At 62.2% G+C, this 115,343-nt stretch carries 91 protein-coding genes, 1 tRNA gene and 5 pseudogenes (1 of these 97 running past the window's edge); 38 read left to right on the forward strand and 59 right to left on the reverse strand.

Annotated features, from left to right (window positions below):
- Positions 1-754: 754 nt before the first annotated feature.
- From ACYCCG_RS11510 to ACYCCG_RS11525, 4 genes are read right to left on the reverse strand one after another with little or no spacing between them, the layout of a single operon-like run.
- On the reverse strand, positions 755-2,707 hold the full coding sequence (locus tag ACYCCG_RS11510; RefSeq protein ID WP_459670463.1) for an acetyl/propionyl/methylcrotonyl-CoA carboxylase subunit alpha: 1,953 nt from the start codon (positions 2,705-2,707) through the stop codon (positions 755-757).
- A complete protein-coding gene (locus ACYCCG_RS11515) occupies positions 2,704-3,519 on the reverse strand; it encodes a gamma-carboxygeranoyl-CoA hydratase (protein WP_459670465.1) in 816 nt (271 codons plus the stop codon). Before ACYCCG_RS11515 ends, ACYCCG_RS11510 begins: the two co-directional genes overlap by 4 nt.
- Before the next feature lie 3 nt (positions 3,520-3,522).
- A complete protein-coding gene (locus ACYCCG_RS11520) occupies positions 3,523-5,130 on the reverse strand; it encodes a carboxyl transferase domain-containing protein (RefSeq protein ID WP_459670467.1) in 1,608 nt (535 codons plus the stop codon).
- A 19-nt stretch (positions 5,131-5,149) separates the two neighbouring features.
- Positions 5,150-6,313 (reverse strand): isovaleryl-CoA dehydrogenase, encoded by a 1,164-nt coding sequence (locus ACYCCG_RS11525; RefSeq protein WP_003251317.1) that lies wholly within the window; start codon positions 6,311-6,313, stop codon positions 5,150-5,152.
- Between the two features lie 320 nt (positions 6,314-6,633).
- Here ACYCCG_RS11525 and ACYCCG_RS11530 point away from each other — a divergent pair, with 320 nt between their 5' ends.
- Positions 6,634-8,316 carry an AMP-binding protein gene (locus ACYCCG_RS11530; RefSeq protein ID WP_176682238.1) on the forward strand — a complete coding sequence of 561 codons (1,683 nt, stop codon included), beginning with the start codon at positions 6,634-6,636 and terminating at the stop codon, positions 8,314-8,316.
- A 217-nt stretch (positions 8,317-8,533) separates the two neighbouring features.
- Here ACYCCG_RS11530 and ACYCCG_RS11535 read toward each other — a convergent pair whose 3' ends face one another.
- Positions 8,534-8,695, reverse strand: coding sequence for a hypothetical protein (locus ACYCCG_RS11535; RefSeq protein WP_015271006.1), 162 nt, complete (start codon positions 8,693-8,695; stop codon positions 8,534-8,536).
- 139 nt (positions 8,696-8,834) lie between these two features.
- Between ACYCCG_RS11535 and ACYCCG_RS11540 the strand changes: the two genes are divergently transcribed.
- The 3 genes from ACYCCG_RS11540 (at position 8,835) to glgB (ending at position 16,535) form a co-directional block, all read left to right on the forward strand.
- Positions 8,835-10,853 (forward strand): alpha-1,4-glucan--maltose-1-phosphate maltosyltransferase, encoded by a 2,019-nt coding sequence (locus ACYCCG_RS11540; RefSeq protein WP_459670470.1) that lies wholly within the window; start codon positions 8,835-8,837, stop codon positions 10,851-10,853.
- 154 nt (positions 10,854-11,007) lie between these two features.
- Positions 11,008-14,328 carry a maltose alpha-D-glucosyltransferase gene (gene treS, locus ACYCCG_RS11545; RefSeq protein ID WP_459670472.1) on the forward strand — a complete coding sequence of 1,107 codons (3,321 nt, stop codon included), beginning with the start codon at positions 11,008-11,010 and terminating at the stop codon, positions 14,326-14,328.
- Positions 14,325-16,535, forward strand: a complete 2,211-nt coding sequence (glgB, locus tag ACYCCG_RS11550) for a 1,4-alpha-glucan branching protein GlgB (RefSeq protein WP_459670474.1) — start codon at positions 14,325-14,327, stop codon at positions 16,533-16,535. The genes treS and glgB overlap by 4 nt, the downstream gene beginning before the upstream one ends.
- Before the next feature lie 211 nt (positions 16,536-16,746).
- On the opposite strand, the gene ACYCCG_RS11555 is transcribed toward glgB, so the two are convergent.
- The 9 genes from ACYCCG_RS11555 to ACYCCG_RS11595 all read right to left on the reverse strand — a co-directional run bounded on the left by ACYCCG_RS11555 (position 16,747) and on the right by ACYCCG_RS11595 (position 30,599).
- The gene (locus tag ACYCCG_RS11555) at positions 16,747-17,823 is read right to left on the reverse strand and encodes an autotransporter domain-containing protein (RefSeq protein WP_459670476.1); all 1,077 of its coding nucleotides are present in this window, start codon (positions 17,821-17,823) and stop codon (positions 16,747-16,749) included.
- 316 nt (positions 17,824-18,139) lie between these two features.
- Positions 18,140-18,934, reverse strand: a complete 795-nt coding sequence (locus ACYCCG_RS11560; protein ID WP_176682243.1) for an endonuclease/exonuclease/phosphatase family protein — start codon at positions 18,932-18,934, stop codon at positions 18,140-18,142.
- A 121-nt stretch (positions 18,935-19,055) separates the two neighbouring features.
- Positions 19,056-21,209, reverse strand: a complete 2,154-nt coding sequence (gene glgX / locus ACYCCG_RS11565; protein ID WP_459670479.1) for a glycogen debranching protein GlgX — start codon at positions 21,207-21,209, stop codon at positions 19,056-19,058.
- A 136-nt stretch (positions 21,210-21,345) separates the two neighbouring features.
- Positions 21,346-21,612, reverse strand: coding sequence for a DUF2934 domain-containing protein (locus tag ACYCCG_RS11570; RefSeq protein ID WP_103462310.1), 267 nt, complete (start codon positions 21,610-21,612; stop codon positions 21,346-21,348).
- 14 nt (positions 21,613-21,626) lie between these two features.
- Positions 21,627-24,401, reverse strand: coding sequence for a malto-oligosyltrehalose synthase (locus ACYCCG_RS11575; protein WP_339535143.1), 2,775 nt, complete (start codon positions 24,399-24,401; stop codon positions 21,627-21,629).
- A complete protein-coding gene (gene malQ, locus ACYCCG_RS11580; RefSeq protein ID WP_339535141.1) occupies positions 24,398-26,467 on the reverse strand; it encodes a 4-alpha-glucanotransferase in 2,070 nt (689 codons plus the stop codon). The genes ACYCCG_RS11575 and malQ overlap by 4 nt, the downstream gene beginning before the upstream one ends.
- A complete protein-coding gene (gene treZ / locus ACYCCG_RS11585) occupies positions 26,464-28,206 on the reverse strand; it encodes a malto-oligosyltrehalose trehalohydrolase (RefSeq protein ID WP_459670482.1) in 1,743 nt (580 codons plus the stop codon). The genes malQ and treZ overlap by 4 nt, the downstream gene beginning before the upstream one ends.
- Positions 28,207-28,220: 14 nt before the next feature.
- The gene (gene glgA, locus ACYCCG_RS11590) at positions 28,221-29,780 is read right to left on the reverse strand and encodes a glycogen synthase GlgA (protein WP_176682249.1); all 1,560 of its coding nucleotides are present in this window, start codon (positions 29,778-29,780) and stop codon (positions 28,221-28,223) included.
- Between the two features lie 651 nt (positions 29,781-30,431).
- Complete coding sequence (locus ACYCCG_RS11595) at positions 30,432-30,599, reverse strand: DUF6026 family protein (protein WP_176682250.1); 168 nt, start codon at positions 30,597-30,599, stop codon at positions 30,432-30,434.
- 203 nt (positions 30,600-30,802) lie between these two features.
- On the opposite strand from ACYCCG_RS11595, the gene gnd reads away from it, so the two are divergent.
- The 5 genes from gnd to ACYCCG_RS11620 all read left to right on the forward strand — a co-directional run bounded on the left by gnd (position 30,803) and on the right by ACYCCG_RS11620 (position 36,245).
- Positions 30,803-31,786 (forward strand): phosphogluconate dehydrogenase (NAD(+)-dependent, decarboxylating), encoded by a 984-nt coding sequence (gene gnd / locus ACYCCG_RS11600; RefSeq protein WP_176682251.1) that lies wholly within the window; start codon positions 30,803-30,805, stop codon positions 31,784-31,786.
- Complete coding sequence (gene zwf, locus ACYCCG_RS11605) at positions 31,783-33,288, forward strand: glucose-6-phosphate dehydrogenase (RefSeq protein WP_176682252.1); 1,506 nt, start codon at positions 31,783-31,785, stop codon at positions 33,286-33,288. Before gnd ends, zwf begins: the two co-directional genes overlap by 4 nt.
- 116 nt (positions 33,289-33,404) lie before the next feature.
- Positions 33,405-35,201 carry a glycoside hydrolase family 15 protein gene (locus tag ACYCCG_RS11610; RefSeq protein WP_459670486.1) on the forward strand — a complete coding sequence of 599 codons (1,797 nt, stop codon included), beginning with the start codon at positions 33,405-33,407 and terminating at the stop codon, positions 35,199-35,201.
- Between the two features lie 67 nt (positions 35,202-35,268).
- On the forward strand, positions 35,269-35,625 hold the full coding sequence (locus ACYCCG_RS11615; protein ID WP_003251273.1) for a VOC family protein: 357 nt from the start codon (positions 35,269-35,271) through the stop codon (positions 35,623-35,625).
- Positions 35,625-36,245, forward strand: coding sequence for a TetR/AcrR family transcriptional regulator (locus ACYCCG_RS11620; protein WP_176682254.1), 621 nt, complete (start codon positions 35,625-35,627; stop codon positions 36,243-36,245). Before ACYCCG_RS11615 ends, ACYCCG_RS11620 begins: the two co-directional genes overlap by 1 nt.
- A 133-nt stretch (positions 36,246-36,378) precedes the next feature.
- Here ACYCCG_RS11620 and preA read toward each other — a convergent pair whose 3' ends face one another.
- The 3 genes from preA to hydA all read right to left on the reverse strand — a co-directional run bounded on the left by preA (position 36,379) and on the right by hydA (position 40,623).
- On the reverse strand, positions 36,379-37,653 hold the full coding sequence (gene preA, locus ACYCCG_RS11625; protein ID WP_176682255.1) for an NAD-dependent dihydropyrimidine dehydrogenase subunit PreA: 1,275 nt from the start codon (positions 37,651-37,653) through the stop codon (positions 36,379-36,381).
- Entirely contained in the window at positions 37,654-39,021 is a 1,368-nt protein-coding gene (locus ACYCCG_RS11630; RefSeq protein WP_459670489.1) for an NAD(P)-dependent oxidoreductase, read from the reverse strand.
- Positions 39,022-39,183: 162 nt separating this feature from the next.
- A complete protein-coding gene (gene hydA / locus ACYCCG_RS11635; protein WP_176682257.1) occupies positions 39,184-40,623 on the reverse strand; it encodes a dihydropyrimidinase in 1,440 nt (479 codons plus the stop codon).
- 341 nt (positions 40,624-40,964) lie between these two features.
- Between hydA and ACYCCG_RS11640 the strand changes: the two genes are divergently transcribed.
- Both ACYCCG_RS11640 and ACYCCG_RS11645 read left to right on the forward strand, forming a co-directional pair.
- Positions 40,965-42,482 (forward strand): NCS1 family nucleobase:cation symporter-1, encoded by a 1,518-nt coding sequence (locus ACYCCG_RS11640; protein WP_209967060.1) that lies wholly within the window; start codon positions 40,965-40,967, stop codon positions 42,480-42,482.
- Between the two features lie 11 nt (positions 42,483-42,493).
- Positions 42,494-43,777 carry a Zn-dependent hydrolase gene (locus ACYCCG_RS11645; protein WP_209967059.1) on the forward strand — a complete coding sequence of 428 codons (1,284 nt, stop codon included), beginning with the start codon at positions 42,494-42,496 and terminating at the stop codon, positions 43,775-43,777.
- Here ACYCCG_RS11645 and ACYCCG_RS11650 read toward each other — a convergent pair.
- From ACYCCG_RS11650 to nhaB, 3 genes are all read right to left on the reverse strand, one after another.
- Positions 43,774-44,733: a ribonuclease Z gene (locus tag ACYCCG_RS11650; RefSeq protein ID WP_176682260.1), complete on the reverse strand. Its 960-nt coding sequence runs from the start codon at positions 44,731-44,733 to the stop codon at positions 43,774-43,776. The two genes, ACYCCG_RS11645 and ACYCCG_RS11650, sit on opposite strands and share 4 nt — an antisense overlap.
- Positions 44,734-44,820: 87 nt before the next feature.
- Positions 44,821-45,366, reverse strand: a complete 546-nt coding sequence (locus tag ACYCCG_RS11655) for a lipocalin family protein (RefSeq protein ID WP_459670493.1) — start codon at positions 45,364-45,366, stop codon at positions 44,821-44,823.
- Between the two features lie 146 nt (positions 45,367-45,512).
- Positions 45,513-47,015: a sodium/proton antiporter NhaB gene (nhaB, locus tag ACYCCG_RS11660; RefSeq protein ID WP_176682262.1), complete on the reverse strand. Its 1,503-nt coding sequence runs from the start codon at positions 47,013-47,015 to the stop codon at positions 45,513-45,515.
- 150 nt (positions 47,016-47,165) lie between these two features.
- On the opposite strand from nhaB, the gene ACYCCG_RS11665 reads away from it, so the two are divergent.
- Complete coding sequence (locus ACYCCG_RS11665; protein WP_339535134.1) at positions 47,166-47,978, forward strand: crotonase/enoyl-CoA hydratase family protein; 813 nt, start codon at positions 47,166-47,168, stop codon at positions 47,976-47,978.
- Between the two features lie 36 nt (positions 47,979-48,014).
- Positions 48,015-48,845: an NAD(+) diphosphatase gene (gene nudC / locus ACYCCG_RS11670; RefSeq protein ID WP_176682264.1), complete on the forward strand. Its 831-nt coding sequence runs from the start codon at positions 48,015-48,017 to the stop codon at positions 48,843-48,845.
- Here nudC and ACYCCG_RS11675 read toward each other — a convergent pair.
- From ACYCCG_RS11675 to ACYCCG_RS11730, 12 genes are all read right to left on the reverse strand, one after another.
- A complete protein-coding gene (locus ACYCCG_RS11675) occupies positions 48,813-49,592 on the reverse strand; it encodes a TSUP family transporter (RefSeq protein ID WP_176682265.1) in 780 nt (259 codons plus the stop codon). The two genes, nudC and ACYCCG_RS11675, sit on opposite strands and share 33 nt — an antisense overlap.
- Positions 49,593-49,726: 134 nt before the next feature.
- The gene (locus ACYCCG_RS11680) at positions 49,727-50,590 is read right to left on the reverse strand and encodes an RHS repeat-associated core domain-containing protein (RefSeq protein WP_459670498.1); all 864 of its coding nucleotides are present in this window, start codon (positions 50,588-50,590) and stop codon (positions 49,727-49,729) included.
- A gap of 205 nt (positions 50,591-50,795) precedes the next feature.
- Positions 50,796-51,626 carry an alpha/beta fold hydrolase gene (locus ACYCCG_RS11685; protein ID WP_459670500.1) on the reverse strand — a complete coding sequence of 277 codons (831 nt, stop codon included), beginning with the start codon at positions 51,624-51,626 and terminating at the stop codon, positions 50,796-50,798.
- Positions 51,627-51,811: 185 nt separating this feature from the next.
- Positions 51,812-53,101 carry an NAD(P)/FAD-dependent oxidoreductase gene (locus ACYCCG_RS11690; RefSeq protein WP_459670501.1) on the reverse strand — a complete coding sequence of 430 codons (1,290 nt, stop codon included), beginning with the start codon at positions 53,099-53,101 and terminating at the stop codon, positions 51,812-51,814.
- Between the two features lie 192 nt (positions 53,102-53,293).
- Positions 53,294-55,255: a DNA topoisomerase III gene (locus tag ACYCCG_RS11695; RefSeq protein WP_209967045.1), complete on the reverse strand. Its 1,962-nt coding sequence runs from the start codon at positions 55,253-55,255 to the stop codon at positions 53,294-53,296.
- 207 nt (positions 55,256-55,462) lie between these two features.
- Positions 55,463-55,891 (reverse strand): GNAT family N-acetyltransferase, encoded by a 429-nt coding sequence (locus ACYCCG_RS11700; RefSeq protein WP_003251237.1) that lies wholly within the window; start codon positions 55,889-55,891, stop codon positions 55,463-55,465.
- Positions 55,884-57,050 carry a ribosomal protein uL16 3-hydroxylase gene (locus tag ACYCCG_RS11705; RefSeq protein WP_176682271.1) on the reverse strand — a complete coding sequence of 389 codons (1,167 nt, stop codon included), beginning with the start codon at positions 57,048-57,050 and terminating at the stop codon, positions 55,884-55,886. Before ACYCCG_RS11705 ends, ACYCCG_RS11700 begins: the two co-directional genes overlap by 8 nt.
- Positions 57,051-57,131: 81 nt before the next feature.
- On the reverse strand, positions 57,132-58,502 hold the full coding sequence (gene purB, locus ACYCCG_RS11710; protein ID WP_003251234.1) for an adenylosuccinate lyase: 1,371 nt from the start codon (positions 58,500-58,502) through the stop codon (positions 57,132-57,134).
- A gap of 215 nt (positions 58,503-58,717) precedes the next feature.
- The gene (hflD, locus tag ACYCCG_RS11715) at positions 58,718-59,344 is read right to left on the reverse strand and encodes a high frequency lysogenization protein HflD (RefSeq protein ID WP_010954818.1); all 627 of its coding nucleotides are present in this window, start codon (positions 59,342-59,344) and stop codon (positions 58,718-58,720) included.
- Complete coding sequence (mnmA, locus tag ACYCCG_RS11720) at positions 59,341-60,465, reverse strand: tRNA 2-thiouridine(34) synthase MnmA (RefSeq protein ID WP_021782148.1); 1,125 nt, start codon at positions 60,463-60,465, stop codon at positions 59,341-59,343. The genes hflD and mnmA overlap by 4 nt, the downstream gene beginning before the upstream one ends.
- A gap of 59 nt (positions 60,466-60,524) precedes the next feature.
- A complete protein-coding gene (locus ACYCCG_RS11725) occupies positions 60,525-60,965 on the reverse strand; it encodes an NUDIX hydrolase (protein ID WP_176682273.1) in 441 nt (146 codons plus the stop codon).
- A 202-nt stretch (positions 60,966-61,167) separates the two neighbouring features.
- The gene (locus tag ACYCCG_RS11730) at positions 61,168-63,393 is read right to left on the reverse strand and encodes an NADP-dependent isocitrate dehydrogenase (RefSeq protein ID WP_209967043.1); all 2,226 of its coding nucleotides are present in this window, start codon (positions 63,391-63,393) and stop codon (positions 61,168-61,170) included.
- A 413-nt stretch (positions 63,394-63,806) separates the two neighbouring features.
- Between ACYCCG_RS11730 and icd the strand changes: the two genes are divergently transcribed.
- The gene (icd, locus tag ACYCCG_RS11735; RefSeq protein WP_176682275.1) at positions 63,807-65,063 is read left to right on the forward strand and encodes an NADP-dependent isocitrate dehydrogenase; all 1,257 of its coding nucleotides are present in this window, start codon (positions 63,807-63,809) and stop codon (positions 65,061-65,063) included.
- Between the two features lie 71 nt (positions 65,064-65,134).
- Here icd and cspD read toward each other — a convergent pair whose 3' ends face one another.
- The gene (gene cspD / locus ACYCCG_RS11740; protein ID WP_176682276.1) at positions 65,135-65,401 is read right to left on the reverse strand and encodes a cold shock domain-containing protein CspD; all 267 of its coding nucleotides are present in this window, start codon (positions 65,399-65,401) and stop codon (positions 65,135-65,137) included.
- A gap of 230 nt (positions 65,402-65,631) precedes the next feature.
- On the opposite strand from cspD, the gene clpS reads away from it, so the two are divergent.
- Both clpS and clpA read left to right on the forward strand, forming a co-directional pair.
- Positions 65,632-65,994, forward strand: coding sequence for an ATP-dependent Clp protease adapter ClpS (gene clpS, locus ACYCCG_RS11745; protein ID WP_003251220.1), 363 nt, complete (start codon positions 65,632-65,634; stop codon positions 65,992-65,994).
- Positions 65,995-66,024: 30 nt separating this feature from the next.
- Positions 66,025-68,295 carry an ATP-dependent Clp protease ATP-binding subunit ClpA gene (gene clpA / locus ACYCCG_RS11750; RefSeq protein ID WP_012051826.1) on the forward strand — a complete coding sequence of 757 codons (2,271 nt, stop codon included), beginning with the start codon at positions 66,025-66,027 and terminating at the stop codon, positions 68,293-68,295.
- Positions 68,296-68,380: 85 nt separating this feature from the next.
- Here clpA and infA read toward each other — a convergent pair whose 3' ends face one another.
- The 3 genes from infA to aat all read right to left on the reverse strand — a co-directional run bounded on the left by infA (position 68,381) and on the right by aat (position 70,145).
- Entirely contained in the window at positions 68,381-68,599 is a 219-nt protein-coding gene (gene infA, locus ACYCCG_RS11755) for a translation initiation factor IF-1 (protein ID WP_002553999.1), read from the reverse strand.
- Between the two features lie 101 nt (positions 68,600-68,700).
- Positions 68,701-69,408: an arginyltransferase gene (locus ACYCCG_RS11760; protein WP_176682277.1), complete on the reverse strand. Its 708-nt coding sequence runs from the start codon at positions 69,406-69,408 to the stop codon at positions 68,701-68,703.
- 56 nt (positions 69,409-69,464) lie between these two features.
- Complete coding sequence (gene aat / locus ACYCCG_RS11765) at positions 69,465-70,145, reverse strand: leucyl/phenylalanyl-tRNA--protein transferase (RefSeq protein WP_339443065.1); 681 nt, start codon at positions 70,143-70,145, stop codon at positions 69,465-69,467.
- Positions 70,146-70,540: 395 nt separating this feature from the next.
- Between aat and ACYCCG_RS11770 the strand changes: the two genes are divergently transcribed.
- From ACYCCG_RS11770 to cysG, 6 genes are all read left to right on the forward strand, one after another.
- Positions 70,541-73,033 carry a DNA translocase FtsK gene (locus tag ACYCCG_RS11770; protein ID WP_176682279.1) on the forward strand — a complete coding sequence of 831 codons (2,493 nt, stop codon included), beginning with the start codon at positions 70,541-70,543 and terminating at the stop codon, positions 73,031-73,033.
- Positions 73,034-73,095: 62 nt separating this feature from the next.
- Entirely contained in the window at positions 73,096-73,719 is a 624-nt protein-coding gene (gene lolA, locus ACYCCG_RS11775) for an outer membrane lipoprotein chaperone LolA (protein WP_021782156.1), read from the forward strand.
- Between the two features lie 12 nt (positions 73,720-73,731).
- A complete protein-coding gene (locus tag ACYCCG_RS11780) occupies positions 73,732-75,057 on the forward strand; it encodes a replication-associated recombination protein A (RefSeq protein WP_339443064.1) in 1,326 nt (441 codons plus the stop codon).
- Positions 75,054-75,428 (forward strand): fluoride efflux transporter CrcB, encoded by a 375-nt coding sequence (crcB, locus tag ACYCCG_RS11785; protein WP_176682282.1) that lies wholly within the window; start codon positions 75,054-75,056, stop codon positions 75,426-75,428. The genes ACYCCG_RS11780 and crcB overlap by 4 nt, the downstream gene beginning before the upstream one ends.
- A gap of 30 nt (positions 75,429-75,458) precedes the next feature.
- A complete protein-coding gene (gene serS, locus ACYCCG_RS11790; protein WP_101196159.1) occupies positions 75,459-76,739 on the forward strand; it encodes a serine--tRNA ligase in 1,281 nt (426 codons plus the stop codon).
- Positions 76,740-78,131 (forward strand): siroheme synthase CysG, encoded by a 1,392-nt coding sequence (gene cysG, locus ACYCCG_RS11795; protein ID WP_459670508.1) that lies wholly within the window; start codon positions 76,740-76,742, stop codon positions 78,129-78,131.
- A gap of 119 nt (positions 78,132-78,250) precedes the next feature.
- On the opposite strand, the gene ACYCCG_RS11800 is transcribed toward cysG, so the two are convergent.
- From ACYCCG_RS11800 to ACYCCG_RS11830, 7 genes are all read right to left on the reverse strand, one after another.
- A complete protein-coding gene (locus ACYCCG_RS11800; protein WP_339535121.1) occupies positions 78,251-79,210 on the reverse strand; it encodes a glutathione S-transferase family protein in 960 nt (319 codons plus the stop codon).
- Between the two features lie 94 nt (positions 79,211-79,304).
- Positions 79,305-80,306 carry a glycosyl transferase family protein gene (locus tag ACYCCG_RS11805; RefSeq protein ID WP_209967031.1) on the reverse strand — a complete coding sequence of 334 codons (1,002 nt, stop codon included), beginning with the start codon at positions 80,304-80,306 and terminating at the stop codon, positions 79,305-79,307.
- Complete coding sequence (locus tag ACYCCG_RS11810; protein WP_010954804.1) at positions 80,303-80,638, reverse strand: TusE/DsrC/DsvC family sulfur relay protein; 336 nt, start codon at positions 80,636-80,638, stop codon at positions 80,303-80,305. Before ACYCCG_RS11810 ends, ACYCCG_RS11805 begins: the two co-directional genes overlap by 4 nt.
- On the reverse strand, positions 80,635-80,931 hold the full coding sequence (gene tusB / locus ACYCCG_RS11815; protein ID WP_339535119.1) for a sulfurtransferase complex subunit TusB: 297 nt from the start codon (positions 80,929-80,931) through the stop codon (positions 80,635-80,637). Before tusB ends, ACYCCG_RS11810 begins: the two co-directional genes overlap by 4 nt.
- Complete coding sequence (tusC, locus tag ACYCCG_RS11820) at positions 80,931-81,290, reverse strand: sulfurtransferase complex subunit TusC (RefSeq protein WP_021782164.1); 360 nt, start codon at positions 81,288-81,290, stop codon at positions 80,931-80,933. The genes tusB and tusC overlap by 1 nt, the downstream gene beginning before the upstream one ends.
- Before the next feature lies 1 nt (position 81,291).
- Entirely contained in the window at positions 81,292-81,684 is a 393-nt protein-coding gene (gene tusD / locus ACYCCG_RS11825; RefSeq protein WP_209967026.1) for a sulfurtransferase complex subunit TusD, read from the reverse strand.
- 95 nt (positions 81,685-81,779) lie between these two features.
- Positions 81,780-83,159 (reverse strand): nucleobase:cation symporter-2 family protein, encoded by a 1,380-nt coding sequence (locus ACYCCG_RS11830; RefSeq protein ID WP_459670511.1) that lies wholly within the window; start codon positions 83,157-83,159, stop codon positions 81,780-81,782.
- Between ACYCCG_RS11830 and ACYCCG_RS11835 the strand changes: the two genes are divergently transcribed.
- A complete protein-coding gene (locus tag ACYCCG_RS11835) occupies positions 83,150-83,302 on the forward strand; it encodes a hypothetical protein (RefSeq protein WP_176682289.1) in 153 nt (50 codons plus the stop codon). The genes ACYCCG_RS11830 and ACYCCG_RS11835 overlap by 10 nt on opposite strands.
- 193 nt (positions 83,303-83,495) lie before the next feature.
- On the opposite strand, the gene ACYCCG_RS11840 is transcribed toward ACYCCG_RS11835, so the two are convergent.
- The gene (locus ACYCCG_RS11840; protein WP_176682290.1) at positions 83,496-84,167 is read right to left on the reverse strand and encodes a Bax inhibitor-1/YccA family protein; all 672 of its coding nucleotides are present in this window, start codon (positions 84,165-84,167) and stop codon (positions 83,496-83,498) included.
- A 133-nt stretch (positions 84,168-84,300) separates the two neighbouring features.
- On the opposite strand from ACYCCG_RS11840, the gene ACYCCG_RS11845 reads away from it, so the two are divergent.
- Positions 84,301-84,388 (forward strand) — tRNA-Ser (locus tag ACYCCG_RS11845).
- A gap of 110 nt (positions 84,389-84,498) precedes the next feature.
- On the opposite strand, the gene ACYCCG_RS11850 is transcribed toward ACYCCG_RS11845, so the two are convergent.
- The gene (locus tag ACYCCG_RS11850; protein ID WP_459670513.1) at positions 84,499-84,897 is read right to left on the reverse strand and encodes a site-specific integrase; all 399 of its coding nucleotides are present in this window, start codon (positions 84,895-84,897) and stop codon (positions 84,499-84,501) included.
- A 12-nt stretch (positions 84,898-84,909) separates the two neighbouring features.
- Here ACYCCG_RS11850 and ACYCCG_RS11855 point away from each other — a divergent pair.
- From ACYCCG_RS11855 to ACYCCG_RS11870, 4 genes and pseudogenes are all read left to right on the forward strand, one after another.
- Positions 84,910-85,760, forward strand: a pseudogene (locus ACYCCG_RS11855) (DinB/UmuC family translesion DNA polymerase); the annotation flags it as partial.
- 173 nt (positions 85,761-85,933) lie between these two features.
- On the forward strand, positions 85,934-86,770 hold the full coding sequence (locus tag ACYCCG_RS11860; protein ID WP_209967022.1) for a PhzF family phenazine biosynthesis protein: 837 nt from the start codon (positions 85,934-85,936) through the stop codon (positions 86,768-86,770).
- Positions 86,771-86,845: 75 nt separating this feature from the next.
- Positions 86,846-87,682: pseudogene (locus ACYCCG_RS11865) on the forward strand (transposase); the annotation flags it as partial.
- Between the two features lie 185 nt (positions 87,683-87,867).
- Entirely contained in the window at positions 87,868-88,449 is a 582-nt protein-coding gene (locus ACYCCG_RS11870; protein ID WP_209967020.1) for an MliC family protein, read from the forward strand.
- A gap of 203 nt (positions 88,450-88,652) precedes the next feature.
- Here ACYCCG_RS11870 and ACYCCG_RS11875 read toward each other — a convergent pair.
- A pseudogene (locus ACYCCG_RS11875) lies at positions 88,653-88,937 on the reverse strand (transposase); the annotation flags it as partial.
- A 14-nt stretch (positions 88,938-88,951) separates the two neighbouring features.
- Here ACYCCG_RS11875 and ACYCCG_RS11880 point away from each other — a divergent pair.
- The 3 genes from ACYCCG_RS11880 (at position 88,952) to ACYCCG_RS11890 (ending at position 91,651) form a co-directional block, all read left to right on the forward strand.
- Positions 88,952-90,142 (forward strand): FAD/NAD(P)-dependent oxidoreductase, encoded by a 1,191-nt coding sequence (locus ACYCCG_RS11880; RefSeq protein WP_209967018.1) that lies wholly within the window; start codon positions 88,952-88,954, stop codon positions 90,140-90,142.
- A 37-nt stretch (positions 90,143-90,179) separates the two neighbouring features.
- A complete protein-coding gene (locus tag ACYCCG_RS11885) occupies positions 90,180-90,533 on the forward strand; it encodes a RidA family protein (protein WP_176682303.1) in 354 nt (117 codons plus the stop codon).
- A gap of 665 nt (positions 90,534-91,198) precedes the next feature.
- Entirely contained in the window at positions 91,199-91,651 is a 453-nt protein-coding gene (locus tag ACYCCG_RS11890; protein WP_209967016.1) for a PACE efflux transporter, read from the forward strand.
- A 437-nt stretch (positions 91,652-92,088) separates the two neighbouring features.
- Here ACYCCG_RS11890 and ACYCCG_RS11895 read toward each other — a convergent pair.
- Positions 92,089-92,204: pseudogene (locus ACYCCG_RS11895) on the reverse strand (single-stranded DNA-binding protein); the annotation flags it as partial.
- 206 nt (positions 92,205-92,410) lie between these two features.
- Here ACYCCG_RS11895 and ACYCCG_RS11900 point away from each other — a divergent pair.
- The 3 genes from ACYCCG_RS11900 (at position 92,411) to ACYCCG_RS11910 (ending at position 97,030) form a co-directional block, all read left to right on the forward strand.
- Positions 92,411-94,627, forward strand: coding sequence for a TonB-dependent siderophore receptor (locus ACYCCG_RS11900; protein WP_209967013.1), 2,217 nt, complete (start codon positions 92,411-92,413; stop codon positions 94,625-94,627).
- Between the two features lie 435 nt (positions 94,628-95,062).
- Complete coding sequence (locus ACYCCG_RS11905; RefSeq protein WP_209967012.1) at positions 95,063-96,271, forward strand: MFS transporter; 1,209 nt, start codon at positions 95,063-95,065, stop codon at positions 96,269-96,271.
- A gap of 153 nt (positions 96,272-96,424) precedes the next feature.
- The gene (locus tag ACYCCG_RS11910; protein ID WP_176682307.1) at positions 96,425-97,030 is read left to right on the forward strand and encodes a TetR/AcrR family transcriptional regulator; all 606 of its coding nucleotides are present in this window, start codon (positions 96,425-96,427) and stop codon (positions 97,028-97,030) included.
- Positions 97,031-97,092: 62 nt separating this feature from the next.
- Here ACYCCG_RS11910 and ACYCCG_RS11915 read toward each other — a convergent pair whose 3' ends face one another.
- A complete protein-coding gene (locus ACYCCG_RS11915; RefSeq protein ID WP_245355038.1) occupies positions 97,093-98,454 on the reverse strand; it encodes a chloride channel protein in 1,362 nt (453 codons plus the stop codon).
- Positions 98,455-98,592: 138 nt separating this feature from the next.
- On the reverse strand, positions 98,593-99,954 hold the full coding sequence (gene nhaA / locus ACYCCG_RS11920) for a Na+/H+ antiporter NhaA (RefSeq protein ID WP_209967009.1): 1,362 nt from the start codon (positions 99,952-99,954) through the stop codon (positions 98,593-98,595).
- A 303-nt stretch (positions 99,955-100,257) separates the two neighbouring features.
- Here nhaA and ACYCCG_RS11925 point away from each other — a divergent pair, with 303 nt between their 5' ends.
- On the forward strand, positions 100,258-102,231 hold the full coding sequence (locus ACYCCG_RS11925) for a BCCT family transporter (protein ID WP_176682493.1): 1,974 nt from the start codon (positions 100,258-100,260) through the stop codon (positions 102,229-102,231).
- Between the two features lie 27 nt (positions 102,232-102,258).
- Here ACYCCG_RS11925 and ACYCCG_RS11930 read toward each other — a convergent pair whose 3' ends face one another.
- The 6 genes from ACYCCG_RS11930 to ACYCCG_RS11955 form a co-directional block, all read right to left on the reverse strand.
- On the reverse strand, positions 102,259-102,675 hold the full coding sequence (locus ACYCCG_RS11930) for a DUF1850 domain-containing protein (protein WP_252458724.1): 417 nt from the start codon (positions 102,673-102,675) through the stop codon (positions 102,259-102,261).
- Positions 102,672-104,699 (reverse strand): TRAP transporter permease, encoded by a 2,028-nt coding sequence (locus ACYCCG_RS11935; RefSeq protein ID WP_209967005.1) that lies wholly within the window; start codon positions 104,697-104,699, stop codon positions 102,672-102,674. The genes ACYCCG_RS11930 and ACYCCG_RS11935 overlap by 4 nt, the downstream gene beginning before the upstream one ends.
- Positions 104,700-104,726: 27 nt before the next feature.
- Positions 104,727-105,677 (reverse strand): TAXI family TRAP transporter solute-binding subunit, encoded by a 951-nt coding sequence (locus tag ACYCCG_RS11940; RefSeq protein ID WP_176682311.1) that lies wholly within the window; start codon positions 105,675-105,677, stop codon positions 104,727-104,729.
- Positions 105,678-105,781: 104 nt separating this feature from the next.
- Complete coding sequence (locus ACYCCG_RS11945; protein ID WP_176682312.1) at positions 105,782-107,236, reverse strand: TrkH family potassium uptake protein; 1,455 nt, start codon at positions 107,234-107,236, stop codon at positions 105,782-105,784.
- Between the two features lie 429 nt (positions 107,237-107,665).
- Positions 107,666-108,307 carry a 3-oxoacid CoA-transferase subunit B gene (locus tag ACYCCG_RS11950; RefSeq protein WP_176682313.1) on the reverse strand — a complete coding sequence of 214 codons (642 nt, stop codon included), beginning with the start codon at positions 108,305-108,307 and terminating at the stop codon, positions 107,666-107,668.
- 8 nt (positions 108,308-108,315) lie between these two features.
- Entirely contained in the window at positions 108,316-109,011 is a 696-nt protein-coding gene (locus tag ACYCCG_RS11955; protein WP_010954768.1) for a 3-oxoacid CoA-transferase subunit A, read from the reverse strand.
- Between the two features lie 385 nt (positions 109,012-109,396).
- Here ACYCCG_RS11955 and ACYCCG_RS11960 point away from each other — a divergent pair.
- Positions 109,397-109,537 (forward strand): annotated as a pseudogene (locus ACYCCG_RS11960) (OprD family outer membrane porin); the annotation flags it as partial.
- Between the two features lie 16 nt (positions 109,538-109,553).
- Here the strand turns inward: ACYCCG_RS11960 and ACYCCG_RS11965 are convergent.
- Entirely contained in the window at positions 109,554-109,739 is a 186-nt protein-coding gene (locus tag ACYCCG_RS11965; RefSeq protein WP_176682314.1) for a hypothetical protein, read from the reverse strand.
- A gap of 729 nt (positions 109,740-110,468) precedes the next feature.
- On the opposite strand from ACYCCG_RS11965, the gene ACYCCG_RS11970 reads away from it, so the two are divergent.
- Complete coding sequence (locus ACYCCG_RS11970) at positions 110,469-110,663, forward strand: hypothetical protein (protein WP_339443018.1); 195 nt, start codon at positions 110,469-110,471, stop codon at positions 110,661-110,663.
- A gap of 130 nt (positions 110,664-110,793) precedes the next feature.
- Here ACYCCG_RS11970 and ACYCCG_RS11975 read toward each other — a convergent pair whose 3' ends face one another.
- The gene (locus tag ACYCCG_RS11975) at positions 110,794-111,699 is read right to left on the reverse strand and encodes a LysR family transcriptional regulator (protein ID WP_459670519.1); all 906 of its coding nucleotides are present in this window, start codon (positions 111,697-111,699) and stop codon (positions 110,794-110,796) included.
- Between the two features lie 98 nt (positions 111,700-111,797).
- On the opposite strand from ACYCCG_RS11975, the gene ACYCCG_RS11980 reads away from it, so the two are divergent.
- A complete protein-coding gene (locus ACYCCG_RS11980; RefSeq protein ID WP_176682317.1) occupies positions 111,798-112,559 on the forward strand; it encodes a sulfite exporter TauE/SafE family protein in 762 nt (253 codons plus the stop codon).
- A 1-nt stretch (position 112,560) separates the two neighbouring features.
- Here ACYCCG_RS11980 and ACYCCG_RS11985 read toward each other — a convergent pair whose 3' ends face one another.
- Positions 112,561-113,985, reverse strand: a complete 1,425-nt coding sequence (locus ACYCCG_RS11985) for a GGDEF domain-containing protein (protein ID WP_339443017.1) — start codon at positions 113,983-113,985, stop codon at positions 112,561-112,563.
- Positions 113,986-114,122: 137 nt separating this feature from the next.
- Positions 114,123-115,343 carry the 3' portion of an SLC13 family permease gene (locus ACYCCG_RS11990; protein ID WP_339443016.1) on the reverse strand. Its footprint extends 609 nt past the window's final position, so the window shows 1,221 of its 1,830 coding nt (coding positions 610-1,830); its start codon lies off the right edge, out of view; the stop codon is at positions 114,123-114,125.

Below are 115,343 nucleotides of genomic sequence, written 5' to 3' on the forward strand. Positions count from 1 at the left end.
AGCGGGTTTACCCGCGAATACGGTAGCGGCGGCAACGGTGAACGGTTGGTGGAAATTGGCCAGCAGGGCCGGCCCCTTCGCGGGTAAACCCGCTCCTACACGCGGCCTGTGCCCAATCGCCGATGTGTGTCCACCCCCGATAGGTGTAGGAGCGGGTTTACCCGCGAATACGTTAGCGGCGGTAACGGTGAACGGCGGGTGGAAATTGGCCAGCAGGGCCGGCCCTTTCGCGGGTGAACCCGCTCCTACACGCGGCCTGTGCCCAATCACCGATGTGTGTCCACCCCCGATAGGAGCGGGTTTACCCGCGAATACGGTGGCAGCGGCAACGGTGAACGGCGGGTGGAGATTGGCCAGCAGGGCCGGCCCTTTCGCGGGTGAACCCGCTCCTACAGGCGGCCTGTGCCCAATCGCCGATGTGTGTCCACCCCCGATAGGTGTAGGAGCGGGTTTACCCGCGAATACGGTAGCGGCGGCAACGGTGAACGATTGGTGGAAATTGGCCAGCAGGGCCGGCCCCTTCGCGGGTAAACCCGCTCCTACACGCGGCCTGCGCCCAATCACCGATGTGTGTCCACCCCCGATCGGGTGTAGGAGCGGGTTTACCCGCGAATACGGTAGCGGCGGCAACCGTGAACGGCTGGTGGAAATTGGCCAGCAGGGCCGGCCCTTTCGCGGGTAAACCCGCTCCTACGGGCTTTTGCAGGGGTGGCCTTGTGTTGCGTTAGGGCCGCAAAGCGGCCCTCGGGCACCGTTATTCCACCAGTTCGACCAGCACAGTCCCTTCGCTGACCATATCCCCCTCCAGGCAGAACAGCGCCTTCACCGTGCCGGCATGCGGCGCACGAATGCTGTGCTCCATCTTCATGGCCTCCAGTACCACCAGCGCAGTACCGGCTTCCACCACCTGGCCAGGTTCGACCAGCACCCGTACGATACTGCCGTTCATCGGCGCACCCAGCCCACCCTGGTGGCTGTGGCTGGCTTCAGCCTCGGCAATCGGATCGAAGGCTTCGATGGCATGCATTTCGCCATCCCAGTGCAGGTACAGCGTGCCACCCCGACGGATTGCCAGATGCTGGCGACGCACGCCGTTCTGGTCATGCACCAACTGCTCACCTTGTAGCTGCCAGGTGGAAGCAGCGCTGCGTTCCAGGGCCACTGCCTGGTCTTGGCCAGCGCTCACCAGATGCAAGCTGCTGCGTGCCGGCAAGCCCAAGCGCAGGCCGTTACGCCCGCCCCAAGGCGAATGACGGTCGTCATCGCGCTGATGTGCCCCCTGGCCCTGAAGCCACGCCTCTGCCGCCGCTTCCCAGAAGGCCTCCGGCAATGCTTGCGGCGCAGGCAGCAGAACCGCCTGATGACGCGGAATGAATCCGGTATCCAGCTCCGCCGCAGCAAATGCCGGGTGGGCGAGAATGCGCCGCAGGAAGGCAATGTTGGTCTTCAGCCCGCCAATGGCGAACTCATCGAGCATGGCCAGCAAGCGCAAGCGCGCCTGCTCTCGGTCTTCGCCCCAGGCGATCAGCTTGCCCAGCATCGGGTCGTAGAACGGCGACACCACATCGCCTTCGCTAACCCCGCTGTCCACCCGGCGGCCTTCGCCGGGCGCCGATTCACGGTACAGCGCCAATTTGCCGGTCGCGGGTAAGAAATCGTTGGCCGGGTCTTCGGCATACAGGCGTACCTCGATGGCATGGCCGATCAGCGGAACCTGTTCCTGTGTGATCGGCAAGGCTTCGCCGCAGGCCACGCGAATTTGCCAGGCAACGAGGTCCAGGCCGGTAATGGCCTCGGTGACCGGGTGTTCCACCTGTAGACGAGTGTTCATCTCCATGAAGAAGAACTCGCCGCGGGCATCGAGCAGAAACTCTACTGTGCCGGCACCCACATAGCCGATGGCTTTCGCCGCGCGCACAGCGGCCTCGCCCATGGCCTGGCGCAGTGCTGACGAGAGGCCGGGGGCCGGGGCTTCTTCGACCACCTTCTGGTGGCGGCGCTGGATCGAGCAGTCGCGCTCGTTGAGGTACAGGCAGTTGCCGTGCTGGTCGGCGAACACCTGAATCTCCACGTGGCGTGGTTTGAGCACGTACTTTTCCACCAGCATGCGCGCATCGCCGAACGACGACTGTGCCTCACGCTGGGCCGAGGCCAGGGCGTCGGCCAGTTGGCTTTCTTCCTCGACCACTTTCATGCCCTTGCCACCACCGCCCGCGCTGGCCTTGAGCAGCACCGGGTAGCCGATGCGTTCGGCCGCGGCGCGGAAGGTGTCCAGGTCCTGGGCCTCGCCGTGGTAGCCCGGCACCAACGGCACGCCGGCCGCTTCCATCAGCGCCTTGGCTGCCGACTTGCTGCCCATGGCGTCGATGGCGCTGGCCGGTGGGCCGAGGAATATCAGCCCGGCCTGCTCGATGGCGCGGGCGAAACCTGCGTTCTCGGACAGAAAGCCATAACCTGGATGGATGGCCTGGGCGCCGCTGGCCTTGGCTGCGGCCAGCAGCTTGTCGACCAGCAGGTAGCTTTCGGCAGCCTTGCTGCCGCCCAGGTCGACGCGGATGTCGGCTTCGCGGCTATGACGGGCGTCACGGTCGGTGGCGCTGTGCACGGCAACGGTGGTCAGGCCCATGGCCTTGGCGGTGCGCATCACCCGGCAGGCGATTTCGCCGCGGTTGGCGACCAGCAGGGTGGTCAAAGCGGGGCGGCTCATGGGCGCGGCTCCTTCTTGTCAACGGTTTGCCAGGCAGGGCGGCGTTTTTCCAGGAAGGCGCGCAGGCCCTCCTGGCCTTCGGCGCTGACGCGGATGCGGGCGATGGCGTTTTCGCAGTAACGGCGCAGGGCCGGGCTGAGTTCGCCGTCATCCACTTCGCGCAGCAGGTCCTTGCTGGCGCGCAACGCTTGCGGGCTGTTCTGCAGCAGGTTGCTTACCCAGGCTTCGACCTGGTCGTCCAGTTCGCTGGCTGGGTACACCTCCGCCAACAGGCCCAGTTCGCGGGCGCGCACGCCAGTGAAGCGTTCGGCGGTGAGGGCGTAGCGGCGCGCGGCTCGCTCGCCAATGGCCTTGACCACGAACGGGCTGATCACCGCCGGGGCCAGGCCGATGCGCACTTCCGACAGACACAGCTGCGCGTCTTCGGCGCCAATGGCCATGTCGCAGCAGCTGATCAGGCCCAGCGCGCCGCCGAAGGCTGCGCCTTGCACCACGGCCAGGGTCGGGGCCTTGAGGCGGTGCAGGGCGTACATCAGCTCACCCAGTTCGTGGGCGTCATCCAGGTTGGTGTTGAAGTCCATTTGCGCCGACTGCTGCATCCAAGCCAGGTCGGCACCGGCGCTGAAGTGCCGGCCACGGCCGCGCAGCAGCACAAAACGCAGGCTGATGTCTTCGGCCAACTGGTCGATGGCCACGATCAGCTCGCGGATCATCTGCGCGTTGAAGGCGTTGTTCTTGTCCTCGCGGCTTAGCCACAGGGTGGCGAAGCCGCGTGGGTCGCGGATCACTTCGAGGGTGCTGAAATCGCTCATGGGTCACATCCGGAAAATGCCGAAGCGGCTCTGTTCGATCGGCGCGTTCAGCGCGGCAGACAACGCCAGGCCGAGGACGTCGCGGGTCTGTGCCGGGTCGATGACACCGTCGTCCCACAGGCGGGCGCTGGAATAATAGGGGTGGCCCTGATGCTCGTACTGGTCGAGGATCGGTTGCTTGAGCCTGGCCTCATCCTCGGCACTGAAGGGCTGGCCGCTGCGTTCGCTTTGCTCACGCTTGACCTGGGCCAGCACGCCGGCGGCCTGTTCGGCGCCCATTACGCCAATCCGCGCGTTGGGCCACATCCACAGGAAGCGCGGGTCGTAGGCGCGGCCGCACATGCCGTAGTTGCCGGCACCAAAGCTGCCGCCGATGATCACCGTGAACTTCGGAACCTGGGCGCAGGCCACAGCGGTGACCAGTTTGGCGCCGTGCTTGGCGATGCCGCCTTCTTCGTACTTCTTGCCCACCATGAAGCCGGTGATGTTCTGCAGGAACAGCAGCGGGATGCCGCGCTGGCAGGCCAGTTCGATGAAATGCGCACCTTTTTGCGCGGCCTCGGCGAACAGGATGCCGTTGTTGGCCAAGATCGCCACCGGGTAGCCGTGCAGATGGGCGAAGCCGCACACCAGGGTGGTACCGAACAGCGCCTTGAATTCATCGAACACCGAGCCATCGACCAGGCGGGCGATCACTTCGCGCACGTCGAATGGTTGCTTGGCATCGGCCGGCACCACGCCGTACAGCTCGTCGGCGGCATACAGCGGCGCCACTGGGACCAGCCGCTGCAGCTTGCCGAGCTTGTGCCAATTGAGGTTGGCCACACTGCGTCGCGCGATGGCCAGGGCGTGTTCGTCGTTGTCGGCATAATGGTCGGCGACGCCACTGGTGCGGCAGTGCACATCGGCGCCGCCGAGGTCTTCGGCGCTGACCACTTCACCGGTGGCGGCTTTTACCAGCGGCGGCCCGGCGAGGAAGATGGTCGCCTGCTGGCGGACCATGATCGCTTCGTCGGCCATGGCCGGCACGTACGCGCCGCCAGCGGTGCACGAGCCCATCACCACGGCGATCTGCGGGATGCCTTGCGCACTCATGTTGGCCTGGTTGAAGAAGATGCGCCCGAAGTGCTCACGGTCGGGGAACACTTCGTCCTGGCGTGGCAAGTTGGCACCGCCGGAGTCCACCAGATAGATGCACGGCAGGCGGTTCTGCTGGGCGATGGTTTGTGCACGCAGGTGCTTCTTCACCGTCAGCGGGTAGTACGAACCGCCTTTTACCGTGGCGTCGTTGGCCACGATCATGCATTCGACGCCCTCGACTCGGCCGATGCCGGCAATCACGCCCGCAGCCGGCACGTCCTCGCCATACACCTCATGGGCGGCCAACTGGCCGATCTCGAGGAACGGCGAGCCTGGGTCCAGCAGGCGGTCGATACGCTCGCGTGGCAGCAGTTTGCCACGTGAGGTATGCCGTTCCTGTGCCTTGGGCCCGCCGCCCTGGGCAACCTGGGCGAGCAGGCCGCGCAGGGCCTGGACCTGTTCGAGCATGGCCGCGCTGTTGATGGCAAATTCTGCCGAACGCGGGTTGATCTGGGTGTGCAAGGTAGCCATGTGCGCCCGTCCCTTATGTTCAGCGGGTTTCGTTGAACAGTTCGCGGCCGATCAGCATCCGGCGGATTTCGCTGGTGCCGGCACCGATTTCGTACAGCTTGGCGTCGCGCAACAGGCGGCCAGCCGGGAATTCGTTGATATAGCCGTTGCCGCCAAGAATCTGGATCGCCTCCAGGGCCATTTGCGTGGCACGCTCGGCGGTGTACAGGATCACGCCGGCAGCGTCCTTGCGGGTGGTCTCGCCGCGGTCGCACGCCTGGGCCACGGCATACAGGTAGGCGCGGCTGGCATTGAGCTGGGTGTACATGTCGGCAATCTTGCCCTGGATCAGCTGGAACTCGCCGATGCTCTGGCCGAATTGCTTGCGGTCATGGATATACGGCACCACCAGGTCCATGCAGCTTTGCATGATGCCGGTCGGGCCGCCGGACAGCACCACACGTTCGTAGTCCAGGCCGCTCATAAGGACGCGCACGCCGCCGTTGAGCTGGCCCAGAATGTTCTCTGCCGGCACTTCCACGCCATCGAAGAACAGCTCGCAGGTGTTGGACCCGCGCATGCCCAGCTTGTCGAACTTGTTGCTGCGGCTGAAGCCTTTCCAGTCTCGCTCGACGATGAACGCGGTGATGCCGTGCGCACCCTTGTCCAGGTCGGTCTTGGCGTAAATCACATAGGTGTTGGCGTCGGGACCGTTGGTGATCCAGGTCTTGCTGCCGTTGAGCACGTAGTGATCGCCGCGTTTTTCTGCGCGCAGCTTCATCGACACCACGTCGGAGCCGGCATTGGGCTCGCTCATGGCCAAGGCTCCGATGTGTTCGCCGCTGATCAGTTTGGGCAGGTACTTGAGCTTCTGCTCGTGGGTGCCGTTGCGGTTGATCTGGTTGACGCACAGGTTGGAGTGGGCGCCGTAGGACAGCGCCACCGACGCTGAGCCACGGCTGATTTCTTCCATCGACACCACGTGGGCCAGGTAGCCCAGGCCAGCGCCGCCGTACTCTTCTGGTACGGTGATGCCCAGCAGGCCCATGTCACCGAACTTGCGCCACATGTCGGCGGGGAACAGGTTGTCGTGATCGATCTGTGCGGCGCGCGGGGCCAGTTCGGCGGCGACGAAAGTGCGGACCTGGTCACGGAGCATGTCGATGGTTTCGCCCAGGGCGAAGTTCAGGGAGGGGTAATGCATGCTGGGGCACCTTCTTGTTCTTGAAATTGGGTTACACCATAGCTTGGGATCCAGCCCCGCCCCCTGTGGGAGCGGGCATGCCCGCGAATACGTCAGCAGGGTCACCGTCATTACCTGATCGGTCGCATTCGCGGGCAAGCCCGCTCCCACAGGGGGCGGCGTGGCGCCTCAAGTGGGTGTCGTTCATCACCTTTACGTTAACGTAAACCTGCAAGTAGGCACTGTCAATCCACTCGTCACCTTTACGTAAACGTAAATCTGCGCCAGAGTATTCCCGCTTGCTTCAGCCGTGCCCAAAACAACCACAAGAAGGGACACCCATGAGTCAACCAAGTTATACCCGCGGTCGCCAGGACCGACCCTTGCTGACCCAGACCATCGGCCAGGCCTTCGATGCCACCGTAGCCCGCTGTTCCGACAGCGAGGCCTTGGTGTCCCGCCACCAGGGCCTGCGTTACAGCTGGCGGCAGTTGGCCGAACAGGTCGAAATACACGCCCGCGCCCTGATTGCTCTGGGCGTGAACACCGGTGATCGTGTTGGCATCTGGTCGCCCAACTGCGCCCAGTGGTGCATCTTGCAGCTGGCCAGTGCCAAGGTCGGCGCTATCCTGGTCAACATCAACCCGGCCTACCGTGTGGGTGAGCTGGAATACGTGTTGCGCCAGTCCGGCTGCCGCTGGCTGGTCTGCGCTGAAGCCTTCAAGACGTCTGATTACCACGCCATGCTGCAGGAGCTGGTGCCTGAACTGGCCAGCACCCGGCCTGGTGAGCTGGCCAGTGAATGCCTGCCCGAGTTGCGTGGCGTCATCAGCCTGGCCGCCAACCCGCCTGCCGGCTTCCTGCCCTGGCACGCATTGGCCGAGCGGGCAGGGCAGACGTCTGTCGAGGCTTGCACAGCCCGTCAGCAAAGCCTGCAATTCGACCAGCCGGTAAACATCCAGTACACCTCCGGCACCACCGGTGCGCCCAAAGGTGCCACGCTCAGTCACTACAACATCCTCAACAACGGTTTCATGGTGGGTGAAAGCCTTGGCCTGACGGCCCGCGACCGTATGGTGATCCCGGTGCCGCTATACCATTGCTTCGGCATGGTCATGGCCAACCTCGGCTGCATCACCCACGGCAGCACCATGATCTACCCCAGCGACGCTTTTGACGCCGAACTGACCTTGCGCGCCGTGGCCGAAGAGCGCGCCACCATCCTCTATGGTGTGCCGACCATGTTCATCGCCATGCTCGACCACCCGTCGCGTGCTCACATGGACCTGTCGACCCTGCGCAGCGGCATCATGGCCGGCGCCACCTGCCCGATCGAGGTGATGCGCCGGGTGATCGACCAGATGCACATGGCAGAAGTGCAGATCGCCTACGGCATGACCGAAACCAGCCCGGTGTCGCTGCAGACCGGCCCGGACGACGATCTGGAACTGCGCGTGACCACCGTCGGCCGCACCCAGCCGCAGCTGGAGAACAAACTGCTGGACGCCGATGGCTGCATCGTCCCGCGCGGAGAGATTGGCGAACTGTGCACTCGCGGTTACAGCGTGATGCTTGGCTACTGGGACAACCCCCAGGCCACGGCGGATGCCATCGACCCGGCCGGCTGGATGCATTCGGGTGACCTGGCGGTGATGGACGAGCAGGGCTATGTGCGCATCGTCGGGCGCAACAAGGACATGATCATTCGCGGCGGCGAGAACATTTACCCGCGTGAGCTGGAAGAGTTTTTCTACACCCACCCGGCGGTGGCCGATGCGCAGGTGATTGGCATTCCGTGCAGCCGCTATGGCGAAGAGATCGTCGCCTGGATCAAGCTGCACCCTGGGCATAGCGCCACGGCCGAGGAGCTGCAGGGCTGGTGCAAGGCACGCATCGCACACTTCAAAGTGCCGCGGTATATCCGTTTTGTCGACGAGTACCCGATGACGGTGACAGGGAAGGTGCAAAAGTTCCGCATGCGTGAGATCAGTGTGGCGGAGATTGCGGCTGCATCTGCGGGTTGATGTGCGGGCGCGGCCGGCCTCTTCGCGGGTAAACCCGCTCCTACACAGGGACAGCGCCGCATTCAAGGCCGGCACGGTCCCTGGTAGGAGCGGGTTTACCCGCGAAGAGGCCGGCCCGATCAATGCAAGATCTTCACCTTGCCAAGCACCCGGTCATCCTCAACCTTTCAATGGAGCAGCGGAGATCAGCTGTTCATGCCGGCGCCGTGGTCTACCCTTAAGCCTTCACCGGTGGCTCCTGGCTCGGCGGGTCGCCCACTGTCGGCGGCACGGTCGGCTTGATCGGCAGCTCGTCCGGCTCTTCTTCCGGTACGGGTGGCGGCAAGCTCGGGTCGTCGATATTGGGATCGGGTGTCTCCGGTGGAATGGGAATGTTCATGGCCTGACCTCGCGTGGGTGGGTGAAGAGGTGCTGTAGGCTCTGACCGCTGGCAGCTGCCGTTCGCTCAATTATTTTGAACCCCCCGCCTGTGCCCGGCTCTGAACCCTTACCGCCACCAGCCTGAGGGAGCAAGGTCGATGTCACGAAACGAGCCCTTTGAAAGCGTGCCCATGGCGAACGATCACCCGGACCAGCCCATCAGCCTGTCCCAGGCGCTGCTGGCGCCGCGTATCGTGATCGAAGACACCCAACCCGTGCTCGACGCCGGCAGCTTCGCCGCCAAGGCCGTCAGCGGCCAGCCAGTGGCTGTCAGCACCAAGGCCTACAGCGACGGCCACGACCGCCTGGCGGTGATGCTCAACTGGCGCCAGGCGCACAGCAGGCGCTGGCATTGCGTGCCGATGCAGTCGGCGGGCAACGACCTGTGGCAGGCCGAATTCACCCCCACCGAGCTGGGCCCGCACCGGTTCAGTATCGAGGCCTGGATCGACCCGTTTGCCACCTATTGCCACGACCTGGAGAAGAAGTACCACGCCGGCGTCGAGGTAAAACTGGAATTGGAAGAAGGCCGTTTGATGCTCGGCACAGGCATCGAGCTGTGCAGCGGTGCCCTGCGCGAGGCGCTAGAGGCCTTGCAGCAGCGCCTGCCCACGCTCAGCACCGATGACCAGGTGGCCTTGTTTCTCGACCCGACCACCGCCCGCCTGATGGGCGAGGCCGAACACCGCAGCTACCTGACCCGCAGCCCTGATTTCCCCCTTGATGTCGACCGCCCGGCCGCATTGTTCGCCAGCTGGTACGAGCTGTTCCCGCGCTCGGTTACCGACGACCCGCAGCGTCACGGCACCTTCAACGACGTGCACGAACGGCTGCCGATGATCCGCGACATGGGCTTCGACGTACTGTACTTCCCGCCCATCCACCCCATCGGCATGCAACATCGCAAGGGCCGCAACAACGCCCTCAAGGCCGAGCCGGGCGACCCGGGTAGCCCGTATGCCATCGGCAGCCCGGAGGGCGGCCATGAGGCCATCCACCCGCAACTGGGCAGCCGCGATGACTTCCGCCGTCTGGTGGTTGCGGCTGCGGAACACGGCCTGGAAATCGCCCTCGATTTCGCCATCCAGTGCTCCCAGGACCACCCTTGGCTCAAGGAGCACCCGGGCTGGTTCAGTTGGCGCCCGGACGGCACCATCCGCTACGCCGAAAACCCGCCGAAAAAGTACCAGGACATCGTCAACGTCGATTTCTATGCGCCAGAGGCCGTGCCCTCGCTGTGGCTGGCTCTGCGCGACGTGGTGGTCGGCTGGGTCGAGGAGGGCGTGAAGACCTTCCGCGTCGACAACCCGCACACCAAGCCGCTGCCGTTCTGGCAATGGCTGATCGGCAATGTGCGCAGCCAGCACCCCGACGTCATCTTCCTCGCCGAAGCCTTTACCAAGCCGGCGATGATGGCGCGCCTGGGCAAGGTCGGTTACGCACAGAGCTATACCTATTTCACCTGGCGCAACCACAAGCAGGAGCTGCGCGAATATTTCGAGCAGCTCAACCAGCCGCCGTGGAGCCAGTGCTACCGGCCCAACTTCTTCGTCAATACACCGGATATCAACCCGTTTTTCCTGCACACCTCAGGCCGCGCAGGTTTCCTTATCCGTGCCGCGCTGGCGACCATGGGCTCAGGCTTGTGGGGCATGTATTCGGGCTTCGAGCTGTGCGAGGGCACGCCGTTGCCGGGCAAGGAGGAGTACCTGGATTCGGAGAAATACGAAATCCGCCCACGCGATTTTACCCAGCCCGGCAACATCATCGCCGAGATCGCCCAGCTCAACCGCATCCGCCGGCAGAACCGCGCCTTGCAAACCCACCTGGGCGTGGCCTTCTTCAATTGCTGGAACGACAACATTCTGTATTTCGCCAAGCGTACGCCTGAGCGTGACAACTACATCCTGGTGGCCATCAGCCTCGACCCGCACAACGCCCAGGAGGCGCATTTCGAGTTGCCACTGTGGGAGCTGGGGCTGGACGACAACGCCGAAACCCAGGGTGAAGACCTGATGAACGGCCACCGCTGGTCGTGGTACGGCAAGACCCAATGGATGCGCATAGAGCCCTGGCACCTGCCGTTCGGCATCTGGCGCATCGAAAAAGCCGGGTAAAACCGGTCTGTAGCCTTTTCCCCTGTGGGAGCGGGCATGCCCGCGATCACCGGCAGAGCCGGTGCCAAGCACCGCGGTGGCTGATTCGCGGGCACGCCCGCTCCCACAGCGATGGTGCAAGAAGGGGCAAACATGCAATTGAAAGGAGTCGCACATGGCCAAGCGTTCCCGCCCGGCAGCCTTCATCGACGACCCGCTGTGGTACAAGGACGCCGTCATCTACCAGCTGCACATCAAGTCGTTCTTCGACTCGAACAACGACGGCATCGGCGACTTCGCCGGCCTGATCAGCAAGCTCGACTACATCGCCGAGCTGGGCGTCAACACCCTGTGGCTGCTGCCGTTCTACCCATCACCACGCCGTGACGACGGCTACGACATCGCCGAATACAAGGCCGTGCACCCGGACTACGGCAGCATGGCCGACGCCCGCCGTTTCATCGCCGAGGCCCACAAGCGCGGCCTGCGGGTGATCACCGAGCTGGTCATCAACCACACCAGCGACCAGCACCCGTGGTTCCAGCGTGCCCGCCACGCCAAGCGCGGCAGCAAGGCGCGCGAGTTCTACGTGTGGTCGGACGACGACCAGAAGTACGACGGCACGCGCATCATCTTCCTCGACACCGAGAAGTCCAACTGGACCTGGGACCCGGTCGCCGGCCAGTACTTCTGGCACCGGTTCTACTCCCACCAGCCGGACCTCAACTTCGATAACCCGCAGGTACTCAAGGCGGTGATCGGCGTCATGCGCTTCTGGCTCGACCTGGGTGTAGATGGCCTGCGCCTGGACGCGATCCCTTACCTGATCGAGCGCGACGGCACCAACAACGAGAACCTCGCCGAAACCCACGAGGTGCTCAAGGCGATCCGCGCCGAGATCGACGCCAACTACCCCGATCGCATGCTGCTGGCCGAAGCCAACCAGTGGCCTGAAGACACGCGTCCGTACTTCGGCGAAGGCGACGGCGACGAATGCCATATGGCCTTCCACTTTCCGTTGATGCCGCGCATGTACATGGCCCTGGCCATGGAAGACCGCTTTCCGATCACCGACATCCTGCGCCAGACCCCGGAAATTCCGGCCAACTGCCAGTGGGCAATCTTTTTGCGCAACCATGATGAACTGACCCTGGAAATGGTCACAGACCGCGAGCGCGACTACCTGTGGAACTACTATGCCGAAGACCGCCGCGCGCGCATCAACCTGGGCATTCGCCGGCGCCTGGCGCCCCTGCTGCAGCGTGACCGGCGGCGCATAGAGCTGCTGACCAGCCTGCTATTGTCGATGCCCGGCACGCCAACCCTGTATTACGGCGACGAACTGGGTATGGGCGACAATATCTATCTGGGTGACCGCGATGGCGTTCGCACACCCATGCAGTGGTCGCCAGACCGCAACGGCGGTTTTTCCCGCGCTGACCCGCAGCGCCTGGTGCTGCCGCCGATCATGGACCCGCTCTACGGTTACCAGACCGTCAACGTCGAGGCACAAAGCCACGATCCGCATTCGCTGCTGAACTGGACCCGGCGCATGCTGGCGGTGCGCAAGCAGCAGAAGGCCTTTGGCCGCGGCAGCCTGCGCACCCTCACGCCCAGCAACCGGCGCATCCTTGCCTATATCCGCGAGTACACCGATGCCGACGGCAATACCGAGGTCATCCTCTGCGTGGCCAACGTGTCCCGCGCCGCCCAGGCTGCCGAACTCGAATTGTCACAATACGCCGACAAAGTACCGGTGGAGATGCTTGGCGGCAGCGCGTTCCCGCCAATCGGCCAACTGCCGTTTCTGCTGACATTGCCACCTTATGCCTTCTACTGGTTCCTGCTGGCCAGCCGCGATCGCATGCCCAGCTGGCACATCCAGCCCACCGAGGGGTTACCCGAATTGACCACATTGGTACTGCGCAAGCGCATGGAAGAGCTGCTGCAAGCCCCGGCAAGCGATACGCTGCAAAGCACCATCCTGCCGCAGTACCTGCCCAAACGCCGCTGGTTCGCTGGCAAGGAAGGGCCGATCGACGCCGTGCGCCTGTGTTACGGCGTGCGTTTCGGCACCGCCACCACGCCGGTGCTGCTCAGCGAAATCGAAGTACTCAGCGACGGCACGGCCACCCGCTACCAGCTACCGTTCGGCCTGCTGCGTGAGGAACAGATCCATACCGCGCTGCCGCAGCAGCTGGCGTTGTCGCGGGTGCGCCGTACCCACCAGGTTGGCTTGATCACCGACGCCTTCGTCCTGGAGCCGTTCATTCACGCCGTGATGCAAGCCTGCCAGGATGGGCTGCGCGTGCCGTGTGGCGACGGTGAGGGTGAATTGCGCTTCGAATGCACAGAGCCGCTGGCCGGCCTGGCGCTCGACGAGGAGAGCGAAGTGCGCTACCTCAGCGCCGAGCAGTCCAACAGTTCGGTGGTCATCGGCGATCGCGTGGTGCTCAAACTGATCCGCCGGGTCAACCCGGGTATCCATCCAGAGCTGGAAATGAGCGCCTACCTGACCGCCGCCGGCTTTGCCAATATCTCGCCGCTGCTGGCCTGGGTCAGCCGGGTGGACGAGCAACACGCGCCGCACCTGCTGATGATTGCCCAGGGTTACCTGAGTAACCAGGGCGATGCCTGGGGCTGGACCCAGAACACCCTTGAACGGGCCATCCGCGACCAGATGGAGCCTACCCGCAACGACGGCGAAGCGCACACTGATGCATTGGCCGAGCTCAGCGGCTTTGCGGCCTTGCTTGGCCAGCGCCTGGGCGAGATGCACCTGCTGCTGGCTGCACCCACCGAAGACCCGGCCTTCCAGCCGCGCCCCAGCGATGCCCGGGACAGCGAGCGCTGGCGTGCACAGATCAGTACCGAACTGATCCACGCCCTCGACCTGCTGGCCCAGCACCGTGACACGCTGGACAGCGACAGCCAGGCCTTGGTCGACGACCTGCAGCAACAGCGCGAGGGCCTGGCCCAGCATATCGACAAGCTGACCGCGCAGGCCCAGGGTGGCCTGCTGATGCGTGTGCACGGCGACCTGCACCTGGGCCAGGTGCTGGTGGTGCAGGGTGATGCCTACCTCATCGATTTTGAAGGCGAGCCTGCCCGGCCACTTGAAGAGCGCCGGGCAAAACACAGCCCCTACAAGGATGTCAGCGGCGTGCTGCGATCCTTCGACTATGCTGCTGCGATGATCTTGCGCAGCGCGTCTGCGGTGGACCTTTCCGAGCCGGCGCGGCAAGCCCGGCAGCGGGTTGCCCGGCAGTACCTGCACCAGTCCCGGCATGCCTTTGTCGAAGCCTATGGCCTGGCCACCGCCGCCATGCCTCACGCCTGGCAGCACGCCGAGGGCGAGCGCGCGGCACTGGAGCTGTTCTGCCTGGAAAAAGCCGCCTACGAGATCACATACGAAGCCGAAAACCGTCCGAGCTGGCTGGCCGTGCCTTTGCATGGTCTGCATGGACTGATCAGTACCTGGGGAGAGTCAGAATGAACGTTACAACGCGTGAAAACGGTGGCCTTCGGCAACGGGACCTCGACGCCCTGGCCCGCGCCGAGCACGCCGATCCCTTTGCGGTACTCGGCCCCCACGACGATGGCGCAGGTGGGCAGGTGGTCCGCGCCTTTTTGCCCAATGCCCTGAAAGTGCGCGTCCAGGCCCGGGATGACGGGCGGGTCCTTGCCGAAATGGAGCAGGGCAGCCTGCCCGGGTTGTTCAGCGCGCACCTCGATGAGGCACAGCCCTATCAGCTTCATATCGTCTGGGCCGGTGGCGAGCAGGTTACCGAAGACCCCTACAGCTTCGGCCCGCAATTGGGTGACATGGACCTTCACTTGTTCGCGGAAGGCAATCATCGCGATTTGTCCGGGCGTTTCGGTGCCCAGCCGACTCAGGTCGATGGCATCGACGGCGTGTGTTTCTCGGTCTGGGCGCCGAATGCCCGGCGGGTGTCGGTGGTGGGTGATTTCAACAACTGGGACGGCCGCCGCCACCCCATGCGCCTGCGCCACGGCGCCGGGGTCTGGGAGCTGTTCATTCCGCGTCTGGGCGTGGGCGAAACCTACAAGTTCGAAGTGCTCGGCAAGGACGGCATACTGCCGTTGAAGGCCGACCCGCTGGCCCGTGCCACCGAGCTGCCACCGAGCACGGCGTCCAAGGTTGCCGGTGAACTCAGCCACGCCTGGCAGGACCATGACTGGATGGCGCAGCGCGCCCAGCGCCATGGCTACAACGCACCATTGTCGATCTACGAGCTGCACCCAGGGTCATGGCGCTGCGAGCTGGACGAAGCGGGGGAAATCGGCCGTTTCTACAATTGGCGCGAACTGGCCGAGCGGCTGGTGCCCTACGCGCAGGAACTGGGCTTTACCCACATCGAACTGCTGCCGATCATGGAACACCCGTTCGGCGGCTCCTGGGGCTATCAGCCACTGTCGATGTTCGCGCCCACCTCGCGCTACGGCAGTGCCGAAGATTTCGCCGCGTTCATCGACGCCTGCCACCAGGGAGGCATTGGTGTGCTGCTGGACTGGGTGCCAGCGCATTTTCCCACCGACGAACACGGCCTGGCTCGCTTTGACGGCACGGCCCTGTACGAATACGACAACCCACTGGAAGGCTACCACCAGGACTGGAACACGCTGATCTACAACCTCGGCCGCAACGAAGTACGCGGCTTCATGATGGCCTCGGCGCTGCACTGGCTCAAGCACTTCCATATCGACGGCCTGCGCGTCGATGCGGTGGCCTCGATGCTGTACCGCGACTACTCGCGCAAGGCGGGCGAATGGGTACCCAACCGCCACGGCGGGCGCGAGAACCTGGAAGCCATCGACTTCATCCGCCACCTCAACGGCGTGGCTGCCCACGAAGCCCCGGGCGCGCTGATCATCGCCGAAGAGTCCACCGCCTGGCCCGGGGTCAGCCAGCCTACCCAACAGGGCGGCCTGGGTTTTGCCTACAAGTGGAACATGGGCTGGATGCACGACACCCTGCACTATATCCAGAACGACCCGGTGCACCGCACCTACCACCACAACGAGATGAGCTTCGGGCTGATCTATGCCTATTCCGAGCACTTCATCCTGCCCATCTCCCATGATGAAGTGGTACACGGCAAGCACTCGCTGATCGACAAGATGCCCGGCGACCGCTGGCAGAAATTCGCCAACCTGCGTGCCTACCTCACCTTCATGTGGGCACACCCGGGCAAGAAGCTGCTGTTCATGGGCTGCGAGTTCGGCCAGTGGCGTGAGTGGAACCACGACAGCGAACTGGACTGGTACCTGCTGCAGTATCCCGAGCACCAGGGTGTGCAGCGCCTGGTGGGCGACCTCAACCGCCTGTACCGCGAAGAGCCGGCGCTGCACGAGCAGGATTGCCAGCCGCAGGGCTTCCAGTGGCTGATCGGTGACGACGCGCAGAACAGCGTGTACGCCTGGCTGCGCTGGAGCAGCAGCGGCGAGCCGGTGCTGGTGGTGGCCAACTTCACCCCGGTACCCCGTGAGGGTTACCGCATTGGCGTGCCGTTCGGCGAGCGTTGGCAAGAGCTGCTGAACAGCGATGCCGAGCTGTATGCCGGGTCGAACGTGGGTAATCTGGGGGCGGTGGCCAGTGAAGCAGTGGCCAGCCACGGGCAGCCATTGTCGTTGGCCTTGAACCTGCCGCCGCTGGGGGTGTTGATCATGAAGCCCGCCTGACCGGTTGACCGCACTGGCCCTTTCGCCTGGAGCGGGTTTGCCCGCGAATCCGGTAGCGGCGGCAACCGTGAATGGGCTTTGGAAATTGGCCGGCAGGCCCGGCCCTTTCGCGGGTGAACCCGCTCCTACAACGGCCTGTGCCGAGCCACCGATGCGTGTGCACCCCCGATCAGTGTGTAGGAGCGGGTTACCCGCGAAGGGGCCGGCCTGCCTACCACCGCATCCGCACCCCAAGGCTGCCGATCAGCCCGTTCAGGTCATTGTCGTCCACATCATTGCTGTAATCGGCGCTGACGAACAAAGCCACCGAAGGCGTCACCCGCGCCACCAGCCCCAAGCCCAACTCCACCGTGGTCGAATAGCGCGAGCTGGAAATCTTGTCGACCTGGTCCAGCTTCACCTCATCGGCATTGCTGAAGTCATACCACACGTTGGTCCGCACATAGGGCTCGATCGGCATACCGCGCACTTCGTAGCGTCCGGACAGCTTGGCGCCAACCCGGCCGCTCCAGCTCGGCTGGCTGTCGAAGGCTTGCAAGGTCTCCTCCTGCACCTGGCTGCCAGGGAAGAACTGCTGGTTGATCAACTGTGCCTGGGGCTCGATGACCCAGTTGCCCCCCAGGCGGATCGGGTAACCGCCCTCAACCGAGAAGGTCATTGCGTGGCCACTGTCGTCCAGGCGCTGGCCGTTTTCGCCACGGCCCATCACGTCGATCCGCGATCCCATCGCCACGGCATCGAGGTGCCAGCCCTGCTCATGGGTCATGCTCCAGTACACCCCCAGGCTTTCCCCGCTCAGGTTCACCGCTTTGCGCTGTTTGTCGCCCAGCAGAGGGCGCGTGCCCTTGAAGCTGCTTTGCAGGTTGTTGTGCCCCACGAATATCCCCGCCCGGTGCACATTGCCCGCGGCCGTTTCACGCACGAACAGGTCCGGGCCGATCATCAGTTGCTGGCTGGGCGCCTCCAACTGTGCCGGGGGCAGCGCGCGGCTGCGGGCGCTGGTGGGGAAGAATTGCGCCCACTGACTGGCGATCAGGTCGGGTGCCGCCTGCCGGTGTCGTTCGCTCATCTGCTGCGAAAATGTATTGAGGGTGCCGAGACTCAACCCACTGGCACTGACCGGGTCGAGCGACAGTTGCATCGCCACGGGTTGCTGCAGAAAGCCGGGGGAGGTGGGGTCACCCTGCAGTTCGTACGCGATCGTTTCCACCGGGGTTGCCAGAAGCAGCGACGTGGAAACCGCGTAGAAAATGCTGTCGAAGCGCAAGGGGTTCGAGGTGCTTTTCATGGCGGATCTCCTTTGTTTTTGTGGTGCAGCCCGAGAACCTGGCCTGTTGTCACGAGCTGTACGGCAAAAACAGTGGGCGACCCAAACCAGCACGCCGGTAATCGCAAGCGCGCACGAAGGCGCGAGCTAGAGGCCCGGCTCAAGATTTTTACAGCTTGGTATTGTTCAGCTAAGGAGAGGTCACCGCTTGCGTCAAGAAAGCGTGAATCATCTGTTCAGTTTGCGTTGTGACGCTTAACTCATTGTTTTTTTGAGTAAAGTTTCCGGGTATAGCGGGGTTCGCTATTTGCCGTGCCGTGGCTATGAAGAATGATTGCTAAAGCCGCACTTCTACCGCCAGTGGCAGGTGATCTGACAGGTGCGACCAAGGTTTGTGCCCCAGAATCCGTGGCCCATGGCTTTCGGCGTTACGCAGGTAAATGCGGTCCAGGCGCAGCAATGGCAGGCGGGCAGGGTAGGTGCGGGCGAGGTGGCCATGGTGGCGCTCGAAGGCTTCGTGCAAGTCACGTTGCAGGCCAAGGGTGCGGTTGCCGTGGCTTTTCCAGTCGTTGAAGTCGCCGGCGATGATCACCGGGGCGTTGCCGGGCAGGGAGTCCAGCAGTTTACGCAGCAACTGCAGTTGCTTCTGCCGGTGGCTTTCCAGCAACGACAGGTGCACGCAGACCGCATGCACCTGGCCTTGCCCCGGCACCTCCAGCACACAGTGCAGCAGGCCGCGGCGTTCGGGGCCGGTGATCGACACGTCAAGGTTGCGGTGCTCGATGATCGGGTATTTGGACAGCAACGCATTGCCGTGGTGGCCGTCAGGGTAGACCGCGTTGCGACCATAGGCGAAGTCGCTCCACATGCTGTCGGCGAGGAATTCGTACTGCGAGGTCTGCGGCCAGCCGGGGTAGCGCGCCGCGTGGCGATCGTGGCTGCCGAGCACTTCCTGAAGGAAGACAATGTCGGCCTGTGTGCTGCGCACGGCCTCGCGCAGCTCCGGCAAGATAAAGCGCCGGTTGAAGGCGGTGAAGCCCTTGTGGGTGTTCACCGTCAGTACCCGCAGGCGTTTCACGGCCGGGGCCTGGCTGACGCTGGCGAAACCATTACTGCCGGCTTCGAGGTTCACAATTCCTCCTGAAGTTAACCCTGCCTCACTGTCGCCGCCAGACCCTGTGGAGGCCAATACACCGTTCCCACCGGGTTTGGCGTGGCGATTACAACGTAGGACCTGCCAGGGCTATCACTGTTCACTCCTCGTCGTACTGCAACACCATCAGCAGCATCGACCGACCCTTCACCTCGAAGGTACTGTCGAACTGCAAATGCTGCCCCTTGCGCAACTCTGGCCGGTCGGTATCGACCAGGCAGCTCCAGTAATCGCCTTCAGGCACGGCCGGCAGCTTGAATGGCACGATGTCATGGTGGGCATTGACGATCAGCAGCACGGTGGCCTCGGCACCTGGCCGGGCGATACCGCTGACCTGCGCTCGGCCATCTATCAACATGCCCAGGCAGCGCCCGTGCGGGTCTTCCCATTGCTCAACGCTCATCTCGCTGCCATCGGGTGCCAGCCAAGTCACGTCCTTGACCCCAATTGCCTCATTGTAGTCACCCACCAGAAAGCGTGAGCGGCGCAGCACCGGGTAGGCCAGGCGCAGACGCGTCAGGCGCTTGACGAAGGCCAGCAGCTCTTCGCCTTCCTGGTCCAGGTCCCAGTTCACCCAGCCGATCTCGCTGTCCTGGCAGTAGGCGTTGTTGTTGCCGTGCTGGGTGCGGCTGAACTCGTCGCCGGCAACGATCATTGGCGTGCCCTGCGCCAACAGCAGGGTGGCAAAGTAGTTGCGCATCTGGCGCATGCGCAGGGCATTGATCCCCGGGTCGTCGGTCGGCCCTTCGACGCCGCAGTTCCAGGACAGGTTGTTGTCGGTGCCGTCCTGGTTGTTTTCGTCGTTGTCTTCATTGTGCTTGTGGTTGTAGGACACCAGATCGCGCAGGGTGAAACCATCGTGGGCGGTGATGAAGTTGACCGAGGAATAGGGCCGGCGCCCGCGGTTGTTGAACATGTCGCCCGAGGCGGTCAAGCGCGCGGCGAAATCGGCCAACTGGCCTTCGTCGCCTTTCCAGAAGGCGCGTGCGGTATCGCGAAAGCGGTCATTCCATTCCGCCCAGCCCGGGGCGAAGTTGCCCACCTGGTAGCCGCCGGGGCCGCAGTCCCACGGTTCGGCAATCAGCTTGACCTGGCTCAGCATCGGGTCCTGACGGCAGGCGACAAGGAAGCCATGACGCTCGCTGTAGCCATCGTGGTAACGGCCAAGGATGGTCGCCAGGTCGAAGCGAAAGCCGTCCACGTGCATTTCGCCGGCCCAGTAGCGAAGCGAATCGGTGACCAACTGCAGCACGCAGGGGTGGCTCAGGTCCAGGGTGTTGCCGGTGCCCGAGTCGTTGATGTAGTAGCGCTTGTCGTCCGGCATCAGGCGGTAGTACGAGGCGTTGTCGATACCGCGCATCGACAGGGTCGGGCCGCGCTCGTTGCCTTCGGCGGTGTGGTTGTAGACCACGTCCAGGATCACCTCCAGCCCGGCGTCGTGCAGGTGCGCAACCATCTCCTTGAACTCGGCGATCTTGCCGCTGGCCAGGTAGCGCGGGTGCGGGGCGAAAAAGGCGATGCTGTTGTAGCCCCAGTAGTTGTTCAGGCCCTTGTCCAGCAGGTGCTGGTCGTTGACAAAGGCGTGAATCGGCAGCAGCTCGATGCTCGACACGCCAAGGTCCTTGATGTGCTTGAGCAGCTCGTCGTTGGCCAGGCCGGCGAAGGTGCCACGCAGTTCTTCAGGCACAGCCGGGTGGCGCATGCTGATGCCGCGGGCATGCGCTTCATAGATGATCGTGCGCTCCCACGGGACCTGCACGCGCTGGTCGCGGCCCCAGGTGAACGCCGGGTCGATGACCTTGCATTTGGGCACGAAAGGCGCGCTGTCGCGCTCGTCGAACGACAGATCGTCGTCGGGGTGGCCGATGGTGTAGCCGAACAGGGCCTCGGACCATTTCAGGCTGCCGACCAGTTGCTTGGCATACGGGTCGATCAGCAGTTTGTTGGGGTTGAAGCGGTGGCCGTTTTCCGGCTCGTAGGGGCCGTACACCCGGTAGCCATAGACCAGGCCGGGGTGAGCGTCGGGGAGGTAGCCGTGGTAGATCTCATCAGTGTACTCGGGGAGTTCGATGCGCTCGATTTCCTGCTCGCCTGTGGAGTCGAACAGGCACAGCTCGACCTTGGTGGCGTTCGCCGAGAACAGGGCGAAGTTGACCCCTAGGCCATCCCAGGTGGCGCCGAGGGGGAAGGGCAGGCCTTCGCGGATGCGCGATGGTGCGACCGAGCGGGTTTTCTTCGGGGTGCGGGGGCTCATGACGATCCTCGAGTGGCCGTGATGGAAGGGGAATTGTGCTGTTCTGCATTGGCCTCTTCGCGGGTAAACCCGCTCCTACAGGTCCATCACAGGTGCATGTAGGAGCGGGTTTACCCGCGAAGAGGCCGGGACAGGCTCAACCGGCAGTAGGCTTTTTCGCCGCCCGGGGCTTTTTCGCCGCAGCAGGTTTGACCCCCGGCAGGGCCGCCGCCTTGGGTTCTGCAGGCGCCTTTGGCTTGGCTGCTGCTTTCTTGCGCGGGGCTGCCTTGGGCGCCAGCGCTTCGGCCTCGGCCAGCTTGCGGGCCATTTCCCAGTGGCGTTCTTCCTCCCCTACAGGCTTACCTTCGGATTCCCAGATCTGGTAGGCAAATTCGCGAATACGCTTTTCATCGACACTCATCATGACGCTCCTGATGCTCAAGATTGTTGTATCAACACGTTGACCGGAAACTCCGCCAGCACGGCGCTCAACAGCAACTCCTTTGAAGAGCTGACCGCCGCACTGGAGAAAAGTCCCGTCGAGTTGGCAGGTGACAAGGCAAACGGCAGTACCAGCCGGGTGTCGTCCCAGTTCTGCGCCGGAATCAACGGTGTAGTGGCCCCTCCGAGCAGGCTGCTGGCCAGGCGCGGGGCGACGACGATGGCGTGCTCGCCTTCCCCTTGGCGAGCAAAGGCAATGACCTTGTCAGCATGGCGGCCCTGTACGGTCAGTGGCAGGTAGGCACCGCGGCGGAACAGCTCGGCGTGGGCCTGGCGGCAGTCCAGCAGCCGCGCGATCAAGGCCTGTTTGACGCGGCCGTCGCGCCAGTGGGCCAACAGCTCGGCGGCCGGCGTGGCGTCGTCCAGCGTGCGACGCCTCAAAGCGTAGTCCACGGCGCGGCGGTTGTCCGGGTCGACCAGGCTGAAGTCCCAGTATTCGTTACCCTGGTACAGGTCGGGCACACCGGGTGTGGTCATGCGCAACAGGGCCTGGACCAAGCCATTGAGAGCGCCGGGGCAGGCCAGCAGCTGCGCCGCGTCGGCCAGCGACTTGCGCAGTTGCTGGTTCTCGCTGTCCAGCAGCAGGCCGTGGAGGTAATGAGCGCAGGCGCCTTCGTAGGCCTCGTTCGGCGCGCTCCAGCTACTGCGCAGCTTGGCCTCGCGCAGGGCCTTCTGCTGCCACTGGCGAACACGCTCGGCGTAGTGACACAGGGCATTGTCGTCGTGCAGGTCGAGGTCCAAGGGCCAACTGCCGAGCAGGGTTTGTAGCAGCATCAACTCGTCGCCGGGGCTGGGTGCCAGCCCGTCGTCCAACTGCGCGCGCAGGGGGGCGGCCAGCTCCCGCCAATGCTCCACCCGGCTGGCCAGCCACGTGCCGCGCTCGCTGAGTACGGCCAGGCGTGCACGCGTGTCCTCGCCACGCTTGTGGTCGTGGGTGGCGGTGGTCAGCAGGTTGTCGGGGAAATCGCGCAGGCGCCGCTGGGCCTCGTTGTGGAAATGCATGGGCGGGGCACTGAAGCGCTCTGCCTCGAAGCCCACGTCGTTACGCGACAGCAGCCTGGCGCTGCGGTAGAAGGCGGTGTCTTCCACGGCTTTGGCGGCGCTGGGCGCAGTCAACTGCTGGAAGCGCACGCAGGCGTGGCGCAGTTGCTTGCGGGCACGCCCCGGTGGCAGGTGCCGCCAGGCTTGCCCGCCCAGCCACCGCTCAAGTTGGTCCAGTAGCGGCCAGTCAGCTTCGGCAAGGTCTTGGCGAGCGTTGGTCAGCGCCTGCTGGAAGAACCCTTCGTCCTGCGCCGGGCGCCCGCAGGCATTGAAGTAGGTACGGTACACCGGGTAATGCGCCACCAACGCCTGCAAGGCCCGGCGAATTGCGCCGAGGGTCAGGTCACGGGTCATCAGGTCGTTGCGCGCGACCTGTAACAGTGCCTGGGCCACCGATTCGCAGTCACCGGCCAGGCTGGCGTTGAGCACCAGGTGACGGGCCTGGCGCACTTCTTCGGGGAAGTCCGGGCGCTCGCTGACGTTGCTCCACAGCTCGCTCAGCGGCGCCTGGCCGGCCGGGTCATGCTGCAGCAGCGACACCTGGTTCATGAACTCGTAGCCGGTGGTGCCGTCGGTAAGCCAGTCGCGGTGCAGGTGCTCGTCGGCACCCAGGATCTTTTCCACGTACAGGGGGAAGTGCTCCAGCCCTGCATTCAGCGGCCGCCGCGCCAGCAGGCTATCAACCCGCCGGCGCAGTTTGCGGCAGTAGCCACGCGGGTCGGCAAGGCCGTCGATATGGTCGATGCGCAGGCCGTCCACCAGGCCGCGTTCGATCAGTTCGAACAGCTTGGCATGGGTGGCTTCGAACACCACGGCGCGCTCCACCCGCAGGCCGCCCAGCTCGTTGATGTCGAAGAAGCGCCGCCAGTTGATGTCGTCGGCGGCGGTGCGCCAGCTGGCCAGGCGGTAGGTCTGGCGCTCCAGCAACAGGTGCAGGCGCTTGAAGCCGGCCTCGCTGCGGCTGTCGAAGGCCACAAGGGCCGATTCGAGGTCGGCGCCATCGCGCACCAGACGTGCCAGTTCGGCTTGTAGCGGCAGGCTATCGGCCAGCGGGGTGGCTGAGTCGCCCAATGCCGTGAAGCGTTCGGCCAGAACCTTTAGCGCAGGCTCCGGGCTGAGCGCGAGAATCCAGCCGTAATCGACCGGACAGATCGGGAAACGATGCGCGTAATGGGCCACTTGCAGCAGCCCCTGCTGTTTGTCGAACTGCAGCGGTATCTCGCCATTCCTGAGCGCCACGCCGTAGTCGCTGCCGAGGAACGGCAACAGCAGTTGCCCGGCCAGCAGTGGGTCGCTGGAGTGCCACTGGATGTCGAAGAACGCTGCATACGGGCTGCGCCGTCCCCACGCCAGCAGGCTTTGCCACCAGGGGTTGTCGGCACCGCCCACGGCCATGTGGTTGGACACCGTGTCGAGGATCAGCCCCATGCCATGCTGGCGCAGGGCGGCGACCAGGCGCTCCAGCGCGGCCTCGCCGCCCAGCTCCGGGTTGACGCAGGTAGGGTCGACCACGTCGTAGCCATGGCGCGAGCCAGCGCGGGCTTTGAGGATGGGCGAGGCATACAGGTGGCTGATGCCCAGCTGGGCGAAATACGGCACCAGCGGCACGGCGTGATCGAGGGTGAAATCGCTGTGAAATTGCAGGCGCAGGGTCGCGGTCAGTGGCTTCATCGGTCACGCTCCCACGCTTGTTCGCGGGCCTGGGCCAGCAGTTCCAGGCGCCGTGCGGCGTCCTCGTCGTCGAGCAGTTCGCGGACCGGGCGGGCAAAGCGCCGCCGCCAGTTGGGATGGCCGTTGGTGGTGCCCGGCAGGTTGGGTTGCTCGTCGCAGCCCAGCAGGTCTTCCAACGGCACCAGCACCAGCGGTGCACGGGTATGGCCAACGAAGCGGATGGCCGCATCGATCACCGCGTCGTTGTCCCTCAGTTCGCCGTAGTTGGCCTCCAGCATGCGGCGCAGGCCGTCGCGTTCTTTCTGACGCTCGTGTCGCCAGTGCAACTCGGTAGCGGCGTCGATCAGTTGCAAACGGTGTCTCCAGTCGATGTCGCGGTTTGCCAGCCAGCCGGCCAGTGGCGCCAGGTCGTGGGTGCCGGTCGTGGCCAGGGCATTGTCGGGCCAGTCGAGAAGCGGCTTGAACTGGCCCGGCTGGGTCTGCTCGAACGGCAGCACGCGCATGCCCAGCACTGCCTTCTCGGCCAGCTTTTCGCGCAGGCTGTCGGGCACGGTGCCCAGGTCTTCGCCGAGGATGATCGCCTGGTGACGCACCGACTCCAGCGCCAGCAGGCGCAGCAGGTCGTCTAGCGGGTAGTCGAGGTAGGCGCCTTCGCTGGGTTTGGCCCCCTGCGGGATCAGCCATAGCCGGCGCAGGCCCATCACATGGTCGATGCGCAGGCCGCCAGCGTGGGCGAGGTTGGCCCGCAGCATTTCGATGAAGGCGCGATAGCCATTGCGCTTGAGGCCCTCGGGCGAGAAGGCGCAAATACCCCAATCCTGGCCGATGTGGTTGAGGATGTCGGGCGGCGCACCCACGCTCAGGCCGGCCAGCAGTTCGTCCTGGCGGCTCCAGGCCTGGCTGCCGGCACCGTCGGCACCCACCGCCAGGTCGGCGATCAGGCCCACGGCCATCCCGTTGCTGCGGGCCGCTTCCTGGGCACGTTGCAGGCCACGTTCGGTCAGCCACTGGCAGAAGGCGTGGAACTCGACCTTGGCCGGGTAGGCGTTGGCTAAAGCCTCCACTTCCGGGTGGTAGGGGTCTCGCCAGGCTTTAGGCCAGTTGCGCCAGTCGGCACCGAGGCCGTGCTCCACCGCTTGGGCCTGCAGCACCTCGAAGCGGCAGTGGTGCTCCAGCGTCTGGCCGCCGGCTTCGCGGAAGCTGTCAAAATCCGTGCGTAGCGGGTGGTCGCCTTGGCTGAAACCCTGGTAAAGCGCTTCAAGCAAACGCAGCCGGGCGCTGGCGGCGCGTGGCCAGTCGACCAGAGGGCGTTGTTCCAGCTCTTCGAGTTGTTGCTCCAGCCCGCACGCTTCGATGGCCATACGCACCTCCCGTTCACCCAGTAGCGCCGCGGGGCTGGTGTACAGGGTGTTGAGCAGCAGGCGACTGGAAGGTGAGTAGGGGCTGTAGTGTTCCTGGTCCATGGCCGAGAGGGCGTGAATGGGGCTGATAGCCAAGGCATCGGCGCCGCGCTCGGCGGCCGAGCGGGCCAACTGCTCCAGCGCCAGGCAGTCGCCGAAGCCACCGTCGCCTGGGCGGCGCAGGCTGTACAGCTGCACTGCCAGGCCCCAGCAGCGTGGTGGCGGCTGTTGCACCGTGTCTTCCAGGCTGTGGCAACGTGTTGGCGCCACCGCTACGGTGAAGCGGCGGCTGTCGATTTCCACCTGGTGATAGCCGATAGGCAGCTCGCCGGGCAGGCGCGCCTGTTCATCGAGGCTGAGGGTGACCGAGGTGTGATCTTCCAGGGTGCAGTGGGCCACGCTGGCGGCACTGAAGTAGCGCGCCAGCGCTAGCGGCTGGCCTAGGTCGGCGGTCAGCAAGGGCGGCAGGTGTTCGCTGTCTTCGGCGGTTTCCACCGCACGCAGGCTGGCGGCAACGGCCGCGTCATCGCCGGCCGGATGGCCAAGGCCTTCGAGGATGTTGCGCAGCACTTCGTCGCTGACACGCTGGGGCCTGGCATTGGCGTCAATCCAGTCGCGGTTCAGCCCGACGCTGGTTGCCAGACGATGCAGGGCAGTTTCGCTCATGGGCGCTCCTGGGCAGGGGGAAGCAGGCTGACCACGCAGCTGTACGCAGCCAGGTGGGTATCCGGGTGGCGGGTGTCGCTGCTGTCGAACAGCCGTGTGGATGGCGCGGGCAGTTCGACCGCCTGCGGGGTGTCGGCCAGGTTCAGGTCGATGCGCAGCGTGTTGCCATTGCCCAGCCGCCAGCGCGCGGTCAGCGCTTTGTCAGCGTGCACCTCGGCGCCGAGGGCACGGCTGCCGGGCAAGTGCGGGATGACATGGCGGCGGCGCAGGTCGAGCAGTTGCTGGTAAAGGCCATGCCAGCCGGCGATCATCGCCTTGTTCTGCGGGCGTGAAGAGGCGAACGTCTGTTCGGCGTTGGGGTCGGGAATGTGCTCACGCTGCTTGGGGTCGGCGAACGCGCTGAAGTGGGCGAATTCGCCACGACGGCCTTCGCGTACCGCGTCGGCCAGCGCGTCATGGAAGTCGGTAAAAAACAGGAACGGCTGGCAACTGCCGGCTTCGTCGCCCATGAACAGCAGCGGGATCATCGGTGCCAGCAGCAACAGGCCGGTGGCTGCACGCAAGGCTGGCGCGGGGCACAGGCGGGTCAGGCGCTCACCCAGCGCACGGTTGCCGATCTGGTCGTGGTTCTGCAGGAACAACACGAAGGCGCTGGGCGGTAAATGCCCGCTGGGTTCACCGCGTGGTTTGCCATGCCGGTTGGCCTGGCCCTGGAACACGAAACCTTCGCCAAGGCACCGTGCCAGTTGGTCGATGGGGCGATGCTGGTAGTCGGCATAGTAGCCTTCGGTTTCACCGGTCAGCAGCACATGCAGGGCATTGTGGCCGTCATCGTTCCACTGGGCGTCGTAACCCTGTTCCAGCAGCTCCGCCTGGTTGTGCTCGTTCTCCAGCACCAACCACACGTGCCGGCCTGGTTCTATGGCGGCGCGCACCCGTTGGGCCAGCTCGATCAGAAAATCGGGCTGGTCGATGGCATGCACGGCATCCAGGCGCATGCCGTCGCAGCGGTAGTCGCACAGCCACATCAGGGCGTTCTGGATAAAGTACTCGCGCACCTGCGGGCGGCGAAAGTCGATGGCTGCGCCCCAGGGTGTCTGCCGGTCTTCACGGAAGAACGGGCTGGCGTACTGGTGCAGGTAATTGCCGTCGGGGCCGAAGTGGTTGTACACCACATCGACCAGCACCATCAGCCTGTGGCCGTGGGCCTGGTCGACCAGTGCGCACAGCTGCTCGGGGCTGCCGTAGGTATTCTGTGGGGCGTATGGCAGCACGCCGTCGTAGCCCCAGTTGCGTTCGCCAGGGAACTGCCCCAGCGGCATCAATTCGATCGCGCTGATGCCCAGTTCGGCCAAGCGCGGCAATTGCCTGGCAACCCCGGCGTAACCCTCGAGCAGGCCGACATGTACCTCCTGGATCACGGCCTCATGCCAAGGCCGGCCTTGCCACGGGTGCTGCCAGGCATAACCGGCCACATCCACGACCTGGCTCGGCCCGTGTACGCCGTCGGGTTGGTAGCGCGAGGCCGGGTCGGCCACCTGCAGCTCACCGTCGATACGGTAGTGGTAACGGTCACCGGCCTGGCATGGCGCCACGCCGCTGTACCAGCCCTCATCATCCGGCAGCAGTTCGATGGCCGGCTGCCGCTCCAGTTCCACGCTCACGCTGCGCGCATCCGGCGCCCAGAGGGCGAAGCGCGCCGACGTGGCGTCCAGCAAGTGTGCGCCATGTCTGTGCATCTTCTGACCCCCGCTCAGTAGTGGCTCAGCTGTGCCTGCTTGACCAGGTCCTCGTACAGGCGGGCGTAGGGTTCAACCGCCTGGCACCAGTTGAACGGCTGGGTCATCGACAGGCAGCGCATGGCGTTCAGCAGGTCCTTCTTGCCGTATACATAGAAGGCGCGGCTGAGTGCCTCGCGGTAGCTCTCGACGGTAGATTCGTTGAACAGGAAGCCTGTCACGCCGCACTCGATGGTGTCGGCCAGGCCACCGGTATTGCGTGCCACCGGCAGCGAGCCGAAGCGCTGCGCGTACATCTGGCTGAGGCCGCACGGCTCATAGCGCGATGGCATCAGCAGGAAATCGCTGCCGGCGAACATGCGCCGGGCATCGGTTTCATTGAAGCCGATACGCACACCGATGCGGCCCGGGTGACGCAGTGCCAGCTCGCGCATGGCCTGTTCCTCTTCCGGTTCGCCGCGGCCGATGATCGCGATCTGCCCGCCTTGCTCGACGATGTAGTCGGCCACGCCCAAGGTCAGGTCCAGGCCCTTTTGATAGACCAGCCGCGACACCACGGCGAATAGCGGGCCTTCGGAATCTTCCAGGCCGAACAGTTCGCGCACCTCCTGGGCGTTACGCGCTTTGCCCTCCCAGTCGTTGATGCTGAAGTTGTGCTGCAGGTGCTTGTCGGTGGCCGAGTCCCAGCTTTCGTCGATGCCGTTGGGGATGCCACCAAGCAGGCCTTGCTGGGCCTTGCTGGCGAGGAACCCGTCCAGGCCGCAGCCGAATTCCGGGGTGGTGATTTCCCGGGCATAGGTGGCGCTGACTGTGGTGATGTGGCTGGAGTAGGCCAGGCCGGCCTTGAGGAACGACAGCTTGCCGTAGAACTCCATGCCTTCCTGCTGCATGGCATGTTCGGGTATCGCCAGCTCCGGGCTGCAACCGCGGCTGTACACACCTTGGTAAGCCAGGTTGTGGATGGTGAACAGCGTGGGCGTATTCAGGCCGCGCCAGTGCATGTAGGCGGGGGCAAGGCCGGCGGGCCAGTCATGTGCGTGCACCACTTCCGGCGTCCAGTGGATCTTGCCTTCGCCGGCAGCGATTTCGGCGGCAGCCAGGCCCAGGCGGGCGAAGCGGATGTGGTTGTCGGGCCAGTCGCGGCCATTGTTGGCACCATAGGGTGTGCCGTCGCGCTGGTACAGTTCAGGGCAGATCAACACATAGATGACCAGGCCGTCGGCCATGTCCATGCGCCCGATCTTGCATGGCGGCAGGGCCGCATGGCCGCCCAGCTCACCCACGATATGTATCGGGTTGTCGCTTTCCATCACCTGGCGGTAGCCGGGGATGAGCACCCGCACATCGTGCAGGTGCGCCAAGGCACGGGGCAGGGCAGCGGACACGTCACCCAGGCCGCCGGTTTTCACCAGGTCGGCGATTTCCGAAGTCACGAACAGAATCTTGCGCATGTTCGGGTTGTGCTGGCGCTGGGCGCCGGGTGCCTTGCCTGTCGTGGCGAAATCCGGGGTGAGCGGCTCGCGGTTATCCGGTTTGAAAGCGTCTACGTGAGGCTCGACAGCGGCACTGATCATACTTCTCTCCGTCCCTATGCTTGGTCGGGTGCTGGCACCCGTGGCGATGTTTCGTGCTGGTTCTCTCTAGTTTGAATCTGCTTAGTGCGTTCCATGCCCCAGGGTCGTGCGCGCAGGCACTACGCGATCAGCATTCCGGCCGAAGGCGCTTGGACTGGTTGGGGGGTGTGGGCCGGGGATCGGGAATAGCCCAATGCGCCTGGCCTACTTATATTCATGACCTGCCGGGTTTCCTGAAAGTTCGACATTTTTGGGGTCACTCTTCCGTTGAGCAAATGGCGGGCCGAAAACCGAGTGTAGGAGAGAAAGTGATAAAAAGGTGACCCACTGGTCACTATTGTTATGTGCGTAATAGACGCAAACGTTGGCGTTTGTGACGGGGTGGGAAAAGGGGTGGGCGAGCGTGGGGCAAAGGGTTTTCGAGCTGCGCCAAATTGTGGCTCGCTACGTACAATGCACCTTTTTGGGGCGTAAGGGTGAGGGCAGCTTTATGCTGCGAAGCGGTTGGATGGGCGGAAAATGCTGCTTTCAATACAGGCGCTTTCGGGCACTAGCCTGCTCCGGTTGCCCGGCAGGGTTCCAAGAGGGCGACTGGATTGAGGAGCAGACGGGTGGGAGCCATGCAGCTCCCACAGGCGGCAAGGGGATCGATCAGAGGCTGACAGCTTTATCGCCAGCGCGCTGTTGCGCCAGCAGCAGGTTCAACTGGGCGACCTGCTCGCGGAGTTGGTCACGTTCGTCCTTCAGTTTACGCAACTCATCACGGCGCACGGAGACATAGAGGGTCTGGGGTGGAGTTGCTGGCATCAATGTACCCATGAGCACACCTCGCGGTTTTGGCTGGTGACAAGTCAAAGCGTAGACGCTTCACGCGGGGCGCATTTTGAATTCTTTCGCAGGCCTTGGGAACTTTTTTGTATATCGTGGTCTTGCCGTTCGTCGCTGAACCCTCGGGCGGCATGCTGGACTAATCTGAAAAGCTGGACTACGTCGTCATCCATTTCGAAAGGGAGTATTGGCTCATGCAACTGGGAATCGTCGGGCTGGGCCGTATGGGCGGCAATATCGCAAGGCGCCTGATGCGCGCCGGCCATCGCACCGTGGTGCACGACCGCAACCGCGAAGCCATCACCGGCCTGGAGGGCGAGGGCGCCCAGGGCGCGCACGACCTCGGTGCACTGGTGCAAAAGCTGAAAGCACCGCGCGCGGTATGGGTGATGCTGCCGGCTGGCGACCCCACCGAGCAGACCATCGCCCAACTGGCCGAATTGCTGGAGCCGGGCGATGCGATCATCGACGGCGGCAACACCTTCTACAAGGACGACATGCGCCGCGCTGCAGAGCTGGCCAAGCGCGGCCTGCATTATCTGGACGTCGGAACTTCCGGCGGTGTATGGGGCCTCGACCGCGGCTACTGCATGATGATCGGCGGCGAAAAGGACGTGTTCGAGCGCCTGGAACCGCTGTTCAAGGCGCTGGCGCCGGGCGTGGGCGATATCCCGCGTACCCATGGCCGCAGCGGCGAGCACCAGCGTGCCGAACACGGCTACATCCACGCCGGCCCACCCGGCGCCGGGCACTACGTTAAAATGGTGCATAACGGCATCGAGTACGGCCTGATGCAGGCCTATGCCGAAGGCTTCGACCTGCTGCGCAGCAAAGGCGGCAATGAGCTGCCGGAAGACCAGCGCTTCGACCTGAACGTGGCCGAAATTGCCGAAGTGTGGCGTCGCGGCAGCGTGGTGACCTCGTGGCTGCTCGACCTCACTGCCGATGCGCTGGTGGCCGACCCGCAGCTGTCGCAATTCAGTGGATCGGTGTCCGACAGTGGCGAAGGCCGCTGGACCATCGACGCCGCCGTCGAGCAGGCGGTGCCGGTGCCGGTGTTGTCCAGCGCACTGTTCGCGCGCTTCCGTTCGCGCCAGCAACAGGGCACCTACGGTGACAAGATCCTCTCGGCCATGCGCCTGGGCTTCGGTGGCCACATCGAGAAGAAAGGCGAATGACTACACAGACCACCGCGTCCGCCCCCCCTTGTACGCTGTTCCTGTTCGGCGCCAATGGCGACCTGGTCAAGCGCCTGCTGATGCCCGCGCTGTACAACCTCAGCCGTGACGGTTTGCTGGACCGTAACCTGCGCATCGTCGGCGTTGACCATAACCCGGCCAGCGCCGAAGAATTCGCCGCGCGCCTGCACGCGTTCATGGTCGAGCGCGACAAAGGAAGCGAGGGCAGCGCCAAGTGCCTGGACGAGAAGCTATGGGCCCGCCTGGCCAAGCGCCTGGATTATCAGACGGGCGACTTTCTCGATCCGGCCACCTACCAGGCCCTGGCCAGGCGCATCGACAAGACCAGCCACGGCAATGCCATTTTCTATCTGGCCACGTCGCCGCGCTTCTTCCCCGAGGTGGCGCAGCGCCTGGGGCAGGCCGGCCTGCTGGACGAGTCTGCCGGCGGTTTTCGCCGGGTGGTGGTTGAAAAACCGTTCGGCACTGACCTGGCCAGCGCCGAGGCGCTCAACGCCTGCCTGCTGAAGGTGATGGGCGAGCGGCAGATCTACCGCATCGACCATTACCTGGGCAAAGAGACGGTGCAGAATATTCTGGTCAGCCGCTTTTCCAACGGCCTGTTCGAATCGTTCTGGAACAATCACTACATCGATCACGTGCAGATCACCGCAGCGGAAACCGTCGGTGTCGAGACCCGTGGTGCCTTCTATGACAGCACCGGCGCCCTGCGCGACATGGTGCCCAACCACCTGTTCCAGCTGCTGGCGATGGTGGCCATGGAGCCGCCGGCCGCGTTCGGCGCCGATGCGGTGCGCGGTGAAAAGGCCAAGGTGGTCGGCGCTATCCGCCCATGGTCGGCAAAAATGGCCCTGAAAAACTCCGTGCGAGGCCAGTACAGTGCCGGCAAGCAGGGGCGCAAGCCGTTGCCAGGCTACCGCCAGGAGGCCAACGTCGCGCCGGATAGCCAGACCGAGACCTACGTGGCGCTGAAGGTGATGATCGACAACTGGCGCTGGGCCGGCGTGCCGTTCTACCTGCGCACCGGCAAGCGCATGAGTGTGCGTGACACCGAGATTGCCATCTGCTTCAAGCCCGCACCGTATGCGCAGTTTCGCGAGTCGGAGCTGGAGCGGCCCAAGCCCAACTACCTGAAAATCCAGATCCAGCCCAATGAAGGCATGTGGTTCGACCTGCAGGCCAAACGGCCCGGGCCGGAACTGGTGATGGAGAATGTCGAGTTGGGTTTTGCCTACAAGGACTTCTTCAAGATGACCCCGGCCACTGGCTACGAGACGCTGATCTATGACTGCCTGACCGGTGACCAGACCCTGTTCCAGCGGGCAGACAACATCGAGAACGGCTGGCGGGCGGTGCAGCCGTTTCTCGATGCCTGGGCCCAGGGCGGCGAAGTGCATGAGTACTCGGCTGGCGAGGACGGGCCGGAGGCCGGCAATGAATTGCTGGCCCGCGACAAGCGCGAGTGGCACCGGTTGGGGTGAGAGGTTTGCAAGCCTGTGCCGGCCGTTTCGCGGGCAAGCCCGCTCCTACAGGGAATTCCATTTCCCTCAGGCACCTGCGAAGAGGCCAGCACAGGCAACCACACAAAGGAGACCCAATGCCTGCCCATATCGAAGACTACGCCCTGCTGGGCAACTGCCGTAGTGCGGCGCTGGTCAGCCGCGATGGCTCGCTGGACTGGCTGTGCCTGCCACGTTTCGACGCCCCCGCCGTGTTCGCGGCCCTGTTGGGCAATGAAGAAAACGGCCGCTGGCGCCTGGCCCCTTGCGACCCGGTAGCGCACAGCAGCCGCCAGTACCTGGGCGACACCCTGGTGCTGGAAACCACCTGGGTGACCGCAAGCGGTCGTGCCCGGGTGCTCGACTTCATGCCTTTGGGCGAGGTCAATTCGGTGGTGCGCATCGTCGAAGGCTTGTCTGGCGAAACCAGTTTCGAAATGGACCTGGTCATGCGCTTCGACTACGGCCGCAGCGTGCCCTGGGTGGAACGGCTCGACCCACTGACCCTCAGCGCCGTCGCCGGCCCTGACCGGCTGATCCTGTGCAGCACCGTGCCCCCGCAAGCCCGCGACTACCATACCGGCTGCCGCTTTCGCGTCAGCACGGGCCAGCGCCAGGTCTTCAGCCTGCGCCACCAGCCCTCGCACTTGCCGGTGCAGCCCGACTGCGACATCGACCAAGCCTTGGCGAACACCTGCGAGCAATGGCAGGCCTTCGCCGACCGCTGCCCGCAGGTAGGGCCATATACCGCCCTGGTGCGCCGTTCGCTGCTCACCCTCAAGGCCATGACCTACGCCCCCACCGGCGGTATTGTCGCAGCCGTCACCACGTCGCTGCCCGAGCGTGTGGGTGGCGAGCGCAACTGGGACTACCGCTTCTGTTGGCTGCGCGACGCGACCATGACCCTGCTGGCCTTCATGAACCTTGGCTATTTCGACGAAGCCCAGGCTTGGCGCGAGTGGCTGCTGCGCTCGGTGGCCGGCAACCCCGAGCAGATGCAGATCATGTATGGCCTGGCTGGCGAGCGCGACCTGCAGGAGTACACCTTGCCGTGGCTGGTCGGTTATGAGCATTCACAGCCGGTGCGGGTGGGCAACGCCGCCTCGGCGCAGACGCAGCTGGACATCTATGGCGAACTGGCCGATGCGATGACCCAGGCGATCAAGGGCGGGTTGCCCCGCCACCCGCGCAGCGCCGCCATTTCGCGCTTGATACTGCCTTATGTCGAACGTATCTGGCGCGAGCCGGACGAAGGCATCTGGGAAATGCGCGGCGGCCGACAGCAGTTCGTGCACTCCAAAGTGATGGCCTGGGTCGCCTTCGACCGCGCCGCAGGGCTGGCCGATACCACAGAAGAAGGCCAAGAGCGCGGGCAGCATTATCGCCAGGTAGCTGACGAGATTCACCGCGAAGTGTGCGAGCGCGGCCTGGACGCCAGCGGCCGGTTCTTCGTCCAGGCCTATGGTTCGACCGAAATGGACGCCAGCCTGCTGCAGATCGCCCTGACCGGCTTCCTGCCGGCGGATGACCCACGCTTCATGCGCACCCTCGAACAGATCGAACAACGTCTGATGAAGAACGGCCTGCTGCTGCGCTATGACAGTGACAGCTGCAGCGACGGCCTGACGCCGGGAGAGGGCACCTTCCTGGTGTGTTCGTTCTGGCTGGCGGACGTTTATGTATTGCTGGGGCGCCAGGCCAAAGCCGAAGCGCTTTACCAACACCTGGCCGGCCTGTGCAACGACCTTGGCCTGCTGGCCGAACAATACGACCCGGCCGGCCAGCGCATGCTCGGCAACTTCCCCCAGGCCTTCAGCCAGATAGGCATCATCAACACCGCGCTGAATCTGCACCGCGCACAGTGCCCGGCGCGCGACCGGGCGCGTTGTGGGTAGCGAATGAGTGGGGCGACTGCCTTGACCGGAGTAGACTAGGCCAAACACCCTTCGGCACGGAGCACACATGGGCATTCGCGGTACTGACCGGCAAATCGACAACATCGAGTTCAATGTCAGCGACATTTCACGGAGCAAGGCCTTCTATGGCAGCGTGTTTGGTTGGGCATTCACCGACTACGGGCCGACCTACACCGAGTTCAGTGACGGCCGGTTGACGGGTGGCTTCACCACGGGTGAGCCGGTGCGTCCGGGTGGGCCGCTGGTCATCTTGTACGCCGACGACCTGGAGGCCACGCAGCAGCGGATCGAAGCCGCTGGGGCGAAAATCAGCCGGGCGACCTTTGCCTTTCCCGGCGGGCGGCGTTTTCATTTCATTGACCCGGACGGTTATGAACTGGCGGTGTGGACGGCCCAAGCCTGATGGCCAATCACAAGATCGAAATCCGCCGACGCAATATCGAAAAAATCCTGCAAGCGGCGGAAAAGGTGTTTGCCGAGAAGGGCTATGGCGCCACCTCGATGGGGGATATCGCAGAGCAGGCTGAGTTGCCACGCTCCAACCTGCATTATTACTTCAGCACCAAGGACGAGCTGTTCCGCGCGGTGCTGCAGGACCTGCTGGATGTGTGGAAGCAGGACGCCCTGTGCTTCGAGAACTTCGACGATCCGCGTGTGGTGCTGACCAGCTACATCCGGGCGAAGATGGGCCATTCGCGCTCGCGGCCGCTGGGCTCGAAAATCTGGGCCGAAGAGATGCTGCACGGCGCGCCGGTGCTGGGGGTTAACCTCGACGAAAGCCTGGTGCCTTGGGCGAAGATGAAAGAAGCCAAGATCCGCAGCTGGGTGGAAGAGGGGCGCATCCTGCCGGTGGAGCCGTCGGCGCTGCTGTACATGATCTGGGCCTCGACCCAGCATTACGCCGACTTCGGTTACCAGGTGCAGTTGCTGAACGGTGGCGAGATGCTGTCGGACATGGCGTTCGAGAGTGCCGTGCAGACGGTGACCAGCGTGATCTTGCGGGGGATAGGGCTGGCGCCGTGAACCGGCGATGGAGGCCGCTGCGCGGCATTCGCGGGCTTGCCCGCTCCCACAGGTTCTGCGCTGTCCTCAGAAATGGCGCAGTCCTTTGGGAGCGGGCAAGCCCGCGAAGGGCTGCATGGCAGCCCCCATTGCTTCAACTGGCCTCGCGGTACGGGTTACGCGGATCCTGCGTCCAGTTCAGGTACGGCTTGCCGGTATCCTGTGCCTCCATTTCGATGCAGTTTTCCACCGGGCAGGTGATCTGGCACAGGTTGCAGCCTACGCATTCCTCTTCGATCACACTGTAGGCATGCGTGCCGTCAGCTTTCAGCGTGCTGGCAATCGCCTGGTGCGAGGTGTCCTCACACGCAATGTGGCAACGCCCGCAGCCAATGCACGCCTCCTGGTCAATGTGCGCCACCGACTTGTAGTTGATGTCCAGGTATTTCCAGTCGGTGGTATGCCCCACCGCCTGCCCGCGGAACGCCTCGATATTGGGGTGCCCATGCTGGTCCATCCAGCGCGCCAGGCCGTCCTGCATGTCCTCGACGATACGGAAGCCATGTAGCATCGCTGCCGTGCACACCTGCACGGCGCCACTGCCCAAGGCCATGAACTCGGCTGCGTCACGCCAGTTGCCGATGCCGCCAATGCCACAAATCGGCAAGCCACGCGTTTCCGGGTCGCGGGCGATTTCCGCCACCATGTTCAAGGCAATCGGCTTCACTGCCGAACCGCAGTAACCACCATGGGTGCTCTGGTCTCCGACAATCGGGTGGGCCACCATGCGGTCCAGGTCGACGCTGGTGATGGAGTTGATGGTATTGATCAACGACACGGCATCGGCCCCGCCCCGGTGCGCGGCGCGGGCCGACTGGCGGATATCGGTGATGTTCGGCGTAAGCTTCACGATCACCGGCAGCGCGCAGTACGTCTTGCACCAGCGGGTGACCATTTCCACATATTCCGGTACCTGGCCAACGGCCGCCCCCATGCCCCGTTCCGGCATACCGTGCGGGCAACCGAAGTTCAACTCGATGCCATCGGCCCCGGTGGCTTCCACCAGCGGCAGGATGAACTTCCACGACTCCTCTATGCACGGCACCATCAGCGACACGATCAATGCGCGGTCGGGCCAGTCTTTCTTCACCTGGGTGATTTCGCGCAGGTTGATGTCCAGGGAGCGGTCGGTGATCAACTCGATATTGTTGATCCCCTGTACCTGACGGTTGGCACCATAGTGCGCCGAGTAGCGCGACGACACGTTGACCGCCGCAGGGTCTTCGCCCAGGGTCTTCCAGACCACGCCACCCCAGCCGGCCTCGAAGGCGCGGACCACGTTGTAGGCCTTGTCGGTTGGCGGTGCGGAGGCCAGCCAGAAGGGGTTGGGTGCCTTGATGCCGGCAAATACGATAGACAAGTCGGCCATTTACGCTGCCTCCACGTTGAGCATGAGTTGGGCATGGATGGCTTCGGCGGCCAGCTTGCCGTGTTGCACGGCCTGCACGGTAAGGTCCTGGCCCAGCGCGGTGCAGTCGCCGCCTGCGTATACGCCCGGTAGGCTGGTCTGCAGGTTTTCGTCAACGCGGATGCGCTCACCCTCGCGGGCCAGTTGCGCAGCCACCGGGTCGTGGAGGCTGGCGTCGTCGAAGCGCTGGCCAATGGCCTTGAAGATGGCGTCCGCAGCCAGCTCGAAGGTTTCGCCGGTATCGCGCAGGCGGCCTTCCGCCAGTTCGGTGCGGGCAAAACGCATGCCGCGGACCTTAGCGGCGTCATCCAGCAGCACGGCATCTGGGCGGGCCCAGGTGTACAGGCGTACCTGGTTGGCCTTGGCGATGTCCTGCTCGTGGCCGGTAGCGCCCATGTCTGCCTGACCACGGCGGTAAACCAGGTTGACGTCACGGGCACCCAGACGGCTCATCTGCACGGCCATGTCGATGGCCGTGTTGCCAGCACCGATCACCAGGCAGCGGTCGGCCAGCGGTAGCTGGCTCAGGTCATCGGCCTGGCGTAGCTCACGGATGTATTCGGTGGCGGCGAGCACGCCGGGGGCTTCCTCGTCGGGCAGGCCTAGCTGGCGCACGGCATTCAGGCCGAGGCCCAGGAACACCGCGTCGTACTGATCGCGCAGCTCGCCCAGGCTGAGGTTGTCACCCAAGCGCTGGCCATGGCGGACTTCTATACCGCCAATGCCCAACAAGAAATCCACCTCCCGCTGGGCATAGTCGTCTACCAGCTTGTAGCGGGCGATACCGTACTCGTTGAGGCCGCCGGCTTTGTCGCAGGCCTCGAACACCACCACGTCATGCCCGTGCATGGCCAGGCGGTGGGCGCAGGACAGCCCTGCCGGGCCGGCGCCGACCACGGCGATACGCTTGCCGGTGGCTGCCGAGCGCTTGAACGGGTGTGCGCTGAACTGGGCGTTGTCCAGGGCGTAACGCTGCAGCTGGCCGATCAGCACCGGCGCGCATTCCTGGGCGTTGTTGCGCACGCAGGCTTGCTGGCAGAGGATTTCGGTGGGGCACACGCGGGCGCAACTACCGCCAAGGATGTTGGCCGAAAGAATGCGTTCGGCGGCGCCTTGCAGGTTTTCGTCACTGATGCGGTGTATGAACGAGGGGATGTCAATCTCGCTAGGGCAAGCGTTGACGCAGGGGGCGTCGTAGCAGTACAGGCAGCGTGCACTTTCCAGGGCAGCCTGGCGCGCGGTGAGGGGTGGGGCCAGATCGCTGAAGCGCTCGGCCAACTGGTCGGCGCCGGCCCGGGGGCGCGGCAAATGGTTCAGGGCGTCGATCACGGTTGTAGCCTCTCTATTTTTATGGTGCAGGCGACAGGTATTGCGGTGGATTCTTGGGCCGCTGCGCGGCCCATCGCGACGCAAGGCCGCTCCCACAGGCGATGGCGGTCCTTGTGGGAGCGGCCTTGCGTCGCGATGGGCTGCACTGCAGCCCCAATGGCTTCAGCGCTGAACTGGCATCGGCCGCTGATGCTCGGCCCGGCGCCCCAGCACTTCATACACCGACGGGTACGCCGGCCGTTCCACATACCGCCCTGCGCCTGGTTCGGCGCGCAGGTCGCCATCGGCCCAGAGCACCTTGCCCTGGCTGATGGTGTGGCTTGGGATGCCGCGCACGGTGCGGCCTTCGAAAATGTTGAAGTCCACCTGCTGGTGGTGGGTTTGGGCAGAGATGGTGCGGGTGCCCTGCGGGTCCCACAGCACCAGGTCGGCATCGGCACCCACGCGTATAGCGCCCTTGCGCGGGAACAGGTTGAAGATTTTCGCCGTGTTGGTGGAGGTCAGCGCGACGAATTCGTGCATCGACAGTCGCCCGCTGTTGACCCCGGCATCCCACAGTACCGCCATGCGGTCTTCGATGCCGGCGGTGCCATTGGGGATGCGGCTGAAGTCGTCGCGGCCCATGGCTTTCTGCTCGGCGCAGAAGCAGCAGTGGTCGGTGGCGGTGGTGTGCAGGTTGCCCGACTGCAAGCCGCGCCACAGCGCCTCCTGGTGCTCGCGTGGGCGGAACGGCGGGCTCATCACATAACCGGCGGCGGTGGCCCAGTCCGGGTCACGGTAGACGCTGTCATCCAGCAGCAGGTGGCCGGGCAGCACCTCCCCATACACCGGCTGGCCCTTGCCTCGGGCATAGGCAATTTCATCCAGTGCCTCGCGGCTGGAAATGTGCACCAGGTACAACGGCGTGCCGAGGGTTTCGGCAATGCGGATGGCGCGGCTGGCCGCTTCGCCTTCAACCTGCGAGGGGCGCGACAGCGGGTGGGCTTCCGGCCCGGTCATGCCCTGGGCGAGCAGTTTTTTCTGCAGGTGGTACACCAGCTCGCCGTTCTCGGCATGCACGGTGGGCACCGCGCCCAGTTGCAGGCAACGCTCGAAGCTGGCCACCAGGGTATCGTCGGCGGCCATGATCGCATTCTTGTAGGCCATGAAATGCTTGAAGCTGTTCACCCCGTGCTTGGCCACCAGCTCTCCCATCTCTTCGGCCACCTGCTCGCTCCACCAGGTGATGGCGACGTGGAAGCCATAGTCGCTGGCGCTTTTCTGCGCCCAGCCACGCCAGGTGTGGAAGGCCTCCAGCAACGATTGCTGCGGGTTGGGTATGACGAAGTCGATGATAGAGGTGGTGCCGCCTGCCAGGCCCGCAGCGGTGCCACTGAAGAAGTCCTCGCTGGCCACGGTGCCCATGAACGGCAACTGCATGTGGGTGTGTGGGTCGATGCCGCCGGGCATCAGGTACTGGCCGCTGCCGTCGAGGATCTTGCAGTCGGTGGGTGGTTCGAGGTTTTGCCCGATGGCTCGGATCAGGCCATCGGCACACAGGACATCGGCGGGGTAACTCTCTTCGTGGGTAACCACGGTGGCGCCACGGATCAACAGGGACATGCCGTTTTCCTCGCAGGCTGACCGGTCTTGGCCGGTTCTTTGCATTGTCATGGATGCAGGGCGGGCAGGGCGGTCAATCCTGTCAGGCCTGACAAGATTCGAGGCTAGATGCTGATTCTTGATTCAGCAAGAAAATTTTCCCATTAATTTTGTGGTTTTTAAGTAGCTGATATTCAAGGGTTAAATTCAGTGAGCGTACGCAGGGCGGGGCTTTCAGGCTATTTGACTGGCTTGACAAGATGAAAATCTGGTCGAGATTTCTAAGCACATTCCGCGTGCGAACTCCGGTCATCGAATCAGCCTGATGAGCGAAAAATAGAAGAAAAACTGGAGAAGGGCCTATGCAACAGAGCAGATCGGAAGTGGTCGAGCAAGATGGCCTGTTCGAGCTGTCCGAGGGCAGCGATGTTCTCGACAGCCCGCGCTACAACCCTGACATTGCACCGACCAAGGTGCACCAGCGTACCTGGAACAAATGGCACATCACCGCCCTGTGGGTGGGCATGTCCATCTGCGTACCCACCTACACCCTCGGCGGCGTGCTCACGGCCTACTTCGGCCTCAGCGTTGGCGAAGCGCTGCTGGCGATCTTGCTGGCCAACGTTATCGTGTTGATACCGCTTACCCTCAATGCCTTTCCCGGTACCAAGTACGGCATCCCGTTTCCGGTGTTGCTGCGTTCGTCGTTCGGCATTCTCGGCTCCAACGTACCGTGCCTGATCCGCGCGGTGGTGGCCTGTGGTTGGTTCGGTATCCAGACCATGTTCGGCGGGCTGGCCATTCACCTGTTCCTGGGTTCGGTGTTCGACGGCTGGAAGGCGCTGGGTGGGACAGGCGAGGTGATTGGCTTCATGATCTTCTGGTGCCTGAACCTGTGGGTGGTGCTGCGCGGCGCCGAGTCGATCAAGTGGCTGGAAACGCTGTCGGCACCGCTGCTGGTCGCAGTGGGCGTCGGTCTGTTGTTCTGGGCCTTGCCCCATATGTCGATGTCCGAACTGCTGGCACAGCCGCCCAAGCGCCCGGAAGGGGCGAGCGTGGTCAGTTACTTCTGCGCGGGGCTCACGGCCATGGTCGGCTTCTGGGCCACATTGTCGCTGAACATTCCCGACTTCAGCCGCTACGCCCGCAGCCAGAAGGACCAGATTCTCGGGCAGATCTTCGGCCTGCCGCTGACCATGTTCCTGTTCGCGGCGCTGGGTGTGGTACTGACCGCCGCGTCGGCGTCGCTGGTGGGCGAGACGGTGTCCGACCCGGTCAGCCTGATCGGCAAGATTCAAAGCCCGTTCTGGGTGGCCCTGGCCATGGCGCTGATCGTGATCGCCACGCTGTCGACCAACACTGCGGCGAACATCGTGTCGCCGACCAATGACTTCCAGAACATTGCCCCACGCCTGATTGGGCGAAGCCGCGCGATATGGCTGACCGGCTTCATCGGCCTGGCACTGATGGGCCATGAGCTGCTGAAGAAGCTGGGCCTGATTGTCTCCGACCTTAGCCTGGAGAGCGTGTATTCCAACTGGCTGCTGGGCTATTCCAGCTTGTTGGGGCCCATTGCCGGCATCATGGCGGTGGACTACTTCCTGATCCGCCGGCAGAAGCTGGACCTGGCCGGGCTATACCGCGACGACGTGTATCCCGCGTGGAACTGGGCCGGTTTTGCCGCCTTCGCCTTGCCGGTAGGGTTGACGGTAATGGCGATTGGCAACAGCAGTTTCAGCTGGTTCTACGACTACGGCTGGTTCACCGGCTCGTTGCTGGGCGGTGCACTGTACTACGTGCTTGGCGGTATGGCGGTACGCAGTCCTGTGGTAGCGGGTGTGCCCGCGAAGCGTCCTGAACAGACAACAAAAAAAGCCTGAAGGAGAAACCCGTGACCCCCGTCAAAGAGATCCTGAAGACCAACGCCCATCACGTCGACAGTACCCGCCTGTGGCAATCGCTGATGGACCTGGCCCGGCTCGGCGCCACCGCCAAGGGCGGCGTCTGCCGCCTGGCCTTGACCGACCTCGACCGCCAGGCCCGCGATCTGTTCGTGCAGTGGTGCGAGGCGGCCGGTTGCTCGGTCAGCATCGACGCCGTCGGCAACATATTCGCCCGCCGCCCGGGCCGTAACCCCAAGCTGCCGCCGGTGATGACCGGCAGTCATATCGACACCCAGCCCACCGGCGGCAAGTTCGATGGCTGCTTCGGGGTGATGGCCGGGCTGGAGGTGATCCGCACCCTCAACGACCTGGGCGTGGAAACCGAAGCGCCGCTCGAAGTGGTGGTGTGGACCAACGAAGAAGGTTCGCGTTTTGCGCCGTGCATGATGGGTTCAGGGGTGTTCGCCAGCAAGTTCACCCTGGAAGAAACCCTGGCCAAGCGCGATGCCCAGGGTGTCAGCGTTGGCGAAGCGTTGAACGCCATTGGTTACGCCGGTCCGCGTGCAGTGTCGGGGCACCCTGTGGGGGCGTATTTCGAGGCGCATATCGAGCAGGGGCCTATCCTTGAGGACCAGGCCAAGACCATCGGCGTGGTCCTCGGCGCCCTGGGCCAGAAGTGGTTCGACCTGACCCTGCGGGGTGTTGAAGCCCATGCCGGCCCTACGCCCATGCACCTGCGCAAGGACGCCCTGGTAGGGGCAGCCGCTGTGGTGGAGGCGGTCAACCGCACGGCGCTTGCCCACCAGCCGCACGCGTGTGGCACGGTGGGCTGCCTTCAGGCGTACCCGGGGTCGCGTAACGTGATCCCGGGCGAAGTGCGCATGACCCTGGACTTCCGCCACCTCGAGGGCGAGCAGTTGAATGCGATGATTGCCGATGTGCGCGAGGTGATCGAGGCGACCTGTACCAAGCATGGTCTGAACCATGAGCTGGTGCCCACGGCCGACTTCCCGGCACTTTACTTCGACAAAGGCTGTGTCGACGCCGTGCGCGAATCGGCCAAGGCATTGGGCCTGCCGCACATGGACATCGTCAGTGGCGCGGGGCATGACGCCATCTTCTTGGCCGAGCTGGGGCCGGCGGGGATGATTTTCGTGCCGTGCGAAAACGGCATCAGCCATAACGAAATCGAGAACGCCACGCCTGATGACCTGGCGGCAGGCTGCGCGGTGTTGTTACGGGCGATGCTGGCGGCGTCGGAGGCAATTGCCAGCGGGCGACTGGCGGCCTAACCACTGGCCTCAAGACGGCCGTTACGGCCAAGGTGATAGCGCTGCAGGTCCTGCGCCAGGGTCAACTGCCCGCTGTAATGGGCGAGGGCCTCGTCGCGCAGGTTGTCGATGTGCGGGCTGCGCCGTGGGTCGTTCTGGTAGCGGGCGCTGAAATGCGTCAGTACCAGGTTGCGCACGCCAGCGGCCTCGGCAAAGCGTGCCACTTCAGCGGCGGTGCTGTGGCCGAACGTGCCCCCGGTGCGTTCGACGACCGCCTGGGTGAAGGTGGCTTCGTGCACCAGTACATCCGCACCCCTGGCGACGGCTGCCAGCAGTTCTGGTTTGTCGTTGTCCCCGCACACGATCACCCGCTGTGGCGGACGCGAAGGCCGCAGGTAGTCGTTGCCGTTCAGTAGTTGCCGGTTGTACTTCACGGTCAACCCCTTGGCCAGCTCACCCCACAGCGGACCACGCGGTATGCCCTCGGCGTCCAGACGCTGGATGTCCAGGCGTGGCTCAGGGTTGGTTTCGGTGAATACGAAACCCACGCTGGGCACCCGGTGCGACAGTTGCACGGTGGTTACCTGCAGGGTCTCGCTGCGCCATGTGCTCAACGTTTCCACGGGCAACAGGCGCAGCTCGAACGGCAGGAAGGTATCGCTGGCAAGCAGGCCCTGGCGTACCCAGTCGTGCAGTGCGGCGGGCAGGATCACTTCCAGCGGCTGGGTGCGCCCGCTCATGCCCGCGCTGGCCAACAGGCCGGGCAGGCCGAAGCAATGGTCACCATGCACGTGGGTGATGAAGATCGCGCGCAGGTCGCGGATTGAAAGCGGGGTGTGTAGCAGCCGGTGCTGGGTGCCTTCGCCACAATCGACCAGATACCAGTGGCTGCCACTGGCTTCGATCACGGCAGTGGCGCTGACATTACGTGCCTTGGTGGGCACCCCGGCGGAGGTGCCGAGGAACAGCAGGTCCATGCTCAGGCTCCTGTTTCAGGCCAGAAGCGGCCAAGGTGATACGGGGCGCACACCTTAGCCGGATTGCCGCCCGCCGTCGACGGCCTGCTAGTTACCCTGTCGCCAGATGAGCTTGCTGGTGTCATAACCTTGCTCCCGGGCGATCGTCAGCAGTTGCTCGCGCTGCTGGTCGGTGACTGCTGGCGTGCGCGAAAGCAGCCACAGGTACTCCCGGTTGGGGTGGCCGACCAGTGCCACGCGGTAGTCCTTGTCGTGGTACAGCACCCAGTACTCGCCCTTGGTCAGGCCTGGCGCCAGGCGGCTGAACCAGTTGTCGAAGCGCACCCACAGCTTGTCGGTGCTGCCTGGCTGCTGGAGCTCGGCAATACCCTTGGCTTCATTCCACCGGCCGTCCTTTTCCTGGCAGCGGTTGGTTACATCGATACGGCCGTCCTCGCGCAAGCCGTAGCGCGCCTCGGACTTCACACAGTTGCGCTGGAAGAACATCGGCAGCCGCGCCAGTTCGTACCAGGTACCCTGATAGCGTTGCAGGTCCACCTGCTGGGTACGCGGCGGTGCCGGGTGATCGTTGCCGGCGCAGCCGAGCAGGGCCAGGGTCATGCAGGAAAACAGCAGTGTAGTGCGCAGCACCATGGGTGACCTCCTTGGAGCGGATGGGGCGTACCTGTGTTTCGACGCCTGTGCGGGGAAAAAGTTGTAGGTGGTTTTGCCTGCGGTGAAACCCGTGCAGGAGCGGGTTTACCCGCGAAAGGGCCCGCACGGGTCCGCACAGGCCTGCCTCACAGCCAGTACGTCACCGCCCACCAACCCAACCCGCCCATCACCACGGTATAGGGCAGCGCCATCCACACCATCCGCCCATACGACAGCCGGATCAGCGGCGCAATGGCCGAGGTCAACAGGAACAGGAACGCCGCCTGCCCGTTCGGCGTCGCCACGCTTGGCAGGTTGGTGCCGGTGTTGATGGCCACTGCCAGTGTTTCGAAATGCTCGCGGCTCATGCTGCCATCGAGAAATGCCTGCTTCACTTCGGTGATGTAGATGGTGGCAACGAACACATTGTCGCTGATCGCCGACAGCAAGCCGTTGGCCAGATACAGCATGCCCGGTTGCTGTTCGGCCGGCAGCGTCAGCACCCAGTTGATCAATGGGTTGAACAGTTGCTGCTGATGAATCATCGCGACCACGGCGAAGAACACCACCAACAGCGACGTGAATGGCAGGGCCTCCTGGAAGGCACGGCCCAGGCGGTGCTCGTCGGTGATGCCAGTGAAGGCCGTGATCAGCACGATCACCATCAGACCGATCAGGCCGACCTCGGCCACATGCAGCCCCAGGCAGATGATCAGGATCAGTGCAGCGAGCCCTTGTACCCACAGCGCGATGCGCTGGGCCTGGGTACGCGCGGCATCGTCTTCGACCGCATAGGCGGTCAGCACCTGGCGCACCGGTTCGGGCATCAACGTGCCGTAGCCGAAAAGGCGCACCTTTTCCAGCAGTACGCAGGTCACCAGACCGGCACCCAGCACTGGCAGCGATACGGGCGCCACCTTGAAGAAGAAATCGACGAAGTGCCAACTCATCTCGTGGCCGATCAGCAGGTTCTGCGGTTCGCCCACCAACGTGCAAACGCCGCCCAGGGCGGTACCCACAGCGCCATGCATCAGCAGGCTGCGCAGGAAGGCGCGGAACTGGTCGAGGTCTTCACGGTGCAGGTGAGCGACTTGCTGGTCGCTCTCCAGTGCGCTCTCCTCGCGCGGATTGGCCCCGGACGCGACGCGGTGGTACACCGCGTAGAAGCCGACCGCAGCGCTGATGATCACCGCCGTGACGGTGAGTGCATCGAGAAACGCGGAAAGGAACGCCGACAGCACGCAAAACAGCAACGACAGAATGGCTTTTGAGCGCACCCCAAGCAAAATGCGTGAGAACAGGAACAGCAGCAGTTCCTTCATGAAGTGGATGCCGGCGACCATGAACATCAGCAGCAGGATGACCGGGAAGTTGTGCTGCAGTTCCTCGTACAGCGCCTGGGGCGTGGTCATCTGCAACAGCATGGCTTCGATCAGCAACAAGCCACCGGGCATCAACGGGTAGCACTTCAGGGCCATAGCCAAGGTGAAGATGAATTCGAGCACCAGTGCCCAGCCGGTCGCAACCGGGCCAATGGTTACCAACAACAGCGGGTTGAGCACCAGAAACAGGCAGATGACCACCTTGTACCAAATCGGCGACTTGCCCAGAAAACCGTGGGCGATTGCGCCGGTCAGGGGGCGTGACATAAATATGTATCCTTATAATTCAGCGATGGCGCACGGTGCCGGATCTGCGCGTCTTAGGCAAGGCGCACAGTCCCGTTTTTGGCACAAGTACGGCCATTGGGCTGGGTTACCATCGCTGCCATGAGCCTTTCACCCACAGGAGTGCCGCCCGTGACCGAGTACAGTGCATTCAAGGTCGAACTGACCGACAGCATCGCCCACGTTCAGATCAATCGCCCGGAGAAGGTCAACGCGATGAACGCGGCTTTCTGGGAAGAGATCATCGACATCTTCCAGTGGATCGATGACACCGATGCCGTGCGTGCTGTGGTGATCAGCGGTGCCGGCAAGCATTTCTCCGCCGGTATCGACCTGATGATGCTGGCTTCGCTGGCCGGGCAGATGGGCAAGGACGTGGGCCGTAATGCACGCTTCCTGCGCAAGACCATCCAGCGGCTGCAGGCCTCGTTCACCGCTGTAGACACGTGCCGCAAGCCGGTACTGGCGGCGGTTCAGGGCTATTGCATCGGCGGCGCCATCGACCTCATCTCGGCGTGCGACATGCGCTACTGCAGCAGTGACGCGCAGTTCTCGATCAAGGAGATCGACATGGGCATGGCTGCCGATGTCGGCACATTGCAACGTTTGCCACGCATCATCGGCGACGGCATCATGCGTGAGCTGGCATTTACCGGCCGCAATGTCGAGGCGGACGAGGCGCTGCGTATCGGCCTGGTCAACCGAGTCTATGATGATCAGGCCGCACTGATGGACGGCGTCTTTGCCATCGCCCGCGAAATTGCCGCAAAATCGCCGATCGCTGTGGCCGGCACCAAGGAAATGCTCAGCTACATGCGTGACCATCGTATCGACGATGGCCTGGACTACATTGCCACCTGGAACGCCGCAATGCTGCAGTCCGAAGACCTGCGCGTGGCTGTGGCGGCGCACATGAGCAAACAGAAACCGACGTTCGCCGACTGATCGGGCCGGGGGACGCGCAGTAAAGGAACCCCCGAGATGTCAGCACGCTGGACTACCGCAGTACTCGACCCACAGATGATCGGGGGGCTGGCCGTGGCCCGCAGCCCTGAAGGGTTTCTGGTGGACGCCAACGGCGCGCTGTTCCCCCGCGACTGGCTCAAGCGCCAGGACCTCGACGTGCTGTGCGAACACGGCATCGGCCACTTTGACGGCCAGCCGGTATTTTTGCTGGAACTGCGCAGCGCCACCGATGTGCCCGGCTGCAGCTGGCGCGGCCTGCGTGCGTTCATGCTCGAAGGCGACTTCGACACCTACAAGGTGCTGGGCTATGCCGCACAAATCGGCACCTGGGCCCGCGAGCATCGCTTCTGCGGCAGTTGCGGCCAGGCGATGACGCAAATTCGCTGGGAGCGGGCGATGTACTGCCAGCCCTGCGACCTGCGCAGCTATCCGCGCATTTCACCCAGCATGATCGTGCTGGTGACCCGCGGCGATGAAATCCTGCTGGCGCGTTCGCCGCGCTTCGTCACCGGGGTGTACAGCACCTTGGCAGGTTTTGCCGAACCGGGTGAATCGGCCGAAGACTGCCTGGTGCGCGAAGTGCGCGAAGAAGTGGCGGTGGAGGTGCAGAACATCCAGTACGTCGGCAGCCAGTGCTGGCCGTTTCCGCATTCGATGATGCTCGGTTTTCATGCCGAGTACGCCGGTGGCGAGATTGTCATGCAGCCGGACGAGATCGAGGACGCCAAGTGGTTCAGCGTCCACGACCTGCCGCCGCTGCCGGCCGGGCGGTCCATTGCCCGGTACCTGATCGACCTGTATGTAGCCAGGCGCCTAGGGTTGCCCGAACCAGTGTTGCCACGCTAAGCGCACGGTCAACGCCAGCACCACGGTGATGAACACCGGGCGGATGAACTTGCTGCCACCGCTGATTGCCGTGCGTGCGCCGAAAAAGGCGCCGACCATCACCGACAGGCCCATGCATAGGCCAACGATGTAGTCCACCTGCCCGGAAATGATGAACACCGTCAGCGCCGCGATGTTGCTGACGAAGTTCATGCTGCGCGCCACGCCGCTGGCGCGTACCAGGTCGATGGGGTACAGCAGCAGGGTACTGACGGTCCAGAACGCCCCGGTACCCGGGCCGGCCACGCCGTCGTAGAAGCCCAGGGTGAAGCCTTGCGGCACTTGCCACTTCTTCTTGATTGGCGCATCGGCATCCAGCGGTGCCTTGGGCGTGCCGCCGAACAACAGGTAGATGCCACAGGCGAAGACGACCACCGGCAGCATCTTGTTCAGCCATTCAGCTGGCATGTAGTGGGCGATGACGGCGCCGAGCAACGCCCCGGCCAGGGTGGCGAACAATGCCGGGCGCCACTGCGCCGGATGGAACAGTTTGCGTTTGTAGTAAGTGAAACTTGCGGTGGCCGAGCCGAAGGTGGAACTGAGCTTGTTGGTGCCCAGCACCAGGTGCGGTGGCATGCCGGCCGTGAGCAGGGCCGGAGTGGTGAGCAGGCCCCCGCCACCGGCGATGGCGTCGATGAATCCGGCGACGAAGGCGACCAGCGCCAGGATCAGCAGGGTCAGGGGTTCTACGGTGAGTTCGAAGGGCATGGGGTTTGGGCGTAGGGAGAAAGGCAAAAGGTGAGCAACGGTCGCTCTGAAGGCTGAGATGGTAATACTCACCGGTTAGGCTTGCCAGTGCCAGGTGTTTGCGAGATTGCCCTTGCGCTTTAACCTCTGGCAGTTCACTTGGTTTGACCCCTCACGCTCGATTGTTCGGGCTGAAATGAAAAATTCGCAGGGGGTGATGGTAGCTTATGAATGACGACTGCCTCTTCTGGAGGGGTATATACTTTTTCAATGAGTTTTGCGGTTTTATTGATCTTCTTCATGTAAATGGTGGTTATGTTATCTGCTTGCGCCTCATCGTTGAGCAGATACCTGGCATCGTTATTAGGCTCCCAATTTTCTAGCGTATCTTTGTATTTGATTAGGTTTGCAGCTTTCTCTAAATGTTTTCCTTGGGTGTGTGGGCTATCATACCACTTGGGGAATTTGGCCAGTGCAGGGAAGGTTTCAGTAGCCTTGACAGCATCGTTGTAGTACGGGTTTTCATTGTTCGGTGAGAGCGTCGAGGTGTCGCGTTTTATCTTGAAGAAATCCAAAATTACCCTCAGCATCTGGCCGGATGGGTCCAGATTGTTCGTTGGGTCGCCCTCGCAATAGGCATATGCATTTCGCCCCCCCTTGCCAAAAGGGCTGAGGTTGTCAGGCGAATAAAAGCGCATGAGATAAGGGCTATACGCACGGTGGCCGTTGCCAAGGAGGTACAGTTTCGTGAAGCGATCACAACGTTGCCCGGTGTATCCCAGGATATGCTCAATGTGGCTGTGCCCATAAGCGCTGTAGGTCAGACTTTGAATGCGGTCACGATGTAAGCTGTTGGTTATGGAACTCTGCGCATTTACTGCCGTTAACAGCGTTTCGGCAGCGCGCTCCGCGAGTGGAGTGCCTGTGGCTGAAAACAGTGTAATAGATTGGTTGATGCCAACTGCTGTTGATAACTGGTCGATATTATAGAATAAGTGCTGCTTTAGGTTCTGTTGCATGATCAGCCTGCCGGCAATGTAATGTATTGATGCTACCTTCGGATAATTTAGCCATGCGTACAACTGGTATATTTGCCAGTTGCATGCAGGCACTCTATATGTGTTGCCAGTGCCGGCCCTTTCGCGGGCAAGCCCGCTCCTACGAAGATGGCGCAATCCCGTAGGAGCGGGTTTACCCGCGAAAGGGCCGGTACAGGCGAAAACATCAACTACGGATAAACGCCAGCAAATCCGCATTGATCACATCGGCATGGGTGGTCGGCATGCCATGTGGGTAGCCTTTGTAGGTTTTCAGCGTGCCATTGGGCAGCAGCTTGGCCGACAATACCCCGGAGTTTTCATAGGGCACGATCTGGTCATCGTCGCCGTGCATCACCAGCACCGGCTGCTTGATGCCCTTCAGGTCCTCGGTGAAATCGGTCTGGGAAAACGCCACGATGCCATCGTAATGGGCTTTTGCACTGCCGATCATGCTTTGGCGCCACCAGTTGCCAATGATGCCTTCGCTGGCTTCGACCCCAGGGCGGTTGTAGCCGTAGAACGGCCCTGCTGGCACATCCCGGTAGAACTGCGCTCGGTTGCTGGCAACCTGGGCCTGGAAGCCGTCGAATACCGACTTGGGCAGGCCACCGGGGTTGCCGGGGGTTTGTACCATCAAGGGGGGTACGGCCGCGATCAGCACGGCCTTGGCCACCTTGTCTTCAGGGTACCGGGCCATGTAGCGCACCACCTCGCCGCCGCCGGTCGAGTGGCCGACATGCACGGCACCCTGGGTGCCCAGGTGGGCGACCACGGCGGCTACATCGTCGGCATAGTGGTCCATGTCGTGGCCGTCCCATACCTGGCTGGAGCGGCCATGGCCTCGCCGGTCGTGGGCGACCACCCGGTAGCCTTCAGCGAGGAAGAACAGCATCTGCGCGTCCCAGTCATCGGCACTGAGCGGCCAGCCGTGGTGGAAGTGGATCACCGGCGCATCGCGCGGGCCCCAGTCCTTGTAGAAGATCTGTACGCCGTCCTTCGTGGTTACATAGCTCATGGTCGTGTCTCCTGAGTGCAGGAAGCGAAGGGAGCTATTGAGAATAGGAGGAATTCTGGCGGGTATCAGGAAGTTGTGTTGCCTGTGCGGGCCTCTTCGCGGGTGAACCCGCTCCTACAGGGATCTCATGGATTTTGAATGCGCAGGAGCGAGTTCACCCGCGAAGAGGCCCACACTCATGCCCTTCAGACGCGATCGCGCATGCGGTACCAGGCCTTTGCCGCCGCTTCCAATGGCGCAGCCAGCAGGTCGCCGCCGGGGAAGCGGCCGTTTTCGATGCCTTGGTACAGCGCCAACAGGTCTTCATCGCCGAGAATGGCATCGCTGACCGCACGCGCCGCCGCCAGGGTCGGCAGAACGCCATGGCCGGAGAAACCCTGCAGCCAGTAGCGCTGGCCCTCGCGGCCGACGTCCGGGGTGCGCTTGATGCTGCAATCGATGTGGCCGCCCCAGGCATAGTCGATGGCCACCCCGGCCAGTTGCGGGAATACCCGCTCCAGGTACGGGCGGGTGGCGCTGGCGACGTCCTTGGGAATACCGCCCAGATAAGTGCAGCCACCGCCGAACAGCAGGCGGTGGTCCGGGGTCAGGCGGAAGTAGTCGGGTACGAACTGGTTGTCGATCACGCAACTGTTGCGAGGTAGTAACGAATGGGCGAAGTCGGCATCCAGAGGCGCAGTGGCTACCTGGTAGGAACCGACGGGCAACAGGCGGCGCGACAGGCCGCGGTCAAGGCGGTCGATGTAGGCGTTGCAGGCCAGCACCAACACCTGGCAGCGAACTTCGCCACGGTCGGTGTGGGCGACATAGCCGTCGCGAGCCTGCTGGTAGCTGAGCACCTGGCTCTGTTCGTAGATTCGCCCGCCAGCAGCCTCGATGGTACTGGCCAGGCCCTGCGCCAGTTTCAGTGGGTTGAGGTGGGCGCCTTTGGCGTCGTACAGCGCGGCCTGGTAGCGCGGGCTGTCGATCCATTGCGGCAACTCGTCACGGCCGATCAGGCGCAGGGCGTCGTAACCCCATTTATGCTCGGCATCATGCAGCGCCTCTTCGAGCATTTTCACCCGGCGTGGCAATACTGCAGTCCACAGGCTGCCCTGCCGGTAGTCGATGTCGAAACCGTGGCGTTGGGGCAGCTCGCGCATCTCGTCGGCAGCCCAGCACATGCTGGCCCACAGCCGTTGGGTACGTTCGATGCCAAGGGCCTGCTCCAGCGGCGGCATGTCGCACGACCAGCCCAACAGCGCCTGGCCACCGTTGCGACCGGAGGCCGCCCAGGCAACCCGGCTGGCTTCCAGCAGCGTTACGCGTTTGCCGGCCTGGGTCAGGCGCAGGGCAGTATGCAGGCCGCTGAAACCGGCACCGATGATCAGTACGTCGGTGTCGTGGGGGCCTTGCAGGGTAGGGCGTAACGGGATGTTGGCGGGGTAGGTCTGGGCATAGTAACTGGCGACGTGCTGGGCGGATTGTTTGAACATGCCGGGCTTCCGTGAAAATTATTATGTTTATTTTCATGAAAAGTTAGCAGTTAAATTTCACGTTGCCAATGTGTCGATCGGGTTTTGTGGCTCGCCTGTTGGTAATGTGTTGCCTGGGCTGGCCTCTTCGCGGGTGAACCCGCTCCTACAGGGGGCACGCGCAGAGAGACCGGACGTGAGAAGGCGGAAATTTCAGGGCGTTGCCTTTTTCCGCGGCTGCCGTGGCTTGCTCGGAGTTGCCTTGTTTCCGGCCGTTTTGCTTTTGCCACCTCCACCGCGACGTTTCTTCTTCCAGGACGGCGCCGCCCCGGCCGCTGGCCCGCTGATGGTCATGCGCATGCCGCTGCAACGCTCTACCAGCTTGCCCATCCACGCAGACTGCCGGGCGACGAACTCTTCCAGGGTCATCTCGCCGCTTTGCACCATGTCCAGCGCCTGCTCCCAGATTGCCGTGGTGCCGGGGTCGGCAATCGCGCGGGGAACGGCGTCGATCAGGCTGAAGGCCGCAGGTGTGGCCGACAGCGCCTTGCCGTTCTTTACCAGGTAACCGCGGTCGAGCAGGCCCTGGATAATGCTGGCGCGGGTGGCCTCGGTGCCGATGCCGGTGGTTTCCTTGAGCTTCTGCTTCAGCCGAGGGTCATCCACCAGCTTGGCCACGTTCTTCATCGCTTTGATCAGGTCGCCTTCGGTAAACGGCTTGGGTGGCTGGGTCCACAGGTCTTTCAACTGCAGGCCGTGTACGTTGCAGTCCTGGCCTTCGCGCAGCGCTGGCAACACCTGGGCCGGGGGTGCCTCGCGGCCTTTGGCCGGGGTCAGCGCTTCGGGCAAGGCGCGGCGCCAGCCCGGCTCGACGATCTGTTTGCCCACAGCACGCAGCGCATGACCTGCGCAGTCGAAGTCGGCCTGGGTGCGGTCGTATTCATGGTTGGGCAGGAACTGCGCCAGATAGCGGGCGCGGATCAGGGTATACACGGCCTTGTGTTTGGCCGGCAGGCGCGAGGGGTCGCTGGCGGCGACGGTGGGAATGATGCCATGGTGAGCGCTGACTTTGGCGTCGTTCCACGCCCGCGATCGGCGTTGCGGCTCCAGGTAGGGCTGCAGCGGCGCCAGGCTGGCATCGGCCCGTTGCAGGGCGGCGAGGATGGCGGGTGCCTCGACGTGCTGGCTTTGTGGCAAATAGCCGCAATCGCTGCGCGGGTAGGTGATCAGTTTGTGGGTTTCGTACAGTGCCTGGGCAATGTCGAGGGTTTCCTGGGCGCCGAGGCCGAACTTTTTCGAGCACAGCTCCTGCAGGGTGCCAAGGTCGAAGGGCAGCGGTGCTGCTTCGCGCACACGCTCGGTCGCTACCTTTACCGCTCGGGCAGTGCCGGCATGGCCGATGTCGGTGGCGGCCTGCTGTGCCAGGCCTTGCTTCAGGCAGCGGCCTTGGTCATCGCAGGCGTCTTCGGGGGCGCGCCATTGGGCATTGAAGCGTTGGCCGGCGTGTTCCAGTTGCACCTCGATGGCCCAGAACGGCACCGGCACGAAGTCGGCGATGCTGCGATCGCGGTCGACCACCAGGCGCAAGGTCGGCGTTTGCACGCGGCCTACCGGCAGCACACCCTGGTAGCCGGATTGGCGGCCCAGCAAGGTGAACAGCCGGCTCATGTTCATGCCGATCAGCCAGTCGGCGCGCGAGCGCCCCAGCGCCGAGTGGTACAGGTTGAACGTCTCGTGGCCTGGCAGCAGGCGCGCCAGGGCCTTGCGGATGGAGGCGTCATCCAGCGCCGACAGCCACAGGCGCTGCACCGGGCCCCGGTAGCGGCAATGCTCGACCAGCTCGCGGGCAATCATTTCGCCTTCGCGGTCGGCGTCGGTGGCAATCACCAGTTCCCGCGCTTCACCGAGCAGGCGCTTGACCGCCTTGAACTGGCTGGCGGTCTTGGGCTTTACCAGCATCTTCCATTTGTCTGGAATGATCGGCAGGTCGGCCAGGTTCCAGCGCTTGTAACGTTCGTCGTAGCTGTCGGGCGGTGCGGTTTCCAGCAGGTGGCCGATGCACCAGGTGACGCAGATGTCGGTGCCTTGCCAGCAGCCGTCGCCTTTGCGGTTGGCGCCGAGCACTTTGGCGATGTCTTTTGCCTGGGAGGGTTTTTCACAGAGGAACAGGCGCATGGCCGGGACGCTTCATCGGGGTGGTGGGCCATAGGATGCGCAAGCGGGGGCGCAGAGGCAAGTTTTATCTGGATGGATGTACAGGTTTTTGTCAGGAGAAGTGTCTTTACCTGTGCCGGCCTCTTCGCGGGCAAGCCCGCTCCCACATGAATCGTATTCCCATGCAGGAGCGGGCTTGTCCGCGAAGCGGCCAGTGCAGGTTATGGATCAGGCGCGCGAGTCGCGCACCATGTCGACATGCGGGATGCCAGCTTCGAGGAATTCCTCGCTGACTACGCGAAAGCCCAGCCGCTCATAGAACGGCGTGGCGTGTACCTGGGCGCTGAGCATCTGTTGTTTCAGGTCGCGGTTCTGCGCTTCGACGATGACCGCATTGACCAACGCATCGCCCACCTTCAGGCCACGCCAGTCCTTGAGCACCGAGATGCGCCCGATGGTGCCGTCGGCCAGCAGGCGCGCAGTACCGATCGGATAGTCGCCTTCCAGGGCCAGGAAGTGCAGGGCGTCCTGATCTTCCGAGTCGAACTCCAGCTCTGGCGGAATGTGCTGCTCGGCGACGAACACGGCTTCACGGATACGGCGGATGTCGGCGTTGTCTTTGTGCCAATCGGCGAGGCGAACGCTGATCTTATTCATTGGCGAAACCCAGGCTCCCTTGTTTGACCAGCTGCTGTACCAGCATAAGGCCATCTTCGTCCTGCAGCCACTCGGCCAGGTTATCGATGTGCAAGGCGTCGGCCGCGCATACCAGCTTCAGCAGCTCGCGCAGTTTGCCGGGCAGTGGGCAACTACGGCCGCTGGCGAACAGCAGCAGGTCATCTTCGAATTCGGACCAGGCCAGGCGTGCGCTGGGGTTGCGGATCAGGATGGCGCCTTGCTCAAGGGCATTGATCAGCTCTTCCTCGCTCAGCTCTTCGCCAACGATCTGTTCGGGGTAGCGTGGCTCGGTCATGAACTGGCCGAACCAGGTCAGCAGCAGGTCCTTGTCGCCCATGTGCTTGTCGAGCAGCGCCTTGAGGCGGTCGAGGGCATCGTGCTGGATCTGGTGCGGGTCGCTGACCGGCTGGGCGTCGGCGTCGCTGTAGCGCTCTTCGTCGGGCAGGAACTGGCCGAGGAAGTCGGTGAAATGGGTCAGCACTTCGGCAGCGCTCGGTGCGCGGAAGCCTACCGAGTAGGTCAGGCAGTCGTCCACGGCCACGCCGTAGTGGGCCAGGCGCGGTGGCAGGTAGAGCATGTCGCCAGGCTCCAGGGTCCACTCGCCGCTCTGCTCGAACTCGGCCAGGATACGCAGGTCGGCGTGCTCCAGCAGCGGGCTGTCACTGCTGCACATCTGGCCGATCTTCCAGTTGCGCTGGCCGTGACCTTGCAGCAGGAACACATCATAGTTGTCGAAGTGCGGGCCGACGCTGCCACCCGGGGCGGCGAAGCTGATCATCACGTCATCGATACGCCAGCTGGGCAGGAAGCGGAAGTTTTCCAGCAGTTCGGCCACTTCCGGAACGAACTGGTCAACGGCCTGTACCAGCAGAGTCCAGTCTTTTTCCGGCAGTTCGGCGAAAGTGTCTTCGCCGAACGGGCCGCGGCGGAGCTCCCACGGGTGCGCGCCGTGCTCCAGCACGATACGCGACTCGACTTCATCTTCAAGGGCCAGGCCGGCGAGTTCGTCGGGGTCGATCGGGCTGATGAAGTCCGGGAAGGCCTGGCGCACCAGCAGCGGCTTCTTCTGCCAGTAGTCGCGCATGAATTCGCGGGCCGAGATGCCGCCGAGCAGCTGCAGTGGAGTATCAGGATTCATGTTCAACCTATTGAAAAAACGTAATTTTCGTACGGGAATAAAAACGCCCGGCCAGGCCGGGCGTTGTACGCGACGCTCAGCTTAGATGCGTTTGGCCTGGGCTGCCGCGTTACCGATGTAGGTAGCGGGGGTCAGCTGCTTGAGCTCGGCCTTGGCTTCGGCTGGCATGTCCAGGCCGTCGATGAAGGTCAGCAGCGCTTCTGGGGTGATGCCCTTGCCACGGGTCAGCTCTTTGAGCTTCTCGTAAGGGTTTTCGATGTTGAAGCGGCGCATCACGGTCTGGATCGGCTCGGCCAGCACTTCCCAGCAGGCGTCCAGGTCGGCGGCGATGCGAGCTTCGTTGACTTCCAGCTTGCCGATGCCTTTCAGGCTGGCCTCGAAGGCGATGACGCTGTGGGCAAAGCCCACGCCCAGGTTGCGCAGCACGGTGGAGTCGGTCAGGTCACGCTGCCAGCGCGAGATCGGCAGCTTGCTGGCCAGGTGCTGGAACAGCGCGTTGGCGATGCCCAGGTTGCCTTCGGAGTTTTCGAAGTCGATCGGGTTGACCTTGTGCGGCATGGTCGACGAACCGATTTCGCCGGCGACGGTCTTCTGCTTGAAGTAACCCAGCGAAATGTAGCCCCACACATCACGGTCGAAGTCGATCAGGATGGTGTTGAAGCGGGCGATGGCGTCGAACAGCTCGGCGATGTAGTCGTGCGGCTCGATCTGGGTGGTGTACGGGTTGAACTGCAGGCCCAGTTCGTCTTCGATGAAGGCGCGGGCGTTCTCTTCCCAGTCGATCTGCGAGTAGGCCGACAGGTGGGCGTTGTAGTTGCCCACGGCGCCGTTGATCTTGCCCAGCAGCGGTACGGCGGCAACCTGGGCGATCTGGCGCTCCAGGCGATACACGACGTTGGCCAGTTCTTTACCCAGGGTGGTCGGCGAAGCCGGCTGACCGTGGGTGCGCGACAGCATTGGCACTTCGGCGTGGGCGTGGGCCAGGGCGCGGATGGCGTCGGCGACCTGGCGCATCAGCGGCAGCAGCACTTCGTCACGGCCGGCGCGCAGCATCAGGGCGTGGGACAGGTTGTTGATGTCCTCGCTGGTGCAGGCGAAGTGGATGAACTCGCTGACCTTGGCCAGCTCAGGCAGCTTGGCGGCCTGCTCCTTGAGGAGGTATTCAATGGCCTTGACGTCGTGGTTGGTGGTGCGCTCGATTTCCTTGACGCGCTCGGCGTGCTCCAGCTTGAAATCGTTGGCCAGGCTGTCCAGCAGGGCGTTGGCTTCGGCGGAGAACGCCGGCACTTCGCCGATTTGCGGGTGGGCGGCCAGGCGCTGCAGCCAGCGCACTTCGACCAGGGCGCGGAAACGGATCAGGCCGAATTCGCTGAAAATGGGGCGCAAGGCCTGGGTTTTGCCGGCATAACGGCCGTCTACAGGGGAAACCGCAGTGAGCGAAGAAAGCTGCATGGGGTGTTCTCGGACAGTCAGGCTTTTGGAAGGGCGCATATCATACATGAAAAATGCGCCAGGGTCGGGTGGCTGACCAAAGGTCGGCCCAATTTGGATCAGGTGGCAGACCCTGTGGGAGCGGGTATGTCCGCGAACACCAGCGTAGCCGGTGCCATACACCGCGTCGCCTGCTTCGCGGGCATGCCCGCTCCCACAAAGGGCAGCCCAGCCCGTCAGTTGGGGCTGCGCATCATGTCGTACAGTTCGTTCAGCAACTTGCGCCGGCTGAACACCAGTTGCCAACGGTGCCCGCCCAGCTGCCGCCACAGTCGCGCGGCGCGGATGCCGGCCAGCAGCAGGGCGCGGATCTTCGAGGCGTTGTTGGGCTGCTGCAGGAAGCGCATGTCGCCGTGCACCTGGATGCGCTGGCGCAAGGTGCTAAGGGTGTCCTGGTACAAGGCTCCACTGGAAGCGATGACGTTTTCGTGAACCAGGCCGAAATGCTCGGCCTGCGACTGGATTTGCGGCAGGCGGTTGCCGATGGTGTCCAGCAGGTCGCCACGCTTGTTCAGCTGGCGCTCCAGGCCCAACATCGACAGGGCGTAGCGCAGCGGCTCGCGCTGCAGGCTGTTGGGGTCGCGCTCGAGGGCGCCGATCAGTGCCCGGTAGCCGTCGCGCAGGTTCAGGTCGTCACCGCCGAACACCTCCAGGGTGTCCTTGGGGTCGCGCACCAGCAGGCTGCCCAGCATGCAGCCGATATTGGCTTCACTGGCCTGGCCGGTGCGGGCGATGCGGTCGACCAGCACGGCGGCCTGGAATACACCACCCAACGCAATCAGCTGCTCCTGCAGGTTGCTCATGCGCGCGGGCTCCACGGCTCGGCAGCCTCGATCACGCCACCGCCCAGGCACACTTCGCCGTCGTAGAACACCACCGACTGGCCCGGCGTAACGGCGCGCTGAGGCTCGTCGAACACGGCGCGGTAGCCGCTGGCGGTGCGCTCCAGGGTGCATCGCTGGTCGCTCTGGCGGTAGCGCACCTTGGCAGTCAGCTGACGTGGGTTGCCGAGGTCGACCGGGTTGACCCAGAAAATTTCCGAGGCCAGCAGGGCGCGGGAGAACAGCCATGGGTGCTCGTTACCCTGGCCGACCACCAGCACGTTGCGAGCCAGGTCCTTGTGCAGCACGTACCACGGCTCGTCACTGGCATCCTTCAGGCCGCCAATGCCCAGGCCCTGACGCTGGCCGATGGTGTGGTACATCAGGCCATGGTGGCGGCCGATCACTTCACCTTCGGTGGTTTCAATGTCGCCCGGCTGGGCCGGCAGGTACTGCTTGAGGAAGTCGCTGAAGCGGCGCTCGCCAATGAAGCAGATGCCGGTGGAGTCTTTCTTCTTGGCGGTGGCCAGGCCGTGTTTTTCGGCAATGGCACGCACTTCGGGCTTTTCCAGTTCGCCGACCGGGAACAGGGTGCGGGCAATTTCCTGGCCGCCGACGGCGTGCAGGAAATAGCTCTGGTCCTTGTTCGGGTCCAGGCCCTTGAGCAGTTCGGTGAGCGCACCAGTATCGCGGCGGCGCACGTAGTGGCCGGTGGCGATCAGGTCGGCACCCAGTGACAGGGCGTAGTCGAGAAACGCCTTGAACTTGATTTCGCGGTTGCAGAGGATATCGGGGTTAGGGGTGCGGCCAGCCTTGTATTCCTCAAGGAAGTGCTCGAACACGTTGTCCCAGTATTCGGCGGCGAAGTTGGCGGTGTGCAGCTTGATGCCGATACGGTCGCACACGGCCTGGGCGTCGGCCAGGTCTTCACGGGCGGTGCAGTATTCGGTGCCGTCGTCCTCTTCCCAGTTCTTCATGAACAGCCCTTCCACCTGGTAGCCCTGCTCGATGAGCAGAAGGGCTGAGACGGAAGAGTCCACGCCGCCGGACATGCCGACGATGACGCGGGTCTTGGCGGGGTCTTTAAGTGCTGGGCTGGTCATGGGTACCGGTGTGTATCAAGGGGGAAAAACGCCGATTCTATCAAACCCGTGGCGCCGCGTCAGTCGCGTAGCAGGTCGAGGCTGTGCAGCGGGCCTTTGAGGTAGTCGTCAAGGCAGCGTGGCACCAGCTCGCTGCGCCAGCGAGTGGGGTCGGCCAGCAGTTCGTCGCGGGTCAGCCACACGGCGCGGACGATGTCGCTGTCCAGTGCCAGGTCGGCATGGTGGCGTACGGGGCGGGCGGCGAAGCACACGCGCTGGTAGGTCACGCCGTTGCTGGGGGCGGTGTACAGGTAGATGCCGACCAGGCCGATCAGCTCGACTTCCCAGGCGGTTTCTTCCAGGGTTTCGCGCAGGGCGGCCTGGGACAGGGTCTCGTTGGGTTCGAGGTGGCCGGCAGGCTGGTTGAAGACGTGCTGGTTGGCTTTGAATTCCTCGACGAAGAGGAACTTGCCTTCGTGCTCGACGATGGTCGCTACGGTGATGTGGGGTTGCCAGGTCATTTGCCATGTCCTTTCAGGTTGCCGGGACCGCCTTGCGGTCCTTCGCGGGCTCGCCCGCTCCCACAGGTGCAGTGCAGGTCTTGCTGGCAGCACCTTTCCTGTGGGAGCGGGCAAGCCCGCGAAGGGCTGCGCAGCGGCCCCGATCCAGAAAGCACAAACCCCGGTGCGTGGCCGGGGTTTGTGCTGTTACTTCAAGCGAACCTTACAGGGCAGCGATGGCGCTGTTCAGGGTCTGGCTCGGGCGCATCACCTTGGCGGTCAGCTCGGCATCCGGGGCGTAGTAGCCGCCGATGTCGGCTGGCTTGCCCTGAACGGCGTTGAGCTCGGCGACGATGGTCGCTTCGTTCTCGGCCAGGGTTTTTGCCAATGGTGCGAAGCGTGCCTGCAGGGCAGCGTCGTCCGTCTGAGCGGCCAAGGCTTCGGCCCAGTACAGGGTCAGGTAGAAGTGGCTACCGCGGTTGTCGATACCGCCGACTTTGCGCGACGGCGACTTGTTGGTGTCGAGGAACTTGCCGGTAGCCTGGTCCAGGGTGTTGGCCAGAACCTTGGCGCGCGGGTTGTCGTAGGTGTTGCCCAGGTGCTCCAGGGAGGCGGCCAGGGCCAGGAATTCACCCAGCGAGTCCCAGCGCAGGAAGTTCTCTTCAACCAGCTGCTGTACGTGCTTCGGAGCCGAACCGCCGGCGCCGGTTTCGAACAGGCCGCCGCCGCTCATCAGCGGCACGATCGACAGCATCTTGGCGCTGGTGCCCAGTTCCATGATCGGGAACAGGTCGGTCAGGTAGTCGCGCAGCACGTTGCCGGTCACCGAGATGGTGTCCTTGCCTTCGCGGATGCGGGCCAGGGAGAACTTGATGGCATCGACCGGTGCCAGGATGCGGATGTCCAGGCCGGTGGTGTCGTGATCTTTCAGGTACTGCTGCACCTTCTCGATCATGACGCCGTCGTGGGCGCGGGCCGGGTCCAGCCAGAACACCGCCGGGGTGTTGCTCAGGCGGGCACGGTTGACGGCCAGCTTGACCCAGTCCTGGATCGGTGCGTCCTTGGTCTGGCACATGCGGAAGATGTCACCGGCTTCAACGCTCTGCTCCAGTACCACGTTGCCCTTGCCATCGACCACGCGCACGACGCCGTCGGTGTTGATCTGGAAGGTCTTGTCGTGAGAACCGTACTCTTCGGCCTTTTGCGCCATCAGGCCAACGTTCGGCACGCTGCCCATGGTGGTCGGGTCGAAGGCGCCGTTGGCCTTGCAGTCTTCGATGGTGGCCTGGTAGATGCCGGCATAGCAGCGGTCCGGGATCACGGCCTTGGCGTCTTGCAGTTCGCCTGCGGTGTTCCACATCTTGCCCGAGTCACGGATCATGGCCGGCATCGAGGCGTCGACGATCACGTCGCTCGGCACGTGCAGGTTGGTGATGCCTTTGTCGGAGTTGACCATGGCCAGGGCCGGGCGCTCGGCGTACAGGGCCTGGATGTCGGCTTCGATCTCGGCCTGCTTGTCGGCTGGCAGGTCCTTGATACGGGCGTACAGGTCGCCGATACCGTTGTTGGCGTTGAAGCCTACTTCGGCCAGGGCAGCGGCGTGCTTGGTCAGCACGTCGTTGTAGAATTCTTCGACGATGACGCCGAACATGATCGGGTCGGAGACCTTCATCATGGTGGCTTTCAGGTGCACCGACAGCAGCACGCCGGCGGCCTTGGCATCGGCGATTTGCTCGGCGATGAAGGCTTTCAGGGCCTTGCGGCTCATGGTGGCGCAGTCGATGACTTCGGCGGCTTTGACGGCGGTTTTTTCTTTCAGCACGGTGGTGCTGCCGTCTTTGCCGACCAGCTCGATGCGCAGGCTGTCGTCAGCTTCGATCAGTGCGGCTTTTTCGCTGCCGTAGAAGTCGCCCTGGGTCATGTGGGCAACGTGCGACTTGGAGTCAGCGGCCCAGGCGCCCATCTTGTGTGGGTGCTTGCGGGCGTAGTTCTTGACCGACAGCGGCGCGCGGCGGTCGGAGTTGCCTTCGCGCAGCACCGGGTTCACGGCGGAGCCCTTGATGCGGTCGTAGCGGGCACGGGATTCTTTTTCTTCCGCGGTGGCCGGCTCGTCGGCGTAGTCAGGGATGTTGAAGCCCTTGCCTTGCAGTTCCTTGATCGCGGCTTTGAGCTGCGGTACCGAGGCGCTGATGTTCGGGAGTTTGATGATGTTGGCTTCAGGGGTGGTAGCCAGCTGGCCCAGTTCCGCCAGGTGATCGCCTACTTGCTTCTCTGCGCCCAGTTGCTCCGGGAAGGCGGCAAGGATACGGCCAGCCAGGGAAATGTCGCGAGTTTCGACAGCGATGTCAGCCGAGGCGGTGAACGCTTCGATGATCGGCAGCAGCGAGTAAGTGGCGAGGGCGGGGGCTTCGTCGGTGAAGGTATAGATGATCTTGGAACGGGTGGGCATGCGGGTTAACTCTCTGTGTGCTGAGCGTGCTCGAGTCTCGTGGTGCGCAGGGTAGGCGCATCGCCCTGGCAGCGCCATGAGCGGAAAGTCGAGAGGCTGCGAGCGGTGATGGTGGATGCATCAGTCGAGCGTCAAGTGCTGGGGTGCGGTAACAACCCAGGCTTAGTGGCCGTTGATGGCCTAGGGCGGTCCGCATTTCCTGGGATTCGCCCCGATGACCCTTCGGTCGCGGCGGAGTATACCAAACCATTTGGGCTAATCAGCAAGGCCAAGTGATATCGGCCCATTTATAAGACCAAAGACTAAGCGGCAATGCGGCGGGTTGTCGCATGCCTTGCAGGTCGGCAGATGTGGTTTAGGCTCAGTGGATCGCACGATGTCCAAACCACACCCGACAGCGGAGTAGTGCAAGCATGGGATACCAGAAAATCAAGGTTCCGACCGACGGCAGCAAGATCACCGTCAATGCAGATCATTCGCTTAATGTGCCTGATCATCCGATCATTCCTTACATCGAAGGCGACGGGATCGGCGTCGATGTCTCGCCGGTGATGATCAAGGTGGTCGATGCCGCCGTGGAGAAGGCCTACGGCGGCAAGCGCAAGATTGCCTGGATGGAGGTGTACGCTGGCGAGAAAGCCACCCAGGTATATGACCAGGATACCTGGCTACCGCAGGAAACCCTCGATGCCGTGCGTGATTACGTGGTATCGATCAAGGGCCCGCTGACCACCCCGGTCGGTGGCGGCATCCGCTCACTCAACGTAGCCCTGCGCCAGCAACTGGACCTGTATGTGTGCCTGCGGCCGGTGTTGTGGTTCCAGGGTGTACCGAGCCCGGTGAAAAAGCCTGGCGACGTCGACATGGTGATTTTCCGCGAGAACTCCGAAGACATCTATGCCGGCATCGAGTGGAAGGCCGGATCGCCCGAGGCGAACAAGGTGATCAAGTTCCTGAAGGAGGAAATGGGTGTCACCAAGATCCGCTTCGACCAGGACTGCGGCATTGGCGTCAAGCCGGTGTCGAAGGAGGGTACCAAGCGACTGGTGCGCAAGGCCCTGCAATACGTGGTGGATAACGACCGCGAATCGCTGACCCTGGTGCACAAGGGCAACATCATGAAGTTCACCGAAGGTGCCTTCAAGGACTGGGGCTACGAAGTGGCGCGTGATGAGTTCGGTGCTGAACTGCTCGATGGCGGCCCGTGGATGAAGTTCAAGAACCCCAAGACCGGCCGCGAGGTCATCGTCAAGGACGCCATTGCCGACGCCATGCTGCAGCAGATCCTGCTACGCCCGGCCGAGTACGACGTGATCGCCACCCTCAACCTCAACGGTGACTACCTGTCCGATGCCCTGGCGGCGGAAGTGGGCGGAATCGGCATTGCGCCGGGCGCCAACCTGTCCGACACCGTGGCCATGTTCGAGGCTACTCACGGCACTGCGCCCAAGTATGCCGGGCAGGACAAGGTCAACCCGGGCTCGGTGATCCTCTCGGCAGAGATGATGCTGCGCCACATGGGTTGGACCGAAGCCGCCGACCTGATCATCAAGGGTACCAATGGCGCTATTGCGGCCAAGACCGTGACCTACGATTTCGAGCGGCTGATGGACGGCGCCAGGCTGGTGAGCAGCTCAGGCTTTGGCGACGAAATGATCAAGCACATGTAAAGCAAGAGAAAACCGGCCGCCTCCTGTAAAGAAGCGGTCGGTTGTTTCGTATACCGGCACAGCGCAGGCAGTCAGGCTTTTGCGGTTTCGCTTTGCGGCTCGCCCAAGGATCTGGCAGCCTCTGCTGCTGCGGCCGCGGCATCCTTGATTTCGACGGCGTGCAAGCCTTTGGGGCCCTGGACGATGTCGAATACCACGGCCTGGCCTGCCTTCAGGGTCTTGTAACCGTCCATTCGGATGGCGGAATAATGGGCGAACAGGTCATCGGATTTACCTTCCTCATTGATGAATCCATAGCCCTTGGCATTGTTGAACCACTTGACTTTACCGCTTGCCATCCCTATGTCCCTCTGCAAAGGACTCCATCACTGGAGTATCATCCACTTCATCCGCATACGAACCTTGCGAAAAATCTGGTTGACTGCGCGGATCTTTATCGCCCACGGTGGGTTCTTATTGGTTGTAACACCGTTTTGCCGATAGTCAAGGTCACGCGGCGCCTGCGCTGGCGGTGGCCTGTGCAGTCAACCCGCAACCTTAACCTGACGCTCATGATGAAATTCTTTCCATGCATGCACCTAGTGAGATTCGACTAACATTCAATCAGGATCGCCCGCAATCGAATGAGGACGACGGCTCAGGTCTTGCAGTCCAGGAAGCCAAGCCGATCCTGCAGGCGCCACCGATGTACAAGGTGGTTTTGTTCAACGATGACTACACGCCAATGGATTTCGTCGTCGAAGTGCTCGAGACGTTCTTCAGTCTGAACCGCGAGCTGGCGACCAAGATCATGCTGACCGTCCATACCGAAGGGCGGGCAGTGTGCGGATTGTTTACCCGTGACATCGCCGAAACAAAGGCTATGCAGGTCAACCAATACGCCAGGGAAAGCCAGCATCCGCTACTCTGTGAAATCGAGAAGGACGGTTAATCGCCGACCACTTGGGTATGAGGTGAAGCTATGTTAAACCGCGAGCTCGAAGTCACCCTCAATCTTGCCTTCAAGGAGGCCCGTTCGAAGCGTCATGAGTTCATGACCGTCGAACATCTGCTGCTGGCACTCCTTGACAATGAGGCTGCCGCGACCGTTCTGCGCGCCTGTGGCGCCAATCTCGACAAGCTCAAGCACGACCTGCAAGAGTTCATCGATTCCACCACGCCGTTGATCCCTGTGAACGACGAAGACCGTGAAACCCAGCCGACCCTGGGCTTCCAGCGCGTGCTTCAGCGTGCCGTGTTCCACGTGCAAAGCTCTGGCAAGCGCGAGGTGACCGGCGCCAACGTGCTGGTGGCGATCTTCAGCGAACAGGAAAGCCAGGCCGTGTTCCTGCTCAAGCAGCAGAGCGTGGCCCGTATCGACGTGGTCAACTACATCGCCCATGGCATCTCCAAGGTGCCAGGGCATGGTGCGCAATCTGAAAGCGACCAGGACATGCAGGACGAAGAGGGCGGTGAAACCTCCTCTTCGAGCAACCCGCTGGACGCCTACGCCAGCAACCTGAACGAACTGGCCCGTGCTGGCCGTATCGACCCGCTGGTAGGTCGCGAGCAGGAAGTGGAGCGCGTGGCGCAAATCCTGGCCCGTCGGCGCAAGAACAACCCGCTGTTGGTGGGTGAGGCAGGCGTGGGCAAGACGGCCATCGCCGAAGGCCTGGCCAAGCGCATCGTCGATGGTCAGGTGCCTGACCTGCTGGCACAGAGCGTGGTGTACTCCCTCGATCTGGGTGCCTTGCTGGCCGGAACCAAGTACCGTGGTGACTTCGAGAAGCGCTTCAAGGCGCTGCTCGGTGAGCTGCGCAAGCGTCCGCAGGCCATCCTGTTCATCGACGAGATTCACACCATTATCGGTGCCGGCGCGGCGTCGGGCGGGGTGATGGATGCCTCCAATCTGCTCAAGCCGTTGCTGTCGTCGGGTGAAATCCGCTGCATCGGTTCGACAACGTTCCAGGAGTTTCGCGGCATCTTCGAGAAGGATCGTGCCTTGGCGCGTCGTTTCCAGAAGGTGGATGTCAGCGAGCCATCGGTCGAAGACACCGTGGGCATCCTGCGCGGCCTGAAAGGCCGTTTCGAAAGCCACCACAACATCGAGTACAGCGACGAAGCCCTGCGCGCCGCCGCCGAACTGGCCTCGCGCTACATCAATGACCGGCACATGCCTGACAAGGCCATTGATGTGATCGACGAGGCTGGTGCTTACCAGCGCCTGCAGCCGGAGGCCAATCGGGTCAAGCGCATCGATGTGCCGCAAGTGGAAGACATCGTTGCCAAGATCGCGAGAATTCCGCCGAAGCACGTCACCAGTTCCGACAAGGAGCTGCTGCGCAACCTTGAGCGCGACCTGAAACTGACCGTGTTTGGCCAGGACCAGGCAATCGACTCGCTGGCCACCGCGATCAAGCTGTCCCGTGCCGGCCTCAAGTCGCCAGACAAGCCGGTGGGTTCGTTCCTGTTCGCCGGCCCTACCGGCGTCGGCAAGACCGAAGCGGCGCGGCAACTGGCCAAGGCGCTGGGCGTGGAATTGGTGCGTTTCGACATGTCTGAGTACATGGAGCGTCACACCGTGTCGCGTTTGATTGGTGCGCCGCCGGGTTATGTCGGTTTTGACCAGGGTGGCTTGTTGACCGAGGCGATCACCAAACAGCCGCACTGCGTATTGTTGCTCGACGAAATCGAGAAGGCCCACCCGGAAGTCTTCAATCTGCTGCTGCAGGTGATGGATCACGGGACCCTGACCGACAACAACGGGCGCAAGGCCGACTTCCGTAACGTGATCCTGATCATGACCACCAACGCCGGTGCAGAAACCGCGGCGCGGGCGTCGATCGGCTTCACTCATCAGGACCACGCGTCCGATGCCATGGAAGTGATCCGCAAAAGCTTCACGCCAGAGTTCCGCAACCGTCTGGATACCATCATCCAGTTTGGCCGCCTGAGCACGGAGACGATCAAAAGCATCGTCGACAAGTTCCTTATCGAACTGCAGGCGCAGCTGGAAGACAAGCGTGTGCTGCTGGAGGTCAGCGATGAAGCGCGCGGTTGGCTGGCGGTGTCGGGCTATGACGTGCAGATGGGGGCGCGGCCAATGGCGCGGCTGATCCAGGACAAGATCAAGCGGCCGCTGGCCGAGGAGATCCTGTTTGGCGAGCTGGCCGAGCATGGTGGCGTGGTGCATGTCGACCTGCGCGATGGCGAACTGGTGTTCGACTTCGAAACCACGGCTGAGGTCGCGTGATGTGCAGGGGCTGCCTTGCAGCCCCTGCAATTTCTTGAGGCACAAAAAAGCCCGGCACCTGGCCGGGCTTTTTCATGGCTTGAGCTTAGCGCGCACGGTAGGTGATGCGGCCCTTGCTCAGGTCGTACGGCGTCAGCTCGACGCGGACCTTGTCGCCAGTGAGAATACGGATGTAGTTCTTGCGCATCTTTCCGGAGATGTGCGCGGTTACGACGTGCCCGTTTTCCAACTCCACGCGGAACATGGTGTTGGGCAGGGTGTCGACGACAGTACCTTCCATTTCGAAGCTGTCTTCTTTCGACATGCAGTTGAGCCCTCGGATCCAGTGTTAGCCCGACGCATATCCGCACCGGGCAAAAAAGTGGCGTGGATTATGCCGGAAAACTGCGTGTCAAGCCAATGCTTTCAGTTGAGGGTGACCCAGCGCTGGTTTATCAGCAACTCGATGGGGCGGTACTGCGTCTTGTAGTTCATCTTCTTGCAGTTCTTGATCCAGTAGCCCAGGTAAACCGCCTCCAGGTCCTGGCGCAGCGCTTCGGTGATCTGCCAGAGAATGGCGAAACGGCCAAGGCTGCGGCGCTCCTCGTCCGGCTCGTAGAAGGTGTACACCGCCGACAGGCCATTGGGTAGCAGGTCGCACACTGCCACCGCCATCAACCGGCCTTCCAGGCGAAACTCGTAGAACCAGCAGAACGGCAGGTCGCGCACCAGGAAGGTGGAGAACTGATCGCGGCTGGGCGGGTACATGTCGCCGTCGGCGTGGCGCGTTTCGATATAGCGCCGGTACAGCTCGAAATACTCTTCCCTGAACGCCGGGCGTGCTGCGGTTACGGTCAGGTCGGCGTTACGCTTGAGAATGCGCCGCTGCTGGCGGTTGGGGATGAAGCGCGCCGCCGGGATGCGCGCCGGCACGCAGGCATTGCAGTTCTGGCAGTGCGGGCGGTACAGGTGGTCGCCACTGCGGCGAAAGCCCATTTCCGATAAATCGGCGTAGACATGCACGTCCATCGGCTGGCTGGGGTCGAGGAACAGCGTGGTCGCCTGCTCCTCCGGCAGGTAGCTGCAGGAGTGGGGCTGAGTGGCATAGAACTTCAACCGCGCCAACTCTGTCATGATCAACCCCTTCGGTGAGACTTTGAGTTAAGTGTAAGCCAGCTACGGGAACTCGCCTAGGCAACCCATGAAGCGCTATTGGGCTGGTCAAGGTGGTGTGCCAGGTAGCTGGCGAACTCGGCACGGCTGATGGCGTGGGCGCCCAGGCTGTGCAGGTGGTTGGTGGGCATCTGGCAGTCGATAAGCACGAAACCGGCGTCTCGCAGGTGGTTGACCAAGGTTACGAAACCGACCTTGGAGGCGTTGTCGGCGCGGCTGAACATCGATTCGCCAAAGAACAGCCGGCCCATGGCCAGGCCGTACAGGCCCCCAACCAGTTCGCCATCCTGGCGAACTTCAACCGAATGGGCGATGCCACGGCGGTGCAGTTCGCAGTAGGCGTTGCGCATGGTGTCGGTGATCCAGGTGCCGTCAGCGTAATCGCGCGGCGCGGCGCAGGCGGCGATCACGGCCGGGAAGTCGGTGTCGAAACTGACCTGGTAGCGGCCTTGGCGCATCAGCTTGGCCAGCGAGCGCGAGACATGCAACTGGTCAGGCAGCAACACCGTGCGCGGGTCAGGTGACCACCACAGGATCGGCTGGCCGTCCTGGTACCACGGAAAGCAGCCGTGGCGATACGCCTGCACCAGGCGCTCGGGGCTCAGGTCACCGCCGGCGGCCAGTAGGCCGTTGGGGTCGTGCAGCGCCTTTTCCAGGGGGGGGAAGGTCAGCGAGTCGCGGGTCAGCCAGGTGAGCATGGTCTATCGTGCGGTGGGGGAGGGGAGAGGGCAGCATGGCTTGGGTCAAAAGCGGGGTCAATCTCTTTGGGTGCCTCAACGCCGGAGCGGTCCCCTGCACAAGGCTACCCCTACAGAGGGGCACGGCAATTTAGGCAATTTCCTACACATTCATCAAACCGCAGGCACCATCGGCTACATTTGCTGTCACACCTGTGCAAAAACACAGCATAAGCCTTTGTCACGAAAGAAAATGCGTGCTCAAATTGCAGCTATACGAATTCGCCTCCGGCCAAACCCCCATACGGCGTGCCGCCATGGCGGCTGGCGGGCAGTAATGTTAAAAGTAGTGGTTCGTTGGTCGCGCAGCGGCCGATCACTATTGGACGCGCACCACGCGCAGGAATAGACGCGTTTTGAAGAAATCCACCGCAACTCCAGCTCCATTGCCTGTGCCACTGTGGCGGCAGCAGCTGCATTATCGCCTCAAGGAAGGTGCGTTGATCGCTGTCGGCGCCCTGTGCCTGTACCTGTGGATGGCGCTGCTGACCTACGACACCTCGGACCCGGGCTTCAGCCACACCAGCAACGTCGACCAGGTGCAGAATGCAGCCGGGCGTGCCGGTGCCTACTTCGCCGACATCCTGTTCATGGTGCTGGGTTACTTCGCCTATATTTTCCCGCTGCTGCTGGCGGTCAAGACCTGGCAGATTTTCCGCGAACGCCACCAGCCGTGGGATTGGAGCGGCTGGCTGTTCTCATGGCGGCTGATTGGCCTGGTGTTCCTGGTGCTGTCTGGGGCGGCGTTGGCGCATATCCACTTTCACCCGTCAGCCGGCCTGCCGTTCTCCGCCGGTGGTGCGCTGGGCGAAAGCCTGGGTGACCTGGCGCGCAATCTGCTGAACGTGCAGGGCAGCACGCTGATGTTCATTGCCCTGTTCCTGTTCGGCCTGACCGTCTTCACCGACCTGTCGTGGTTCAAGGTGATGGACCTGACCGGCAAGATCACCCTCGACCTGTGCGAGCTGGTGCAAGGGGCTGCCACCCGCTGGTGGGAAGCGCGCAACGAGCGCAAGCGCCTTGAGGCGCAACTGCGCGAGGACGAACCGGTGTTCAAGGCCGCGCCGATGGCTGCCGAGAAGCGCGAGCCGGCCAAGCCTTCGCTGCGCGAGCGCATCCTCAAGCGTGAAGAAAAAACCGCCCAGCCGGTTGAGCCGACCCTTGCACGCGAACCGATTGTACCGCCGCGTGAAACGGCGTCTGAGGCATTGGCGCCGCGTGAAACCGTGGTGCCCCGCCAGCAGCACCCAGCGCCCACCATTGTGCCGCCGTCAGCCGCCAGGGCGCCGGAGCCGAGCAAGCGGGCGATGAAGGAAAAGCAGGCGCCGCTGTTCGTCGACAGCGCCGTGGAGGGCACCTTGCCTTCGATTTCCATTCTCGACCCGGCTGAACAGAAGAAGATCGAGTATTCGCCAGAATCCCTGGCCGGCGTCGGCCAGTTGCTGGAAATCAAGCTCAAGGAGTTCGGTGTGGAAGTGGCGGTGGATTCGATCCACCCCGGCCCGGTGATTACCCGTTACGAAATCCAGCCGGCCGCAGGCGTGAAGGTCAGCCGCATCGCCAACCTGGCCAAGGACCTGGCGCGTTCGCTGGCCGTGACCAGTGTGCGAGTGGTCGAGGTCATCCCTGGCAAGACCACAGTGGGTATCGAGATACCCAACGAAAACCGCCAGATGGTGCGCTTCTCCGAAGTGCTGGCCACGTCGCAGTATGACGAGCAGAAATCGCCCGTCACGTTGGCGCTGGGCCATGATATCGGCGGCAAGCCGGTGATCACCGACCTGGCCAAGATGCCCCACCTGTTGGTGGCCGGTACGACCGGTTCCGGTAAGTCGGTGGGTGTGAACGCGATGATTTTGTCGATCCTGTTCAAGTCCAGCCCGGAAGACGCGCGGCTGATCATGATCGACCCGAAAATGCTTGAATTGTCGATCTACGAAGGCATTCCGCACCTGCTGTGCCCGGTGGTCACCGACATGAAGGACGCCGCCAATGCCCTGCGCTGGAGCGTGGCCGAGATGGAGCGGCGCTACAAACTCATGGCGGCCATGGGCGTGCGTAACCTGGCCGGTTTCAATCGCAAGATCAAGGACGCCCAGGAGGCTGGCGAAATCATCCATGACCCGCTGTATCGCCGTGAGAGCATGGACGATGAGCCGCCTGCGTTGAAAACCCTGCCGACCATCGTGGTGGTGGTGGACGAATTCGCCGACATGATGATGATCGTCGGCAAGAAGGTCGAGGAACTGATCGCCCGTATCGCGCAGAAGGCACGGGCGGCCGGTATTCATCTGATCCTCGCCACCCAGCGCCCGTCGGTGGACGTGATCACCGGCCTGATCAAGGCCAACATCCCGACCCGTATGGCGTTCCAGGTGTCGAGCAAGATCGACTCGCGTACCATCATCGACCAGGGCGGTGCCGAGCAGTTGCTGGGCCATGGCGACATGCTGTACATGCCGCCGGGCACCAGCCTGCCGATCCGTGTACACGGCGCATTCGTGTCCGACGACGAAGTGCACCGCACGGTAGAGGCGTGGAAGCTGCGTGGCGCCCCGGACTACAACGACGATATCCTCAACGGCGTCGAAGAAGCCGGTAGCGGCTTTGATGGCGGCGGCGGTGGTGGCGACGGTGACGATGCCGAAACCGACGCTCTGTATGATGAAGCGGTGCAATTCGTGCTCGAGAGCCGTCGTGCCTCCATTTCTGCCGTGCAACGCAAGCTGAAGATCGGCTACAACCGTGCCGCGCGCATGATCGAGTCGATGGAGATGGCCGGCGTTGTCACCCCGATGAACAGCAACGGCTCGCGGGAAGTGATAGCCCCGGGCGGCCCGCGCGACTGATGAACACCCTGTCGGGCGCCAACGGTGGCGTCCGGCCTTTTCAACGCTCAATGAGGATTCCCATGCGCGCGATTCGCATGCTGTTGGTTTCTGCCCTGACCCTGGGCTCGGTTACTGCTTATGCCGGTGAGCAAGACGTACAGCGCCTGACGCAGCTGCTGGAAAAGTCGCAGACCATCGAGGCCAACTTCTCGCAGCTGACCCTGGGCGCCGATGGCGTCAGCCTGCAGGAAACCTCGGGCAAGATGACGGTCAAGCGCCCAGGCCTGTTCTACTGGCATACCGATGCGCCGCAGGAGCAAGTGGTGGTGTCGGATGGCAAGAACGTCACCCTGTGGGACCCGGACCTGGAGCAGGCCACCATCAAGAAGCTCGACGTGCGGCTGAACCAGACCCCAGCCCTGTTGCTGTCCGGTGATGTGTCGAAGATCAGCCAGAGCTTTGACATTGCGTCCAAGGAGCAGGGTGAAGTGATGGACTTCACCCTCAAGCCAAAGACCAAGGACACCCTGTTCGACTCGCTGCGCGTGTCGTTCCGCAAAGGCCTGATCAACGACATGCAACTGATCGACAGCGTCGGCCAGCGCACCAACATCCTGTTCAATGGCGTCAAGGCCAACCAGGCGGTGCCGGACAGCAAGTTCAAGTTCGACATCCCCAAGGGCGCGGACGTGATCAAGGAGTAACCAGAGCTCGCCATGGACCTGTTTCGAAGCGAACCCGTCGCCCAGCCCCTGGCCGCCCGTCTGCGCCCCTCCAGCCTGGACGAGTACGTCGGCCAGGAGCACCTGCTGGCGCGCGGCAAACCGCTGCGCGAGGCGCTGGAACAAGGTGCGCTGCATTCGATGATCTTCTGGGGCCCTCCCGGGGTCGGCAAGACCACGCTGGCGCGGTTGCTGGCGCAGTTCTGCGATGCGCACTTCGAAACGGTGTCGGCAGTGCTGGCCGGGGTGAAAGAGATCCGCCAGGCGGTGGAGGTGGCCAAACAGCAGGCTGGCCAGTATGGCCGTCGCACCATCCTGTTCGTTGACGAAGTGCACCGCTTCAACAAGTCGCAGCAGGACGCCTTTTTGCCCTATGTGGAAGACGGCACCCTGCTGTTCATCGGCGCCACCACCGAGAACCCGTCGTTCGAGCTGAACAATGCGCTGCTTTCGCGGGCGCGGGTGTATGTGCTCAAGAGCCTGGACGAAGCGGCCCTGCGCAAGCTGGTCAACCGTGCGCTGACGGAAGAGCGTGGCCTGGGCAGGCGCAACCTGCGGGTGGGCGACGACGCCTTCAAGATGCTGATGGCCGCCGCCGACGGCGATGGCCGGCGCATGCTCAACTTCCTCGAGAACGCCTCGGACCTGGCTGAAGACGGCAGCGAGATCGACGTCGAGATGCTGCAGAGCCTGCTGGGTGACAGTCGCCGCCGTTTCGACAAGGGCGGCGAGGCGTTCTACGACCAGATATCCGCGCTGCACAAGTCGGTGCGCGGCTCCAACCCCGATGGCGCCCTGTACTGGTTTGCACGCATGCTCGACGGCGGCTGCGATCCGTTGTACATCGCTCGCCGTGTGGTGCGCATGGCCAGCGAGGACATCGGCAACGCCGACCCGCGTGCGCTTAGCCTGTGCCTGGCAGCCTGGGATGTGCAGGAGCGCCTTGGCAGTCCCGAGGGCGAGTTGGCGGTGGCCCAGGCCATCACCTACCTGGCCTGTGCGCCCAAGAGCAACGCGGTGTACGTGGGCTTCAAGACTGCCCTGCGCGAAGCGGCCGAGCATGGTTCGCTGGAGGTGCCGTTGCACCTGCGCAATGCCCCGACCAAACTGATGAAGCAGTTGGGCTATGGCGACGAGTACCGCTATGCCCACGATGAACCCGACGCCTACGCTGCTGGTGAGGATTACTTCCCCGACGAGATGGAGCCACGCCAGTACTATCAGCCGGTGCCCCGTGGCCTGGAGCTGAAAATTGGCGAGAAGCTGCGCCACCTGGCCGATCTCGACCGCAACAGCCCCCGCCAGCGGAGAAAATCATGATTGCACTTATCGCCGCGGTCAGCGCGGGTGGTATCGCCGGTACCTTGTTGCGCTTTGCTACCACCAACTGGGTGGCGGCCCACTGGCCACGGCACTTCTATGTCGGTACGCTGGCGGTCAACCTGGTTGGCTGCCTGCTGATCGGCTTGCTCTATGGCCTGTTCTTGCACAAGCCGCTGGCGCCGGTTGAGTTGCGCGCCAGCCTGATTGTCGGCTTTCTCGGTGGCCTGACGACCTTTTCCTCCTTCTCGCTCGATACCGTGCGCCTGATGGAAAGCGGGCAAGTGCCCCTTGCCTTGGGCTATACCAGTATCAGCGTGGTGGGCGGGCTGCTCGCAACCTGGGCTGGCTTGTCCCTGACCCGATTCTGAACCAACACCTACACATAACGAGAGAACGATATGCTCGATTCCAAACTGTTACGCGGCCAACTTCAGGAAGTGGCGGACCGCCTGGCCTCCCGTGGCTTCAGCCTGGATGTCGCGCGCATCGAATCACTGGAAGAGCGCCGCAAGGCGGTGCAGACCCGCACCGAACAACTGCAGGCTGAGCGTAACGCCCGTTCCAAGTCCATCGGCCAGGCCAAGGCCAAGGGCGAAGACATCGCCCCGCTGATGGCTGACGTCGAGCGCATGGCCAACGAACTGACTGCCGGCAAGGCCGAGCTGGACGCCATTCAGGCCGAGCTGGATGGCATCCTGTTGACCATTCCCAACCTGCCGGACGCCAGCGTACCGGTCGGTGCCAGCGAGGACGACAACGTCGAAGTGCGCCGTTGGGGCACGCCGAAGGCGTTCGACTTCGAAATCAAGGACCATGTGGCCCTTGGTGAAATCAGCGGTGGCCTGGACTTCGAAGCGGCTGCCAAGCTGTCCGGCGCCCGTTTTGCTGTGCTGCGTGGTCCGGTTGCCCGTCTGCATCGCGCCCTGGCGCAGTTCATGATCAACCTGCACACCGGCGAACATGGCTACGAGGAACACTACACCCCGTACATGGTGCAGGCCCCGGCGCTGCAGGGTACCGGCCAGTTGCCGAAGTTCGAGGAAGACCTGTTCAAGATCACCCGTGAAGGTGAGGCAGACTTCTACCTGATCCCGACCGCCGAAGTGTCGCTGACCAACCTGGTGGCGGGTGAAATCCTCGACGCCAAGCAGTTGCCGCTGAAACTGGTTGCCCACACCCCATGCTTCCGCAGCGAAGCCGGCGCGTCCGGCCGTGACACCCGCGGCATGATCCGCCAGCACCAGTTCGACAAAGTCGAGATGGTGCAGGTGGTAGAGCCGGCCAAGTCGATGGAAGCCCTGGAAGGCCTGACTGCCAACGCCGAGCGTGTGCTGCAGTTGCTTGAGCTGCCATATCGCGTGCTGGCCCTGTGCACTGGCGACATGGGCTTTGGTGCGGTGAAAACCTACGACCTGGAAGTGTGGGTGCCAAGCCAGGACAAGTACCGCGAGATCAGCTCGTGCTCCAACTGTGGTGACTTCCAGGCGCGCCGCATGCAGGCTCGCTGGCGCAACCCGGAAACCGGCAAACCAGAGCTTGTACACACGCTCAACGGTTCCGGTCTGGCCGTAGGCCGTACCCTGGTTGCGGTGCTGGAAAACTACCAGCAGGCCGACGGTTCGATCCTGGTGCCGGAAGTGCTGAAACCGTACATGGGCGGCGTCGAGGTCATCCGCTAAATGGATTACCTGCCGCTGTTCCACAAGCTACAGGGCGGCCGTGTGCTGGTCGTCGGTGGCGGTGAGATCGCCTTGCGCAAGGCGCGCCTGCTGGCCGATGCCGGCGGCGTGCTGCGCGTGGTGGCGCCGGACGTCGACGGCCAGTTGGCCGCGTTGGCCCGGGAAGGTGGCGGTGAGGTGCTGGTGCGTGGCTATCGGGCTGCTGACCTGGTCGGTTGCCGGCTGGTGATCGCGGCGACTGACGACCCTGGGCTGAATGCTCAGGTGTCGGCCGATGCGCAGGCCCTTAGCCTGCCGGTCAATGTGGTGGATGCGCCGGCCTTGTGTACGGTGATCTTCCCGGCGATCGTGGATCGTTCGCCGCTGGTAATTGCTGTTTCCAGCGGCGGTGACGCCCCGGTACTGGCGCGCCTGATTCGAGCCAAGCTCGAGGCGTGGATCCCTTCGGCCTATGGTGAGCTGGCCGGGCTGGCGGCACGCTTCCGGCACAAGGTCAAATCCCTGTACCCGGACGTCAACCAGCGTCGAGGCTTCTGGGAGACCGTATTCCAGGGGCCGATCGCCGAGCGTCAGCTGGCCGGGCAGGGTGCTGAAGCCGAACGTCTGTTGCAGGCGATGGTAGACGGCGCACCGGTGCAGCAGGGTGGTGAGGTGTATTTGGTTGGTGCAGGCCCGGGTGATCCGGACTTGCTGACCTTCCGTGCCTTGCGCCTGATGCAGCAGGCCGACGTGGTGCTGTACGACCGCCTGGTTGCGCCCGCCATCATCGATATGTGTCGTCGTGATGCCGAGCGCATCTATGTAGGCAAGCGCCGCGCTGACCATTCTGTGCCGCAGGACCAGATCAACCGCCTGTTGGTCGACCTGGCCCGGCAGGGCAAGCGGGTGCTGCGCCTGAAGGGTGGCGACCCGTTCATCTTCGGTCGGGGCGGCGAAGAGATCGAAGAGCTGGCCGAGCATGGCATTCCGTTCCAGGTGGTGCCGGGTATTACTGCGGCCAGCGGCTGCTCCGCGTATGGCGGCATTCCGCTGACTCACCGTGATTACGCCCAATCGGTACGCTTCGTCACCGGGCACCTCAAGGATGGCACCAGCAACCTGCCGTGGAATGACCTGGTGGCGCCGGCGCAGACCTTGGTGTTCTACATGGGGTTGGTGGGCTTGCCGACCATCTGTGCCGAGCTGATTCGCCATGGGCGTGCCGCGAGCACCCCGGCGGCGTTGGTGCAGCAGGGGACCACGCGTAATCAGCGAGTGTTCACCGGTACCTTGGCGGACTTGCCAGACCTGGTGGCCCGGCATGAGGTGCATGCGCCGACCCTGGTGATTGTGGGGGAGGTGGTGCAGTTGCGTGACAAGCTGGCCTGGTTCGAAGGTTCACAGAACAGCTGAAATCGTTGGGGCCGCTTTGCGGCCCATTGCAACACGAGTCCGCTCCCACATGTCCCTGGAATTGCACGGTCCTTGTGGAGCCTTGTGTCGCGAAGGGCTGCAAAGCAGCCCCGGCTTTCTCAAGCCTGCCAAATCCCTTTGCCCACCAACCGCTCTCGATCATGCGGCAAACCAAAGTGCTGCAAAGGCCCTTTAGGCACAATCCCGTTCGGGTTGATGGTCTTGTGGCTCATGTAATAGTGCTTCTGGATATGCTCCATGTTCACCGTACCCGCCACCCCAGGCCACTGGTACAGCTCACGCAGCCAGTTCGACAGGTTGTGGTAGTCGCTCAGGCGGCGCAGGTTGCACTTGAAGTGCCCGTGGTACACCGCATCGAAGCGCACCAATGTAGTGAACAGGCGTACATCAGCCTCGGTCAGGTACTCACCCGCCAGGTAGCGATTGCGACCTAGCAAGGCTTCCAGGTAATCCAGCTCGTTGAACACATCGTCAAAGGCAGCCTCGTAAGCGTCTTGCGTGGTGGCAAAGCCTGCGCGGTACACACCGTTGTTCACCGCTGGGTAGATACGCTCGTTCAGTGCTTCGATAGTCGGGCGCAGCGATGCGGGGTAAAGGTCCAGGGTATTGCCAGTCAGCTCGTTGAACGCGCTGTTGAATATGCGGATGATTTCTGCAGACTCATTGTTGACGATGCGCTTCTCTTTCTTGTCCCACAGCACTGGTACCGTCACGCGCCCCGTATAGTGCGGGTCATCCTGCGTATAGCGTTGGTGCAGGTACTGCAGGGCGTCGAGGTGGTCCCCGCTGGAGCCTTGCTGTTGGTCGAAGGTCCAGCCATGGTCCTGCATCAGCCAACTGACCACCGACACGTCGATCAATGGCTCCAGGCCTTTCAGCGCACGAACGATCAGGGTGCGGTGGGCCCATGGGCAGGCCAGCGACACGTACAGGTGGTAGCGGCCTGCCTCGGGGGCGGGCAGCTGATTGCGGCGCTGGGCGTTCTCTCGCTTGAACGTGCCGTCCTTGCCGTTTTCATACCACTGGTCGTGCCAGCGACCGTCGATCAATAGGCCCATGGTGAGCTCCTGAAACAAAGTTGTTTGTCGTTGGAGCCCAGTCTAGGGAAAAACGTTCGAAGAAATAGCGCAAAGATCGGGGTTCTATTATCGGCTAAATCGATTTGTTTCGAGCATTCCAGTAGTCTTGCGCTGTACCGAACGCCTGCTCGCGGTGTTGTCCCAGGCCACGCAGGGCCAGGGCCATGGTCGCGATCAGAGCCTTCTCGCCATAACTGTCTTCCACTTCGCCGCGCCAGAACGCCAGCAAGTGTTCTGCCTGCAGGCTGGGCGGCTTGACATGGCGGCGTTCGCTCAGCGCTGGCCACTCTTCATCCCACGCCTCACCCGCCGTGGTGCCGTAGAGATGGCTGATGACATCGGGATTGACCTCGATTTCGCCGCCATCACCCTTGATCACCACGGCATGGTCGCCCAGCAAGCGGCTGGCCTCGCGGTGCACTGCCTGGTAACCGGGGTGAAAGATGCTCTGCAATCCACAGCGAGCGCCCAGCGGGTTAAGCACTCGAGCCAGCGAGTGGATGGGCGAGCGCAGGCCCAGGGTATTGCGCAGGTCGATCATGCGTTGCAGTTGCGGCGCCCAGTCGTGCAGCGGGAAGAATGCCAGTCGATGCTGGTCCAGCGCGTTGCCGACCGCGGCCCAGTCGCGGCACAGCGGAATCTGCAGCAGGCCGAGCAGTTGCTCTGTGTACATACGCCCGGCAGTGTGTGCGCCACCGCCGTGCATCAGGATGCGCACGCCGTTGTTGGCCAGGCATTTGGCGGCCAGCAGGTACCAGGGCAGGTGACGCTTCTTGCCGGCGTAAGTGGGCCAGTCCAGGTCAACGACGATGCGCGGCGCCTGCAGGTGGGCGCGTAGGGCCTCGGTGAAACCGGCCAGTTCTTCGGCGCTTTCTTCCTTGTGCCGCAGCAGCATGAGGAAGGCACCGAGCTGGGTGTCTTCGACCTTGCCTTCCAGCAGCAGGGTCATGGCTGCGCGGGCCTCTTCGCGGGTCAGGCCACGCGCGCCGCGCTTGCCTTTGCCGAGAATGCGCACGAATTCGGCGAACGGGTGTTCGGCGGGGGTTTCCAGAGTGAGCGGACGAGGTTCGGTCATATGCAGTTGGTCGGCTTGGGCAGGCCCGCCAGCTTGGCGGCAAGTTTGGCGGGGGTGCCGTTGAACAGGCGGTTCAGGTGCGGGCTGTTGCCCTTTTCAGGGCCCAGCTTGAGGGCCGTGTACTTGATCAGCGGGCGCGTGGCCGGAGACAGCTGGTATTCCTGGTAGAACTGACGGAGCAGTTCGAGGATTTCCCAGTGGTCTGCCGTCAACGGGATACCTTCGCGCTTGGCCAGCGCCTCGGCGGCGTCGTGGGACCAATCTTGCAGGTCGACCAGGAAGCCATCCTTGTCCAGGGCGATCACCTGATCGCCAACGGTGAGCGTATTCATAGCCAGCTGTTGACCTTGTCGTATTTCAGCGACAGTTCGACGAACCCGGCGTAGTCCACGGCCTTTGCCAGGTCGTTGCCGACCGCGCGGGCCTGTAAATCCTCGTCCAGGGCGAACAGGCGCTGGGCCAGGCCGGCGGCTTGCAGATGGCCGTGCGGCTCGCTGCCGCTGCGCAGGGCATACACGGCATCGCCGCACAGCAGCAGGGCATCTTCGGCACCGAGCAGCCGCAGGCAACTGGCCAGGCGCTCGTCGCCAAACGGGGAATGGGCAATTACATGCAGGGTCTTCATCAGAGCGTTACCACCTGGTCAAAGCGAGCTATCAGCGCGGCCAACGCTGCGTCATCGAGCACTTGCACCGGCAGCGCCAGGGTCTCGGCTGCCAGGCCCCGGCGGGCCAGGCTGTGGTTGCAGGCGAACAGCTCTTCGACACCGAACATCGGCAGCGCCTGCAGGTTGGCAGCCAGGTTCTTCTGTTGCACGGCGGCGGGTTGCTGGTCCGGCGCGAGCTGGAACACACCATCGTCGAGGAACAGCATGCCCAACGGCAGGTCGAACGCGCCGCCGGCCAGGGCGATGTCCAGCGCCTCGCGGGCAGAGGGGCCATTCCACGGTGCCTGACGGCTGATGATCAACAGGGACTTGGCCATATCAGTCGCCTCCGAAGCAGACAAGGCGATCGGCCAGTTGCGCGGCCTCGTGCAGTTGGCCCAGCCCCGACAGTTCCCAGGGCTTGGGCAGGTTCACGGCCGGGCGCTGGTAGCGGTTGGCCTCGGCTTCGTCGAGCACGCCACGGCGCAGGGCGGCGGCGATACACACCACGGCGTCCAGCTGATGGGTCTGTATGAATGTGCGCCACTGGCCAGCCACGTCCAGTTCGTCCTGGGGAGCGACCACGTTGGCCGAGGCACTGTGTACCCCGTCCTGATAGAAGAACAGCCGGGCAATCTCATGCCCGCCGGCCAGCACTGCCTCGGCGAAACGCAGGGCGCGCCGCGAAGAGGGCACGTGGGCCGGGGAGAACACCGCGATAGCGAATTTCATGGCTAACTCATGCAAAGGAATGGTGCCATGATAAAGCAAAAAAGCCCGCGCTCGCTTGTGCAAGCGGGCGCGGGCTACTCATTCAGTCTCAAGGTTCAAGCCTGCTCCTTGCCCTCCGGCAAGAACCAGTTCAGCACCAGCGCACAAATCCCCCCGGTAGCCACACCCGACTCCAGCACATTGCGAATCGCCGCTGGCATGTGCGCCAGGAATTCCGGCACCTGTGCCACACCCAGGCCCAGTGCCAACGACACGGCGATGATCAGCAGGGCACGACGGTCCAGCCGAGTGCTGGCCAGAATATTGATCCCCGACGCCGCAACCGCGCCAAACATGACCATCGTCGCGCCGCCCAGCACTGGCTCCGGCACAGCCTGAATCACCCCGGCAACACTCGGGAACAGCCCCAGCAACACCAGCATCACGGCAATCCACATACCGATATGGCGGCTGGCGATACCGGTCAGCTGAATCACCCCGTTGTTCTGGGCAAAGATCGAGCTAGGGAAGGTGTTGAACAGACCGGCCAGCAGTGAGTTGGCGCCGTTGACCAGCACGCCCCCCTTGATCCGCTGCATCCACACCGGCCCTTCGACCGGCTGGCGCGACACCTTGCTGGTGGCGGTAACGTCACCGATGGCTTCCAGCGAAGTGACCAGGTAAATCACCAGCATCGGAATGAACAGCGCCCACGAGAAGCCCAAGCCAAAGTGCAGTGGTGTCGGCACCTGGAACAGCGCGGCCTCGTGCATGCCGGTAAAGTCCAGACGGCCCAGGAATCCGGCCAGCGCATAGCCGACCGCGAGGGCGATGACGATGGCGCAGCTGCGCATCCACACCACCGGGATACGGTTGAGAACGACGATGATCGCCAGTACCACGCCGGACATCAGCAGGTTTTCGCCATTGGCAAAGGTGCCATTGGCCATGGCCCCAAAACCACCGCCCATGCTGATCAGGCCGACCTTGATCAGCGTCAGGCCGATCATCAACACCACGATGCCAGTCACTAGCGGGGTGATCAGGCGTTTGACGAAGGGCAGGATGCGCGACACGCCCATCTCGACGAACGAGCCTGCGATTACTACGCCAAAAATGGCTGCCATTACGCCCTCTACCGGCGTGCCTTGCTTGACCATCAGCGCACCACCGGCAATCAGCGGGCCGACGAAGTTGAAGCTGGTGCCCTGAACGATCAGCAGCCCCGCGCCAAATGGGCCGAAGCGCTTGCACTGGACGAAGGTGGCGATACCCGAGATCACCAGCGACATTGAAACGATCAAATTGGTATCACGTGCAGATACACCCAACGCCTGGCAGATCAGCAGGCCAGGGGTGACGATCGGCACGATGATTGCCAGCAAGTGCTGCAGGGCTGCCAGCAGGCCGATCAACAGCCGTGGCTTGTCCTCCAGACCAAGCACCAGTTCATTGGCAGGCGCCGCTGCGCCTGGGCTGTGTTCGTGTGAGCTCATTGCTGAAAGCTGCCCCGGAAGAAAAAAGGAGCGCATTCTACGGGGTGATGATGGATAGCGGTAGAGAAAAGCAGGATGTCGGCATGATCGACGACCATTTGCCTGCTTATCTGACTTTTTGGTCAGTTATTGCGATTGGCTGAGGGGGGCAGGTGCAGTTACAGGCATATCTCGCTTGAAACTGATGTGGAGCGGGCTTGCTCGCGATGCGCCGCGTGGGCGGCGCTCGATCTATCAGGGGCTGAACCTGTTCCGATGAACGTCCCGCAGCCCAACCCATTTCCAGCGCCTACAAAAAAGCCCGCCGAAGCGGGCTTCTTGCGGCACGGCAATCTATCAGTCATCACGACCCATGAGGCCGAACAACTGCAGCAGGCTGACAAACAGGTTGTAGATCGACACATACAGGCTGATGGTCGCCATGATGTAGTTGCGCTCGCCACCATGAATGATCGCGCTGGTCTGGAACAGGATGCAGACCGACGAGAACAGCACGAATCCAGCGCTGATTGCCAGTTGCAGGCCGCTGATCTGGAAGAAGAAGCTGGCAACGACAGCACCCAGCAGGACGAAGAAACCAGCAGTGATGAAGCCGCTCAGGAAGCTCATGTCCTTGCGGGTGATCAACACGTAGGCCGACAGACCACCAAATACCAGCGCAGTCATGGCAAAGGCGGAGCTGACCACCTCGGCACCACCGGCCATGCCGAGGTAACGGTTGAGGATCGGGCCAAGGATGAAGCCCATGAAACCGGTGAGCGCGAAGGTGGACACCAGGCCCCAGGCCGAATCACGCAGCTTGTTGGTAAGGAAGAACAGCCCGTAGAAGCCGATCAGCACCACGAACACGTTCGGGTAGCCGACGCGCATCTGCTGGGCAACGAAAGCCATGACGCCGCTGAAGGCGAGGGTAAGCGCCAGCAGGCTGTATGTGTTGCGCAGGACCTTGCTGATCTCCTGCTGCTCGACCTGCTGGCCGTGGTGGACGGCGTAATCCTGTTCGCGCATGGCGACACTCCTTGGTAAACCTGTGGTTTCGGACGTTCAGATGCTAGGAGTCTATCAGAGCTCCTGCAACCCGCGACACAGAGAGTTTGACAGCGTGTTTCATTAAGGTATTATGGCGGCCGCAAAACGAGCTGGAAGCGTGGCCGAGTGGTTTAAGGCAACGGTCTTGAAAACCGTCGATGGGCAACTATCCTAGAGTTCGAATCTCTACGCTTCCGCCATATTCAAAGCCCTGATCATTCAGGGCTTTTTGCGTTTCTGGGGCATAGAAAATCTACCCATGGGAGCACCCTTGGGGATGGTTTATTTCGGAAGCGCTTCCGATACTTCCTTACCTGGTAGGCTTTGCCAAGGCACCGACTCGGCGATAAACCCGCTCGGTTATGTCGCCCTTGGTGTGGCCTAGAAGTACGCTGGCGTGGTCGACATCGACGATTTCGGACGCAGCGCTTGGTCGGATGTCGCGGAACTGGAATTGGCTGATACGACCAGCCAGCACTTGGTCTCCGGCGGCTACGGTTTCCTTCACTGCTTCCTCCCGGGCGCCGTCCCAACGATGGCGTAGCATGGCTGCCGTAACACGTTTTGCCTTCTCGGTCAGCAGCAGGTAAGGCGATCCGTACTGCGCGTTGCGCGCCAGTATCTTTCGGATCAAGGCGCCAAGGCCGCTTTCAACCCCATCCGCCTCAAGCATGATCCTCAGCTTCTTTTGGAGCTTCTTCTGTTTCACGCCGAGGGCCTTGAGCGTGTCATGTCGCAGATCGAGTCGATGGTGCCTGCTACCGAGATCTACAGCATCGGCGAGTGCTTCGCTTATCTGTCCGGTATTCAGGAAAACCTGACCCAATTCGGGCGAAAGCTGAGGTCCAGGATCTTCCAGTGCACCGGCATACCTGTGGGGGGCGGGGTCGCCGGGACAAAAAACTTGGCCAAGCTGGCCAATCACACGGCCAAGCGCCTGCAGGCCCAGACCGGCGGCGTGGTCGATATCACCGATCCGTTCAAGCGGGATTGGGTGCTGCGCAACACCGAAGTGAAAGCGGTGTGGGGCGTTGCCCGGCGGATGACTGCCCACCTTGAAGCGATGGGCATTCACACGGCGATGGATCTGGCCAAGGTTGATGCCAGGGCTCTGCGACGGCAGTTTAGTGTGGTGATAGAGAAGACTGCCCGCGAACTGGCTTGAACGCCTTGCCTGGAGCTGGACGAGGCCGAGCCCCCGAAGCAGGAAATCTGCTGCATCCGGATGTTCGGCATGCGCCTGACCGAGTTGGCACCGATCAAGCAGGCAGTGGCCACCTACGTTGGTCACGCAGCAGAAAAGCTCCGTGCCCGGGGATCGGTTTGCAAGCGCATGCGCGTCAGCATCCACACCGGTATGTTCAACCCCGACTAGGCCCATCACGCCCAAGGGGCGTTGGTAGCGCTGCCGTACCCAACCTGCGCACGCTGCTGATGACCAGGTTGGCTACCGACGCGGTTGGCCGGATCTTCAGGCATGGGTTTCGATACAGCAAGGCTGAGGTGCTGTTAATGGATCTGCGGCAGCCAGGCGAATTCACAGAGGATTTGTTCGCGCTCAAGCAGCCGGTGGTATCGACCCAAGCGCCTGTCGCGAGCAGCAGCAATCGGCCAGAAGCAGTCAGTCATGCATGGCGACTTTCGACTCGAAGAAGGCGCTCAAAAGCCTGTAAAACCCGATTTCGCAAGCGTGCCGCCTGGCATATCCTTACTCGTTTCCCCGCAGTATCGACAAAGGAGGCTACATGCCGATTTCGTTACTATTCGAGCAAGTTGATGTTTTCTCCGAACAATCCTTCAAAGGTAACGCCGTTGCTGTCGTAATTGGTGCCGATGACCTGACCAGCCAACAAATGCGTGACTTTGCGGCCTGGACACAGCTTAGCGAGACAACCTTTCTGCTGAAGCCAAGCTCTCCAGAAGCACATTACCGCGTACGAATTTTCACCCCGCTACGAGAGCTCCCCTTTGCCGGGCATCCAACACTGGGAAGCTGTCATGTATGGCTAAATCAAAGTGCCGGCAATACCGATAAAGAGATTATCCAGGAGTGCTTGGCTGGCCTGATCCGTATTCGGCGCAATGGTGCTTGTCTGGCGTTTGCGGCGCCCCCCCTATTACGGAGCGGGGCGTTAGAGGACGCTACGCTGCGGCAGATTGAGAGCGGGTTAGGTCTAACCCCTGAACGCATCCTTGCCAGTCAGTGGGTCGATAACGGCCCTGGCTGGGTTGCCGTACTGTTGGCGTCGCGTGATGACGTTTTGGCGATTCGTCCGGACTACACGAAACTCAATGGACTCAATGTAGGAGTGGTCGCGCCTTGGCAAGGTTCTCATGCGGACGCAGATGTCGAAGTGCGCGCCTTTATGGGTGAAGAGTTGAATGAAGACCCTGTGACCGGAAGTCTCAATGCGAGCCTGGCGCAATGGCTGATTTCTACTGGGGTCATGCCTGACCACTACACTGCGAGCCAAGGCACTGTATTAGGTCGTCGAGGCCGGATAAAAATTGAGAAGCTCGGAAGTGATATCTGGGTCGGAGGTGAAGTTCAACCGGGTATGTCGGGACGGGTAACGTTCTAACTACTACAGCGTCATGTGTCCATTCCCCTTTGCCTTGCCAGCTTAGGCCGCTGTCCGGTATTGGCCGATAGCCGTGGTAAAGCCATTCGCAGCGTCTGCCGGCAATTCGTAGTGCTTTGCCGTAACCTCAATCTCTTCACCCAGTCGATCATCGCCATTGACGGCAGCAAATTCAAAGCCGTGAATAAGCGCGATCGCAACTTCACCCAGGGCAAGATCAAGGCGCGCATGCAGCAGATCGAGCAGAGCATTGACCGCTATCTTGCAGCGATGGATTCGGCGGATCGGGCAGCGCCCGAGGTCGCCGAATCCAAGGCTGAACGGCTGAGCGAAAAAATAGAAAAGCTGAAACAGCAGATGATGAAGCTCAAGGACATTGAAGCGCAGCTTCACGCCAGCCCAGATCAGCAAATCGCTCTTACCGATCCTGATGCACGCTCAATGGCCACGAGCGGCCGAGGTACTGGCACGGTTGGCTACAACGTACAAACAGCAGTCGATGACAAACACCATCTGATCATTGTCCATGAAGTCACCAATGTTGGAAATGACCGAACGCAGCTGAGCAATATGGCGAACCAGGCACGCGAAGAGATCGGCGCGGAGTCGCTGACAGTGGTAGCCGACCGAGGCTATTACAAAGGTCCGGAAATCCTTGCTTGGGAGCAGGCCGGGATCACCACTTTTGTACCGAAGCCGCTGACATCAAGCAGCGAAGCGGAAGGCCGATTCGGCAAGCAGGACTTCATCTACATCGCTGCATCGGCTGAATACCGATGCCCTGCGGATCAACTACTGACCCGCAGGCATTCTTCGGTGGAAGACGACATGTTGCTGCACTCCTGCTGGTTCTCTGGCTGCCAGAGTTGTTCCATGCAGAAGCAGTGTACGACGGGTAAGGAACGCCGGTTAGCTTCTTTCGCTACTCGACCTACTTACTTGCGTTTTCACACAGCCTGGACCCAAAGTGGCCCTTCGCAAAGTACCGCGATCGGCCAACGGCAGTAATGAGCCGCCGAGGAAAGCTAGGCCACCCTCCACGTTATTCAAAAGAGTTAGACTGAGCCCAGTATTTTTAATCGCTAATGGTGGTTCCCATGAAACACTGGCTTCCTCTGCTGCTCACTCTGCCTCTGTCGCACACCCAAGCTGCGGGACCTGCCTTCAACTGCACTCAGGTCGTGGCCGGCAGCATCGAACAACAAATCTGCCAGAGCGAGTCGCTCTCGGCACTAGACCGGCAAATGGCCGAGGTCTATACGGCCGCGCAGCAGAAGGCCGGCAATGAACATCCGCCGGTGCTCAAGGCCGAGCAACGGGGCTGGATCAAGGGCCGCAACGATTGCTGGAAAAGCGCGGACCAGCCTACCTGCATCGCCGACAGCTATCGCCTGCGCATCGCCGAACTGCAGGCGCGCTACCGGCTGGTCGAGGCCAACGGCCCGGTGTTCTACCAGTGTGACGGCAACCCGGCCAAGGAAGTGGTTGCCAGCTTCTTCCGCACCGAGCCGCCCACGGCCATCGTCGAGTTCGGTGACCGCAGTTCGCTGATGTACCTAGAACAGACGGCAAGCGGCGCGCGCTACCAGGGACAAAATGAGAGTTTATGGGAGCACCATGGCGAGGCCATCGTAGTGTGGGGCTATCAGGGGCCGGAAATGCGCTGTACAGCGCGTTGAAAGCCATCTGGAGGGAGCCTATGCACCGATTTCTATCACACAGCCTGCTGACCAGCAGTCTGGTGCTGTCGTAAACCACCCAGGCCGCCAACAATGCGGAGGCGGAACTACGCCGACTGCAGGATGAAACCCGAGAGAACCCGCGAAGCCAGTCGCAATTTCTGTGGTGTTTCGCAAGTAACGCTCATATTTTTCGGCCTAGCAGCCTCGGCTGCACGGCCGACGCTCGCCAAGATGTGATCGGCCTTTCGATGCCAGCGAAAGGGGCGGCGGTTGGCGTTATGAGTGGACAGGTAGTACTCAATAGACTCCTCTAGATCTTTCACGCTGGTATGTGCCTGGCGCTTGATCCATTTCTCGCTCAGTGTCGAGAAGACGCGCTCCACCAGATTCAACCAAAATGCCGAAGTAGGCGTGAAATGCACCGGGTAGCGCGGATACGCTGCCAGCCACGCTTTTACTTTGTCAGTCTTGTGTGTCGCGTAGTCGCATGCTCTGTGCGATGCGCGAACAGACGGGGGCCGATTACTCATTCAAGGTGCTCGAATATGCCCAACTCAAAGCTCTGGTACCCGAGATCGGCCCGCGTGTGGCCGCCGCGACTTCGGCCTGCCAGCATGGTCTGGATGTCGCCCTGCTTGACGAACAAGCCGTCCCGGGTGGGCAGATCGGCGGCCAGAGTCGCACCTTGCGTGCGGCGAAAATCTTGCTGGCCACCGGCGCACAGGAGCGGCCGGTCCCCTTCCCGGGCTGGACCCTACCCGGCGTGATGTTGCTGTTGATTGCCTGGCAACTGCACAAAGCTGGCGGGCCGATCAGCGCAGTGCTGGATACCACGCCGTCAGCCAACTACTTCAAGGCACTGCGCCATGGGGTCGGGGCGCTCCGGGGCTGGCGCATGCTGCTCAAGGGGCTGGGCTATCTACTCTCGCTGCGCAAGGCTGGGATCAAGATGCGCAGCGGGGTGACGCAGCTGCGCGCCTACGCCGACAGCAGCGGCCGCCTGGCGCAAGTGCACTTTCAGCATCAGGGCCGTAGCCAGTTGATTAAGTGCCAGTCACTCATGGTGCATCAGGGCGTGGTGCCCAATGTCCAGTTGACCTGCGTGATGGATGCGCGACATTCATGGCACGAACAACAGCAATGCTGGCATCCGCAGATCGATGCCTGGGGCGAAACTTCGATCAACGGTGTTTTCGTCGCCGGCGACTCAGCGGGGATAGGTGGCGCATTAGCTGCAGAGCACTTCGGGCGCCTGACGGCCTGTCAAGTTGCCTGCCAACTGGGACGCCTCTCCAGCACTGAACGGGACAGGTTGGCACGGCCGGTGCGCCAGACCCTGGGCGGGTTGATGGCTATCAGGCCGTTTCTGGATGTGCTTTACCAACCGGCAGCCGAATTTCTGCGGCCGGCTGATGACACAATCGTCTGTCGTTGCGAGGAGGTCAGTGCCGGCGATATCCGCCGCTTCGTGGGGGGTGGCTGTAGCGGTCCGAATCAGACCAAGGCTTTTAGTCGTGCGGGCATGGGGCTCTGTCAGGGCCGCATGTGTGGCCTTACTTTGGCGCAGATCATTGCCGCCGAGCGCAATGTCGACATCGAGCAAGTGGGGTATTACACCATCCGTGCGCCGATCAAGCTGCTTTCCCTGGGGGAGCTGGCTTCGCTTGTGAGCCGTGGGGGCAAGCAGTAGCCTGTCATTTCAACATGAAACTTCAATAGGAGAAGTGATGAGCATTAGCCGATATGAAACAGCCGCGCGCATGAGCCGAGTCGTGGTTCATAACCAGACTGCCTACTTATGCGGCCAGGTCGCAGAGGACCGTAGCGCCGGCATCGCCGAGCAAACACGCACCATGCTGGCTAAGGTCGATGCGCTGCTGGAGTCGGTCGGCAGCAACCGTGAGCAGTTGCTGTCGGCCACCATCTACCTGAAGGATATGAGCCTGTTTGCCGAAATGAACAGTGTATGGGACAGCTGGGTGCCGTCAGGCTTCGCCCCTGCGCGTGCCTGTGTCGAGGCTAAGATGGCCAGCCCAGAGTTGCTGGTAGAAATCTCGGTGATTGCAGCCATTCCTCAGTAGTTTCATCTGCTGCGCGCTGGCTCTTATTCACTTACTGCCTGCTCAGCTTTCAGAGTAAGACCGCGGCGGACACAGTAAGAAAACCGGTTGACCTGTTATGAGGAGGGGCTGTATTACCAGTCAGCCCCTGTTTCTATAGACCATTTCGAATGATCTATCCTGGCCGTTAGTTGCCCTTCGTGAAGGGCAGCAGTCGGTCTAAATGGGTATTTTTATTATGGTTCAAGTCCTTGCTTAAGTTTTGGAGCCTACCTAAGAAGCGAGAGGGAGTCACAGGTTCTATCTTGTAATGATTTATCTGCTGAGCAAGATTCTAAGCCAGCTCCAGGATTTGGAGTTGCGCTGAAGAATGATGAATGCATGGCGCGAAATAAAATTAACCTAAGTTATAAGGTTTCTCGTTGTGATGCTTAAGGACTCCTTGGAGAAAGTCCGGTTTCGAGCTGGGTGAGTTATTTCTTTCATCATCCTGAAGCGCCATCAAAAACTATGAGCATTGATATAACCCCTGTTGGCGAGCTTTAAGCGCTTTGACAGTTGCTGGCGGATCTGGTAAAAATGGAGCTTCGAAAGCTTATCTCTCAATCGGCCCGGAAGGCTGATCGATTATCGAAATAATCTAAAATAGGGGGTCCGCCACAAAGTCCATCAAGGAATGTCTGACTATGGCTCTAAAACCTTGGCAGCGTCGTGTTTTTTATGTGAGTTTGTACGAATGTTTCGCGATTGCATTTTCTTCTTTTATATTGGCCTACTTAGCCGGCGGTAAGCCAATTGAATCGACGCCAGTCGCAATATGTATTTCTGTCATCGCCACAACTTGGAATTTTGTCTACAACACCGCATTTGAATACTGGGAGTCTCGACAGCTTATCAAAGCCCGCAGCTTGTTAAGGCGAGCTACCCAGGCGATTGGCTTCGAGGTTGGTTTGATATGCTTCATAATCCCGGTGTACATGTGGTGGTACCAGATTAGCTTCTATAATGCCATTCGAATGGAAATCGCCATTCTGGTGTTTTTCTTAGTCTATTCTTTCTCTTTCAGCTGGTTGTTTGACCGTCTGTTCGGTTTGCCGGTCAGCGCACGTTCGTTAACGGCGAGTTCTACTGAAAATTAGACATGTATGACTATTGGCGAGCTCTGAAAGCACAAAAATCGATTCCAAAACTGAAACGGCGACCTTTGGATTTTGCGGCCTGTAGTTGTGCCGTTTCGCCAATGTTTTGGAAGCGATTTTGCCGTGCAGTCCACATAGGGCGTGGATTTGTACCACGGTCTTGAAACCGTCGATGGGCAACTATCCTAGAGTTCGAATCTCTACGCTTCCGCCATACAAGTGCTTGATTTCATTGATGTTCGCAGCCGCTTGACCCTCAAATGGGAGCGTTTTGGGAACACTTTGGGAATGACAGGCAGAAGAAAGGGGCCCTTGCGGCCCCCTTTATTGGGTTCAGGCCCGCCTGAGCGCCTGGTTCATCCCCCGCATCCCGGCCGTCCTGGCTGACTCACTTCGCGCAATGCTTGAAGATCATTGCCGTCGAGGTATGCCCCATTGCCCTCGATGTGGCATTGGGCGCCTTTGCGCAGAGACTCGCCGACGATCTCGGCGACCTTCCCGAGCAGCGATACGCGGTGCCACTGGTGTGCTCGACCTTCTCGCCTGAGCGCTTGAACCTGAGTGGAGCAGTAGATCTCACGCGCTTTGGCAACTGTCGCCGCGGACGGTGGAATCCCTCAACCCTCAAAGAACCCTGCTCCCAAGAGGGGCGATGGGGAAGGGCTGCCATCACGAAGATGATATTAATTATCACATGCAGATGATTTTCATGTAGATTCCTGCGCCAAGGATTTTTCATGAACAAGGAGTCAGCCCGCGATGCCCCCGTCGATCAACCCTTCCATGACACTCACTCTCGGCCTGTGTGCTTCCGTCTTCTGCCCGTTTTCGCTGGCTGAGGCAGAAACCAAATCCGAGGACAGTGTGCTGGAGCTTGGTTCCACTGATGTGGTCGCTACCAGCTTGGGTAGTACCACTGAGAACAGTGGCTCCTACACTACCGGGAGCATGAGCGCAGCCACGCGCTTGAATCTCTCGATCAAGGAAACACCCCAATCGGTCTCGGTGATATCCCGGCAGCAGCTGGACGATTTCCAGCTCAACACGCTGTCCGAGGCCATGGCCCATGTGACGGGGGTAACGGTTCAGCGAAATGACTCGGAGCGACCTAGCTACTACTCACGTGGTTACGCGATCAATAATTTCCAGATCGATGGAATGCTCAATACGTTCTCGGGGCTTAAGTCCGACTCGGATACCATCATCTACGATCGAATTGAGGTCGTTCGCGGAGCCACTGGACTGACGACAGGCGCTGGTGATCCCTCGGGCACTATCGCAATGGTGCGCAAGCGGCCAACGCATGAGCTGGCGGTCAAGAGCGGTGTCAGTGGGGGCAGCTACGACAACTACTACACCTACCTGGATGTCGGCGGCCCATTAGGCTGGGAGGGGCGGCTGCGCGGTCGCACAGTGTTGGCGTATCGCGACAACAAGTCGTTCATGAATAAATATGCCACCCAGCGTGAGGTGGCGTATGGCGTGCTCGAAGCCGACCTGACCGACAGCACGGTCCTGGCGGTGGGATATGACTATCAGAACAAGCACGTCCAAGGTTCCTCATGGGGTACGGTGCCTTTCTGGAATGCCGATGGCAGTAAAGCCAATCTCCCACGCTCGACCAACCTCAGCGCCCCATGGTCCTCCTGGCCATTGAAAGACCAGACGGTATTCGCAACCCTTGATCAGCGCCTGGGTAACGACTGGCTGATGAAAGTGGCCTACACCCATCGGCAAACCGACAGTGACGGCAAGGTGTACTACGGAGGTAATGGTTTCCCGGAGGCTGATCGCAGTGGCATGCGGGCCTGGTACGCGCATTTTGGTGGGGAGGAGAAGATGGATGCGATCGACTTCAACCTCGCTGGCCCCTTCCAATTGATGGGGCGCAGTCATGACTTCATGATCGGCTACGGCGAGTCAGAACGGCGCAATAGTGAGCCATATCGCCTTGGTCTTCCAGTGCCCCAAGACTACAACAAGATTCCTGACTGGAAGTACATGGGGTCTATCCCCAAGTTCTATGACATCGATACCGGACTGGACAGTTCGCGCTCCTACACCCGTCAGAAAGCGGGTTACATCGCAACACGGCTGAACCCGACAGACCGCCTTCACTTCGTGGTTGGCAGCCGCTACGGCAGTTGGGAAACGGAGCGTCGGGAATGGGACTATGACGACGCCCTGAATGTCGCCGGTCAGTCCACTACCAAGCAGACGCAAAACGATCAGTGGACACCCTACGCCGGTGTGCTCTTTGACCTGAATGACCAGTTCACCGCCTATGTCAGTTATACCGACATTTTTAACCCGCAGACCGTGAGAGACGTCAACAAGCAGTACATCGAACCTATCGTTGGCAAAGTCTATGAGGTAGGTCTCAAGGGCAGTATGTTCGAAGAAAGGCTGAACCTGAGTACTGCCGTGTTCCGCAGTAAACAGGATAACGTGGCGGAACAGGATGACTCGGTGCCGCCCAATGGCAATGAAGTTTTCTACAAAAGCGGCGGTAAAGGTGTAGTCGTTGAAGGTTTCGAAGCTGAAGTCGCGGGCGAGGTGATGACCGATTGGCAGATGAGCCTGGGTTACAGCTACACCCATGCCGCCACAGCCGAGAAAAAGCGAAAGAATACCGAGCAGCCATTGAACCTTGTGCGCTTCTCCAGCACCTACAAGATGAACCCGGCATTGACCGTTGGGGCGAGCCTGGATTGGCAGAGCGACAACTTCAAAATGGCCAACCGCCCAGTGGGGCGCGATGGTGACAGGATCATCACTGCCAAAGACAAGATCGGCCAGAAGGCGTTCTCGGTGGTTGGGCTGATGGCACGCTATCAAATCGATGAACACCTGTCAGCGTCGGTTAACGTGAAGAATCTGTTCGATGAGCATTACTACAACAACGTTGGATTCTACAACGGCGTTTACCAAGGTGAGCCACGGACAATGATGGTCAGCCTGGACTGGAAGTTGTAAGGCTTTGGTGCCGCCGGGCGTGCCGCCTGATGCCTTCGCACGTAGGCGCCTGACAGGGCTCATCGAATGATGGGCCTTTCTCATCTCTACTCAATCGCTTGAAATTGGGACGGTACCATCGTTCCGCACTCCTTCCTCTAATGGGTGATGCAAGCCAAGTCCCGGTGGGCTTGTTGCGCAGATTGCCCACCTTTTTGACCCGCGCCTCCTAAGCGCGGAGGGCATCGCCCACACTGTTCAACTCACGCTCGACGGCGAACGACCGCTCGCGACACGCAAGGCGTCACAGGGCAGGGTGGCTGAATAAGGGCGTTCTCGGCGGATCATGAGGGTTTACATTCAGTGCGTATGATAATAAGGTTTTAATCATACGAGCTGCATGTAATTTACCTTGAGCGTGACTGCCCAAGGGCCTTTCGATAAGGGGAGTCGAGCGTGTTCAGTACCTACCGCGAGTTGTTCCAGGCCAGAGGCGCCAAGGGCTTCGCCTTGGCCGGCCTGCTGGCCCGGTTGCCGTTGCCGATGACCGGTATCGGGATCATCACCATGTTGTCGCAGATCACCGGCAGTTACGGCCTGGCCGGTGCGGTGGCGGCCACCTTCGTGCTGACCTATGCACTGATGTCGCCGCAGATCTCGCGCCTGGTCGACCGCCATGGCCAGGGCCGCTTATTGCCGGCCGCCGCCGGGCTCAGCGTGCTGGGCATCCTTCTGCTGTTGGCTTGCAGCTATTGGCAGTTGGCGGACTGGACCCTGTTCGTCGGGGCCGCGCTCGCCGGCTTCATGCCCAGCATGTCGGCGATGGTGCGCGCGCGCTGGACCGCGATTTACCGCGGCAAGGCGCAACTGAAGACAGCCTACTCGCTGGAAACCGTTCTTGACGAAGTCACCTTCATTGCTGGCCCGCCGATTTCGGTGGGGCTGAGCGTGGCGGTACTTCCGCAGGCCGGTACACTGGTTGCTGCCATCTTCCTGGCCATCGGCGTGTTCGCCTTGGCGGTGCAGGTCGGCACCGAGCCGCCAGTAGAGGCCGATGCCGCCACCGGGCAAGACAGCATGTCGGTGTTCAGGCTGGCCGACGTACGCCTGCTGACCTTGCTAATGGTTGCTATGGGCTTGATCGTCGGTACGGTCGACATCGTCAGCGTGGCATTCGCCGAGCAGATGGACATGCCGGCTGCGGCTAGCGTGGTGCTGTCCTGTTATGCCATCGGCTCCTGTGTCGCGGGGCTGGTGTTCGGTGTCCTGAAACTCGATATCCCGCTACACAAGCTGCTACTGCTGGGTGGGTTGGCGACTGCGGCGACAACCTTGCCGCTGCTGGTGGTGGGAAACATCATCGGGCTGGCCATCGCCGTGCTGGTCGCGGGCCTGTTCTTCGCCCCGACCATGATCGTGGCGATGTCGCTGGTAGAGCGCATCGTGCCCGAAAGCAAGCTGACCGAAGGGATGACCTGGTTGCTCGCCGGTCTCAACGTTGGAGTTGCCGGCGGTGCCGCAGCATCTGGGCAGGTGGTCGATGTGTGGGGTGCCCAGGCCGGATTCAACGTGGCCTTGGCCGCCGGGGCCGCAGTGTTGTTGGTCGCGCTTTGGGGCTACCAGCGCATGCGCGACCGAGCCCGACAGGCGTCGTATTCGCTTTGATCGGCTTCAGGGACCGCCAGGCTTGGGGGCTCGGTCACCGCGCGACGATACGACAGGCTTGTCAGTGCGCCTCGCGCCCAAGACAATGCGTGCAAGCGGTATGAATACTCGTATACGCCCACCCCATGCCGCCAGAACACAAGGAATAGCTGGATGGTTCGCCGCACCCGCGCCGCAATGCAAGAAACCCGAGCCCTGTTACTGGCCACCGCCCGCCAGATGTTCACCGAGCAGGGGTTTGCGCACGCCTCGATGGATGATCTGACCGCCCGGGCGGGCTTGACACGGGGGGCGTTGTATCACCACTTTGGCGACAAGAAGGGGTTGCTGGCAGCCGTCGTCGAGCAGCTCGACGCTGAAATGGACGAGCGCCTGCGTGCCATTACCGAGACCGCCGATAACGCTTTGGACGGCTTCCGCCAGCGCTGCCACGCCTACCTGGAGATGGCGCTGGAGCCCGAGATCCAGCGCATCGTGCTGCGCGACGCCAGAGCGGTGTTGGGTGGCGGCTCGCCTGAGGCCCAGCGGTATTGCATAGAGTCGCTGCGCCAGTTGATCGACAACCTGGTGCTACAGGGCGTTTTCGTCAACGCGCACGCTCAAGCGCTGGCTGCGTTGATCTACGGCAGCTTGGCTGAAGCGGCTGTGTGGATCGCGGAGGCCGAAGACGGCAATGCATGCTTGGCGCAGGCTGGCAAGGCGTTCGACCTGCTGTTGCTCGGGGTGCTAAAGCAGCCAACAGACTCTACGGAGGCGTGAATGCGCGCGACAGTTCCGCCCTGTTGGGAGCCCTGTCCCCCTCAGGGCAGGCTTGGTGCTGCTCAAGGTTTTTCAGTAGCGCTTGCTTGGCTAGGGGCGGGCTCTGTGGAAGAAGACGCGGCAGCATGAAGCTTGTCGGTAATCTGCTTGGCCAAGGCATGGTAAAGCGAGACCGGAGACACCCATCCAGAGATGGCCGCCGCCATCAGTGTCGATGCCAACATGGGAATGGCCAGGTCCGGGCTGTGTGTCAATTCAAGCACGATGACCGAGGCGGTCAGTGGCGAGCGTGTCACACCGGCCAGGTATGCGCCCATGCCGAGTAGTGCGCCTGCCTGGGGATCAACATCGGGCAGCAAGCTCAACAGGGGCGCAAAGGCGGCGCCGATGCTCAGCGAAGGCGAAAAGAGCCCGCCAGGAATCCCGGAAAGATAGGACGCGACGTTGGCCAGAAACTTCCAGAGGAGAAAGCTTGCGTCCGTGATCGGTTGCCCCTCCAGCAATGCTCGCGTTTCTTCGTACCCGGTGCCGAATACATGATTGCCAGAGACGAGCCCCAACGTGGCCAGCAACAAGCCACAGATGGCAGCAAAGCGCACTGGATAGCGTCCGCGTAATGCACAGACCTGGCCGAGTATGCCCTTGTCGGTGGGCAGCACAAGCTTGGCGTAAAAACCACCCAGCAGCCCGCCCAGGACTGCACAGGCAGGCACGACGCTCCAGCCCCAGCCCACCGGCATTCGACCGCTGATTTCTCCAAAATAGGCGTAATGCCCCATCAGCCCCAGCGTGACGACCCCACCGATCAGCACCGCAGTGAGCACCAGGCCGCTGAAACGTTGCTCGAACGTGCGGCTCAACTCCTCAATGGCAAAGACCACCCCCGCTAAAGGTGTATTGAAGGCTGCCGCAATACCCGCGGCGCCTCCGGCGAGCACCAGGCCAGCGATGGTGCGCCGGCCATGCAGGCCTAAACGTCGGCCAAAGGAATAGAGCACAGCGGCGCCGATGTGGACGGTCGGGCCTTCCCGGCCAACCGAACCGCCGACCAGCAGGGCGCCCAACGTCAGGCTCATGCGTGCTGCAGCCACAGGGAGCGAGAGCAATCGGGCGCGCAGCCGGCGAGAGGGCACTTCCAGGGCGGCTATGACTTGGGGAATGCCGCTACCCTTGGCATTTTCAAACCACCGTTGCGTCAGATAAGCCAGGAGCGCGAAACCAAGCGGAGTGATGAGAAGAGGTGACCAGGGTGCCCATTCCAGCAAACGCTTGAACGAAGCGAACGCCGCGTCGGCTAGCCAGGCGAATGCCAGCGCAACCAGCCCCACCAGCAACGCCCCGATCCAGAACGCCAGTCGCTGACGCCATTCTCGCCAGCGTGAACGGCGGGAGAGTGAAGGTGCAGGACGGGTAGGTTCGGGCATGGTCCACACATGGCTGACTTGGAAAGCCGTGAGTATGGCGTGTTTTCCCAGGCAGGCCTACCCGACACAGGTTGTAGTCGTGCCAGGCGTGGCGATCCGTTTGCTCACATGCAACGGATCGCCAGTGCCAGAATGTGGCTAGGAGGCCGAACTTGCTTTGGTAGCAGGTGCTGCCTTACGCATGCTCCACATCCCCCAGGTCAAACCTAGCACGGCCGCGATCAATGACGCGGATAGCACACCGAGTTTCGCTGCCCCGAGTGAGCCAGGGTCGACGAAAGCGAGGTTGGCGATGAAGATCGACATGGTGAAACCGATGCCGGCCAGCAGCCCGACCAGCATGATGCTACGCCAGTTGACCTCGGCGGGAAGCTCGCACCAGCCCAGGCGGACCATCAGCCAGCTAACGCTGACGATGCCCAAGGGCTTTCCTGCGACCAGGGCGACAGCGACGGCGATCATGACCCACTGGGGGCCTTCAGCGGACAGGTCGACACCCGAAAGGCTTACCCCGGCATTGGCCAAGGCAAACACGGGCATGATGCCGTAGGCTACCCAAGGGTGCAGGGTCCCTTGCATACGCACCACCGGCGGCAGCAGTTCGCGCTGGGCCAGGCGCAGCCGTTTCAAAGGATCAATGAGGTCGCTGGCATCTTGCTCAGGCGCCTTGGCGCGCCCCAGCAATTCGCCGGTGAAGCGGGTAATGGCATCCAGCGGGCGCTCACGCATGGGCATTGCGGTGACAGGTGTCATCAGGCCTAGCACAACACCTGCGAGAGTCGGGTGGGCGCCGGTCAACAAGATGCCCAGCCAGACGATCGCGCCAGGAATGACATAGGCGAAGGCTGAACCCACACCGATCTTCTGAAGCCCGATCACCATGAGCAGGCCGATCAGTGCAACGCCGAAACCGGTGTAATCAAGGCCGCCAGAATAGAAGAACGCGATGATCAGGACTGCGATGATGTCATCGATGATTGCCAGGGCGAGGAGGAACACACGTACATTGGACGGGATCGACTTGCCGAGCAGTGCCAGTACGCCCACCGCAAAGGCGATATCCGTCGCCGTTGGCACTGCCCAACCTTGTTGGTCTGCTGGCGCGTGACCAAAACTCAGGTAGAGGAGTGCGGGTACCGCTACGCCGCCGACAGCGGCTGCCATGGGAAGTGTGGCTTGGCGCAGGCTGGACAGTGCGCCCTCGTGGATCTCGCGGCGGATCTCCATGCCCACGACCAGGAAAAAGATGGTCATCAAGCCATCATTGATCCAGAAGTGCAGGGACTGCGAATAGACATGCGAGCCCACGCCGAATGTCAACGGCGTATGCCAAAGGGCTTCATAACTGTCGGCAGCCGGGGAGTTCGCCCAGATCAGTGCAGCGACTGCGGCAATCAACAGAACGATGCCGCTGACCGCTTCAATGTGCAAAAAGCGCTCAAGGTTGGCGAAGGCTCGCTCGGCCAGGTCTTGGGCGCGAGGTAATTCTTTTTTATGCATAGGCGCAGGTGCTCCCGCATGGCGGCCCGACCTGCGCTGTTCTTTAACCTGCCTCACTGCACCGTGCAGCTGGCACCCGTCCGCTAGTCTACCGAATAACCACTCTCAGATGAACAAAAAGCGCCAAACCATTCACTCCAAAGGCATGTCGGTTTGAGATTTTTTCCTGCAGACGTTAGGGTTTGTGGTTATTTCCGAGCACACGAGGCTTGGCAAACGGGAATTTATCCAACTGCTAGCCTTGGTAAATGTCGTCGTGCTCAGGCACGCTGTGCTCATCGCCTTGCAAGGAGAACGGCCGCTATGACTGCAGCCCCCAAACCCAGGAGCACCCTCAATCCACCCGTTTTCTACACCAGTGCGATACTTATCTTTCTGCTGGTCTTGTACGCCACGGCATTTCAGGAGCACGCCCAGACGCTGTTCGAGCAAGTCCAGCGATGGATCATCACCAATGCCAGCTGGTTCTACATTCTTGTTGTAGCGCTGGTGTTGATCAGTGTGGTGTTTCTGGCTGTCAGCCGCTATGGCGACATCAAGCTAGGCCCTGACCACAGTGAGCCGGATTACCGCAAGAGCAGTTGGTTCGCCATGCTGTTCTCGGCGGGTATGGGGATTGGCCTCATGTTCTTCGGCGTGGCCGAACCGGTCATGCATTTCGCCACACCGCCCGTGGGCGATCCTGGCACCGTCGCTGCGGCACGGGAAGCCATGAAAATCACCTTTTTCCACTGGGGCCTGCATGCGTGGGCGATCTATGCCATCGTCGCGCTGATCCTGGCCTACTTCAGCTTCCGCAACGGCCTGCCGTTAACCTTGCGTTCGGCACTCTATCCGCTGATTGGTGAGCGAATCTATGGCCCTATAGGCCATGCCGTCGATGTCTTTGCCATCCTCGGCACGGTGTTCGGTGTGGCGACCTCGCTGGGTTACGGGGTATTGCAGATCAACAGCGGGTTTCATCATGTGTTCGGTTTGCCGGTAAACACTACCGTGCAAGTCATCCTCATCACCGCCACCTGCGCATTGGCGACGCTTTCAGTGGCCAGCGGCCTGGACAAAGGTATTCGCATCCTGTCCGAGCTCAACCTGAGCCTGGCGGTGATTCTGATGCTGTTCGTGCTGCTGCTTGGGCCTACGGTGTTCCTGCTGCAGACCTATGTACAGAATACCGGCGCTTACCTTTCGGATATCGTCAATAAAACCTTCAATCTCTACGCTTACGAGCCCACCGACTGGATCGGTGGCTGGACCTTGCTGTACTGGGGCTGGTGGTTGTCCTGGTCGCCCTTCGTGGGTTTGTTCATCGCACGTATTTCGCGAGGGCGGACCATCCGGGAATTCGTCTGCGGCGTATTGTTCGTACCGGCGGGTTTCACCTTGCTGTGGATGACGGTGTTCGGTGACTCGGCAATCCATATGATCCTCAACGATGGTGTAAAGGATCTGGCTACTGTGGTCAGTGAAGACAGTTCCCTCGCCTTGTTCGCTTTCCTGGAGCATTTCCCGTTCTCCAGCATCATTTCGTTGGTCGCGGTGCTTATGGTGGTCGTGTTCTTTGTGACCTCGGCGGACTCTGGTGCGCTGGTCGTGGATATGCTCGCCTCCTCCGGAAAAGGTCATTCACCCCTGTGGCAACGTATCTTCTGGTCAATCTGCATCGGCGCGGTCGCGATCGCGTTGCTGCTGGCGAACGGCCTCAAGGCGCTGCAGACCGCGACCATTGCGAGCGCTCTGCCGTTCGCGGTCATCTTGCTGGTTGCGATTTGGGGCTTGTTCAAGGCGCTGAGTCTTGATGCGACTCGCCGCGGGTTGCGCAATCAAGCGTTGCCAGGCCCACGCCATACCCGCCACCCACACGGCGGCTGGCAGCGGAGGCTGCGCAATATTGCATTGATGCCGCGCCGGGTTCATGTCACCCGCTTTATCGCCGAGGTGGTGAGGCCTGCCTGCGAAGAGGTCGCCCAGGAGTTGCGTAAGCAAGGCTACGAGGTGAGCGTGAATGAGCGCGATGATGGACGGGTATCCCTGGAGCTCTCCCATGCCGGTGAAGGGCGTTTCCTCTACGAGGTGCGGCCACGGGCCTTCAATACGCCAAGCTTCGTCATGCAGGACACCGAAGACGGTGGCGATGCGCGCAAGTATTTCCGTGCGGAAGTGCATCTGCGAGAAGGGGGCCAGGACTACGACATCATGGGGTGGAGCCGCGACGATGTGATTGGTGACATCCTGGATCAGTACGAACGCCACCTGCAATACTTGCACGTGGTGGGCTGAACTGGATTCGGTCCTGCCCTGGCGCAGTCAGGGCAGGGCGGTTCGCCTGCTGTCCAAAGGCGGATTTTCGCAGGCCCAGAAGTCTACTGCAGCAATGCGTTCGCTCGGCGGTCCTAACCAATGGGACAGCGGCTGGCACCCGGTTGTCGTGCAGACCTGATAGTCGCCAGCCTCGGGCGTTCGCCCGGCATGCAAGGGCTGCAGCGGTGGTAGATGACGACGATAGTGCCAAGTGCCGTCGCGCAGTTGAGCGTCGTCCGGAATCTCCATGCCGGCCCCGCTGCCTTTTACCCGGGCCTCTACCAGTACCAGGCCAGCCGAGGTCACTTGATAATCCTCTTCCCAGCGGACCTTTTCGATACTGTGCTGCCACGCGAGGGTAAACTCGTTCAGTGGCAGGCTGACCCAGACCACACCGGCCAGCCCAACGCAAAGGCTGATCATGCGGGGTGTCCAGAAGCCGGTCGGCTTCGCCAGTAGTGCCAACCCAGCACTGCCGCACCCAAAACAAAACCGACCTCATCGCTGATGGGCAGGGCGAGTATCAATGACACGCCAGCAGTGAACGCCAGCAGGCGCTCCCACCAAGGCATGGGGGCACGCAAATGCCCGATCGACGCACACCCCCAAAGGGCAACCGCGAACGCCGCCTTGATCACCATGTACAGCGTGCTGCCCATGCCTTCACCTTGCATCATCAACGCCGGGTCATAGACTGCCATGAAGGGCACAACGAAACCGGCCAAGGCAATGCGCACCGCCCAGAAGCTGATCAACAGGCCTTTTTCCTTGGCAATAGGGGCCGCTGCAAAGCACGCCAATGCCACGGGCGGCGTCAGGTCGGCCAGGATGCCGAAATAGAACACGAACATGTGCGAGACGATCAGCGGGACCCCGAGTTCCAACAGGGCCGGGGCAGCAATGGAACTGGTGATGATGTAGTTGGGGATGGTCGGAATGCCCATACCCAGTACCAGGCAGGTGAGCATGGTCAACACCAGCGAAAGGAACAGGTTGTCGCGTCCCAGGTCAAGAATGTATCCGGCAAAGGTGGTGGCCAGGCCGGTCAGCGAGATGACGCCGATAATGACACCGACCAGCGCACAGGCAATACCCACCGGTACCGCATGACGGGCACCTTCCGCGAGGGCCATGACGCATGCGTGCAGGGTGGCGCGGCCGCCCTGGACAAAGCAGCACGCAATGGCCAGGCCGGCAATGACCATCAGGATCACCCCGATCCCCATGCGGAAAAAACCTGAACACAGTATCCCGAGTGCAACCCAGAAAGCCGCGCGCAGCCAGGTTTTTTGAGCGCGCAGGATGATCGCCGAGCCTAGGATGACGATGGCAGTCAGGGCCAGGCCGACCATTCCCGAGTACAAAGGTGTTCGCCCGGAAAACAACAGCGCGACCAGGACCATCAGCGGTACGAGCAGGAACCAGCGTTGTCGCAACGCATTCCAGGCACTCGGGCACTGTTCGCGCGGCAAACCATGCAGATGGCTGCGCCGAGCCTCCAGGTGGACCATCCAGTAGACCGAGCCGAAGTACAGCAATGCTGGGATGAGCGCGGCTTTCGCCACCTCGGCGTAGGGCACGTTGATCGTCTCGGCCATGATGAACGCCACGGCGCCCATCACCGGCGGCATCAGCTGGCTGCCCATGCTGGAGGTCGCCTCGACGCCACCGGCAAATGCAGGTTTGTAGCCAAAACGCTTCATCAGCGGAATGGTGAACTGTCCGGTGGTGACGACATTGGCCACCCCCGAGCCGGTAATGGTACCCATCAGTGCCGAGGAGAACACCGACACTTTGGCCGGCCCTCCGCTGCGATGGCCGAACAGCCCCATGGCGAAATCGGTGAACAGACGAATCATGCCCGCCTGCTCGAGAAATGCGCCGAACAGGATGAACAGGTAAATGTAGGTGGCTGAGACATAGGTCGGTGTGCCATACAGCCCCTCGGTGCCGAAGGCCAACTGATTGACGATCTGATCGAGGCCGTAGCCTCGATGCGCGAGTTCGCCTGGCAAGTGTTGGCCAAGCAACCCATAGGCCAGAAACAGGGCGCAAATGATGGGCAACGCTATGCCCATGACGCGCCGCGCGGCTTCAAAGACCAAACCAATAAGCAACAGCCCCACGATCAGGTCACTGGTGGTCAGTTCGCCGGAGCGTTGAATCAGATCCCCTTCGAAGTACCACTGGTATGTGGCCGTCGCCATTCCCGCAAGACCCAGCAGCCAGGCAAGGGGTTGCCACGGCCGACGGTGGCCAACGAATGAATAGCTCAGGTACACCACCAGCAACAGGAACCCCACGTGTATTGCACGCAGTACTTGGGTGGAAATCAGAGGGAAGGCCGCCGTGGCGATCTGGAAAACCGAAAAGACCAGTGCCACGGCAAAAAGCGCGGCAGGCCAGCGATCGGTGCTGGCGTGAAGACCTTGCGCTGTATCACTCATACGCTGCTCCATGGCTCGAGAATGTCATCAGGGGAGCAGGTTTTTCTCCTTGAAGTACCTCTCTGCTCCTGGATGCAGCGGAATGGGCAGGTTCTTGGCGGCATTCTCCGCCTGGATATCTTTCGCTGCAGCGTGGGCCGTGACCAGGCGAGGAAGGTTCTCGAATATCAGCTTGGTCATCTGATAGGCCAGGTCATCGCCGATATCGGCGCGGGTGACGAGGATGTTGTTGATGGCCGCCGTTGATACGTCCGCACTCTGACCATCATAGGTGTTGGCAGGAATGGTGGCGGGTTGGTAGGCGTTGTTGCCAATGCGGGTCACGACGTCGGCAGGGATAGGCACGAACACTACCGGCAAGGTCGCGGCCAGGTCCCGGATAGCTGCTTGACCGAGCCCTGAGGATTGCAGCGTGGCGTCAAGCTGACGGTTCTTGATCAGTTCGACGGACTCCGCATAGGGCAGGTATTCAACTTTTCCCATGTCCTGGTAGGTAAGCCCTGCGGCTTTGAAGATGGCGCGGGCATTCAGCTCGGTGCCGGACTTGGGTGCCCCAACCGAGATACGCTTGCCTTTGAGGTCTGACAGGGAGGTGATCCCCGACTCCTTGCTGGCGACGATCTGGATGTAGTTCGGGTAGGTGCCGGCGATGGCGCGGAGTTTCTTCAAGGGCGTTTTGAATCCAGCCTCTGCATCGCCCTTCCAGGCATCTGACACCGAATCCCCCAGCGCGAATGCCAACTCCCCTCGACCGGCTTGCAACAGGTTGAGGTTCTCTACCGAGGCCTTGGTGGCTTGCACCGTGGTCTTGCTGCCTTCGATGCCGTGGCTGTAGATCTGTGAAATGCCTACGCCTACCGGGTAATAGACACCACTGGTACCGCCTGTGAGGATGTTGATGAAGGTCGGTGCGGCCTGGGCAGCCGCGCAGACCGTAAACAAGGTGCTGGCCAATGCCAGGCGAAGGGCTCGGTTCATGGCGTCGTTCTCCGCTTGTTGTTGTTATTCCTGCGCCAGTAAACCTAGAACGAATATGCAGTCCCTGCCCAATTTTATGGCTGATTGGCCGGATGACCTCCGCCTTAGAATCGCCAGAAGACTGGCGAGACCAGTACCAGTACGGTGAGGATTTCGAGCCGTCCAAGCAGCATGCCGATGGTCAGTAACCATTTCGCTGCGTCCGGCAAGGAGGCGAAATTACCTGCAGGACCGATAAGTGTGCCCAGGCCTGGGCCGACGTTGCATACGGCGGTGGCAGCCCCACTCAACGCCGTCATCCAGTCGAGCCCTATCAGAGAGAGGCCAAGGGCGATGATCGCGATGGTGACGGAGAAGAAGAACGAGAACGTCAGCAATGAGCGAACGATCTCTTCATCGATGGGGTGCCCATTGTATTTCTTCGAGATTGTTGCCCGTGGATGGATCAACTGTTTCAGGCTGCTGACAAGCAAGGCAGCGGCCACCTGGAAACGGAATATTTTCAAACCGCCGGCGGTAGAGCCCGAGCACCCGCCGATGAACGTCAGGTAAAAGAACAGCATGATGGCGAAGCTGCCCCAGAGCGTGTAATCACCCACGGCAACGCCCGTGGTGGTCACCACCGAGGTCACATTGACCGCAACGATACGAAACGCATCCCACCAGGCCAGATCGCTGTGCCAGCAGAGCCAGGTTCCGACCGTGAGCCAGACGAAGGCGAGAAAGCCAATGAAACCGCGAACCTGATGGTCCTTGAGCAGGATGCGTCGATGGCCCCGCAGCGTGGCGACATACAGCGTGAAGGGCAGGCTGCCGAGTATCATGATGACCACGGCTACCCAATGCACCGCAGGCTGTCTCCAATGACCCAGAGAGGCATCCGAGGTAGAGAAACCACCGGTTGAAACCAGCGACATCGAATGATTGATGGCTTCGAACGGGGTCATGCCGGCGGCCCACAACGCGCATGTCCCCAATGCTGTCAGGCCCAGGTAGACCAGCAGGATCATCTTGGCTGCCACATGCGAACGCGGCGTCACTTTGTCAGACCAATCCGAAGACTCGGTCTGGAACAGGCGCATGCCGCCCACGCGCAGCAGTGGCAGGATCGCCACGGCCATGCCGATAAAACCAATGCCTCCCAGCCAGTGCAGCAGGGAACGCCATATCAGCAGCCCCGGCGATGCACTGTCCAGGCCGGTCAGCACGGTCGAGCCGGTGGTGGTGATTCCCGACATGGTCTCGAAGAACGCATCCGTGTAACTGATGTGTCGAATGAACACCATTGGCAGCGCCGCGAATGCGCACACGATGACCCAGCTTGCCGTCGTGAGCAGATACATATCCCTGGTCCGCAGTTGCGGTGTGTCGGGGACGCCGCGGGCTACCATGAGCAGGCCGGCACACAGAACGATCAGGCTCGACCAGACGAATGCACCGAGGTCGTCGCTGCGGTCGTACACCAGCAGCGTCAGCATCGGAATCACCATGCTGACGGCCAACGTGATCAGGAATACACCAATAATGAACGCGATGAAACGCAATGCGGGAAGCGGCATTGAGGGAGCTCGTTGGGACAATGCCGGCAGTATTGCCTGCTCTACGGTAATGTCGAGTAAAAAAGGCGTAAAGTCGTGGGTTGGGATTTTTTACGCCGTTATCTGGCTCCCGCTCGATAGCTCATTGGGTTGACCTCTCCGAGAGTTCTCGTCTATCGGCTCCGAAGCGGTTGGAAAGGCGGCCTCAAGCACCGCGTGCTCCCTGCTCGCGGCGCTTGTGCGGCACTATCGATAATGCCGCAGAGGGCATGGAAAGCCCTAGGCTCTTTACGAAAAGCCTTGATACTTGTTCATGCTGCGTTGAAAACAGCCTCGGAATGCTCATGTCCTCCAGTACAGTCGGGCGCGACCCCGGCCGTTCCTCGGCTGTTTTCGCCTTGCCTGACCTGCGTCTCAAGACTTTTCGTACAGAGCCTAAGGCTTCCTGGATCACTTGATCAGCGACACACCACTGAGCTTCTGCAGCTCGTCAAAATCGATGTCCGCGCAGATCTCGATCACTTTCAGTCCTTCAGGTGTCACTTCCAGTACGGCCAGGTCGGTGTAGATGCGGCTGACGCAAGCAATGCCGGTCAGCGGGTAGGTGCACTCGGGCACCAGCTTGCTTTCGCCGGTCTTGGTCAGGTGGTCCATCATCACGAATACCTGGCGGGCGCCGGTGGCCAGGTCCATTGCGCCGCCTACGGCCGGGATCGAACCTTCGGCACCGGTGTGCCAGTTGGCCAGGTCGCCCTTTACCGACACCTGGAAGGCGCCCAGTACAGCGATGTCCAGGTGGCCGCCACGCATCATCGAGAACGAATCGGCATGGTGGAAGAAAGCACCACCGGTCAGCAGGGTGACGTGCTGCTTGCCGGCGTTGATCAGGTCATCGTCTTCTTCGCCCGGCGCAGGGCTTGGGCCCATGCCCAGCAGGCCATTCTCGCTGTGCAGGAACACTTCCTTGTCGCCCAGGTAGTTGGCCACCAGGGTTGGCGCGCCAATGCCCAGGTTTACGTACGCGCCTTCCTGGATATCTGCGGCCACGCGTTGGGCCATCTCGGTGCGGGAGAGCTTTTTGGTGATGGTCATGGGAGGCCTCAGACAGCTTTGGCAATCGAAGAAGCGGCAGCACCGGTGACGGCGACCACGCGCTGGACGAAGATACCCGGGGTGATGATGTGTTCCGGGTCCAGTTCACCAAGTTCGACGACTTGGTCGACCTGGGCGATGGCGGTCTTGGCAGCCATGGCCATGATCGGGCCGAAGTTGCGTGCGGCCTTGCGGTAGGTCAGGTTGCCCCAACGGTCACCCTTGTGCGCCTTGATCAGTGCGAAGTCGGCGTGCAACGGCATTTCCAGCACGTACATGCGGCCGTCGATCTCACGGGTTTCCTTGCCCTCGGCCAGCAGGGTGCCGTAGCCGGTTGGTGAGAAGAACGCACCAATGCCGGAGCCTGCGGCGCGGATACGCTCGGCCAGGTTGCCCTGCGGCACCACTTCCAGCTCGATCTTGCCGGCCCGGTACAGCTCGTCGAACACGTAGGAGTCGGACTGGCGCGGGAACGAGCAGACCACCTTGCGCACGCTGCCTGCCATGAGCAGGGCGGCCAGGCCGATCTCGCCGTTGCCGGCGTTGTTGCTGATGATGGTCAGGTCGCGGGCACCGGTGGCAATGAGGCCATCGATCAGCTCGGACGGCATGCCAGCCGTGCCGAAGCCACCGACCATGATGGTCGAACCGTCGGTGATCCCTTCCACCGCGCTGGCGATGGACTCGTACGTTTTATTGATCAAGGCGAGCTCCTGGTTGTTCCTGGAGTTGTGGTTGTCGGGCTGGCCGGAGCGCGTGAAGCGATGGGCCTGTCAGCACGTGATTTGGCTTGCTGACTTTCGCTATAGCGTGCCGCAAGATAGGGCAACAGTAGAGAGGGTTTGGCTGAATTTGTGCGATTATCGAACTGTTGTGCGATCTGCGAGCAGTTCTGGAGGCTGCTGCACCCGAGTAGTGGGAGCACCTGACCGACCTGGCCGAGCAAGTTGCAGAAGCTGCTGGGGCAGTTCGAAGTCAGCGATGATGGCGAACAAGGCGTCGCTGCCAGAGTAAAGCGCCGCACGGTAAAGCTGTTGTGGCCATGCAGGCTGAAATACCCACCTGCAATGTGACCTGCCGGCCACCTTCCTCAATTACCTGGGGCGATGCGGGCCGCTGGCCGGGCTTGGGGTACGGGCGCGCAACGTGATGGCGCGCTCCAACTACCGGACAGATATAGATGAGAACCGCTTGATTCTGAGATGGGTAGGCCTGAGCTGTGGAGCATGACAGTGGCCCTTGCAGGTCACTGCAAGGTGTCGGGCTTCAGGCTATCCGGCAATTGCCGGATGGCCTCCTCAAGCCGCGCGATCGGCCCAGCGAGTTGATCCGCTTCCTTGTCTTTGCCTTCACCTCTCAGGCGCTCACGCGCAACGCGCAGGTCTAGCAGATTTTTCTGCAACTTCAGTGCAGAGGTTTTGAACGAGTCCATGCTTTTCTCACGCTGTAGGCTTCCGTACCGTTGTAGGAAAAATGGACCGTAGCAGCTCGAATTTGCCGGAGAAACTGATATTTCATACAGGCAAGACTCATTGCTGCGCCCTTTCCTACAGAGTTCGGTAAATAATCCTACAAGTCGTGTTTCAGATCGTGTCCTCCCAAGCAAGCGCAATCTAGCGTATTGGCTGGGTTCGGGAGCTTTCGAGGGGCAGCGCACTCAGCGCAGGTACTGCGCAAGCCTGGAGGCGTGTTTAGAAACTTCGTGTATCAATTGCCGGCCCGCGAGCGACACGCGCTCAGCGTCAACCACTGCGCCTGAATTCAGCCCGGCGGTATCTGTGCACCACATCTGATCCGCTTTTTTTCCATAAACCTGAATCTGTAACCGTATCAGCCCAAGCTCGACAATGTGCCCATTCCCGCATCACAACTGTAGAGGTTCCAATGGGCAAGCTGGCGCTGTTCCTGGGTGGTTTTCTGCTGCTGACCATTCTGATTGGTATTCTTGGCACCATTCCGCCAAGCTGAGTTCAACTGCTTTTTCCCTGCGCGGCCCGTCCACTTCAAGCGACGGGCCCACGCTATTGGCAAATGGCCGGTAGTCTTCCTCGTTGCACTGCTGGATCAGCGGTAGGTGCAAGTCATTCTCAAGTGCAAAAGCTTCGTGTAGTCTCCCGCCGCCGCTTATTCGGGGGTATTTTGCCTTGGAGTCGATAGATTGATGGAATGCAAGAAAGGCACTTCAGCCATGCTGGAGTGGCGTAGGCGTTATCTCGCCGAAGGCCAGCTTGATGAGCTGGGCTATGATCAGGCACTGCGCAATGCCGAGGCGCTTGAGCAAGCCGGGTCAATCAGTACGCAGGAGTGGATCGAGCTGGTCAAGCTGGCCAATTCGGCATTGCTGCTTGTGCGATAAGTCGTTCTTTACGCTGGGAAATCTGTCCACAAAAAACGTGGGTAGGTCTGTGGATAAAGTGCTGCAAGCCAGATCCGCGGCGGGCTCTGTTAAATTGAGCAGAAATTGAACAGTCGTTTCATGGTCTGTTTCAGAGGGGCGAGTCGGCTTGGCGTAGGGCTACCAGCAAGTCACGTACCCGCGCCGGCAACTCGCCGGCAGGGTATACAGCATGCATCTGTGGGTCCTGGCCGCTGCTGGACGTCAGGCGGTACTGCGGACACACCCGGACCAGGCGGCCGACCTTGACCTGTGCTTCGCCGACCCAGGCGGCGAGGCGGGCAATGCCGGCGCCGGCCAGGGTGCTGTGGTAGACAGTGCTTCCTGAGCCCAGGCGGAGCCTGGGCCTGGGGCGCAGGCTGGTGATCTGGCCATCGTGGCAGAAGTGCCAGGCCTTGAGGATGCGTGGCGCGGCATGCAGGATCAAGGTGTGTCCATTCAGGTCTTCCGGGTGTTGCGGTGTGCCAGCCAGGGCCAGATAGGCCGGGCTGGCATACAGGTGGCGCTGGTAGGGCCAAAGCGGGTAGCCGATCAGTTCGCTCGATTGCGGGAATGCACCGCGCACCACGAAGTCGAATTTACCTTGCAGCGGGTCAAGGGCTTCGTCGCTGTACTGGACGTCCAGCGTCACTTGGGGGTAGCGGCGGGAAAACTCGGCAAGCACTTGCGGTAGCACATGCTCTCCCAGCAGTTGCGGCGCGGCAAAGCGAATCCAGCCTTGGGCGCTGCCGCTGAGCGCGGCCAGTTCGTCGGCGGCATCGCGTTGCACATCCAGCAAGCGTTCGGCATGCGGCAGCAAGCGCTCGCCGGCCTCGGTCAGGGTGACGGCGTTGGCGTTGCGGTTGAGTAGTTTGCTTCCCGTATTGTCTTCCAGGGTTTGTACAGCACGTGTAACTGTACTGGGTGAACGCCCCAGCGCGCGGGCGGCAGCAACGAAGCTGCGCTTGTGTGCGACGCTGACGAACGCCTGGATTTCCCGCAGCATGTCCAATGCCATTGCCTGCTCCTTGTTGCAGTTATTGCAATATGGCATTTCAACACAAGCGCGCCACTTTGATTAGCCTTGCAGGCGTCTTCACTGCCTGGAACCGCGTCATGATGGATATTGCTGTGCTTTCTGTGTTCGCCTTCGCCGCTGGGTTGATCGACGCCGCGGTGGGTGGTGGCGGGCTGATCCAGATCCCGGCCTTGTTCAACGTGTTGCCCACCGCGCAACCAGCGGCATTGCTCGGCAGCAACAAGCTGGCGTCCGTGTTCGGCACGGCCTTCGCGGCCCGCTCGTTCATCCGTAAAGTGACGCTGGATTGGGGGTTGATCGTACCGGCGGCACTCAGTGCCTTTGTCATGTCGTTCGCGGGGGCCGCCACGGTGTCGCTGGTACCTCCCAGTGTCATGCGCCCGGCAGTGCTGGTGCTGATCGTGCTGATGGCTATCTACACCTTCTGCAAGAAGGACTTCGGCACCTTGCACAAACCTGCGCAGATCGGCCGCAAGGAGCAATGCCTGGCAGTGCTGATCGGCGGCGCTATCGGCTTCTACGATGGCCTGTTCGGCCCCGGCACCGGTAGCTTTCTGATCTTCCTGTTCATCCGCTTCTTTGCCCTGGACTTTCTGCACGCTTCGGCTTCGGCCAAGGTGGTGAACATTGCCACCAACCTGGCGGCGCTGGTGTTCTTCGTGCCGACCGGCAACGTGCTGTACGCCATCGCCTTGCCCATGGCAGTGTGTAACATTCTCGGCGCGCTGACCGGTACCTGGCTGGCGGTACGCAAGGGGGCCGGTTTTGTCCGCGGGCTGTTCCTGGTGCTGTTGTGTGTGCTGATCGCCAAGCTGTCGTGGGACCTGCTGATCGGCTAGTTCAGATCACCAGGCGCTGTGCTTCGGCCTGCTCGACGCGGTTGCGGCCCCGAGCCTTGGCCCGGTACAGAGCCTGGTCGGCACTCGCCAGCAGTTCATCCAGGCTGGGGGCCGGCATGTCTGCGTCGCAGCCTGCCACACCGATACTCACGGTAATCTGCAGGCGCTGGTCGGCCTGCACCACGTGCAGGTCCTGTATGGCGCGGCGCAGGCGTTCGGCGATGAAGGTGGCCCGTTCTGGCGCAAGTCCCGGCAGCATGACAACGAATTCTTCGCCGCCCAGGCGTGCTAACAGTTCGTCGTTGTGCAACTGGTCCTGCAGAGTGCTGGCGAATTGGCGCAGCACCTGGTCACCGACTGCATGTCCGTGGGCATCGTTGATCGACTTGAAGTGGTCGATGTCCAGCATCATCAGGGTCAGAGGCAGCGCCTGGGCGTGCTGTTGACGGCTCTCCAGCAGCGCGTTTGCGCGGCGTGTGAAGGCGCTGCGGGTAAGCACGCCGGTGAGGTGATCGACGGTGGCCTGGTGCGCCAGGCGGGCCATGAGGCTACGGTTGGCCTGGCTGACGCAGGCCACCACCAACGGCCCGAGCACCAGCATGGCGATGCCTAGGCGCGCAGACATCAGCGTGGTAACCCCAGGCTCGCTCTGCGGCACGCTGAAGTGCATGAGGTTTTGCGCCACGGCCACGATCAGCGTGCTGCCGGCCGTGAGTGTCAGCAGTGACACCAGGAACGGTGAGTAGGTCCAGGCACACCACAGTAACGCGGCAATCGGGAAAGCAATGGCACCCGGGCCACCAAAGGCGATGCTGAATGCCAGTGAGGCCAGCAGCACCAGCAATGGCGCCAGGCGGATGGGCTGCGCGCCGCCGCGCATCAAGGCCCGCACCGAGGGCGCTGTAAGCAGCACTGGCAGCACCAGCACGCCGGTCGAGAACTGTTCGCTGAACCAGGCTAGCCAGGTGGCGCGCAACGACTGTTGGAACCACGGTGCGGCCATTGCCGCTGCCATGCTGGCCGCTACCACGGCAGCGGCGGCGCAGGCGGCGAACACGCGGAGTACGCCGTGCGGGCTGCGCATGCGCCGGTGCATGCGTGGCAAGCGCGACAGCAGTTGCCAGAGGGTGACCACCACACCAAGATTGCACAGGTTGAACCACAGCGCCGGCACCCAGGCACTGCCACACAGCAGGTCGGCGCCGACCATGGCCAGCCACACCAGGCTAAAGCCGGTAAACGTGGCTTGACGGGGATAGCGCAGGAGTATGCCGGCCAGTACCGCATTCACTGGCCAAAACAGCGACAGCGATTCGATCGGGCGTGCCAGGATGCCGCCCAGGGTGAGGGCAAAGGTCACGCCAAGTACAACGATATAAGGCAACACGCGCGATTGGGCTGGAAAAACCATGAACTCGACCGGCAAGCGGAAACGAAATCCAGGACAACGCGATGGAGCACCTGGGGCAATTACCCGCAGTGTGTTGGGTCAGGGTGGTTGATGTCAATCTGCCGCGATTGGTTGCGATAATGTCAAATTGCCTCTACTCCTGGCCGCCTTCCTCACAGTCCAAAGAACCACGGCACCATCACGACGGTAACCAGCATCACCAACACGGTGAACGGTACGCCAATCTTGACGAAGTCAGCGAAGCGGTATTGCCCGGGCCCAAGCACCAGCGTGTTGACCGGCGATGACACCGGCGTCATGAATGCCGCCGACGCGGCCAGCGCTACGGTCATGGCGAACGGGTAGGGCGACATGCCCAGCTGCGCTGCAGTGCTGACAGCCACCGGTGCCATCAGTACTGCGGTGGCGGTGTTGGAAATGAACAGCCCGATCACTGCGGTGACGGCGAACAGGCAGGCAAGAATGGCACTGGGGCCGGCCCCCCCCAGCACGTTCACCAGCCCACCCACCGCCAGGTCGATACCGCCGGTTTTCTGCAGCGCCTGGGCGAAGGGCAACATGCCCACGATCAGCACCAGGCTTTGCCAGTGGATGGCGCGGTAGGCACTGTTCATGTCGATGCAGCGGCCTGCGCCCATCAGCAGGCAGCCGATCAGCGCGGCAATGACATTGGGTACGACGCCGCTGACCATTAGCCCGACCATCACTGCCAGGCTGAGTACTGCTTGCGGCGCGCGGGTGCGGGCTGGTGCGACCAGGTCGATCTCGGCGGGCAGGCTCAATACCAGGAAGTCTTTGGGCTTGCTTTGCAACTGGCGCACCGCCTTCCACGGGCCGACCACCAGCAGGGTGTCACCCAGGCGCAGCTTTTCTTCCAGCAGTTGCGCTTCGATAGCTGCCTGATCGCGGCGCAGGCCGACCACATTGAGGCCATAGCGGGTGCGAAACGCCAGTTCGAGGATACTCTTGCCGATCAGTTGCGAGCCTGGCGGCAGCGAGACCTCCGCCATTCCCAAATCCTGGGACTGGTCGATGAAGTAGGCGGCCTTGAAGTGCAACGGCTCCAGTTGCATGGTTTGGCACAGGCTGCGCAGGTCGTCATGCTTGGCGAACAGGTCGAGCAGCAGCACGTCGCCCTGATGCAGCACGGTGCCCGAGTCGGCAGCGATCACGCGGGTGGTGAACTTGTGCTGGCGCTCGATGCCGATCACGTTGGCGCCGTGTCTGGTGCGCAGTTCCAGTTCGCCGAGGTTGTGGCCGATCAGCGGCGAGTGAGGGCGAATGCGCAGGCGTCGTTCACGGCCGCTGAGCTTGTAGTCCAGTACCAGGTCCAGCAAGGTGCGGCGGCTTTCCACCCGGCCATCCTTGCGCAC

This window comes from Pseudomonas sp. VEM90, from assembly GCF_054611535.1.

What these genes read in the sequence shown, in the direction of transcription:
- ACYCCG_RS11510 (WP_459670463.1), bottom strand. Translation starts at nt 2,707, where the DNA reads ATGAGCCGCCCCGCTTTGACCACCCTGCTGGTCGCCAACCGCGGCGAA.
- ACYCCG_RS11515 (WP_459670465.1), bottom strand. Translation starts at nt 3,519, where the DNA reads ATGAGCGATTTCAGCACCCTCGAAGTGATCCGCGACCCACGCGGCTTC.
- ACYCCG_RS11520 (WP_459670467.1), bottom strand. Translation starts at nt 5,130, where the DNA reads ATGGCTACCTTGCACACCCAGATCAACCCGCGTTCGGCAGAATTTGCC.
- ACYCCG_RS11525 (WP_003251317.1), bottom strand. Translation starts at nt 6,313, where the DNA reads ATGCATTACCCCTCCCTGAACTTCGCCCTGGGCGAAACCATCGACATG.
- ACYCCG_RS11530 (WP_176682238.1), top strand. Translation starts at nt 6,634, where the DNA reads ATGAGTCAACCAAGTTATACCCGCGGTCGCCAGGACCGACCCTTGCTG.
- ACYCCG_RS11535 (WP_015271006.1), bottom strand. Translation starts at nt 8,695, where the DNA reads ATGAACATTCCCATTCCACCGGAGACACCCGATCCCAATATCGACGAC.
- ACYCCG_RS11540 (WP_459670470.1), top strand. Translation starts at nt 8,835, where the DNA reads ATGTCACGAAACGAGCCCTTTGAAAGCGTGCCCATGGCGAACGATCAC.
- treS (WP_459670472.1), top strand. Translation starts at nt 11,008, where the DNA reads ATGGCCAAGCGTTCCCGCCCGGCAGCCTTCATCGACGACCCGCTGTGG.
- glgB (WP_459670474.1), top strand. Translation starts at nt 14,325, where the DNA reads ATGAACGTTACAACGCGTGAAAACGGTGGCCTTCGGCAACGGGACCTC.
- ACYCCG_RS11555 (WP_459670476.1), bottom strand. Translation starts at nt 17,823, where the DNA reads ATGAAAAGCACCTCGAACCCCTTGCGCTTCGACAGCATTTTCTACGCG.
- glgX (WP_459670479.1), bottom strand. Translation starts at nt 21,209, where the DNA reads ATGAGCCCCCGCACCCCGAAGAAAACCCGCTCGGTCGCACCATCGCGC.
- ACYCCG_RS11570 (WP_103462310.1), bottom strand. Translation starts at nt 21,612, where the DNA reads ATGATGAGTGTCGATGAAAAGCGTATTCGCGAATTTGCCTACCAGATC.
- ACYCCG_RS11575 (WP_339535143.1), bottom strand. Translation starts at nt 24,401, where the DNA reads ATGAAGCCACTGACCGCGACCCTGCGCCTGCAATTTCACAGCGATTTC.
- malQ (WP_339535141.1), bottom strand. Translation starts at nt 26,467, where the DNA reads ATGAGCGAAACTGCCCTGCATCGTCTGGCAACCAGCGTCGGGCTGAAC.
- treZ (WP_459670482.1), bottom strand. Translation starts at nt 28,206, where the DNA reads ATGCACAGACATGGCGCACACTTGCTGGACGCCACGTCGGCGCGCTTC.
- glgA (WP_176682249.1), bottom strand. Translation starts at nt 29,780, where the DNA reads ATGATCAGTGCCGCTGTCGAGCCTCACGTAGACGCTTTCAAACCGGAT.
- ACYCCG_RS11595 (WP_176682250.1), bottom strand. Translation starts at nt 30,599, where the DNA reads ATGGGTACATTGATGCCAGCAACTCCACCCCAGACCCTCTATGTCTCC.
- gnd (WP_176682251.1), top strand. Translation starts at nt 30,803, where the DNA reads ATGCAACTGGGAATCGTCGGGCTGGGCCGTATGGGCGGCAATATCGCA.
- zwf (WP_176682252.1), top strand. Translation starts at nt 31,783, where the DNA reads ATGACTACACAGACCACCGCGTCCGCCCCCCCTTGTACGCTGTTCCTG.
- ACYCCG_RS11610 (WP_459670486.1), top strand. Translation starts at nt 33,405, where the DNA reads ATGCCTGCCCATATCGAAGACTACGCCCTGCTGGGCAACTGCCGTAGT.
- ACYCCG_RS11615 (WP_003251273.1), top strand. Translation starts at nt 35,269, where the DNA reads ATGGGCATTCGCGGTACTGACCGGCAAATCGACAACATCGAGTTCAAT.
- ACYCCG_RS11620 (WP_176682254.1), top strand. Translation starts at nt 35,625, where the DNA reads ATGGCCAATCACAAGATCGAAATCCGCCGACGCAATATCGAAAAAATC.
- preA (WP_176682255.1), bottom strand. Translation starts at nt 37,653, where the DNA reads ATGGCCGACTTGTCTATCGTATTTGCCGGCATCAAGGCACCCAACCCC.
- hydA (WP_176682257.1), bottom strand. Translation starts at nt 40,623, where the DNA reads ATGTCCCTGTTGATCCGTGGCGCCACCGTGGTTACCCACGAAGAGAGT.
- ACYCCG_RS11640 (WP_209967060.1), top strand. Translation starts at nt 40,965, where the DNA reads ATGCAACAGAGCAGATCGGAAGTGGTCGAGCAAGATGGCCTGTTCGAG.
- ACYCCG_RS11650 (WP_176682260.1), bottom strand. Translation starts at nt 44,733, where the DNA reads ATGGACCTGCTGTTCCTCGGCACCTCCGCCGGGGTGCCCACCAAGGCA.
- ACYCCG_RS11655 (WP_459670493.1), bottom strand. Translation starts at nt 45,366, where the DNA reads ATGGTGCTGCGCACTACACTGCTGTTTTCCTGCATGACCCTGGCCCTG.
- nhaB (WP_176682262.1), bottom strand. Translation starts at nt 47,015, where the DNA reads ATGTCACGCCCCCTGACCGGCGCAATCGCCCACGGTTTTCTGGGCAAG.
- nudC (WP_176682264.1), top strand. Translation starts at nt 48,015, where the DNA reads ATGTCAGCACGCTGGACTACCGCAGTACTCGACCCACAGATGATCGGG.
- ACYCCG_RS11675 (WP_176682265.1), bottom strand. Translation starts at nt 49,592, where the DNA reads ATGCCCTTCGAACTCACCGTAGAACCCCTGACCCTGCTGATCCTGGCG.
- ACYCCG_RS11680 (WP_459670498.1), bottom strand. Translation starts at nt 50,590, where the DNA reads ATGCAACAGAACCTAAAGCAGCACTTATTCTATAATATCGACCAGTTA.
- ACYCCG_RS11685 (WP_459670500.1), bottom strand. Translation starts at nt 51,626, where the DNA reads ATGAGCTATGTAACCACGAAGGACGGCGTACAGATCTTCTACAAGGAC.
- ACYCCG_RS11690 (WP_459670501.1), bottom strand. Translation starts at nt 53,101, where the DNA reads ATGTTCAAACAATCCGCCCAGCACGTCGCCAGTTACTATGCCCAGACC.
- ACYCCG_RS11695 (WP_209967045.1), bottom strand. Translation starts at nt 55,255, where the DNA reads ATGCGCCTGTTCCTCTGTGAAAAACCCTCCCAGGCAAAAGACATCGCC.
- ACYCCG_RS11700 (WP_003251237.1), bottom strand. Translation starts at nt 55,891, where the DNA reads ATGAATAAGATCAGCGTTCGCCTCGCCGATTGGCACAAAGACAACGCC.
- ACYCCG_RS11705 (WP_176682271.1), bottom strand. Translation starts at nt 57,050, where the DNA reads ATGAATCCTGATACTCCACTGCAGCTGCTCGGCGGCATCTCGGCCCGC.
- purB (WP_003251234.1), bottom strand. Translation starts at nt 58,502, where the DNA reads ATGCAGCTTTCTTCGCTCACTGCGGTTTCCCCTGTAGACGGCCGTTAT.
- hflD (WP_010954818.1), bottom strand. Translation starts at nt 59,344, where the DNA reads ATGAGCAACCTGCAGGAGCAGCTGATTGCGTTGGGTGGTGTATTCCAG.
- mnmA (WP_021782148.1), bottom strand. Translation starts at nt 60,465, where the DNA reads ATGACCAGCCCAGCACTTAAAGACCCCGCCAAGACCCGCGTCATCGTC.
- ACYCCG_RS11725 (WP_176682273.1), bottom strand. Translation starts at nt 60,965, where the DNA reads ATGACCTGGCAACCCCACATCACCGTAGCGACCATCGTCGAGCACGAA.
- ACYCCG_RS11730 (WP_209967043.1), bottom strand. Translation starts at nt 63,393, where the DNA reads ATGCCCACCCGTTCCAAGATCATCTATACCTTCACCGACGAAGCCCCC.
- icd (WP_176682275.1), top strand. Translation starts at nt 63,807, where the DNA reads ATGGGATACCAGAAAATCAAGGTTCCGACCGACGGCAGCAAGATCACC.
- cspD (WP_176682276.1), bottom strand. Translation starts at nt 65,401, where the DNA reads ATGGCAAGCGGTAAAGTCAAGTGGTTCAACAATGCCAAGGGCTATGGA.
- clpS (WP_003251220.1), top strand. Translation starts at nt 65,632, where the DNA reads ATGCATGCACCTAGTGAGATTCGACTAACATTCAATCAGGATCGCCCG.
- clpA (WP_012051826.1), top strand. Translation starts at nt 66,025, where the DNA reads ATGTTAAACCGCGAGCTCGAAGTCACCCTCAATCTTGCCTTCAAGGAG.
- infA (WP_002553999.1), bottom strand. Translation starts at nt 68,599, where the DNA reads ATGTCGAAAGAAGACAGCTTCGAAATGGAAGGTACTGTCGTCGACACC.
- ACYCCG_RS11760 (WP_176682277.1), bottom strand. Translation starts at nt 69,408, where the DNA reads ATGACAGAGTTGGCGCGGTTGAAGTTCTATGCCACTCAGCCCCACTCC.
- aat (WP_339443065.1), bottom strand. Translation starts at nt 70,145, where the DNA reads ATGCTCACCTGGCTGACCCGCGACTCGCTGACCTTCCCCCCCCTGGAA.
- lolA (WP_021782156.1), top strand. Translation starts at nt 73,096, where the DNA reads ATGCGCGCGATTCGCATGCTGTTGGTTTCTGCCCTGACCCTGGGCTCG.
- ACYCCG_RS11780 (WP_339443064.1), top strand. Translation starts at nt 73,732, where the DNA reads ATGGACCTGTTTCGAAGCGAACCCGTCGCCCAGCCCCTGGCCGCCCGT.
- crcB (WP_176682282.1), top strand. Translation starts at nt 75,054, where the DNA reads ATGATTGCACTTATCGCCGCGGTCAGCGCGGGTGGTATCGCCGGTACC.
- serS (WP_101196159.1), top strand. Translation starts at nt 75,459, where the DNA reads ATGCTCGATTCCAAACTGTTACGCGGCCAACTTCAGGAAGTGGCGGAC.
- cysG (WP_459670508.1), top strand. Translation starts at nt 76,740, where the DNA reads ATGGATTACCTGCCGCTGTTCCACAAGCTACAGGGCGGCCGTGTGCTG.
- ACYCCG_RS11800 (WP_339535121.1), bottom strand. Translation starts at nt 79,210, where the DNA reads ATGGGCCTATTGATCGACGGTCGCTGGCACGACCAGTGGTATGAAAAC.
- ACYCCG_RS11805 (WP_209967031.1), bottom strand. Translation starts at nt 80,306, where the DNA reads ATGACCGAACCTCGTCCGCTCACTCTGGAAACCCCCGCCGAACACCCG.
- ACYCCG_RS11810 (WP_010954804.1), bottom strand. Translation starts at nt 80,638, where the DNA reads ATGAATACGCTCACCGTTGGCGATCAGGTGATCGCCCTGGACAAGGAT.
- tusB (WP_339535119.1), bottom strand. Translation starts at nt 80,931, where the DNA reads ATGAAGACCCTGCATGTAATTGCCCATTCCCCGTTTGGCGACGAGCGC.
- tusC (WP_021782164.1), bottom strand. Translation starts at nt 81,290, where the DNA reads ATGGCCAAGTCCCTGTTGATCATCAGCCGTCAGGCACCGTGGAATGGC.
- tusD (WP_209967026.1), bottom strand. Translation starts at nt 81,684, where the DNA reads ATGAAATTCGCTATCGCGGTGTTCTCCCCGGCCCACGTGCCCTCTTCG.
- ACYCCG_RS11830 (WP_459670511.1), bottom strand. Translation starts at nt 83,159, where the DNA reads ATGAGCTCACACGAACACAGCCCAGGCGCAGCGGCGCCTGCCAATGAA.
- ACYCCG_RS11840 (WP_176682290.1), bottom strand. Translation starts at nt 84,167, where the DNA reads ATGCGCGAACAGGATTACGCCGTCCACCACGGCCAGCAGGTCGAGCAG.
- ACYCCG_RS11860 (WP_209967022.1), top strand. Translation starts at nt 85,934, where the DNA reads ATGCCGATTTCGTTACTATTCGAGCAAGTTGATGTTTTCTCCGAACAA.
- ACYCCG_RS11870 (WP_209967020.1), top strand. Translation starts at nt 87,868, where the DNA reads ATGAAACACTGGCTTCCTCTGCTGCTCACTCTGCCTCTGTCGCACACC.
- ACYCCG_RS11880 (WP_209967018.1), top strand. Translation starts at nt 88,952, where the DNA reads ATGCGCGAACAGACGGGGGCCGATTACTCATTCAAGGTGCTCGAATAT.
- ACYCCG_RS11885 (WP_176682303.1), top strand. Translation starts at nt 90,180, where the DNA reads ATGAGCATTAGCCGATATGAAACAGCCGCGCGCATGAGCCGAGTCGTG.
- ACYCCG_RS11890 (WP_209967016.1), top strand. Translation starts at nt 91,199, where the DNA reads ATGGCTCTAAAACCTTGGCAGCGTCGTGTTTTTTATGTGAGTTTGTAC.
- ACYCCG_RS11900 (WP_209967013.1), top strand. Translation starts at nt 92,411, where the DNA reads ATGCCCCCGTCGATCAACCCTTCCATGACACTCACTCTCGGCCTGTGT.
- ACYCCG_RS11910 (WP_176682307.1), top strand. Translation starts at nt 96,425, where the DNA reads ATGGTTCGCCGCACCCGCGCCGCAATGCAAGAAACCCGAGCCCTGTTA.
- ACYCCG_RS11915 (WP_245355038.1), bottom strand. Translation starts at nt 98,454, where the DNA reads ATGCCCGAACCTACCCGTCCTGCACCTTCACTCTCCCGCCGTTCACGC.
- nhaA (WP_209967009.1), bottom strand. Translation starts at nt 99,954, where the DNA reads ATGCATAAAAAAGAATTACCTCGCGCCCAAGACCTGGCCGAGCGAGCC.
- ACYCCG_RS11925 (WP_176682493.1), top strand. Translation starts at nt 100,258, where the DNA reads ATGACTGCAGCCCCCAAACCCAGGAGCACCCTCAATCCACCCGTTTTC.
- ACYCCG_RS11930 (WP_252458724.1), bottom strand. Translation starts at nt 102,675, where the DNA reads ATGATCAGCCTTTGCGTTGGGCTGGCCGGTGTGGTCTGGGTCAGCCTG.
- ACYCCG_RS11935 (WP_209967005.1), bottom strand. Translation starts at nt 104,699, where the DNA reads ATGAGTGATACAGCGCAAGGTCTTCACGCCAGCACCGATCGCTGGCCT.
- ACYCCG_RS11940 (WP_176682311.1), bottom strand. Translation starts at nt 105,677, where the DNA reads ATGAACCGAGCCCTTCGCCTGGCATTGGCCAGCACCTTGTTTACGGTC.
- ACYCCG_RS11945 (WP_176682312.1), bottom strand. Translation starts at nt 107,236, where the DNA reads ATGCCGCTTCCCGCATTGCGTTTCATCGCGTTCATTATTGGTGTATTC.
- ACYCCG_RS11950 (WP_176682313.1), bottom strand. Translation starts at nt 108,307, where the DNA reads ATGACCATCACCAAAAAGCTCTCCCGCACCGAGATGGCCCAACGCGTG.
- ACYCCG_RS11965 (WP_176682314.1), bottom strand. Translation starts at nt 109,739, where the DNA reads ATGGACTCGTTCAAAACCTCTGCACTGAAGTTGCAGAAAAATCTGCTA.
- ACYCCG_RS11970 (WP_339443018.1), top strand. Translation starts at nt 110,469, where the DNA reads ATGGAATGCAAGAAAGGCACTTCAGCCATGCTGGAGTGGCGTAGGCGT.
- ACYCCG_RS11975 (WP_459670519.1), bottom strand. Translation starts at nt 111,699, where the DNA reads ATGGCATTGGACATGCTGCGGGAAATCCAGGCGTTCGTCAGCGTCGCA.
- ACYCCG_RS11980 (WP_176682317.1), top strand. Translation starts at nt 111,798, where the DNA reads ATGATGGATATTGCTGTGCTTTCTGTGTTCGCCTTCGCCGCTGGGTTG.